Below are 112,819 nucleotides of genomic sequence, written 5' to 3'. Positions count from 1 at the left end.
GGGCACAACGACCACATCACCGCCGCGGTCGACCTCCGCGAGGCCACCGGCGCGCCGATCTGGCTCAACCCGGCCGACCTCGTGCTGTGGCGGGACGTCCACCCCGGCGCCCTGCCCGACCGTCCCGTCGGTCACTGCACCGGGTTCGACGTCGCCGGGACGCAGCTGGTGTCGGTGCACACCCCCGGCCACAGCCCCGGGAGCACGTCGCTCTACGCCCGGGACCTGAACACGGTCTTCACCGGGGACACGCTCTTCTGCGGCGGCCCCGGCGCCACCGGGCGGTCCCACAGCGACCGGCCGACCATCCTGGGGTCCATCCGCTCGCGGCTGCTGACGCTGCCGGCGGACACCGTCGTCAGGACCGGCCACGGCCCCGACACGACGATCGCCGCGGAGGTGTGCCGTGTCGCCTGAGCATCCTGGGGTGGCCTGTCCGCCGAGATCACCGGGCACCGGTCGATCCGCCCGGCGGCGGTCGGAGGACGCCGTCCTGGCATCGGCGCTGCGCGAGGCGAGCTACGAGGTGCTGCCGCTCCGGAACGCGGAGGAGTCGGTCGTCGAGCACGTCCCTCGGCACGTGCCGCTGACCATCACGACGACCGAGGCCAAGGGGCTGGCGCCGACCATCGAGCTGGCCGAGCGGCTCTCCGGTCACGGGTTCACCGCCGCGCCGCACCTGGCCGCCCGGCTGGTCCGGGACAGGGCCCAGCTGACCGACATCGTGGCCCGCCTGCGCGCCGCCGACGTGGACGCCGTGTTCGTCGTCGGGGGCGACGCCGCCGAGCCCGCGGGGAGGTTCCCCGACGCGCTCAGCCTGCTCCAGGAACTGGAGACCGTCGGCCACCACTTCCGGCACGTGGGGATCGGCGGCTATCCCGAGGGGCACGGGCACATCAGCGCTGACCTGATCGAACGCGCCCTCGAGCGGAAGGCCCCGCATGCGACGCACATCGTCACCCAGCTGTGCTTCCACCCCGCCACGACGGCGGCCTGGGCCCGGCAGGTCGAGCTGCGGGGCGTCGACCTGCCGATCCGGATCGGGCTGCCCGGCGCGGTGACCCGCCAGAAGCTGGTGCGGATCTCGGCCGGGCTCGGGCTCGGCCAGTCGGCCCGGTTCCTGGCCAAGCAGCACAGCATGTTCTGGCGCTTCTTCCTGCCGCACGGCTACCGGCCCGATCGCCTGCTCGAGCGCCTCGCACCCGCTCTCGGGCAGCCCGGGCACAACCTGCAGGGCTTCCACCTCTTCACCTTCAACGAGGTGGCGCGGACCGAGGCGTGGCGGCAGGCGTGGCTGGCCCGCCTGTCGGACACCGGGTCGGAGGACCGGTGAGCGGAGCGCCCGTGCCGCACGGTGACGTGTCGTACGGGGGCGTCACGCTCCTCGCGTCACCGGACGGCGGTCGCTACCCCGGCGGGCACTCGCTGCTGATCAGCGGGACCTACGGCACCGTGCTGGTCGACCCCTCGATCGAGGTCCACCGCCGCGGCCGGTCGCCGGGCGGCGTGGACCTGATCGCCGTCAGCCATGCCCACGAGGACCACCTGGCGGGACTGCACCTGTTCCCGGACGTGCCCGTGCTCGCCCACCCCGCCGAGGTCGGCGCCGTCCGCTCCCCCGAGGTCCTGCTGGCCGGCTTCGGGATGGGGGCCGACGAGGCCGAGGAGTTCCACGGCCGGCTCCGGGACACCTTCCACCTCACCGAACGCCGCGACGTCGTCCCGTTCGAGGACGGCGACGTGCTGGACCTCGGCGGCCGGACGGTGACCGTCGTGCACCTGCCGGGGCACACCGCGGGCCACTGCGGCTTCCTCGTCGAGCCCGACGGGTTCCTGTTCGTGGCGGACATCGACCTGACGTCCTTCGGCCCCTACTACGGCGACCTCTCCAGCAGCCTGGAGGAGTTCGAGGCGTCGATCGGCCGGCTGCGGGACGTCGAGGCCCGCTGGTACGGCACGTCCCACCAGATGGGCGTGATCGAGGGGCGCCCGGCCTTCCTCGGCGCCCTGGAGCGGTTCACCGCGGTCATCCGACGTCGCGACGAGGTCCTCCTGGAGCTGCTGCGGCAGCCCCGGACGCCGGCGGACGTCGTCGCTCATCGGCTCGTGTACCGGCCGCACGTCCGGCTGCCGATCGTCGAGGCGGTCGAACGGCGCACCGCCCTGCTGCACCTGGCCCGACTCGAGCGCCTCGGCCGGGTCGTCGCCACCGAGGACGGCTACCTCGCGGTCTGACGGACGCGGCTCCGGGGCCGGGAGACGTCGCCCCCCGGCCCCGGAGCCGCGCCGGTCAGCGGTTCAGCGCGACAGCCGCTGCGTCAGCCAGTCGTGGAAGGCACCGATGTGGTGCTCGGAGGGCACCAGCACGCCGCCGTTGGCGTAGGCACGGGAGGACATGGCCGGCTGGGTCCGCTCGCACGCGGCGAAGTCCTGCTCGTTGACCCGGTGGAACAGCTCCACCGACCGCGTCACGTCCCTGCCCGACTCCACCACCTCGTGCGAGTACAGCCAGTCGCACTCGACGATCGTCCGGTCGGCCGAGACGGGGAACATGCGGTGGAAGATGACGTGGTCGGGCACCAGGTTGACGAAGACGGTCGGCCTGACCGTGATGGCGTAGTAGCGCCGGTCCTGGTCCTCGTCGACGCCCGGCAGCCGGTCGAAGCCCTCGCTGCCGTCGACGGTGAAGCCCTTGACGTCGTCCCCGAACTCCGCGCCGTGCCCGACGAAGAACTGCGCCGCGTAGCCGTCGGCGAACTCGGGGAGCACCTCGGTGAGCTCCGGGTGGATCGTCGCGCAGTGGTAGCACTCCATGAAGTTCTCGATGATGAGCTTCCAGTTCGCCTTGACCTCGTAGGTGACGCGGCGCCCCACGGACAGCGAATCGATGTCGTAGCGCTCGATCGCCTCCACGCTCCCGAGACGCTCGACGATGGCGCCCACGACGTCGTCCTCGAAGGACGGGGGCTCCTTGGCCAGGCACACCCACGCGTACCCCAACCACTCACGCAGCGCCACCGTGACCAGGCCGTACTCGACCCGGTCGATGTCGGGCATCTTGGTCAGGTTGGGGGCCGCGATCAGCTTGCCCTCGAGGTCGTAGGTCCACGCGTGGTACGGGCACCGGAAGGCCCGGTTGGTCGCGCCCGAGTCCTCCGTGCAGATCTGCGCGCCGCGGTGCCGGCAGATGTTGAGGAACGCGCGCAGCTGCCCGTCCCGGCCGCGGACCACGAGGACGCTCTCGCTGCCCACCTGGACCTTCTTGAACGAACCCGGCTTCGCCAGGTCGCCCGACCGCACCGCGCAGAACCACATGTCCTCGAAGACGTGCGACTGCTCCAGCGCGAACACGGCGGGGTCGGTGTAGTAGTGGCCCGGCAATGTGGAGATGAGGCTCGCGGGCTGTTCGGTGGTGGTCATACGGCACCTCGGGGTTCCGTCGGGCGTCGGGAGGACACGCCGGAGTCGGACAACACAGGTCTGTGATCAACCGCGGTCGCCGTCCGCCAGCCAGCTCCAGGCGACCGATGTGTTGCACATTACACAGCCAGTCGCGCCAGACGCAACACTTTGCGTCACGTCCTCGACGGGGAACGCGAACGAAGCGGGCGGCCCCGCGCCACGACCGATCGGCGGTCGGTGGGCGGTGCCGACCCGCTGCGCCGCACCGGGCGACGATCGGAACGGTGCCGCGGACCTGACGGTGTGTGCACACAGCGCGCCATGACGCCGAACCGATGGCTCCGTGTGCCCACATCGCGACCGGAGGGGCGCGGAGAGGTCGGAGTGACGTCTCCACCACCGCGGCAGCGCCCCGCCGGATCAGTCCGGCTGACCGAAGAAGCCGAGCCTCCTGCTCAGCTCGTCGGCGCCCGCCACCACCCGCCGGGCGAGCCGCGGGAAGTCGTGCGCGTCCATGCGGAAGGACGGCCCCGACACACTGAGGGCCGCGATGAAGTCCCCATCCGCACCCCGGACGGGTGCGGCGACGGCGCTGAGCCCGACCTCGTACTCCTCGACCGTCGACCCCCATCCCTGCTCGACGATCCGGTCGAGCTCCCGTTGCAACGCCTCGGGGTCGGTGATGGTCGCCGGGGTGAAGCGCGGCAGCTCGCGGGAGAGCACGTCCTTGCGGACGGCGTCGGAAGCGTGGGCCAGGAGCACCTTTCCGCTCGACGTCGCGTGCAGGGGGGTGCCCTGCCCCACCCAGTTGTGGGTGCTGAGCGCCGCCGGCCCGCGGACCTGGGTGACGTTCACCGCACGGTCGCTGTCCAGGATGGCGATGTTGACCGTCTCCCCGAGATCGACGGCCAGTTCCTCGCAGATCCGCCGGCCCTGCTGGGCGATGTCCAGCTGCGCGGCGGCGGCGCCGGCCAGGCGCACGACGCCGAAGCCCAGCCGGTACTTGCCGCGGTCGGCCAGCTGCTCGACGAAGCCGCGGCTCTCCAGCACCGCGACCAGGCGGAACGCCGTGGACTTGTGCACGCCGAGCTCGGCCGCCACCTCCGTGACGCCGGCCTCCCCGTGGGCCGCCAGGATCTCGAGGACGCTCAGCGCGCGGTCCACCGACTGGACCGCGGCGACCGAGTTCCGCTCTCCGTTCGCACCCTGCGGCCCAGTCATGACCTCAGCGTAGGTCCCGGCCCGGGGAGCACCGCCAACCCTCTTGACGACCCCATGGTGCGCGACGATGCTGTTGCGTCAGAAGCACCGAGTTGCGGCAAGAGCAACAATCTCTCTCTGGAGCGTCCCATGATCCCGGTCTGCCCCACGACCACGTTGCCGCCCGGCGAGGCGACCCGCGTCGAGGCCGACGAGCCCATCGCGGTCTTCAACGTCGACGGCGACTTCTACGCGATCGACGACACCTGCACCCACCAGGACGCCTCGCTGGCCGATGGCTGGTTGGACGGGTGCGCCGTGGAGTGCCCGCTGCACGCCTCGTGCTTCGACCTGCGCACCGGGAAGGTGTCCGGACCACCGGCCAAGACCCCGGTCCGCACGCACCGGGTCGTCGTGCAGGACGGCATGGTCTTCGTGCAGCCGGGGATCCCCGTGGACGGTGCGGCATGAGCCCCACGGTCGCCGTGGTCGGGGCCTCCCTGGCCGGCCTCTCGGCCGCCCGCGCGCTGCGCGAGCAGTCGTACGACGGCCGCATCGTGGTCATCGGCGACGAGGTGCACGCCCCGTACGACCGCCCGCCCCTGTCCAAGGAGTTCCTGGCCGGCACGGCGTCGCTGGACGACGTCGCACTCGGCACACCCGACGACGACCAGCTCGGCATCGAGTGGCGGCTGGGCACCACGGCCGTCGGCCTGGACCACCTCGGCCGCTCGGTGCTGCTGAGCGACGGCAGCGCGGTCCGCGCCGACGGCGTCGTCCTCGCCACGGGCGCTCGCGCGCGGCGCCTGCCCGGCAGTGAGGGGCTCGACGGCGTGCACGTGCTGCGCTCTCTGGACGATGCGATCGCCCTCCGGGACGACCTGGCCGCCGCCGAGCGGCTCGTGGTGATCGGCGCCGGCTTCATCGGGGCCGAGGTCGCCTCCACCGCCCGCGGGCTGGGTCTCGACGTCACCGTCGTCGAGACCCAGCCCGTTCCCCTCGCCGGTCCGCTTGGCGCCGACATGGGGGCCGTCTGCGCCGGGTTGCACGCCGACCACGGCACCCGCCTGCTGGCCGGTACCGGGGTCGCCGGGCTGGTCGGCTCGGGCCGGGTCGAGGCCGTCGAACTGACCGACGGCACGCGCCTGCCCGCCGACGTGGTCGTCGTGGGGATCGGCGCCGTGCCCAACACCGAGTGGCTGGCCGACTCGGGCGTCGCCCTCGGCAACGGCGTCCTCACCGACGCCCGTGGAGCCACCAACCTCCCGGGCGTGGTCGCCGTCGGCGACTGCGCCGCGGCGTGGTCGGCCTCCGCGGAGCGGCACGTCCGCATCGAGCACTGGACCTCCGCGCTCGAGCAGCCGGCCACCGCGGTCGCCACCCTCCTGGGGACCGGAGAACCGGCACCCGCGACCGTCCCCTACTTCTGGTCCGACCAGTACGGCGCGCGCATCCAGTTCGCGGGATCGCGCCGGGAGGGGGACGTCGCCCGTGTGGTGGAGGGCAGCTGCGCCGACCGCAGCTTCCTCGTCGTCTACGAGCGCGAGGGGAACCCCGTGGCCGTCCTCGGCATGAACCAGCCGCGCCTGTTCACCCGCTGGCGCCGCCAGCTGCGCTCGGCCGTGCCGACGGCCTCCTGACCGACCGGCCGGGCGGCTGCCGACGGCGCTCCCGCGGCGCGGCGACCGCGGCGCCGGCCACCAGGCCCGCGGCGGCGAGGAGGGTGGTCGGCGTGCCGGCGGCTTCGGCGAGGACGCCGAGGAGGGCGGCGCCGGCGGCCTGGCCGGCGGTCAGGGCGATGAACAGGAGGGCCGTGGCCTGCGCAGCCGCCTCCGGCACGCGCCGGCTGGCCCAGGCGATGAGCACGCCGCTGAGGGCCACGAAACCGCAGCCGAACAGCGCCAGCGCCCCCGCGGCGACTCCGACGCTCCCCGGCCGCCAGGCGAGCAGCACCGTGCCGACGACGGTGAGGCCCGCGGCGACCAGCCAGGCGGTGGAGAGGCCTGCCACGCGCACGACGCTCCCGCTCAGGCCGCCCAAGAGGGCCGCCGCACCCAGCAGGCACCACAGCATCCCGGTGACCTGGGTGGACAGCCCGCTCGCGGTCGTCGCATCCGGACCGAACGTCCACACCCCGGCCCCACCCGCGCCCGCGAGCACACTGGCGGTCAGCGGGCGGAGGATGCGGCGTGGCCGTGGTCCGGGGCCCGGCCGACCGGGCTCGGCTGCGGGTCGGCGCCAGCAGGCGGATCGGTCGGCCCACCACGTCACGAGCAGTGCACTGGCGGCGAAGCCGAGCCACGCCCACCGCCACTCCCCCGGCCAGACCAGCACCACGAGGCCGCCGGCGCCCACTCCCGCACCGGTGCCGCTGTTCACGACCGCCTGGGACCGTGGCTCGGCCGGCGGCGACACCGTCCCGGCCACGGCGGAGACCAGCGCCGGACTGGCAGCTCCCGCTCCGCTCCCGGCGACGAGCGCCCCGACGGCGAGGACGAGCACCGACTCCGCGGCAGCGACGACCAGCGAACCCGCGGCTGCACTGACACCGGCCCACCACAGGGCGCGCCGTGCCCGGCCCCCATCGACCAGGCGCAGGCCCAGGACGGCGGCGAGGCAGTAGGCGAGGTAGCTGCCGGCGGCGATGCCGCCGGCCACGCCGGAGGTCAGCCTCAGGTCCGCCCTGAACTGCGGCAGGTACAGGCCGAAGCCGTACCGGGTCAGGCCGTAGGTCACGGCGATGACCAGCAGCCCGCTGACCACGAGCCGATGCGGCGCGTGCCGGTCGCCAGGGGTCCGAACCTGACGTAACGATCGTTTCACCATAACGATCGTTATGCTAGGTGCGTGGTCTCCCCCGCTGCGAGTCGACCGGCCCGGGAGCGGCTGCTCGACGCTGCCGGCGAGCTGTTCTACGAGTCGGGCATCGCCGCGACCGGGGTGGACGCCGTCCTGGCCCGCGCCCGGGTCTCCCCGGCGACCCTGTACGCGCACTTCTCCGGCAAGGACGGATTGGTGGCCGCCTACCTCGAGCGTCGCTTCCGGAGCTGGCAGCAGGCCTGGGACGACGTCCTCGACGAGCGGACCGAGGGGGTCGACCGGCTGCTGTCGGTCTTCGACGCGGTCGTGCGGTACCGCGAGGCCGAGGGCAGCCGCCGCGGGTGCGCGTTCCTCGCCGCAGCGACCGAGCTGCCGCCGGGGCATCCCGGCCGGCAGTGGCTGGACGCCGACTCCCGGCTGCTGACCGATCGGCTCCACCGGTTGGCCGAGGCCGCCGGCGCCGACGACCCCACGGGGATCGCCGACGGCCTGCTGGCCTTCTACGACGGGGCGCTGGCGCGCCTCGCGCGCCAGGCGGCCACCTCCGGACTGGACACCGGCGACCCGGTGGGCCGCGCCCGGCAGATGGCGGCCGACTGGCTTGCGGGCCGGATGCGTCCCGTTCGCCCGTCCGCCTGAGCCCGGCGGCGCGGCGCCGGAACCGCAGAGAACGGCCGCCCGGCGGGGGAGCTGACTCGTGCAGCTCCACCGCCGGGCGGCCGTCTCCTGCGGGTCGGGACCTAGTCGCGCGGGTCCTGCGGACGGCCGATGGCCTCCGCCTTCGGCTGACCCTGCGCAGTGACGGGCGCACCTCCCGCCGGCGACACGACGTTGCCGCCCGGACTGACCGACAGCTGGCCGTTCACCCCCGGGCTCGTCGGGGGCGTCTGCGCCGCGGCGTCCGATGGTGCCTTCGCTGTCTTCTCCACCACCAGGACGAAGTCGTCGCCGTGCCGGCTGATGCCGTCGACGACGGCCTGCTCGATCGCCAGGTTGGCGTAGGTGCCCCGCAGCACGATGGGATCCCGCCGGAGGTCCTTGACCAGGCTCACCGCCATCGCCGCCATCACCAGCGCGAACGGCAGGGCGGCGATGATCGTCAGGTTCTGCAGCCCGGTCAGGGCGGCGCCGTCTTCGCCCAGGAGCAGCATGATCGCGGCGACGGAGCCCATCACCACGCCCCAGAAGACGACCACCGAGCGGCTCGGTTCCAGGGTGCCGCGCTGCGAGAGCGATCCCATGACGATGGAGGCCGCGTCCGCACCGGAGACGAAGAAGATCGCCACGAGGATCATCACCAGCACGGTCGCGGCGGTGGCCAGGGGGTACTCCCCCAGGACTGCGAACAGCTGCCCCTCCGTGGTGCCCTGGCCGGCGACGTCGAGGCCGGCGCGCTGGGCGGCGATCCCCGCCCCACCGAACACGGCGAACCACAGGAGGCTGACCAGGCTGGGCACCAGGAGCACGCCGGTGACGAACTGCCGGATGGTGCGGCCGCGGCTGATGCGCGCGATGAACAACCCGACGAACGGCGTCCAGCTGATCCACCAGGCCCAGTAGAAGACGGTCCAGCCGCGGAGCCACGCGGCCATCGGGTCACCGCCGGTGGCCTCGGTGCGTGCGGCCATCTCGCCGAGGTCGGAGAAGTAGCTACCGACCGCGTCGGGGATCAGGTTCAGGATGAAGATCGACGGGCCCAGCACGAAGACGAACAGCGCGAGCACCAGGGCCAGCACCATGTTGATGTTGGACAGCCACTGGATGCCCTTGGCGATGCCCGAGACGGCGGAGGCGACGAAGGCGGCGGTCAGCACCGCGATGATGCCCACCAGGACGCCGTTGCCGACGGGTCCGACCCAGCCGAGGATCTCCACGCCGCTGCCGATCTGCAGTGCGCCCAGGCCGAGGGAGGCCGCCGACCCGAACAGAGTCGCGAAGATGGCCAGGACGTCGATGATCCGGCCGGCCGGGCCGGCGGCCCGCCGCTCGCCGAGCAACGGGATGAAGGCCGAGCTGATCAGCTGACGGCGGCCCTTCCGGAAGGTTCCGTAGGCGATGGCCAGCCCGACGACGGCGTACATCGCCCACGGGTGCAGCGTCCAGTGGAACAGCGTGGTCGCCATCGCCGTCTGGATCGCCTGCGACGACTCGGCCTCGGTCGTGAGCGGCGGCGGGGAGACGAAGTGCGACAGCGGCTCGGCGACCCCGAAGAACATCAGCCCGATGCCCATGCCGGCGCTGAACATCATCGCGATCCACGAGATCGTGCGGAACTCCGGCCGCTCGTCGTCGCGCCCCAGCGGGATGCGCCCGTACTTGCCGGCCGCCAGCCAGATCACGTAGATGACGAACGCCGATGCCAGGAGCACGAACAACCAGCCGAGATTGCCGGTGATCCAGCCGAGAGCCGACCCACTCGCGGTGCCCAGCCCCGTGGGTGACGCGAAGCCCCAGACGACGAAGCCCAGCGCCATGGCCGCGGCGACGGCGAACAGGACCCTGTCGACGGCCCAGTGCCGGTCGGCCACGCAGGGTGGCGTCTCGGCGAGGGCCGGGTGAGTCCCTGCCGCAGACACATCCGTCGCCTCGACGGTGAAGCGCTCCGTCCCTGGTTGGCCGGCGCCGTTGACAGACGTCGGGTCAGTCTCCACGGCCTCCGAGCGGCTCGGTGGGCCGGAGGGCGAGGGTTGCTGGTTGCGCGGCTGCTCCATGACACTCCCATCGTTGTTGCGTCATTCGAGACCGACTTCGCATGAGGGAACCAGAGGCCCGGTCGCGGAGCAAGGGTCCTCAGTGATTTTCCGCACAGATCCGCCTCGCGGGACCCTGCCGAGAAAAACGAGCACGAGTGCATGTCGAGGACGCCGGGCAGCAGATGTTGGCGACCCTGTCGGTGTTCGTCGACGGGTGGACCGTCGAGGCGGCCGTGCACCTCTCCGACCTCCCGAGGACCGGGCACTCGACGTGCTCTGCGCGCGCAGCCGGGGGACCATCGACGTGACCGAGCCGGGCCGCGGTTCGGCATGCTCGCCTCGGTCCAGGAGCTCGCCGCCGAACGGCGCCACGCCGAGTACTTCGGCGCACTCTCCCGGCAGCTGGCCGCGGCACGCCGTACGGGAGCTCTTCCTGGACCTCCACCGCCGGCTCGGCCCACTCGCCGAGGAACGCCTCCGCGCCGTCATCGCCCCCCACTCGCCGGAGGCCGCCGCCCTGGTGACCCACTTCGTGACCGCGCCGACCGAGAAGTGAGGGACGCGGAGGCGGCCCTGCCCCGAGAGCCGTCCGGCAGCCGCGCGACCAGGAGCGCGGCACACTACCGGCAACCCGAGCGTCCTCGACCGAAGGAGTCAGCTGTGCCCGGACCTGAGGTGATCACGACCCGGATCGGCATCGTGGGCGGGGGCCCGGCCGGACTGATGCTCTCCCACCTGCTGGCGCAGGCCGGCATCGACAACGTGGTGGTGGACAACCGCGACCACGAGACCATCCGGACCACCCACCGCGCCGGCATCCTCGAGCACGGCAGCGTGTCCATGCTGGTCGACTCCGGCGTCTCGGACCGGGTGCTCACCGCCGGGCACAAGCACGAGGGCATCGACCTGCGCTTCGGCGGTCAGAGCCACCGCATCGACTTCACCGACCTGGTCGGCGAGGCGGTGTGGCTCTATCCGCAGAACGAGGTCTTCACCGACCTCGCCGCTGCGCGTCGGCGGGACGGCGGCGACGTCCGGTTCGGCGTCTCCGACACCGCCGTCGCCGACCTCACCGGCACCCCGCGCATCTCCTTCACCGACGCCGACGGCGTCGCCCGGGAGATCCGGGCCGAGCTGCTGGTCGGCGCCGACGGCTCGCAGGGCATCACCAAGTGGGCCATCCCGGCCGAGCACCGCACCGACAACTTCATCGAGTACCCCTTCGCCTGGTTCGGCATCCTGTGCCAGGCCCCGCCGAGTGCCGAGGAGCTCATCTACGCCCACTCCGAGCACGGCTTCGCGCTGATCAGCCAGCGCGACGCGAACATCCAGCGGATGTACTTCCAGTGCTCCCCCGACGAGGACGCCGCCGCCTGGTCGGAGGACCAGATCTGGGCCGAACTGCAGCGGCGGGTCGCCGGCCCCGACGGGCTGGAACTGAAGCAGGGGAAGATCTTCGACAAGACGGTGCTGAAGTTCCGCAGCTACGTCTGCGAGCCCATGCGGTACGGCAACCTCTTCCTCGCCGGCGACGCCGGGCACACCGTCCCGCCGACCGGCGCCAAAGGCCTCAACCTGGCCTTCGCCGACGTCCGCGTGCTGTTCGAGGGCATCGAGTCCTGGGCGTCCACCGGCTCCCGGGACCTCCTCGACCGCTACAGCGACCGCGCCCTGGACCGGGTGTGGCGGGCGCAGAACTTCTCCTACTGGATGACCTCCATGCTGCACACCCGGCCCGACGGGAACCCGTTCGACTTCAAGCGCCAGCTGGGCGAGCTCACCAGCGTGGTCACCTCCCGCCACGGATCGGCCTACCTCGCCGAGGCCTACACCGGCTGGCCGACCCACTGACCCGAGGACGCCGGCCGGGTGGGGCCGGCCGGCGCCGGCGGCCCCTGACCGTCAGGCGGGCGGTTCACCGCCCGTGTGCGCGAAGGTCTTGTTGACGATCTTCCAGCTGCCCTCGATGCGGCACAGGCTGAGGAAGTCCACGAAGGAGACCGTGCCCCAGTAGCCCTCCTCGGCGACTGTCGCGGTCGCCACGTCTCCGAGCTGGGTGACCGAGAGGATCCGGCTCCGGTAGTTCCCGGTGTCGGCGGGGTCCTGGGCCGACATCTCGAAGAGCTTCCGTATGGGCACGTCGTAGCGGGTGCCGGCGAGGTCGCCGAACATCCGGGCGTCCTGGTGGAACGCCTCCTGCAGCTTGGCGACGTCTCCGGTCGCCTCGCCGTCGAGGCACAGCTGGACCACGGCGCAGATGGCGTCGTGGTCATCGATCGACGACTTCTGGGTCACATCCAACGTCGACATGGTGGCCGACCTTTCGCGCTGTCCGCATCGACGGCGCCAACCTAGACCCGCCCGGGCGCCGGGAACAGCCATCCCGTTCGGCCCGCGACCGACGCGCCACGCGCTCCAGCCGGACACCGACGTCTGCGGCTGTGGGCGTTGGTGGTGCCCGTCGTGCTCAGGCCGCCTGGAAGGACCGCCGGGAGAGGCCGACGCCGTAGCCGTCCAGGGTCGTGAGCACCGGCGCGGTGGGGTCACTGGCCGCGCCGAGGGCGACGAACAGCGGCGTGAAGTGCTCCACCGTCGGGTGGGCGTAGGGCATCCCCGGCGCGGCGGTGCGGAACCGGGCGAGCTCGGCGACGTCGCCGCGGGCCAGCGCGTCGGCGGCCCAGGCGTCGAAGTCCGCCGACCAGCCCGGCACCTCGTTCTCCAGCCACATCTCCCGTGTGAGGAAGGGCAGGCCGTGGGTCATGTGGCCCGACCCCACGACGAGCACGCCCTGCTCGCGCAGCGGCCGCAGCCGCTCCCCGAGCGCCAGCAGCTCGTCCGGGTCCTCGGTGGGCAGGCTCAGCTGCAGCACCGGGACGTCGGCGGCGGGGTACATGATCTTCAGCGGCACCCAGGCGCCGTGGTCCAGCCCGCGCCGGGCGTGCTGGTGCACCTGCTCGGTGTCCGGCACCAGCCCGACCACCTGCCGGGCCAGCTCGCCGGCGTCGGGGGTGTCGTAGCGGAACGTGTAGTACAGCGCGTCGAAGCCGCCGAAGTCGTACACCAGCTCGCTCGGCCGGGTGGCGCTCACCGCCAGCGGCGCGGACTCCCAGTGCGCGGAGACGACGAGGATCGCCGTCGGCTTGGGCAGCGCCCGGGCCCAGCCGTGCAGCGGGTCGAGCCACTCGCGGCTGCCGAACGGCAGCGGGCCGCCACCGTGAGAGAGGTACAGGCTGGGCAGCGGTCCGTCCTCCGGCGTCCAGACCCGGTGCGGCTGCTCGGCCTCGAGGGATGCGACGCGCCGCAGGTGCGCGGCGAACGGGTGCGCGGCCGGGATGCGGGCGTCGGCGACGGCGGTCGTCGTGGGAGACGTGGTCATGCGGACTCCTCGATGGTCGGAGCGACGGGTCAGACGCGCACGGGCCGTGCGGTCCGGCGGCGGCCGGCGAGCAGGTGGTCGACACTGTGGCGCCCGGCGCCGATGACGGCGAACAGCAGGGCGGCCGCGCCGAGCACGAGGACCAGTTCGTAGCCGCCCTGGTCGACGAAGAGGCCTGCGCCGGCGTGGACGAACACGAACGCGCCGATCATGTCGACCAGCAGCAGCAGCCCGGCGACGGGAACGGCGAGGCCCAGGACGAGAGCGGCGCCACCGGCGAGCTCGACGACCGCGGCGAACCACGCGGCGGCCGAGGCGGCGGGCACGCCGACCTGGTCGAAGAACGCGGCGGTGCCGTCGATGCCGTTGGTGAACAGCTTCTGCCAGCCGTGGGCGACGAAGACGAGGCCGACGGCGACGCGGGTCACCAGGAGGGCGAGGTCACGGGCGGGAGCGGGGAAGGTCATGGCGGGTCCTGTCTCTGGCGGGTCGGATGGTCCGGGGAACGCGCTGGTCAGGCGGCGACGGCGAACCCGCCGGTCCAGGCGATCTTCTCGCCGGCGGCCAGGCCGATCTGCAGGAAGCCGAGCGCCTCCAGCTCGCGGGCGCGGCGCAGCGAGCCGGCGTCGATGGCGCGCAGGCCGCCGGCGGTGACGATCGCGGCCAGCTCGGACTTGGCGTCGGTGTCGTCGCCGGCGATCAGCACGGTCGTGGGCTGCTCGCCGACGGTGCCGGAGGCCAGGGTGGCGGCGAAGGTGGTGTTGAACGCCTTGACGACCCGGGACTGGGGCAGCGCCGCGGCGATCTCGGCGGTGGCGGAGCCGTCGGCCGGGACGACCAGGGAGTCGAAGGTCTCCACGTCCACCGGGTTGGTGATGTCCACGACGACCTTGCCGGCCAGCTGCGCACCGCGCTGGGCGATCACATCGGCCACCGCGCCGTAGTAGACGGCGAGGACGACGACGTCGCCGGTCACCGGCGTGTCGGCGTCGCCGCGGCCGAGCAGCTCGACGGTGTTGCCGCCCTTGGTGACGAGGCCGGCGATGGCCTGGCCCATGGTGCCGGTCCCGATGATGCTCACGTGTGCCATGACGGTTCTCCTGCCGTGGGATGATTACTTGTAGCGACAACTTACGACTACTGTATCGAACTTGTAGCGACAACCATTCCCGACGAGGATGTGACCGTGGACACTCCCTGGCTCGACCGGCGCCAGCTGCGCGCGTGGATCCGCCTGCGGGCGGTGCTCGAGCTGCTCCCGGGCGTCCTCGACGCGCAGCTCCGCCGGGACGCCGACGTGACGGAGTTCGACTACTACGCCCTGGCGATGCTCTCCGAGGCCCCCGGCCGGACGCTCCGGATGACCGAGCTGGCCCGGCAGACCAACGCCACACTCCCCCGGCTCTCGCACGTGGTGAGCCGCCTGGAGGCCCGGGGCCTGGTGGAGCGCTTCGCCTGCCCCGAGGACCGCCGGGCGACCAACGCCCGGCTCACGGACGCGGGGTGGGCGACGGTGCAGGAGGCGGCACCCGGCCACGTCGCCACCGTGCGGCACCACGTCGTCGACGCGCTCAGCGACGAGCAGATCGACCAGCTCGCCGAGATCGGCGACGCCCTCCTGACCAGGCTGGACCCGACGGGGTCGATGGCCGCGACCTACACCCGCTACGACGACGCGCCCGAGGACGGGACGGCCCGTTGACCGGCGCCGCGATCACCGCCGGCGCGACGACGACCAGCTCCGGCGGCGGCCCAGGACGCCGAGATCCAGAGGCGATCGGCGTTCGGTTCGAGAGCGCGATCAACGACTCCACCGGGTCCGGACCAGGCGGACCGGTTCGCGCCGTCGTCGAGCCGGGTGCGTGGCACGCTCGCACTTGGTCAGCTGGAGTTCGCCTCGCGTCGCTGGATGCGCCACGGCTCAGACGTCGACCGCGACGAGACGCCACCGTCCGCAAGCTGCCCGGCGACCGGTAGATCACCTGGCGGCGCAACGGCACCTTGTCTGGGAAGCGGGTCGCCACCGAGCACGCCGACCTGACCCGGCCGACGCCGGTGTTCGACCTCCCTGCGCTGCAGGGCGGGCACCCCGACCTCTACACCGGTCATCGCGCCCGCGTTCTGTGGGTCCCCACCGTCGGAGGAGGTCCCGTGGACCCCATCTCGAGCGTGCCCGGCATCCGGTGTCGCTCGCGATCGAGGCGCATTTCGGCGGCTGGTCCCAGACCTTCGATGGGTCGGCCCGCTAGTTCCCCCGGTTCCTCACACGATCCCCCTGCATGTCCTCTATCTGAAGTGCCAAGAGGCGCTGCTGACCCGTCCCCAATCGGCGAGCGATGTCGCGCACCTCCTTCGTGTAGGGCCCGTGCTGGCCCGTCTCCAGTCGCAGGTCGACGACTGCGTCGTAGAAGCTGACGACGTCGGTGAAGAATGCGCGAGCCTGCTGCGTCGTACCCGCGGGAGCCACCAGCACCAGCCGCGCCAGCTGAGCGGTGAGTGCACCGAGAAGATCGACCAGTTCCTCACTCGGCGACTGTCGCGTGTACGCCGTTTCGAGGGCTGCCATGGCCTGGTTGAAGTCGGAGTAGATGTCCAGACGCTGGTCGAGAAGCCACCGCTGACGCTCGTGCCGGCGGGTCAGCCAGCCGGTGACCAGGGTGTTGAGCGCAGTCAGTACAGCGCCTGCCGCCGCTCCGCCGAACAGCGCGGCAAGGACCTGTGGGGTCATGTCGCGTGCTCCTCTTCTGGTTCCTGAATCCGGACCTCATCAGCCGTCACCGACCGTACGTACTTCCGTCGGCCCCACTCGTCGTGCACGGAATACGTCACCGACGCCCGGAACTCGCCGTCCGGCCACCGCAGCCACACCTGTGCACAACGGCGCGGCGGTCACACCTCGCGTGGTCGCACTCGTTCTGAGACGACGCACGGGACGCACTTCACGCTCCCCAGTAGGGCTGGACGGGGAAGTCCACCTCGGCCACCCAGCTTCGTCCGTCGGCCAAGGCCCGGACAGGACAGGCCGGCAGCAGGCCGCTGTCGAACTCGACGCCTGATCCGCCGAGGCGCAGCTCTCCACTTCGCAAGCGGTCCGCGGCGCGATCGCCGCCCTGCTCCCGCTCCCGCCTGCGCCCGCTGGCTCGCCGAGCAGCTCGAGAGGTGGACGCACCGCAGCCGGCCGAGATGGCCGACCGCGCCGTCCGCCAGCTCCTCGGGCAGGGCCTTGCCCCGATCCGCCGTCCGAAGCCGGTCCCGGCCCGCGGCTCGGGTGGCAGCGACACCACCCGCGCCGAAAGCGCTCGACGCCACCCGCCGCGCTGTCGCCGCCGCCAGGACCCACCACGGCGACAGCCACGACCTGAAAGCCATGGCCACTCCCCGGCAGCTGACGAAGGTCGCGATCCTCCTGACCGAAGATGGCGTCCGCGTCGGCAGGAGCGCCTGCAGTGGACGAGCGCGATGGTCGGCCGCACGATCGCCTCGAGCACGGAGCTGACCCGCGACGCGGCGCACCGTCGCATCGAGGTCCTGGACGCGCCGCCCGTCGAGCACCGGCCGGCAGTGACCGCGTGACCACCGCACTACTTCTTCGTGCGGGCTTCCCAGATCGCGAAGCCGGCGCTGATGACCAACTGAATCGCCAACGCGATCGTCATCGCAACCCTCCCCGGAGGGTGCACCACGAACGAGCCTGCGAGGACCAGCAGCGAGACAGCCATGAACGCAACGGTTAAGCCGACGTTCATCCCGAGCAGGAGCCAGGTACCCCTGCGCGCACGAGGATCCGACTCAGCCAGCCCGAACCGGTAGTGCGCGACGAGGCTGCCGGTGAGGAAGAGAGGGGACAGCGTCGCGACCAGGACGTAGAAGTCGGCGTACTCGACCATGCTGCGGAGCTTCACCGACGCGCCGCCGCATCCCGCGCTCGACTCGCCGAGCGGTTCACCGGCCGTGACGGGGTCACGAACGCGGCCCGGTGGGCGGTCGTGGACCGGCGGTGCCCCTGCGGTCACCAGTGGCTCGCTCACGAGCACTACCGCGAGGGCACCGACTGCGGGGCCTGCAGCTGCCGCCGCTGGCGTCGCCAGTGGTCGCGATGACTGCGGACCAGGCGGGTGCCTGAGTACCCGGAAACGCACGGAGACCTGGCGGGCGAACTGGCCGAGCAGGTTGCCGGCCGATGGGCCCGGAGCAGGTCGACATCCTGACGCGATCTTCGCGGAGGACGAGCCGGACGTTTCCGGTGTACTTCGAGGTGGGCCAGGTCGCGCCGCGCCAGAACCTGAAGACGGCGACGCTGGAGGGCGCGGCGCTGCATGGACGTGTTCATCCTCGGCCAGTCGCTGCACCTGTGGACGGCGCACCTGTGCTCGACGACCCAGAAGTCCATCGAGACGATGACTGCCCTGGTCGGTGGGTGCGAGGACCTGCGCCGGCGGCGTGTGTGGCCGCCGCGTGAAGCGCACGGTGAGCTGGCGATTGAGCTCCTGACCGGGGAGAAGATCGAGTTCCGGGCCCGGGCGCGTGGCGGTGGCCATGGCTGCGCCGGGGTCGCCCGGGATCACCTTCGACGAAGCGCTCTTCCCCGCGCGGACGGCGATGGGTGCGCTCCTGCCGACGCTGGCGACGGTGCGCGACGAGACCCACTCGATGCCGACCGACTCGTTGCTGACCCTGCTCGTCGACTGATCCACCGACCCGCTCAGTCCAGGCAGTACGTGGCCACCTCGGCCGACCCGAGGTCCGGCCGGTCGTAGACGGCGACGAACTGCTGCGCGTGCTCGGCGGTGGCGAAGTACACGGCCACCCGGTTGTCGTCCGGGGCCAGGCCCAGCTGCTCCGCGGCCCCCTGGTCGCACCCGACCGAGCCGATGCCGGAGCCGGTGTACCCGAGGCCGTTGGCGTACGACTCCGTCTCGCCCAGCAGGTGGGCCTGCGACTCGTCGAACGGAGTGCCGACGGCCAGGTAGACCGCCCACACCCGCGCCCCCTGGGTCGGGACGACCTCGGGCGGGAACCCGCCACCGGTGTCGCCGCCGCTCGATCCACCGTCGGCCGGGGTCTGGTCGTCGGGCGCCGCGTCGACCGTGCCGGCGTCGGGCGGCCCGGCCGGCTCGGCCGGCTCGTCGGTCGCGGGTGCGGAGGTCCCGACCGTGGCGGTGGGGCGGTCGTCGGCCCGCGGGGTGGTGCCGGAGCCGGCGTCGCCGCCGCAGGCGGCGAGCACCACCGCAGCGGTCAGCAGCGAGGGGACGAGGGCGGAGCGGTGCATCGGAGACCTCCTTGTTCTCGGGGCCGTAAGAGATCGCAGGCACACCGAGGGTCACCAGGGGTCGTCGTGCGCGGAGTCGCCAGAGTTCCGCGTTCCCCCTCGGCAACAACCGCCGCAGTCGTCATCCGGCCGGTACGACCATCGGGCCGGTCTCTCCGCCACGCGAACCAGTGGTGACGAGGAGTGACGACCGCTGCGGGGTACGGGCCGCCCTCAGCCGTAGTCGTCGTAGAAGCCGCGGCCGCTCTTGCGCCCCAGGCGCCCCTGCTCGACGTACTCCCGCACGAGCCGCCGCGGCCCCTCGGGGATCCCCTCGCGGACGGCGGCGTAGTGCTCCTCGATGGCCAGGACGACGTCCAGCCCCACGACGTCCATCAACCGGAAGGGCGGGGTGCCCGGCCGGGTGAACAGCTGCCACATCCGGTCGACGTCCTCAGGGGAGGCCACGCCCTCCTCGACCACCATGAGGCACTCACGTTTGATGGCCGCCCAGATCCGGTTGAAGATGAACCCGTCGCTCTCCCGGCGCACGCGGAAGGGCACGAGCCCGTACCGGGGCAGGCGCTCCATCAGCGCGTCGACCACCGCCGGGTCGGTCCGCCCGCAGGACATCAGCTCCACGGCGTTGTGCTCCGGCGGTGACTGGAAGTGCGCGTTGAGCACCCGCTCGGGGCGCGCCACCTCGCCGATCACCAGGCTGGTCGGGATGGACGACGAGTTGCTGGCGAGAACGGCGTCGGGCTCGGCCAGCCGGTCCAGCTCCCCGAAGACGGCGGTCTTCGCGTCCACCCGCTCGGGCACGGCCTCGACCACCAGCCAGGCGCCGGTCACGGCGTCCCGGAGGCCCTCGGCCGACGACACCGTGCCGCGCTCCTCGTTGGCCAGCCCGAGGGCCCGGTGGAACTCCTCGACCGAGGCCAGGGCGTAGTCGCGCGCTGCCTCCCGCTGCTCCTCGGAGAGGTCGGTGAGGCGCACGTCCGTGCCGCCCGCGGCAAGCGCGGCGGCGATGCGCCGACCCAGGGCGCCCGCCCCGACGACGGCCACCGGCCGCCGATCGGCGTCCTCGGGGAACACGTAGCCCATCGCGGCCCTCCTCGTGGCGGTCGAGGCCATGAGCCTCGCAGCCCTCCCGGCACGGCGCACGCGTCCCGGTGGCAGGAGCGGTCCACCCCGCCCGTGGGGCCGGCGGAACTGTCCGACCCCACCGGTAGGCATGACCTCCCGGCGAGGACGACGGCAGCAGGGGCCCGCCCGAGGAAGGGATCGATGGGGTGGTGCACGTGGAGACCAGGGAACCCCCGCACCGCATCCGGCTGAGTCGGGCGCGGGGCTGGCGCAAGCCGCCTGGCGCGGTGGTCGTCGCCCGGCCCACGCGCTGGGGCAACCCGTATCGCGTCGGCACCACCTACATGTGGCCGGCCGGCGACGAGGACCGCGGCTGGCCTCTCCCCACCCATCGCGAGCCCGGCGAGTACGCCGACGGCATCCGCGTCGTCCGCTGCCCGGACGTGGCGACCGCGGTGCGGTGGTTCCGTCGCTGGGCCGACGGCGACTACAGGGTCCAGGCCCGCCGTGTCCTGCGTGGTCACGACCTCGCCTGCTGGTGCCCCCTGGACCAGCCCTGCCACGCCGACGTCCTGCTCGAGCTGGCGAACAGCTGACCGCCCACCGCCGCGAGCGCCGGACCACGGTGGGACTGGTCTGGAGGGTGTAGACCTGTGCTGAGTGCGCCCGTGCGCTGAGAGGGGAACGAATGGCGACCAACCGGCCTGACCCGGGCGATTTCCTCGAACTGGCGCAGCGGATGCTGCGCGAGCTGTTCGGCGAACCGCGGAGTGATGACGAGCCGTGGGCGGAGGCGACCCGTCGTCCGCGCGAGCGCAGCGGCGGCCCGCACGGCGACCGCGAGCCCAGCGCCGAACGGCAGCGCGAGAACCTCACGTTCGCGCTCGGGACGCGCGCCGTCGAGGCGCTCGAGGACCTGGCGCTCAACGTCGCGGCGATCCGTCAGCGCCTGGAGCGCATGGACACGCCCGCCTCGGGGGTGCGGCTCGACAAGGAGGAGCGCGGCCCGGACGGAGCCGACACCGCCGGGTCGTGACCCCGATCCGTCGCCGGCGGGCTCAGACGATGCGCAGCGAGATGTGCACGTCCTCGGGGGCGGTGTGGGTCATCGCGACGACCAGATCGAGGGCCATCTCCTCGAGGTCGTCGATGCTGTCCGCCTGGGTGGTACCGACCCCCGGGACGTCGATCACCCAGTGGTCGCCCTCGGCGATCGCGGTCGCGGTGTAGTCGGCCATACGTCCTCCTCGAGTAGCCACAGGCAGGGTGCTGCGCGTCGGCTCGCCGGCCGACTGAGGATCGGCCCGCCCGCGCTCGGTGACCGCCCCACCGCGGACGGCCGCGGCCGGCTCGCCCTCGCTCGTCCAGCGTGAGCTCCATCCGGCCGCTCCGGACGACCCGGCTGGTCTCGGCGCCGTCGAGGCTCCCCCGTGTCGATGGGGGGTGCTCACCCCGATGATCCTCGCTCGGGCTCGGGCCTCCCCGGAAGTGGCGCCCCGGGCACTTCCCGGCCGCTGGGGCGAAGGAGCCAAGCAGCCGTGGCAGACGGGGCCGCCGAAGGCTCGCGGACTCGGCCGCTCGACGCGGCGCCGATCCGAAGTTGACGACGAGCGGGACCGTGCCCGTCATGGCGGTGACCAGCGGGACACCAGGAACACGATCGCGTAGCCCCCCACCGCGAGGAGGGATTGAGTCGGACTTCCTGTCGGGTCAGGGTGTCGTCATCTCGTCAGCGCGGGCAGTCAATGCCGCTGCCTCCTGCGTGCGGTCTAGCGACCCCATCAACTTCGCATAGTTCCTGAGTGTCCTGCGGATGGTCGGGTGGTCAGGCTCGACAGCCTGCAACACGTCGAGAGCGCGCCGGAACAGCGCCTCCGCTTCGGCGGCCCTGCCCAGCCGCTGGCAGGTCACGGCGAGGTTGTTCAGAGTGTTGGCGAGCGCCGGGTGCTGCGGACCAAGCCCGCTTTCCTTCATCCGGAGCGACCGCCGGTAGAGAGTCTCCGCCTCGGCGAGTTCACCGCGCCGCTGGAGGATCGCGGCGATGTTGTTGAGGTTGACGGCTATCTCGTAGTGCTCCGGGCCGAATGCGGCCTCGAGCACCGCCACCGCCTGCCGAAGACAACTCTCGGCCTCGTCGTCGCGGCCCAGACGGTCGATGATGGAGGCATACGCGGCCTTGTCGGCGGCGACAGCCACATGGTCCGCCCCCAGGGCTCTCTCGCGGATCTCGATCGCCTTGCGGGCATACGGCTCTCCCGCCAGGTAGTCGCCGCGAGCGTGCTCCAGGCCGCCGAGGTTGTGATAGATGCTCGCCACGTCGGGTGCTTCCGACCCGACTCCGCCCTCGATGATCGTGAGCGCACGTAGGTAGAGCGGCTTGGCCTCGCTGAATCGACCGCAGAACTTGAACGTGATCCCGAGGTCGTTGAGCACGTTGGCGACCTCCAGGGAGTTCGGCCCGAACGCCGTCTCACCCAACTCGAGCGCCTGACGCAACCACTGCTCGGCGGAGGCGTAACGACCCCGTACGCGTTCGAGTGCGCCCAGTGCGCCGAGCGTGATCGCGTGCGCGGCGCTCTTGGCGGGACCCTCGGCCGCCTTGTCCGCGATCTCTCCAGCCCGCCGGAACACCTGCTCGGCCCCGTCGATGTCCTCGACGTCCTGCCGGAGCCGCCCTACCTCCACCAGGGGCTCGCACGCCGTCGGGTCACCGGGCGAGAAGGCGGCCTGGGTCAGGAGGAGTGCCTCGTCCGCCACCGGACTCGCGTCGGCGAAGCGGCCCTGGGAGCGATACACGCGCACCCGCATCGCCAACAGGGCGGCACGGAGTCGGTCGCGGGGCGGCCCGACCGGGAGTTGATCAGTGGCCTGCAATCCACCGCTCAGGACCTGCTCAGCGGCCGGGTAGTCGCCGAACTCCTCGTCCAGACGGCCCAGCTCTATCGAGACCCCGGCTCGGTCCTCCCCGGATTCCCAGGCCCGCCGGGCGGCCGATCGAGCCGAACGGTAGTCGGCCCGTCCCCGCAGGGAACGGATCTGTACCACAGCGGGAGAAGGCATCACACGACCTCACCAGCAGTAGTAGTCGTGACCTGTACCGGATCCGGCGACGGAGCGGCTGCGGGCTCGGAGGCGCCGATCCGATTGGCACCCGGGGGCACGTGCGCGGACAGCCGCCATGCCGCACCGGCGGCGAGTGCGAGGCCACCGATCAGGCCGAGGAGGAACGCCGTCGCATGGCCCGCACCCAACGCCACGCCGGCCACCGCAGGACCGAGCATGAACCCGGTCGTCCACGCCAGTGTGTAGACACCGTTGTAGCGACCCCGGAGTGCGTCGGGGACGAGGTCGTTGACCATCGGCAACAGCGTCGGCGTCAGCACGGTCTCGCCGATCGCGAAGACGACCAGAGCTCCGACGAGTGTGGCGACCGCCAGCGGTCCGCCCTCGATGATCCCGGCAAGCAGGGTCATCCCCCAGGCGGCTCCCCAGAAGCCGCACGTGAGCACCATTCCGGTGGTGCGCCGGCGACCCTGCATCCATCGCAGTACGAACAGCTGAGCGGCGACGACCGTGAACGTGTTCGCGGCGAATGCGACGCCGAGGGCGTCTTCACCGATCCCTCCCGGCCCGAGCGCGAACACCGGGAACATGGCATGCATCTGTGAGAACCCGGCAGCGACCAGCAGCGCCGTCAGCAGCCAGATGCGCACGAACGTCCAGTCGGTGAGAATTCTTCGATAACCGGCAGACAGCCCTGGTGTCGACGTCTCGTGCGACAGTTGCGGGCGGTTCCCCGCCTTGACGGTCATCAGGATGGGGATGAAGGCCAGGAAAGTGGCGGCGTCGAGCAGATAGAGCGCCACGAAAGTACCGGGAGAGTCGACGTCGACGATCAGGGCGGCCACCAGCGCCCCGATACCGAATCCGGCGTTGAGCGTCATGTGGCGCACCGAGAACACGCTGGATCGTTGATCCGGCGTCGATACAGTCGCCAACAGCGCGTCCTGCGCGGGCCATGCTATCGACGCGCCCAGTCCCATCGTCGCTGCTGCAGCGAACGCCTGCCATGGCACATTCACCAGCGTCATTCCGCCGGCGCCTGCTGCATCGAGCACGAGTCCTAGAATCAGCGCGTTTCGGGCCCCGTAACGGTCCGCCAGTGACCCGCCGATCACGTTGCCGGCAAGACCCACCAACGCGACCGTTGCCAGGGCCAGAGCCGCGACCTCCACATCCAGGCCGCGCACTCTGTGCAGGTACACCACGAAGAACGGGAGTGTGAGCCCGCTGCCGATCGCCGAGAGCGCGTCCCCGCCCAGCACCGTCCACGCAGAGCGTGACAGGCGGGGAATCACCCGCGCGGCGTTCCCACGGCCTGCACCCCTGAGCCCCGCCACGCTGTTAGTCGTCGTCGACGGCGGTCTCGTTCACGTTCGCGAAGAGCCCGTGGCCCTCGGTGTCGTCCTCCACCGCGGTCTCGTTCACGTTCAGGCGCATTCCATGGCCCTGGGTGTCGTCCTCCACCGCGGTCTCGTTCACGTTGAGCTTCAACCCGTGGCCCTCGGTGTCGTCCTCCACCGCGGTCTCGTTCACGTTCAGGGGCATTCCATGGCCCTGGGTGTCGTCCTCCACCGCGGTCTCGTTCACGTTCATCGAGATCCCGTGGCCCTGGGTGTCGTCGTCGACGGTGGTCTCGTTCACGTTTATCGCGAGGCCGTGGCCGTGGGTGTCGTCCTCCACTGCGGTCTCGTTGACGTTCAAGTAGAGCCCCTGGCCGTGGGTGTCGTCCTCGACAGCGGTCTCGTTCACGTTCATCGCGATCCCGTGGCCCTGGGTGTCGTCCTCGACCGCGGGGTTGAAGGGAATCGGTCCGCCGCTCGTCACCTCTGCACTCATGATCTCCTCCCCCCTGCCAGCGGGACTCCGCAAACTCGGGGTCCCTGAGCGTGTGCTACGAGGCCGATAGTGTGCTCCCCCCTCCTCGGCGTCTGTCGTCCCGGCGACACGGGATCAGCAAGCCTCACGACACTCCCGATCGACCCGACGATCCCGGCCGCTCAGTAGGGGTCGGCACCTCGACAGTGATCGAAGGCAGGGTGCGAGCGAACAGAGCGACGCGGGCGAAGTCCTGCACCAACTGGCGCAGATCTCGGCTGACCCGGTGGGGTGATCGTCCCGGTGGGGCGCGAGACTTGTTGAGGTCGACCACCGAGCTCACGCGAAGGCTGTTTGACGCGGAGACCTGTGCATTGGCGCTGCCGGAGGCGGAGTCAGAACAGCTCGTGTTTCGGAGCGCATCCGGGGCGGGTGCCGCACGCATCGTCGGACAACGCCTTCCTGTCGGACAAGGGATCGCCGGGTGGGCCGTGTCGTCCGGACAGCCGATCGGAATAGCGGAGGTAGCCCGCGACCCGCGTTTCGCGCGCGGCGTCGCCGAAGCGACTGGTTACGTGCCACGCTCGATCTTGGCCGTGCCGCTGGGAACCTAACGCGAGACGCTAGGGGTCATCGAGGTCCTCGACCCTGGCGAGGGTGCTCCTGTCGGGGACCACAGCATGGAGCTCCTCATCTTGCTGGCTCGGCAGACAGCCCTCGCCATAGAGGGCGCGCGAGTATTCGACGATCTGGGTCGGGCGCTCTTCACAGCCGCTTCCACAACGCGTGGGAGTGCGACGGTGTCCGAGTCATTGCTGGAGATGGCCCGCTCGATGGCTGGCCCGCATGCAGGAGTCGTCGAGCTGGCCGGCTGTCGGGCGCTTCGGCGAAGAGGAGCAGCTGGCTGCCACCGCGATCATCAGGGAGCTGGTGAACTACGCGAAGAGTCGCGCGACGGTCCGATGAGGCCGGCGTGGCCATCAACAACATGCCAGGACCGAGTTATCCCTCACAATACTCTTCCATTTTCTCGGTGGCCGCTCACGACCGTCAGGATCCGTACGGGTTGGGCTACAGTCCCGCCCCGCCGGTCGAGTTCGGACACCAGGAATCGGGATAGAGGTCACCTGCAGGGCGACACCACGCTCGAGGTGACCGGCAACAGTTTCGCTGCCGCGCATGTGAGCGGGCTCGTTGCCCGTATTCTCAGCAAGCGCCCGGGGCTGACGCCTTTCCAGATGAAGACGGTCCTCCACGCACTCGCGGACAACGTCGAATCGGACACCGGGTGAACGGGCTCCGCTCGGGTCATGTGTGAGCAGGCGCGGCGCGGTCGAGAAGGGCGTCGGCGTCCATGCCCAACGATCGGGCCCCCAGGAATGCGAACACGCCTCGGGCCGATTGCAGTGATGTGACGGCGCGCAGTTCACCGAGACGACTCGCGCATCGGCCGGCGCCGAGGAGTGCGAGCCCACGCTCCAGGACGTGCCCGTACACCTGCCAGCCTGCCGCGGCCTCCTCGTACTCGCGGAGGGCGGTGTCGAGCGCGCCCTGAGCTTCGGCCACGATCGCACGAGCCGTGCGGTGGGCGCAGGCGTGGCGGCGCACGCGCAGCTCAGTGCCCTCCACGAGCCGTTGGGCAAGCCCCAGCTCACCGACCGCCGCGCACACCCGGACCATGGCCGGCAGGTGCACGGCTCGGCGAGACGGCACGAACTGCGCTCGGTCCGCGAATTCGCGCACCCGATCGGCGGCCTCGTCGAGCTCCCCCTGGGCGAGCAGGATCAGGCTCGCCACCTCCAGCGCCGGCCCGAAGACCTGGAGGTCGCCTATCGATCTCGCCTGGGGCAGCGCCCGAACCATGATCTCTGCGGCGCTCGCCACCTGACCGCGTCGGAGCAGCACATGGGCTCGGTTGGCGTCCGCGACGGCCCACCAGTAGTCGGCCTCGTCGGATTCGACCGAGGTGCTCACCTCGGTCGCTTCTCTCAGCAGCTCGTCCCATCGCCCGGCGTCCAAGAGCACCTTGAGACCGTCGGCCCGAACCGCTCGCAACGGATGGAGGAGGCCCCGTCGTACAGCCATCCGCTGAGCCTCCTGCGCAGCGGCCAGCGCAGCGGCGGTCCCCTCGGCGAGCCAGAGACCCTCTGCGAGGTTCGACTGCCAGTTGAGCAGCTGCCAGCTGCCCTGGATCGCTGTGTTGCCGCGTTCGAGCGCAGCGTTGGTGGCCGCCACGGCAGCCATCTCGTCCTCGATCCCCTGAGGGTCGTCCAGGTCGAGACGCGCCCGCCCGCGCTCCATCAGTGCAAGACCGCGGATCTCACCCCCACCGATCACGTCAGCGACCGCGATCAGCTGTTCAGCCCAACGCAACGCCTCGTCAGGCCGGCTGGACGTCCACGTGTCGAACGCCATGAACGCCAGCGCGTAGGCCAACTCGACACAGGGCCCCGCGTCGTTGAGCAGCGCGATGGCCTCCTCTCCCTCCGCGCGCGCGGATGCCGTGTCGCCGCGGTCCCAGTACAGATGCGCCAACCGGTGCTTGGCGTCGCCGGCAGCGCGCCGATCGCCGTGCACCAGGCTCACGGTGTGGGCCTCCCGATACGCCGCCACCGCGGCGTCTGCGTGTCCGGCCGCCGCGGCCAGCCAGCCCGCCTTGTTCAGTACGGCTGGCCGCTCGGGATCCTCGGCCGGAAAGAGCTGGAGAGCACGTCGGTAGTAGGACTCTGCGGTCGTCGGGTCGAGCGGAACAGCGCGGTCGCCGGCGAGCACCGAGAACTTCCGCAACGCGTGCTGCAGGACCACCACCGGACCCGACTGGGCGGCCGCGTTCAACTCCAACGCCCTGCCGTAGTGGTGGACGAGGATCTCCGCGTAGTCCGCGACCCGATCTCCTGCCGTCCGTTCCAGCCAGCCGGCGACGGCTTCGTGTTTGGCCGCCCGGGCGCCGCGAGGTATCTGAGCGTAGGCAACGTCACGGATCAGTTCGTGCCAGAACGCGAACTCCGCCTGACCGTCGACGCTCGGGGTCGGGACGGGCCGCAGGAAGTCCCGGCACGCCAGTTCGTGGAGCCGTATCCGGACCGCCGACTCGTCCCGGTCACCCACCGTGGCCACCGCACCCGACCAGAACACCGAACCGACGACGGCAGCGTCGTGCAGCAGGTCCCTGTCGCCCTGGTCCAGCGTGTCCAGACGGGCGGCGATCAAAGCGTGCAAGGTGTCCGGAAGCGCGAGGGCCCGGTCGGCGTCCGACGCTCCGCCTGCACCGCCCGCAGTCCGTTCACCGGATTCGAGGAGCAGCCGGACCAACTCCTCGGCGTACAGCGGATTGCCGCCACACCGCGTCAGCAACAACTCCTGGGTGTCCGCGGGGAGCACTGTGGTGCCCAGCAGTGCGCGGAGCAGTTCGACCCGCTCGGCCCCACCCAGGCCGGACATCGGCACGGTGACCGAGTTGGCCGTGTCGCGGCTCCACGCCCCTGCGCGCGCGGCGAACTCGGGGCGTGCTGTGCCGATGAGAAGCAGCGGCACGTGAGTGCACCGGTCGCGGAGGTGGTCCAGGAAGTCGAGCAGCGCAGCGTCTGCCCAGTGCAGGTCCTCGACGACGAGCACCAGGGGCTGACGTTCGGCGAGCGCCTCGAAGAACCGGCGCCAGCCAGTGAAGGTCTCCTCTCGCGAGGCGCCCTGCTCCCCAGCCGCCGCACCGACCAGTGGCCACAACGTGGCAACGATCCAGGCGCGTTCGCCGGTGTCATTGACGGCCCCGGCCACGGCACGTGACAGCTTCTTCCGGGAACTGACCGGATCATCGGTGCTGAGAATGCCGGCCTGGGCCTTGACGATCTCTCCGAGCGCCCAGAACGTGATGCCGTCTCCATAGGGCACGCAGCGACCCTGTCGCCACGTCACCCGGCCGGGCATGGCGTTGACGGTGTCGAACAGTTCAGCGACCAGTCGTGTCTTACCCACTCCGGGTTCGCCGAGAATGGTCACCAGTTGTGCGGATCGGTTCTGCACGACGCCGGAAAGGGCGGCCTGCAGCAGAGCCTTCTCGCGCTCACGCCCGACGAAAGGGGGTGCCGGACGCACCACTCGGGATTGCGGCCGATACCGGGCCCCGGCCACCTTCCAGACCTCCACCGGGTCGGCTTTGCCTTTCGCCCTGACGGGTGGCAGCTCGACGTACTCGATCGCGTTCCGCGTCAGTCGGTGGGTGCCGGCACCCACCACGATCTCGCCTGTTCCAGCTGCAGCCTGCAGTCTGGCCGCTGTGTTGACGACGTCCCCCGCGGCGATCCCCTCACCCTCGAGTGGCCGCGAGGTCAGCGACGCCAGGGCCTCACCGGTGGCGATCCCGACTCGTACATCCAGGCCCACCCCCCACGGCGTTCGCAATCTGCTGACCGCCGGAACGATGGACAGGCCGGCTCGCACCGCCCGTTCCGCGTCGTCCTCGTGCGCCACCGGGACGCCGAACACTCCCACCACGGCGTCGCCGATGAACTTCTCGACGGTCCCCCCGTACCGCTCCAGTTCGGAGCGCACCGTTCGGTAGTACGGCCGCAGGACGGATTGCACATCCTCCGGATCGGCATTGTCCGACAGGGCGGTGAACCCGACGAGATCGCAGAACAGCACGGACACGACCCTGCGCTCTTCGAGCGCGGGCGGTCTCTGCGGTGCGACGAGCGCCGCTCCGCAGGCGGAGCAGAAGCGCGCGCGGGCTGGGTTCTCCTCACCGCACCGATGACACGGCGCCACGCTGCGAGGGTAGCGGCGCTCCCCTTTGTTCCGGTGATCAACATGACGGACGCAAGAACTCGATGTGATCCCGTCACGACCCGGTCCACAGTGAGTGTGACCGCCGCGGGATCGACCCCGATCCTCGTCACACCAACTGGTCGGCCCCTGTCCCTTTGGCATGCTTGACAGCCATAGGAACGTCGCATTCGGGTCGGTCCCTGAGCGGCTGGGGGCCAGGTGGAGACGCTGATGCTCGAGGGTCTCGCCGAGCAGGATCGCCGTCGGATCCTGTCGGCTGCTCGGCGGCGCTCCTACTCACGCGGTGAAGTCCTGTTCCACGAGGGTGACGCCGGTACCACCCTGCACATCCTGATGCGAGGGCACGTCGCGGTACGCACGTCGACTCCATCCGGCAATGTGGTCACGCTGTCCGTTCTCGGTCCCGGGGACGTCTTCGGCGAACTCGCGCTCGTGCGCCCGCGCCATGAACGGACGGCCACGGTCGTCGCGCTGGAGTCTGTCGAGACCGCCACTCTCGACCAGCAGGCTTTCGACCGGCTGCGGCACGAGCATCCCGCGGTGGACCACTTCCTCGTGACGCTGCTGGCCGGGCGCGTCGCCCGGCTGTCCGCACACCTCGTGGAGGCGCTGCACGTTCCAGCCGAGCAGCGGGTGCTGCGCCGGCTCCTTGCCCTGGTGGCGCTCTACCAGGACGGCCCGCTGCCGGTCGCCGTCCCGCTCACACAGGAGGATCTCGCCAGCATGGCCGGGACGAGCCGCCCAACCACGAACAGGGTTCTGCGGCAGATGGAGGAGTTGGAGGCCTTGCGGTTGACCCGGGGCCGGATCGAGGTGGTGGACCTGGCTCCGCTCCGACGTCACGCCGGGTTGAGTCCCCGCTGAGGAGTCGCAGGGCCGGCCGGCCGGGTGTCAGTCGCCGCGGTGGGCCGTGCAGCGGACCGGCTCGGCAACCTCGGCGCGGACGGGACGCTCGGCTCGATCGCGGGCCAGCTCACGCCTCACCTCGGGCCATCGCGGCGCCCACCAGTAGGCCGCGATCATCACCGTCAACGCGCCCCAGCTCACCAGCAGCACGACCCAGGCCCACCACGGCATCGATGCCACCTCCCCCTCGGCCTCGCGGCCGGTCCGACGGAGCTGCCCGCCGTGTGCTCGGACTGTCGCCCCGCGCAACCCCACCCTGCCCACGTGGGGTCCCGCCGCACACCCCCCAGACAGTGGGGAGGCCGGCGCGTCTCACACCGGGGCGGCGCTCAGTCCGCCGCTGCGGGCACCGGCTCGTCGTCCACGTCGCCGAAGTCGCCCCATCCCAGCCGCAGCGCGGTGAACAGCACCCCGGCCAGCAGCGCCACACCCAGCCCCGCGAGTGCGAGCCACACCTGCAGCAGATCCATCACACTGTCCACCGACGCCCCCTCGACCACCCATCCGGAGACGGATGGTCGCGCCCCGTGCCGGCGAGGGACATGGGCGAACGGGCCGGCACCACCCGACAGAGCGACAGCCGTCCCCCCATCGGCCTGGCCCGCGCCGCACGTCGACGCCGGGGATCAGCGCAGCCAACGGTGCAGCGACTTCTTGCCGGCCGCCTTCCAGGCGTCGTCGAAGTGCCGCTGGGACTGCTCCGCCCGCACCTCCTCGAGGGCGTGCAGGCGCCCGTACAGGAACGCGGCCCCGCTGCTGGACGTCTCCATCGCCAGGTCGCGCAGCCGCTCGCGGGTGAGGACCGAGTCCTGGTGCTCCCCCAGCGCCTCCTGCACCGCCTCCATCGCCGCCGCGAACGCGGTGGCGTCGGCACCGAAGACCCGGCTCACCGACTCCCCCGCGTAGCGGGCGGCCTTGGCGGCCTTGCGCGCGTCGTGCAGCAGCTCCTCGCGCTCGGCACCCGGCGGATGGGCGGCGGCGTCCTCCACGAGGCGCCGGACCCCGGCGTAGCTCCGGGCGACCAGTCGCGGCAGCGTCTTCCCGGCGCGGGCAGCGGCGCGCTCGGTCAACGGCGGGGAGCTGACCAGCTCGTCGAGGCTGAGCACGAGCCGGTGGTAGCGCTCCCCGTCCAGCTCGGCGAGCACCCGGTCGTGGGCGCCGCGGTAGGCCTCGCCCAGCTCCGCGCCGGCGACCTCGGCGACCGGGCCCAGGTCGGCGACCGAGGCCTCCGCGTGGACGGCCTCGTTCACCCGGTCGCGCATCACCTCGGCGTCCCGGGCGGCGCCGAGCTCCCCGGCCAGCCACTTGAGCTCGCTCCGCAACGGCCGGACGACGTCGGCGTCGAACAGGGGCTTGAACGTGGTCAGGGCGCTGCGCAACCGCCGGGTCGCCACGCGCATCTTGTGCACGCTGTCCTGGGCATCGAGGCGCACCGGCAGGTCCTGGGCCTGTACCTGCGCCACCTGCTCGCGGACGTGGGCCAGGACCACTTCCCCTGCGGCCGACGCAGTGGTGAGCTTCCCGGCCTTCCGCTTCGCCGGCCGGACGCGCTCGTCCCCGCCCAGCACCCGTGCGAGCTTGGACGAGCTCGTCGCCTCCCGCAGGCCGCGGGCGCGCAGCTCGGTGTCGACGGCCTCCAGGAGATCGGTCCGGCCGCCGACGAGCTCCACCTCGATCTCCCGCCAGGACGTCGCAGCACCGACCGCGTCCCCGCTGCCGTCGGTCGGGCGGACCCGGCGCGCGGTGACGCGGTCGTCGGCGACCTCCGCCAGCACCTGCCCGGTCGCGTCGACCAGCCGGCGCACCGTCCGGTCCGTGGTGATCTCGGCGACCGGCCCCAGCGAGGCGCCCTTGCTGTGGACCCAGACCATGTTCTGCAGCTCCGCCGGCACGGTCCGGGTGGCGCGGCCGAGCGGCAGGCGCACCTCCGAGCGGGCTCCGGTCCCCGCGGGGACCTTCAGGTGCCAGCCGGCGTCGTCACCGCCCGTCCGCCGGCGCAGGGTCAACCCCGCCGTCGCCAGGCGGAGGTCCGCGGTGTCGAAGTACGTCGCCGCCAGCCGCTGGTCCGCCGTCTCTCCCTCGGTGACCGGGACTCCGGCGTTCTCCGCCCCACCGCGGCCGTCCGCTGCCCCTGCCAGCAGCTGAGCCAGCGGCGGCAGCTCGAACGACTCGTCGGCGGCGTACTTCCGCTCCACTTCCAGGTGAACAGCTGGCATCCAGGAGGTGTACCTCGCCGCAGCGCCGCCAATCCTCCGGCGGTCGCCACCGGACACGACGACGAGGCCGGTCCCGTCGGCGCAGCCGGGTCCCCGCGCTACGCGATCGCGCCTGGCGGGGGTTCCTGGCGGCCCCTGACGCGCGCACGGGAGGCGCCTCCGTGCGGACCCGACCCGGCTGGGTGTCGGATGGGCCAGGTGCCAGCAGGACGCGTGGGCCGCCGGGCCGATGCGGGTCGCCGTTCAGCCGGACTGGACGACGGCTCCGGAGACCGTGGCGTAGTCGGCGAGGCCGGCCTTGCCCGCTCGCTTGGCGGCGTACATGGCGGCGTCGGAACGGGCCAGGAGGGCGTCGGCCGTGACCGGCGCCTCGTCGGCGGTCAGCGCTGCCACGCCGACGCTGGCCTCGATGGTGTGCTCGGCACCGGCGAGTGAGAAGGGACGCCGGAGAGCCTCGCGGATGCGGGCTGCCGTGTGCATCGGGTCGCCGGCGTCCTCGAGCAGGACGGCGAACTCGTCGCCGCCGAGCCGCGCCACGGTGTCGCCGGTCCGGACAGCGCCGGTGATCCGCTCCGCCACGCGCACCAGCAGGTCGTCGCCGACGGCGTGCCCCCGGGTGTCGTTGACCGCCTTGAAGTCGTCCAGGTCCAGGAACAGGACGGCGACCGGCCGGCAGTCGCGGGAGTGCAGCTCCAGGACGTGTTCCAGCCGGTCCCGGAACAGCGACCGGTTCGCCAGGCCGGTCAGCGAGTCGAAGAACGCCTGGCGACGCAGCTCCTGGTCCCGCGCGGCGAGCTGCCGTACCAGGTGGACGTTGTCGCGCACGGCCAGGTACTGCCGGGCGAGCAGGCACAGCACGACCCCGCAGGCGGCCATCGTCTCCGCCTTGGTCAGCGGTCGGTCGAGCAGCGTGACGCCGGCGACGACCGACAGTGCCACGACCACGGGGACGTACGGGAGGACGGACGAGGGCACCGTGACGCCGGCCGCGTCGGCGGCCCGCACGGACGGCGACGGCTGCGGCGGTTCCGGGCACGTGCCCGCGAGGGCCACCAGCAGGAAGCCGCCGATCCAGCCGAGGTCGGTCAGTCCACCGTCGTAGAAGCCCATGGCGGCCAGGTAGGCGAAGGCACTGTCGGAGACGGCCAGCGCGAGGACTCCGGCGCTGACCAGGTACAGCGCCGGGCGGTTCCCGCCGGTGCGGATCAGCAGGAGCACGGCCAACACGACCAGCGAGACGTCGATGCTCGGGTACGCGAGGAGCAACAGCCGCTGCAGCCCGACGCTGTCGTCCTCCGCACCCGCGATCGCCCCGAGCGTCGTCAACCAGCTGACGAGCCCGATCGACCCGGCAGCCAACAGGCCGTCGAACACCCGCTGCAGGAACAGGATCCGTCCGCCGCGGGCGGGGTGGACGAGCAGTCCGACCGCCATGAGGACCGAGAAGCCCAGGAACCCGACGTCGGCCAGGGACGGGAACGGGACGACGTCGCTGCGCAGCGTGACCCAGCACCAGTACGTCTCGCCGAGAGCCCAGGAGAGGCAGGCGGCCGCCATGAAGATCCACGTGATCCGCGTCCGCCGGTCGGTGCAGCGGCGGACGTGCCGGGCCGCCGCTCCGCTCGCAGTCAGCGCGGCGACCCCCTGCGCGACGTCCGAGATGTCGGACGCGGCCTGCGCGGGCCACAGCAACAGGCTCCCGACGAAGAGCAGCGCCGTCGCGAGCGCGAGAGCGACGGCCACGCGCGGCGGTCCGCCGGACTGCTGAGCCATCGTCCCGCCTTCGTGTGGGCCTCGGGGAAGTGCGTCCGCAGAGGGCATCGTCACGGCGCGGGTCGAGCTCGATCCCTCCTGGGGGTGAGAGCCGGCCCGCCGGCCATCGGAGGACTCCTCTGTTCCCGGTCGCCGTCCGGTACTCGGGGATCTCGATCGGCCACGCCCTCGGCGGGATCCTCCCCCTCGCTGGTGTGCCCTCAGCCGCGGCCGAGATAGGGCATGCCGGTGGCCAGCACCGTCGTGAAGGGCACGCTCACGTCCAGTGGCAGCCGCGCGATGTGCACCACCGTGGCGGCGACGTGTGCGGGGTCGAACGTCGCCTCCGGCCGGACCGAGCCGTCGGCCTGCCGGGCGCCGGTGGCGATGCCCGCGGTCATCTCGGTGGCAGCGTTCCCGACGTCGATCTGCCCCACGGCGATCCCGTGCGCGCGGCCGTCGAGGGCGACGGCCCGGGTCAGCCCGGTGACCGCGTGCTTGGTGGCGGTGTAGGCGACGCTGGCCGGCCGCGGGACGTGCGCCGAGATCGAGCCGTTGTTGATGATCCGCCCGCCGGGTGGGTCCTGCGCCCTCATCTGCCGGACGGCGGCGCGGGTGCAGAGGAACATCCCGGTGAGGTTGACCTCGACGGTGGCCCGCCAGTCGGCGACGGCGATCTCGTCGACCTCGCCGGACGGGCCGAACGTGCCGGCGTTGTTGACCAGCAGGTCCAGCCGACCCCAGCCGTCGGTCACCGCGGCGAAGGCCTCGTCGACCCGCCGTTCGTCGGTGACGTCGGTGGGCAGCACGAGGGTGGTGCCGCCGGCGGCCGCCGTCGCCTCCAGCGCGGCGCGGGTGCGGCCGAGCAGCGCGACCGACCACCCGTCGCCGGCCAGGGCACGGGCGATGGCGCGGCCCAGCCCGGAGCCGGCGCCGGTGACCACGGCGGTGCGGAACGGCTCGGCCACGAGGGGAGCCTGCCACGGGCGCGTGGCGGGTGCGGCCGTGCGAGCCTGGGCGCGTGCCGGTCCCGTGGGTGCACGCCTTCGTCGACGTGCCGGGCGACCGCGTCGACGCCGCCCGGGCGTTCTGGTCGGCGGTGACCGGCTGGCCACCCGGCGCGCCGTGGCCCGGCCACCCGGAGTTCGTCTCGCTCGTCCCGCCGTCCGGGGCGCCTATCTGCACGTGCAGCGGATCGGCGGGGCGCCGCGGGTGCACCCGGACCTGCTCGGCTCGCTCGCCGGCGACGTCTCCCGGCTCGAGGAGCTGGGTGCCCGTCCCGGCCCCGTGGGCGACGGGTGGCGGGTGATGACCTCGCCGGCCGGCCTGCCGTTCTGCGTCTGCGAGGAGTCCTGGCCGCACGAGCGCCCGGGCGCGGTGACGTGCCCGGAGGGGCACCGCACCCGGCTGGTGCAGCTGTGCGTCGACGTCCCGGCCGCCCGGTACGACGCCGAGCTGGGCTTCTGGCGTGCGGCGACCGGGTGGGCCGACGAGCCGGTGTCCGCGCCCGAGTTCTCCCGGCTGGTGCACCGCTCGGAGAGCCCGCTGGCGCTCCTGGTCCAGCGACTCGGGGACGACGACGGCGGCACGCACGCACGAGCGCACCTGGACCTGGGCACCGACGACGTCGACGCCGAGGTGGTCCGGGTGCGCGCACTCGGCGCCGAGCTGCTGCGGCAGGGCGACGGGTTCGTCGCGCTGCGCGACCCGGTCGGCCTGCCGTTCTGCGTGACCGCCAACCACCCCGACCGGGGCGCCGGCTGACCGACGTGTCGCGTCGCCAGGAGTCCGCGGCGAGGTGTCAGCTCTTGCCCGGGTAGTGGATGCCGAACGGCTTGTTGGTGATGAAGAGGAAGGTGCAGTCGCCGTCGTCGGTGGCCCCGTGCTGCATGATCCCGCCCTCGGGGAACCAGACGAAGCTGCCGGGCCCGTAGTCGCCCTGGTGGGTGCGCAGCGTGCCCTCGAGCACGTAGAGCCCGTGCGCGCACGGATGGGTGTGCCAGACGTTGGTGAAGCCGGCGCGGTAGACGGTCTTGAACACCTGCATCCCGGTGTCCGGGTCGGCGATCAGTGGGATGAGTTCCAGGTCGACGCCCAGTTCGGGGATGGGAAACGCCACCCACTCGGCGGTGGTGGTGTCGACCGCGGTGATGTCGACCGGCTGCAGTTCCTGCGTCACGCGACCAGACCTCCGTCTCACCCCGGCTGCGATGGCGGGGAGGTCGATGCTGTCGGGGGCGAGGGTGGACGGCAAGAGGCCCCCGTGGCGAGGACGGGTGGCGCCCGACCTGTCTCGCTCTCGTCGGACCGGGCGTCGGAGGCACCCTCAGAACAGCAGGAACAGCAGCACCGCGTTCAGGGTCATGATCACGCCGGCGACGAGGACGGCGACCACGGTCGTGCGGCGCCGGTTGACCAGCTCGCCCATGATGTCCGGGCGCCGGGTCAGCAGCAGCAGCGGCACCAGCGCGAACGGGATCCCGAAGGACAGCACCACCTGGGACACCACCAGCGCCCGGGTCGGGTCGACCCCGAGGGCCAGGATCGCCAGGGCGGGGAGCATGGTGAGCGCCCGGCGGAGGAACAGCGGGATCCGGCGCCGCAGGAAACCGTCCATGATCACCTGGCCGGCGTAGGTGCCGACGCTCGACGAGGCGAAACCCGACGCGAGCAGGGCCAGCGCGAACAGCAGCGCGGCCGTGCTGAAGGCGCCGAACCCGTCGTAGGCACCCTCGAGCGTGTTGTCGCCCAGTGACGACCCGGCGAACAGTGCGGCCGCGACCAGGAGCATCGCCACGTTCACGAGCCCGGCCAGGCTCATCGCCGTCGTGACGTCGATCCGCTGCTCCCGCAGCGCCTTCAGCTTCTGCGTGACCGTGTGGGCCCGGACGGTCTCGGTCACCAGCGCCGAGTGCAGGTAGATCGCGTGGGGCATCACCGTGGCGCCGAGGATCCCCGCGGCCAGCACGAGGCTGCCCTCGTCGTCGAGGCGGGGTACCAGCCCGCCGGCCGCCTCGGACACGTCGATCTCCGCGCTGAGCACGAGCAGGAGGAAGGCGAAGACGATCAGGCCGAAGTAGGCGGTCACCGCGTGGATGTAGCGCCGGTCCCCCGGGGCCTGGATGGCGAGCAGCAGGAAGGCCCACGCCCCGGTGATCAGGCCGCCGGCGAACAGGTCCAGTCCGAAGAGCAGGTTCAGCGCGATCGCGCCGCCGACGATCTCGGCCAGGTCGGTCGCCATCGCGACCAACTCGGCCTGAGCCCAGAGCCCCAGGACGACTCGACGGGGGTACTGCTTCCGGCAGTTCCGCGGCAGTGACATCCCGGTGGCCAGCCCGAGCTTCGCCGACAGGCTCTGCACGAACATCGCCATGACGTTGGCCAGGACGATGACCCAGAGCAGGAGATAGCCGTACTCGGCGCCGGCTGAGAAGTTCGTCGCGAAGTTCCCGGGGTCGACGTAGGCGATCGCCGCGACGAAGGCCGGACCGAACAGCGCGATCCTGCGGCGGCGCGTGGCCCGGTCGGGCCATTGTTGTTCCAGCACGATCAACCCCCTCAGCCGAGAGGGCCATCCTGCGGAGCAACCCTGGTTGCACCCAACCCCCCAATGCGCGGGACCGTCGACAGGCGCAGCCAGAATGCCGACGGGACCGACCGAGCCACCGATCGGAGGTGGCGATCGCATGAACAGCCGCGTCGCCCACGCCCGCTCGCACGCGGGCCGGGAGCACACGCCCCCGCCGCCGCCCGAGCCCCCCGACGCCCCCTTCACCGGCCAGGCCATCCCGCCCGACGTCGAGCGCTGCCCGCACACGCATCCCCTGTGTTCCGCCATGCGGTGCCAGCAGCCGCTCCACGGCCCGGATGTCGTGTGCCACGCCGTCGGCAACCAGCCCTACTGGTCGTCCTTCTGGGAGTCGCCGGCGGCTGATCGACCCGGCGGGTGACCACGCCGCCTGCGGGCCGCGTCTCCGCTCCGCCGCCCCGGTCCGCCGGCGCCCGTGGCGCGTCGTCCACCTCCCGGGTCAGGCATGCACCGCGGCGGGCTCCGACGTGGGCGGCTCCGAGGGAGCTCCGCCGGACGGCTGCCGGGGGCTCCGCCGTCGTCGGGCAGGGACGGAGGTCCCCCGCTCGGTGCGTCCGGCGACCCTGGGACCGGTCCGGTCCGGTGCCTAACGTCCGGCGCAGCAACCGCCCGCCGAGGAGGAGCCGTGCAGGCCAGAGACGTCATGACCCGGCAGGTCGTCACCGTGGGACCGGACACGTCGGCCAAGTACGCGGCCGAGGTGATGGCAGAGCACGGCTTCGCGGCCCTGCCGGTGGTCGACGGCGAGGACCGGCTGGTCGGCATCGTCGCCGAGGCCGACGTCCTCCGCGACCGGCTGCCGGAGGACCCCCGGCTGCACCTGCGCCGCGACGGGACGGCCGGGGGCCATCCGGCCCTGCTCGTGCGGGGGGTGATGACCGGTGCCGTCCGCTCCGTCGAGGCGACCGCGGACGTCGCCGACATCGCGCGGGTGTTCGTCGACGAGCGGCTGCGCAGTGTCCCGGTCCTCGACGGCGAGCGCCTCGTGGGCATCGTCAGCCGGCGAGACCTGCTCCGGACGCTGATCCGCCCCGACGCGGAGATCCGGCACGACCTGCTGCGCCTGGTCGAGGGCTACACCGGAGAGCTCGGATCGTGGTCGGTCTCGGTCACCGACGGTGCCGCCACGATCCGGCGGACCAGCGGCGCACCGCAGCCGTCGGCCGCCGTGGAGGAGCGGGCACTCTCCGCGCTCGCCCGGACCGTCGGCGGCGTGGTCGGGATCCGGGTCCTCGCCTCCGACGGTCCCGACAGCCCAGCAGCCGTCCGGCCGGTGTCCGCGCACGCGTGAGGTGACGACGATGTCGCATCCCGCCCAGCCCCCTCCCGTGGTCGTCGGGATCGACGGCTCGGAGCCCGCCCGTGTCGCCACGACCTTCGCGATCGACGAGGCGCGCCGGCGGCGGGCGCCGCTGCGGCTGCTGCACGCGCTGTCGTGGCCGCTCGGTGGCATCGTCGCCGATCCGTCGCCCGACCCGGACCTGCGGACGATGCTCCAGGCGGGTGCGGGGACCATCCTGCGCGGGGCCGCGGCCGACGCGGCCGACGTCCTGGGAGCCGACACGGTCAGCTGGTCGGTCGTCGACGGCGACCCGGTCGCCGCGCTGCAGGCGGCCTCCGGGGAGGCGCAGCTGCTGGTCATCGGTAGCCGTGGAGTCGGTGGGATCGCCGGTCTGCTGCTCGGCTCCACGGCGAACGGCGTCGTGGGACACGCCTCCTGCCCCGTCGTGGTCCTCCCCGACCCGACGTCGGTCGTCGTCTCCCAGCGGAGCTCCGTCGTGGTCGGCGTGGAAGGTCGCGGCCGCGACGACGCCGTCCTGGCGTTCGCCTTCGCCGAGGCCGCCGCCCGCGGGACCGACCTGGTCGCCGTCCACGCGTGGCAGGACGCCGCGCTGGAGACCGCGTTCCAGTCGATGGGTCCGCTCGTCGACTGGGCCGGGGTCCTCGCCGACGAAGAACGGGTGCTCGCCGAGACGCTGGCCGGCTGGCGCGAGAAGGAACCCGACGTGGTCGTCCGCGAGGTGGTCCTGCGCGAGCGCACGGCGCGGGCCCTCGTGTCCGTCGCGCTCACCGCGCAGCTGCTGGTGGTCGGCCACCGCCACCGCGCATCCATCGCCCGGCTCGGGTCGACGACCCACGGCGTCCTGCACCGGGCCGGCTGCCCCGTCGCCGTCGTCCCCGTTCCCACCGGCAGCGCCCGGTGACCACGGCGGGCCTGCGGGTCCTGGTGACGGCCGCGAGCAGGCACGGTTCCACCCACGAGATCGCCGCAGCCCTGGCCCGGGACCTGAACGGCTGCGCCACCGGGCGCACGCTGGGCCTGGTCGCCTCGGCGGTTCCGGCCGAGAACCGCCCCGATCCCTCGATGTACCAGGCAGTGGCCCTCGGCAGCGCGGTCTACGCCGGACGTTGGCTGGAGGCAGCCCGAGACCTGGCCACGGCGCACCTGGTCGCCCTGCGCGACCGGCCTGTCTGGCTGTTCTCCAGCGGACCGATCGGAGCGCCGCCGTTCCCGCCGGACGAGCCGCACGACGCGGGGACCTTCGCCACGATGCTCGACGCAGTCGGTCACCGCGTCTTCCCCGGCCGCCTGGACAAGGGCCTGCTCTCCTTCGGCGAACGGGCCATGGTCACGGCCATGCGGGCTCCCGTCGGGGACTTCCGCGACTGGGAACTCGTCCGGAGCTGGGCCGAGGAGATCGCCGCCACACTGGCCGACCGAACGACCCCGCTCGCGGCGCCGGAGCCCCGGGGGACGTGACCGAGCGCAGGACGACGCGGCCAGGGGGCAGCCATGAGTCGGCGCGCGCCGAGGTTCCCGCGCCGGTGGGCGGACATGAGCGGGCGTCAGCGTGCGCTCCTGCTGACGCTGGGGTCCGTCCAGTTGTCCCTGGCCGCCACCGCCTGGACCGATCTGGCCCGGCGGAGCGCGTCGGAGGTGAACGGCCGCAAGGCCGTCTGGGCTGCGGTCATCGCCGTCAACTGGATCGGCCCCCTGACGTACTTCCGCTGGAGTCGCAGGCGCTGAACTGCGGCACGCCGACCGGACGACGTCCGTCACTCCCCGATGGTGCCGTCCGTCCCTCCCCCTCCAGCTGCCCAGCGGACAGCGTGGACGCATGGCGAGGAACGTGCGGGTGCTGGTCGGTCACGCCACCGCGGCCGGGTCCACCCAGGGCATCGCCGAACGGATCGCCGTCGGCCTGGCCGACGTCGCCGATGTCGCCGTCCACCCGCTCGGGCCGGACGTGGACCCGACCGGGTTCGACGCCTTCGTGATCGGCAGCGCGGTCCACGACCAGGCCTGGCTGCCGGCCGCGTCGGACTTCCTCCGCAGCGGGCGGGCAGTCCTCGCCGACCGGCCGTTCTGGTGCTTCAGCGTGGCCGGCGCGGCACCCCGCGGCCCGATCAGCCGGGTCGTCGTCGGGATGGAGGTCCGGAAGATCGAGACGGCCTTCCCCGCAGGTCTGCGTCCCCGGGAGCACCGGGTCTTCGCCGGGATCGTCGCCATGGAGGGCCTCCCGCTGTGGGGCAAGCTCTTCTGGCGCGCGCTCGGTGGCAGCCCTGGCGACCATCGGGACTGGCCGGTGATCGACTCCTGGACCGACGACATCGCAGCCGCGCTCGGCGAGCTGCGCCGCGACCGGAGCGGGTCACCGGCCGACCCTCCGACCGCACGGTGACCCGAGGCTCGAACGCTCGGAACCCAGCCCCCGCCACGACCACCGACGAGCGAGGTCGCCGATGTCCGCGTCCACCTCCGAGCGGGCCACCGCCGGCGCCCGCCCGCCGCGGGCCTTCGTCCGCGGAGTGGTCGCCGCCGGGCTCCCGACCGGCCCGGTGTCCGTCGACGCGGTGACCGAGGCCGACCTCGACGGGCTGCCACCGGCGGCCGTCCGCTACCTGCGGGCGATGGGCGTCGTCGGGCGTCCACGGACCTGGTCGCTGCGGGCGCACTTCGCCGGCCGGTTCCGCCGCGGGCCTGATCAGGCCTGGATGCCGTGCGACGCATGGCAGTACAACTCCGCCGTCGAGGTCGCCCGCCTGTACCGGATACGGCTGGTGATGGGGAGGGTCGTCCCGATGTGGGGCTGGGACACCTACCGCGGCGGTTCCGGTCGGATGCGCGGCAAGGTCCTGGACCTGGTGACCGTCGCCGACGGTTCCGGACCCGAGTTCGACATCGGCGAGCTGACGACCTGGCTCGACGATGCGCTGCTGCTGGCACCGGGCATGCTCCTCGGCACCCGCACCACCTGGGAGGCGGCCGGCGACGACGGCTTTCGCGTCTCCCTGGCCGACGCCGGGCACACGGTGGGCGCTGAGGTGTTCCTGGACGCCGACGGCCGCCCGAGGGACGTCCGCACCGAGGACCGCTGGGCCGACCTGCCCGGCGGGCTCACCCGCGCGCCCTGGAGCACGCCCGTGCAGGGGTGGACCGCCGTCGACGGACTCCCCCGGATGACCGGCGGAGCGGCCGTCTGGCACCTGCCCGACGGCGAGTTCCGCTACGGCGAGATGACCCTGGTCGACCTCCGGCTGGACGTCCCCCCGGGACGGTGAGTCCCCTGCTCCGCTGCTGACCGCTGGTGCCGGTGCACTCGGCCTGCGGACCCGCCACGCCCGCCGCGACCGGTTCCCGCACCGAGTCCCCCCAGCTGGATCTCCGCATCCCGCCGCTTCCCGCCGAGCCGGTGACCGGGCGTGGGGATCCCCGGGCGGTACGGTTCGCGGGTCATGATCCGCAGCACGCCCCGCCGCGTCGCCGCCGTCGTCGCCGTCGTCATCCTCGCGGTCGCGGCGGTGCTGGCGGTGCTCGCGGGGCAGGTGAACGCCCGCGCCGAGGCCGACTCCCTGCAGCGGCAGGTCGCCCAGGCCGGCACGGTGCTGACCACGCAGATTGCCGTGCTCACCACGCAGTTGGCCGACGCCGGGCAGGTCGCCACCGCCACCAACGCGAATCCCGGCGCCTTCCAGCGGTTCGCCGCCGCCCGGATCTCCGGTGCCAACGGCATGTCGCTGTCGTTGTGGCGGATCGGCGACGGCGGGCAGGCCGAGCAGGTGGCGTTGCAGGGGCCGGACCCCGTCGGCCCCGACGGCGAGGAGTTCGCCGCGTTCCTCGCCGGCGTGCCCGAGGACGGCACGCTGGCGGTCACCGGCATCCTGCCCGGCGAGCCGGCCCGGCTGGGCTACGCGCTGCGCCCGGTCGGCGACGCCGGGCTGGTCGTCTACGCCGAGTCGCTGCTCCCGCCCGACCGGCGCGTCCAGGTACCGCCCGGCGAGGCGTTCGGCGGTCTGGACTTCGCGGTCTACCTGGGCCGGAGCACGGCCACCGATCAGCTCCTGTACTCCACCGGCCCGGTTCCGATCGGCGGGTACACCGCCCGCACCACGGTGCCGTTCGGCAACACCTCCATCACCGTCGTCGGCGCGTCCCCGACCAGCCTGACCGGTGATCTGTCCTCGGCGCTGCCCTGGATCGTGGTCGGAGTCGGACTCCTCCTCGCCGTGGCCGCAGCCGCGGCCGCGGCCACCATGTCCCGGCGGCGGGCCGAGGCCGAGCGGCTGGCGGCGGACAACGACCGGCTCTACCGGCAGCAGCGGAGCATCGCAGCGACCCTGCAGCACGCACTGCTGCCCGAGGTCCCCACGATCGACGGCATGGAGGTCGCCGCCCGCTACGTCGCCGGCGTCGACGAGCTGGAGGTCGGCGGTGACTGGTACGACGTCCTCCCCCGCGGGACCGGGCGCTGCGTGTTCGTCGTCGGCGACATCTCCGGCCGCGGCCTCCCGGCGGCCACCACGATGGCCGAGCTGCGCTTCGCGGCGCGCGCCTACCTCACCCAGGGCGACGACATCGACGTCGTGCTGGCCAAGCTGCGCCGGCTGCTCGACGTGGCGGCCGACCGCCAGTTCGCCACCGTGCTGCTCGGCGAGCTGGACGCGAGCGCCGGTCGGCTGACCGTGGTCTCCGCCGGCCACTTCCCGCCCGTGCTGCTCACCGACGGTCGCGCCCTGTTGCTGGAGGTGCCCGTCGCCCCGCCGATCGGCGTGAGCGGATCGACCCCGCTGCCGGTCTCCGAGTTCCGGATACCGCGCGCCGGCACGCTGCTGGCGTTCACCGACGGCCTGGTCGAGCGCCGCGACGAGGTCATCGACGCGGGCCTGGACCGGCTGCGCGCGGCCAGCGCCGGAGCCGTCGACGGGCGGCCGCTGCCACAGGCCCTCGACGCCCTGATGCGGGCGCTCGCCGTCGACGGTGGGAGGGACGACACCGTGCTGCTGGGCATGCGATGGACGACATGACCGACGGGCCCCGGGCCCGGCTGGACGTGGTGGAGTCCGCCGACGGCGCGCCGCTGCTGGTCCGCCTGGGCGGCGAGCTGGACCTCGCCGGTGCGGCCGACATCGGCCCGGACCTCGACGACCTGCTGCGCCGGGACGCCCAGCCCCTGCGCATCGACGCGACCGAGCTGACCTTCGCCGACTCCTCCGGTGTGGCGGTGTTGCTGCGCATCGCCGACCACTTCTCCCCCGTCGAGATCGTCCACGCGACCTCCGTGGTCCGGCGGGTGGTGGAGGTCCTCGGCCTCGCCGCCCGGCTCGGCCTGCGCGAGGAGGCCTGAGCATGGCCAGGCGCAGCTTCCCGGCACTGGCCGTCTCGGTGCCCGACGCCCGGCGGTTCGTCTCCGACCTCGTCGCCGACCTGCCCGACCACGTCGGTCAGACGGCGGCGCTGCTCGTCTCCGAGCTGGCCGGCAACGCCGTCCGCCACGCCGACGGCCCCGAGATCGTCGTCGCCGTCGAGCACGCCGACGGCCGGCTACGGGTCGGCGTGACCGACACCGGACGGGAGCAGCCGGTCCTGCGCTCCTTGACGGTGACCGACGCGCACCGCCGCGGGCTGCAGGTGGTCGCGGCCTTCGCCGACCGGTGGGGCGCCCGCCGCAGCCGGGCCACCGGCGCCAAGACCGTGTGGTTCGAGCTGACCGTCCCCCGACGACGTCCGGAACCGGTACCCGTGCCGTCGCGATCCCGGCCTGATCGGTGACCGACCCCCTGAGCTCGCTGTTGCGGGCGGCGCACCTGCTCTCCCCGGCCAACCTGGCCGCGACCGTCGCCGCCCACGGCCGCGCGATGGGGATCGCGGAGACGGTGTTGTACCTGGCCGACTACGAGCAGGTCACCCTGCTGCCGCTGCCCGGTGACGGGGTGCCCGAGCGGCAGGAGCTGCTCATCGAGGGGACGATGGCCGGCCGGGCGTTCCGCCGGGTCGAGCCGGTGACCGGCGCCGCCGACGGCGGGGTGCGGCTGTGGGTGCCGCTGCTCAACGGCGTCGAGCGCCTCGGCGTGGTCGAGGTGACCCTCGACGAGGCTCCTGACGAGGTGTTCGAGGCGCGGATCCGGGCCTTCATCAGCCTGGTCGCCGAGCTGGTGGTGATCAACGACGCCTACAGCGACGTCTTCGCGCGGCTGCGGCGCCGCAAGACCCTGAGCCTGGCCGCGGAGATGCAGTGGGAGCTGCTCCCGCCGCTGACCTTCGGCACCGAGCGCGTGGTCATCACCGGCGGCCTGGAGCCGGCCTACGACGTCGGCGGGGACAGCTTCGACTACGCGGTCAACGGCGACATCGCCGACCTGCTGGTCATCGACTCCGTCGGGCACGGGCTGCCGGCGGCGCTGCTGGCCAGCGTCGCCATCAGCGCCTACCGGCACGCCCGCCGCAACCTGCTCGGTCTGCCCGACATCGCGGTGGAGATCAACGCCGCGATCGCCGGGCAGTTCCCCGGCAGCCAGTTCGCCACCGCGGTCATCGCCCGCCTGGACCTGGCCACCGGCCGGCTGCAGTGGATCAACGCCGGCCACCCCGACCCGCTGATCCTGCGCGGCACCGCCCTGGTGGCCCTGCCACGGTGCCCACCCTCCCGGCCGCTGGGACTGCAGGACGCCAAGCCGGCCGCCGGCGAGATCCGGCTGGAGCCGGGCGACCGGCTGCTGCTCTACACCGACGGGATCACCGAGGCCCGCTCTCCGACCGGGGAGTTCTTCGGCGAGCAGCGGCTGGCCGATTTCATCAGCTCTGCCCTCGCCGCGGGTGACCCGGCCCCGGAGACGGTGCGGCGGCTGATGCGGCGGGTGCTGGCGCACCAGGCCGACCAGCTGCAGGACGACGCGAGCATCGTCGTCCTGGAGTGGCTGACCGGTGAGGAGCAGCAGCTCCAGCTGTAGAACCGGCGCGGCCCAGCGGTCCGGAGCGATGATGTCGGTCCCACGTCTGCTCGGGGAGGGAACCGCGATGGCCGGCGCGCCCGAGGACCCGGACGCCCCGGAGGCGCGCGGCGGCGCGGCCATGGTGGTCCCGGCCGCGACCAGTCGCAGTCCTCGCGGGTCACTGGACCGGCGCAGGATCCTGGGAGCTGCGGTGGAGTTCATCGACGAGCACGGCATCGACGCGCTGACGATGCGCCGGCTGGGCGCCCAGCTCGGTGTCGAGGCGATGGCGCTGTACCGCTACGTCCCCAGTCGCGAGCAGCTGCTCGACGGCGTCGTGGAGACCGTGGTCGACGAGCTCTACGGCGACCCCGACGTCCACATGCAGGCCACGCACGGGTGGCAGGACTACCTGCAGCGCCTGGCGCACGGCGTCCGCCGCATCGCCCTCGCGCACCCCGCCGTCTTCCCGCTCGTGGCGACCCGGCCGCCGGCCGCCCCGTGGGTGCGTCCCCCGCTGCGCAGCCTGCGCTGGGTGGAGTCCTTCCTGGAGACCCTGACCGGCAGCGGCTTCTCGGACGAGACCGCGGTGGCGGCCTACCGGGCCTACACCAGCTTCCTGCTCGGCCACCTGCTGCTGGAGATCTCCCAGCGCGGGGTCCCCATCAGCTCGCGGGACGACACCGACCCCGCCGACGCACCCCACACCGACCTCGGCCGGTACCCCTCCGTGGTCCGCCTGGAGCCGCTGCTGAGCCAGGACGAGTCCGCCGCGGAGTTCGAGGAGTCCCTGGAGAACCTGCTGGACCGCCTCGGCCGGCTGCGCCGGGAGGCCCGGCGCGGCTGACGTGCGGGTCCCCCAGCGCCCGGTCGACGGGCCCGACGGCACCGGCCGCCGCTGACCCCGCCGGGCGGGCCCGAGGTCGCCATCGACCTCGGGTCCCGTCCCGGTCCTCCGCCCCGATCCTGACGAGTCCTTGACGCGCGGGACGGCTCGTCGACCCCGGATCCGGTCGATCATGGACGGCGTGACCCGTGGAACCCTGCGCATCTACCTCGGCGCCGCTCCGGGCGCCGGGCAGACCGTCGCGATGCTCGACGAGGCGCACCGGCGTCACTCCCGCGGTAGCGACGTCGTCGTCGGGCTGGTGGAGACGCACGGTCGGCGGCGCACCGCCGCCCAGCTCGAGGGGCTCGAGGTGCTGCCGCGCCGCGAGGTCACCCACGGCGGCGTCACCCTGACCGGACTCGACGTCGAGGCAGTGCTCGCGCGGCGACCCGAGGTCGTCGTGGTCGACGAGCTGGCGCACACGAACGCCCCAGGCTCCGAGCACCCCGCGCGCTGGCAGGACGTCGACGAGCTCCTGGCCGCCGGCATCCACGTGCTGTCCACGGTCGACATCCAGCACCTGGAGAGCCTCGGCGACCTCGTCCGGCAGATGGCCGGCACCGAGCACCGGGAGACCGTGCCCGACGCCGTGGTCCGCGGGGCCGACCGGATCGAGCTGGTGGTCACGACTCCCGAGGCGCAGCGCGAACCGGCGCTGCTCCGGCCGGAGGACCGGGTCGGCGAGGGCCTGCGACGGTACCGGGCCGAGCACCACGTCGACCACGTCCGGGGAACGCGGGAGCGGGTGGTGGTCGCGCTGACCGGCGGCGCGGAGGGCGAGACGCTGATCCGCCGCGCCGCCCGGGTGGCCCAGCGCTCCGGCGGCGACCTGCTCGCCGTCCACGTGCTGGCCTCCGACGGGCTCACCGGCGCGTCCCCCACCGCGCTGCGCGCCCAGCGCGAGCTCGTGGAGAGCCTGGGCGGCAGCAACCACCAGGTCGTCGGGGACGACGTCCCCGCGGCGCTGCTGGAGTTCGCCCGCAGCGTGGACGCCACCCGTCTGGTGCTCGGCACCAGCCGTCGCTCCCGGTGGGCCCGCGCGCTGCGCAGCGGCATCGGCGCCCAGGTGATCGCCGACTCCGGCGACATCGACGTGCACATCGTCACCCACTCCGCGGCGGGCTCGCGGGGTTGGCGGCTGCCGCCGCTGACCGGCTCCCTCACGCCCCGCCGCCGCTGGCTCGGCCTCACCGTTGCGCTGGCAGGCGTGGTCGTGGTGACGGTGGCCTGCCTCGCGGCCGGTGCCGCCGTGTCGCTGTCGGTCGTCCTGCTCGCCTTCCTGCTGCTCGTCCTCGCCGTCGCCCTGGTCGGCGGGCTGTGGCCGGCGGTGGCCGCGGCGGTGCTGGGCGGGCTGGCGGAGAACTGGTTCTTCGTCGCTCCGACCGGGCAGCTGGACGTGCACCAGGCCGACGACGTGGTGGCCCTGGTGGGCGGGTTGATCGTCGCGGTCACCGTGGCCACCGTCGTGGACCGGTCGGCGCGGCGGGCGACCGTCGCCGCGCGCTCCCAGGCCGAGACGGCGATGCTGGCATCCCTGTCGCGGTCGGTCCTGGCGGGCGACCGTGGGCTCCCCCGCCTGCTCGAGCAGATCCGCGAGGCGTTCGGGCTCACGACGGTGGAGATGGTCGAGCGGACTCCCGACGGCGACCGCGTCGTCGGCGCGTGCGGCCAGACCGGCGGCGGCGCTCCCGGCGACTCGGTCGAGGACGTGACCGTCACCGACTCCCTGGTCCTCCGGCTGACCGGCCGGTGTCTCCCCGCCAGCGACCGGCGGGTACTGGTCGCCTTCGCCGAGCAGGCCGCCGTGGCACTCCAGCAGGGCCGGCTGGCGGCCCAGGCCGCCGAGGCCGACCGGCTGGCCGCCGGCAACAGCATGCGCACCGCCCTGCTCGCCGCCGTCAGCCACGACCTGCGCACCCCGCTGGCCGGGATCAAGGCCGCCGCGTCGGCCCTGCGCTCCGACGACCTCGACCTCGACGACGCCGACCGGGCCGAGCTCGAGGCGACGATCGACGAGTCGGCCGACCGGCTCACCGACCTGATCGACAACCTGCTGGACATGAGCCGCCTGCAGGCCGGCGTGGTCAGTCCGGCGCTGAGCCCCTCCGACGTCCCGGCCGTCGTGGACCACGCACTGCGCGGGCTGGACGGAGGAGACCTCGCGCGCATCGAGCGGGACTGGCCGGACGACCTGCCACCCGTCCCGGCCGATCCCGGCCTCCTCGAGCGGGTGGTCGCCAACCTCGTCAGCAACGCGCTGCGTCACGCCCCCACCGGCCCGGTCACCGTGACCGCCGGCGCCCTGGACGACCGGCTCGAACTCCGGGTCGTCGACCGCGGACCCGGCGTCCCCCCGGCCGACCGCGCCCGGGTGTTCGCGCCGTTCCAGCGGCTGGGCGACGCCCCCGCCGGGCAGGGCGTCGGGCTCGGACTGGCGGTGGCGCGCGGCCTGACCGAGGCGATGGACGGCACCCTGACCGCAGAGGACACCCCGGGCGGTGGTCTGACGATGGTCGTGGCCCTGCGGGCGGCCGCCGTCCCGACCCCGTCGGGACCCGTGGCTGCGCCGTGAGCCGAGTCCTGGTCGTCGACGACGACCCGCAGCTGACCCGGGCGTTGCGGATCACCCTCCGCGCCTCCGGCTACGAGGTGGTCACCGCCCCCGACGGGCGTGCGGCGCTGAGTGAGGTCGCCGCGCGCCACCCCGACCTCGTCGTCCTGGATCTGGGCCTGCCGGATCTGGACGGCACCGAGGTCCTCGCGGGGCTGCGGCCCTGGTTCACCGGCCCGGTGCTCGTGCTGTCGGCGCGGGTCGACAGCCGGGACAAGGTCGGCGCGCTGGACGCCGGTGCCGACGACTACGTCTCCAAGCCGTTCGACATGGGCGAGCTGCTGGCCCGGCTCCGGGCGTTGCAGCGCCGCGGCGCTCCGGAGCCGGAGGCCTCGGTGGTGCGTTCCGGTGCCTTCACCGTCGACCTGTCCGCCAAGCAGGTGACCGTGGACGGCGCCGTCGTCCGGCTCACCCCCACCGAGTGGGGCCTGCTGTCCGAGCTCGCGCGCGCGCCGGGCCGGCTGGTCAGCCAGCGGCAGCTGCTGCAGGCGGTGTGGGGACCGGCCTACGCGAAGGAGACCCACTACCTGCGGGTCTACATGGGGCAGCTGCGCCGCAAGCTGGAACCGGACCCGACGCGGCCCCGCCACCTGCTCACCGAGCCCGGGATGGGCTACCGCTTCCGTCCCTGAGCGGGCCTCCGGTCAGCCGACGTGCACCCGCGGACGGCGCGCGCGATCCGGCTCGGCCTCCCGGAGCACCTCTCGGGTCACCGGGGCGACCTCCCCCGCGCCGGTGAAGACGAACCGCAGCAGGTTGACGAGGGGGTTGCCCTCCGTCCACTCGAAGTACACGTGCGGGACGCGCTTCGTCTCGTCCCGGACGTGCAGCAGCAGTGCCGCCAGCGCGTTCGCGACGCTGGAGCTCTGCATCCGCAGCACCCGGTACCTCTCGTGGACGACCTCGCCCCGGACGTCGAGCGCCGTCGCGAAGTCCGAGGGGTCGGTCAGCGTGACCTCGACGAAGATGATGTCGTCGTCGGTCAGGTCGTTGTCGGCCTGGATCTGCCGCAGCTTGTCCAGGTACTCGGCCGCGTCGAGAGCGTCCGGCTCGTTGGCCACGAGGCGGATCTTGCGCCGCGAGCAGTCGCGGACGAACAGCTCCGCCTGCGGGTCCAGACGGACCTCCGTCACCCGCAGTTCCAGGGACCGGGTCAGCCGGGAGACGAGGGAGACCAGGACGATGGCGGCGATGAAGCAGGCGGCGATCTTCACGCCGTCGGGGCGCTCGACGACGTTGACCGCCGTGGTGTACACGAAGATCGCGGCGATTCCGGCGAACGCGACGGTCAGCCGCCGCTGGCCCGCCTGGTGCGCGGCGAGGGTGACCGCGACCGCGGCCGAGGTGATCAGCGCCAGGACACCGGTGGCGTAGGCGCCGCCCTGCGCGTCGACGTCGGCGTCGAAGACCCAGGTCACCACGAAGGCCACCGCCGTCAGGACCAGCACCAGCGGGCGCACCGCGTGCGCCCAGTCCGGCGCCATGCCGTAGCGCGGCAGGTACCGCGGGATCAGGTTCAGCATGCCGGCCATCGCCGATGCGCCGGCGAACCACAGGATGGCGATCGTGATCCCGTCGTAGGCCGTGCCGAAGCCGTCGCCGAGGAGTTCGTGCGCGACGTAGGCCAGCGCGCGGCCGTTGGCCTCCCCACCCGGCGCGAACTCCTCCTCCGGGATCAGCAGGGTCGTGACCAGGCTGCTGACGACCAGGAAGATGCTCATGATCACGGCCGCCGTCGTCAGCAGCCGCTGGGCGCCCCGGATCCGGCCGAGCGGGCGCTGCTCGGTGTCACCCGGCTCGCCCTGGATGTGCGGCATGACCGCCACCCCGGTCTCGAAGCCGGACAGGCCCAGTGCCAGCGCGGGGAACACCAGCAGCGCGGCCGCCACCATCGTCGCCGGGCCGCCGTGCTGGGTGGTCAGCGCGCTCCACCAGTCGGTGACCAGGACCGGTGCCGTGGCCACCTGCCACAGACCCGCGACGGCCACGACGAGGTTCAGCGCGAGGTAGACCGCGACCACGCCGACGGCCACCCCGATCGCCTCGGTGAACCCCTTGAGGAACACCGCCCCGAGCAACGCGAGCAGCCCCAGGGTGATCGCCACCTCGTGCCCGCGCCAGGAGGACGGCACGTGCGGGTTCTCCACGATGTGCGCCGTCGCGTCGGCGGCCGACAGGGTCATCGTGACGATCCAGGAGGTGGCGGCGAAGCCGAGCAGCACCAGGACGAAGAGCTTGCCCTTCCAGGACGGCAGCAGCCGCTCGAGCATCGCGACCGACCCCTCGCCGCGGGGACTCTCCTCGGCCACCCGCCGGTAGACCGGCAGGGCGCCGAAGAGGGTCAGCGCGACCAGCACGAGGGTGGCGATCGGCGAGAGCAGGCCGGCCGCGAGCGCGGCGATGCCGGGCTGGTAGCCGAGGGTGGAGAAGTAGTCGACGCCGGTGAGGCACATGACCTGCCACCACCGGTGCGTCGTGTGCGTCGCCGCGGGGTGGGCGTGCGGTCCGGGGATCCCCCGACGCTTCCGCGGCCGGCCCTGCAGGAGCCAGTCGCGCAACGGCGACGTCGTCTGCGCCGGGGCGTGGGTGTCGGTCGAGGTGGCCACCTTCACTCCCGTCCCCGTCGGAGTGGGCACCGGACTCGGGTCGGTCCGACGGTACGGCCGGCGAACGGCCCGGGACGTCGATCGACCGGGTCGCGGGCGTAAGGATTCCGTCAAGATCGCGCAGGGCGCGGGAGCGTGTCCGCTGACGTGCAGGGGGTGCGCCGTCCACGGTCGGCACGCGTGCCGTGTTTGACGAGCGTCGGACGGCGGCGGGGTCCGCTGCCTAGGGTGGCGGCGTGATCGTCCTCTTCGGCTTCGGCACCAAGCAGCAGGACCTGGGCCCCGGGGAGGTCCGCACCTGCCCGCACTGCGGCAACACCACGCAGTGGTCGCGGGTGCGCCAGTTCAAGCAGTTCACGGTGTTCTTCGTGCCCATCGCCCGGTGGGGACGCCGTCAGCTCGAGGTCTGCGGCATCTGCGGCACGGCCGCGCGGATCTGAGCACCGTCGTCCGGAGTCCGGGCCGTCCCGGCGCGGGCACAGGAACTCGGCAGGCGCACCGGCCGCGCCGACTCAGGGCCTGACCGGGCTCCGGTCCTCCGTCGCCTGCCCGGGGCGCGTGGGGACCACGAGCCGGTCATCCGCCCGGCGCCGGCCGGCCCACCAGCCGTAGCCACCGCTCCCGACGACGGTGAGGAGGACGGCCACGTAGACCCACAGCCACGGGTCGTCGGCGCTCACCTCGGTCCGGTAGCGGAGCAGCACGAGCAGCTCCAGGACCCCGAAGACGGCGTAGGCCACCGCGGGGATGACCAGTCTGGTCAGGTCGCGCTCCCGGATGGTCAGCGCGGCGGCGACCCCGAAGGCCATCAACCACGAACCGACCACCTGGCCGCTCAGCGTCCCCAGCTCCCACGGCCAGAAGCCCGTCATGTCGTCGAGCGTGTGGTGGACCGTCGCACCGCCCAGGTAGAGGACCACCCCGACCCCGGCCATGGTCGCGCCCTGCACGGCGAGCAGCACCACCAGCCAGGCCGGCATGGGGCGGTGGACCGGTTCGGCCGGGCCGCGGCGGAGCTCGTGCCCGAGAACGACGGCGAGGCAGGCGCCGGGGACGACGAGGTAGACGACGAGCCAGAACCAGGCCGCGAACCGCGCGGAGGCCCCGACGGCGAACAGCTGGAGGCCGTGGTTGTGGACGATCGTCGCAACGAGGGCGAGGACGGTGTACACGGTCACCGTGAGGACGGGGACCCGGATCCGGCTCCATCGCCGCTCCCGGAGGGAGAGCAGCGAGAGGACGAAGCCCGCGGCGAACGCGGCTCCGAGGAAGGCCGCCGTGAGCTCCGTGGAGATGCGCCAGGCGAAGTCGTCGTGCGCCCTCGACGCCCCGACGAGCAAGCCGAGTACGGCGAGCAGCGTGAGGCCGGTGAACGCGATCAGCAGCAGACGGCAGCCGACCCGGACCTCGTCCTCCGGAGCCCGCCCCTCAGGCGCCGCTGAGCCCCGCACGTCGGGTTCTCGTGGACTCATCGCTGCGCCCGCCTTCGACGACCCGATCCCCGCAACGACCCGGCGACGGCCCGCTGCTCGGTCCGGCGCTCGTGTACAGGCTCGTCCTCGGCCGCGGCCCGGGCAAGAGGCAGGACCGGTCCTCCTCGGGGTCGCCGCAGGGACGCAGCTGAGGTCGATGCCGGTGACCGGTTGCCGCAGAGTGCACCTGCGCCCGCCGGCCTGACGCAGTCAGTGCTGCACCCAGCCGCCTCGCGACGGTGGAGGGCGCCCCACTTCGCCGGAGCGGACGAAGCGGGGCGCCCTTCAGCGATGCGGCGTCGGTCAGGCGATGGAGCGCACGTTGGACAGGTCGGCGGTCGACCGACGGTTCGCCGCGGCGTCGGTGTCGACGATGGCGCGCAGGAACAGACCGCCCTGCAACTTGACCAGCCGCGAGGCCAACGTCACCAGGTAGTGAACGCCCACCCGAGGGTCGAGCACGGTGCGCGGCGTGACATCGAACGCCGCCTGCTTGACCCTGGCCGCCAGCTCGGCGGTGCTGGGCTGGTGGAGCCAGGCCGGACCGGACGGGCCCTGCGAGCCCTGGACGCCGGGGAGACCGACCGGACCGGCGGGACCGGCCGGGCCCTGCACGCCCTGCAGGCCCTGCAGGCCCTGCAGGCCGCGGACACCCGCTGCGCCCTGCTCGCCGCGCTGGCCCTGCTCGCCCTGCGCACCGGGCAAGCCCTTCTCGCCCTGTTCGCCGGTCTCGCCGATCACACCGCGCTGACCCGGCGCGCCCTGCAGGCCGTGCTCACCCTGCGGTCCGTGCTCACCTCGCTCGCCGGCCACACCCCGCGGGCCGGTCTCGCCGCGCAGCCCGGGGAGGCCCTGCGGGCCCTCCTGGCCCTGCTCGCCGGGGCGACCGGTGGAGCCGGGCAGACCCTGCTCGCCCTGCGGACCGGTCTCGCCCTCGGGCCCCTGGCCGCCCTGCGGGCCCTCGTCGCCTCGCGCGCCGACCGGTCCCTGGAGACCGCCCTCGCCCATCGGACCCACAGGACCGGTCGGGCCCTGCTCACCCTTGTCGCCTCGCTCGCCGACCGGACCGCTGGGGCCCTGCTGACCCTTGTCGCCCTGCTCACCGACCGGACCGGTGGGGCCCTGCGCGCCCTTCTCGCCTCGGTCACCGGCGGGGCCGGCCGGACCCTGGGGACCCTTGTCACCGATCTCACCGGCGGGGCCGACCGGGCCGGTCGGGCCCTTTCCGCCGCGGTCACCCTCCTCGACCGTGACGTCGACGGGAACTGCAACGGTCTCGGTCTCGCTGGACTTGGTCTTGTTCGATTGCGCCATGGCGGAGCAGGCCTCTCATAGGGGCGGTCATGTGGTGGGCGGCGTCGGTGGGTTCGGCACCCGAGGGCCGGGATCCGTTCAGCCCCCGTAGAGGACGGGCTGGAGCCGGCCCAGCCGGCATTGGATGGGGTCCGGCCCGAAGACCCAACCGACGTCTGGGTGCCCCGTGCCGACGGCGGTAAGCGTCCGGCTCACCGTGAGACCGGCCACAACCACGGCCGAAGGAGGCCGACACCAACGGCGGCTCCCTCGGCGGGGAGCTCGTCCTCGACCTCGCCCGTCCGACACGCCCGGGCCGACGGCGGCCCTCCCCCGGAGCGACCAGGAACAACCGCCGGGAGGACCCTGACCGGCGTGCCCGACTCCCCCCGAGCCGTGCCGAGACAGAGAGGGCGGACTCGATGAACGCATCCCGACCGCAGGCCCGACCGGCCACGGCCGCGGACCGGGCGCGCGTGGCAGCCGTCCTGGCCGGAGCCTTCGCCGACGACCCCGTCGTCACCTACCTGTTCCCCCCGGGCGTGCGTCGGCGGGAGGAACGGCTGGCACGGTTCTTCGCCCTGGAGCTCCCCCGCAGCGAACGCCTCGGAGGGAGTTGGATGTCGGCCGACGGCGACGGGGCCGCGATCTGGTACCCGCCGGGCGGCTGGCGGCCCAGCACCACGGAGACGCTCCGGCAGACGCCTGCGGCGCTGCGTGTCTTCGGCCGGAGGATCGGCCTCGCGTCGCGGGCGCAGTCCGTGATGCAGGAACACCATCCCGTGCAGCCCCACTGGTACCTCTACTACCTGGGGACGGAACCGGAGAAGCAGGGCACCGGGATCGGCGCCGCGGTGATGCGCCCGGTACTCGACCTCTGCGACAGCCGGCGCCTGCCCGCCTATCTGGAGGCATCGAGTCCCCGCAACCGCGCGTTGTACCGGCGCCACGGCTTCCACGAGTTGGAGCAGCTGGTCCTGCCCGCGAACGGACCCACGGTGTACCCGATGTGGCGGGAGCCGCAGTGAGCACGGGACACGGGCAGGCCCCGGCGGGATGCCACGGTGTCCGGCGGGCACGCGCGTAGCGTGGGGTTGCCGATCCCTCCTCGTTCACTGCCTCCCATGGCAGCGCCGGGACCGACTCACCACTACCCCGCCGCGCTGCGGTGGAGTCAGGCCGTTTCCGCCATGACCTCCTCCACGATCCCGATGACGACCTCTACCGACGTCCGAGCCCGCGAGCAGGCATCGCTGCGCGACGACGCCGCGCAGGCCATGACCACCGAGGCGTGCGACGTGTGCCCACACCCGCGTGCGGACCATGACGCGATCGCTGCGCGGTTCTGCTCGGCGACGGGCACCGGTGCGATCGCCAGGGGTTGCGTCTGCCGGTCCTGACCGCGCTCCGGCCCCCACGGCGGCGGTCGACGTCGGTGGCTCCGTCAGGGAGCGGTCCGTTGCCCATCGCACTGCACAGGCAAGGGACGCTCGGGCGACACGCCCGCCGCGACCCGCGGACCATCGCAGGATCGCTGCGCAGCCGTAGCACCGGCGTCATGCGACGAGCCGACGCTGTGGGCATGACGGCCAGCCTGTACGTGACCGGCACCCACGTCGCGTCGGTCGAGCGCGACCCGCTCCGGGACGGCCGGGACCTGCGCCGCGCGGTGACGTTGGCCCACGCGGTCGCCCGGCCCGTCGTCGACGGGCTCGCCTCGTCGGTCTGCGGCGTCCTGGTCACCGCGATCGCCGACATGGACTGGCACAACGCCTGGGCCATCTCCCGCTGTGCGGAGTGCCGGCGCATCGCGGGGTGGACCTGACCCGACGACCGTGGGCCACCCGCGGCCCCCGGACTCACCCCGAGTCGGACATCGCGTCCGAGTCCTGCCGGTCTGCCGGCACCTCGTCACCCTCGGCCGGGCCGGCCGCGTCCGCGTCCAGGAGCTGCGCATGGGTGACCGTCGTGTCCCAGCGGTGCCCACACGTGGCGTCGAGGCACTTCCACTGGTCGATCAGGGCCAGCTGCGCCATGTCGGCCCGCCAGAGGTGGTGGACGCGCGGGGAGGCGCACTCGGGGCACCGGATCACGGCGGCACTCACCGATCCGCCCCCGACGGGGACGGGGGCGGACCGGCCGCCACCCGCGCGGCCCCGCCCACGGTCGGCTCGGGCGCGACCGGGGGCCGGAACCGGAGCCCCCTCGCCCCGCGCCGGGCGACGTCCGCGGCGGTCAGCCGGCAGCCGCCGGGGCAGTCGACGGCGACCAGGGTGCCGTCGCGCCAGCGGGCAGATGCGGACAGGCCGCACCTCGGACAGGTCTCCCAGGTGACGCGCTCGCCGCCACTCATGCGGTCCTCTTCCTGGCCGCCGCGCTCGAAGGCCGGAGAGAAGGAGCCGGACCGCCGCTATGAGTCCTCGAGGCTCCCTGATCGGCGCCGGGAATACCCACCACACCCCGCGACAACCACGCAACGCGCAGCAACTCCTCGGGGTGCCGGCTCACTGGCGGCCCCGCAGCGGACGACGTCCACGGGGACGACGCTCCCCGTCGACGGCCGCCCGGCTGCCGCTCACGCGCCTGCCGGCACCAGCTCGTACTCGGCGAGGTCGAGGTCGGCGGTGCGCTTGCGGTAGTCCTCGACGCTGCCGGACCAGTTGTTGGTGATGCGGCCGTCCGGCGTCTTGTACCAGCTGTTGCAGTTGCCGGCGAAGGAGCTGCCGCGGAGCTCGTCCTGCAGCTGCGCGTTGTAGTGCTCGAGCACCTCGGGCTTCAGGTCCAGCGCGGCGCCCTTCTGCCGGCCGGCCTCGAGGGCCTTGAGGACGTAGTCGAACTGGCACTCGAGCATGGCGATGATCGAGTTGTGGCCGAGGTTGGTGTTCGGCCCGTACAGGATGAAGAGGTTGGGGAACCCCGACACCGTCATGCCGAGGTACGCCTCGGGCGACTCGCGCCAGGCGTCCCGCAGCGAGACGCCCTCCCCGCGGCGCTGCGGCCAGCTCTTCGGGGAGCGTCCGATGATCTCGACGTGCCCGATGAAGGACAGCGTCTCGAACCCGGTCGCGTAGATGATCACGTCCATCTCGTGCAGCCGGCCGTCGGCGGTCCGGACCCCGGCGGACTCGATGCCGTCGATGCGCTCGGTGACCAGGTCGACGTTCTCGCGCATGAGGGCCGGGTAGAAGGTGTCGGCGATCAGCAGGCGCTTGCAGCCGATGGGGTAGGTCGGCCACAGCTTCTCGCGCAGCTCGGGATCGGAGACCTGGGACTCCAGGTGCTCCCGCGCGATCCGGGTGAACTCCTGGGCGACCGGGTTGTCCTCCAGCTTCATGGCCCCGATCCAGCCCTCGTGCTCCCAGTAGAAGCCGTCCCTGCTCTCCCGCAGCCGGGTCGGTTCGTCCAGGAACAGCCGCCGCTCCTCCTCGGTGTAGGGCCGGTCCAGCCGCGGGACGCAGTAGTTCGGCGTCCGCTGGAACACGGTCAGGTGCCCGGCGACCTCGGCCACCTCGGGGATGAACTGGACGGCGCTCGCGCCGTTGCCGATGCTCGCCACCCGCTTGCCGGTGAGGTCGACGTCGTGCCGCCACCGGGCGGAGTGCCAGGAGTCGCCGTCGAAGTGCTCGCGGCCCTCGATGCCCTTGAAGCTGGGCCGGTTGAGCTGGCCCCAGGCGGCCACGAAGGCCCGCGCCCGCACCTGCTCCCCGGACAGCGTCGTGATCAGCCAGTGTCCGCCGTCCTCCAGCCACACCGCCTCGGTGATCTCGGCCCCCAGCCGGATGTGGTGGTTGAGGCCGCGCCGGGCGACGAGCCGCTCGATGTTGGCCTGGATCTCGGGCTGGAACGCGAAGACCCTGCTCCAGTCCGGCTGTTCGTCGAAGGAGAACCAGTACAGGTGCGACTGGACGTCGCAGCTGGCGCCGGGGTAGCTGTTGTCGCGCCAGGTGCCGCCGACGCGGTCCTCCTTCTCCAGGATGACGAAGGACTCCTCGCCGGCCATCTTCAGCTTCATCCCCATGCCCAGCCCGGCCAGGCCGGCTCCCAGGATGGCGACCTCGTAGACCTCGGTGTCCATGGTTTCCCCTTCTGTGGCGTGCGCGTTCTGCTGGGGCGGGTCCCGGAGCCGGTGGGCGCCGGAGCGGCTGTCAGGCCGTGACGGGGTGCTCGGCGAGGAAGTCGGTGACGACGCGGACCAGGTCCTCCGGCCGCTCCAGGTGCAGGCAGTGGCTCGAGCCGGGCCCGGTGATCAGCTCGTAACGGGCGCCGGGGATCCGGTCGGCGACCGCCTTGGCCTGCCAGGGTGGGGTCAGCAGGTCCTGCTCCCCGACGACGACGAGGGTCGGCGCGCTGATCGCCCCGAGCCGGTCGAGCGTGTCGTGCGCCAGGTCGGCGTCCCACTGCTCCGTGGTGACCCCCATCTGCTCCTCGTTCTGCGGGAAGAACGGCGCCATGGGCTCCAGGAGCTGCAGGAAGTCCGGGTGGTCGAGGATCTGCGGGGAGAAGGCGAGCCCGGCGACCGCCAGCGCGGCCTCCATGTCCCGGGTCGCGTACGGGTGCCGCAGCGCGGTGAACATGCTGCGCTGGAAGCCGTCGCAGCGGCCCCACGTCGCGTAGAGGACGGCGCAGGCGACCTGCTCGGGGCGCGCGAGCGCCATCTCCTGGGCCACCGCCGAGCCGAGCGACCAGCCGACGACGTGCGCCGCCGGGATCTCCAGGGCCTCCAGCAGGGCGCAGGCGTCCTCGGCCATGGACGCGGCGGTGATGGGACCCTCGCCGCGTTCGCTCCCGCCGAGTCCGCGGTTGTCGAAGGCGATGACCCGGTGCCGCTCGGCCAGGCGCGGGACCTTCTCCGCCCACAGGCCGATCGACCCCGACGTCCCCATGACCAGCAGGACCGGATCGCCCTCCCCACTGACCTCGTAGTGCAGACCGACCCCGGTACGGACTCGTTGCAGCGGCATTCCGGGACCATGCCCCGCGCCCCCCGGTGCTGGCTTGAACCTCCGGATGCGCCGGTTTGAAGGAACGTGCGGCCGGCGGGCCCGTGCCGGCGGAGGCCGGTCGGCGGCGGATGCGCCTGCCGTCGGGGATCGCCGTGCGCCCCTGTCGTGACGCAGGTCACCGGACCTACTCTCGGGGCAGTCGTCGGTGTCGACGCGGGGGCGGACCCGGAGGCCAACCATGGTGCAGCAGTTGATAGCCCCGGATCAGCTGCCGGCGTGGGTGCCCGGCCGGCTCACCGTCCACAACCCGGACGCCGGCTGGGACGGCGTGTCGGTCCGCGGGTACCGCTACGGACCGTCGGACGTCGTCGTCCCGCCGCTGCGCGACTACACCGTCGTCGCCTACCGGCGCGGGGTCACCCCGATGCGCCGGCGCGTCGACACGACCTGGACGGCCGAGGAGCTGGGCCCGGGCGACGTCTCGCTGCTCACCCGCGCCGTCGGGTCCCACTGGGTGTGGCCCCGCGACATCGAGGTCGTGCACGTCTACCTGACGCACGACGAGCTCACCGCGACCTGCCGCCAGATGTACGAGCGCGACGTGGCCGACGTCGAGCTGCACGACACCGTCAAGGCCGAGGACCCGGCGATCTACCGCACCATCCTGCAGATCGCCCACGAGGCGGCCCAGGGCGCTGCCGGCAGCAGGTTGATGGTCGACTCACTGTCCTGCCAGCTCGCCGTCCAGATCCTGCGGCGGCACGCGCACGTCCTCTTCCGGGAGTGCGGCGGCTCCGACGGGCTCACCTTCGAGCAGGACCGCGCGGTCCGTGACTACGTCCACGACCACCTCGCCGAGACCGTCTCCCTGGACGACCTCGCCGCCGTCGCACGCCTGAGCCGGTTCCACTTCGCCCGCAAGTTCCGGGCGACGATCGGCACGACGCCGCACGCGTTCGTCCTCCAGCAGCGCGTCGAACGCGCCCGCACGCTGCTGGAGCGCACCGGGACCCCCATCCCCGACATCGCCGCCAGCTGCGGGTTCGCCGACCAGCCACACCTGACCCGGGAGTTCAAGAAGCGGGTCGGCGTCACGCCCGGCCGGTACCGGAGCCGTCAGCACTAGAGGTCACGATCGGCCGCGTCGGGTGCGGTCACGCCGACCGATGCTGCAGGGCGCCCCTCAGCCCACCGGGCGCGCGCTGAGGTCGTCCATCCGCAGCACGACGGGCGCGTTCCCGGCGTTTCCGGAGAGGTAGGTCGTCAGCCCCACCCCGCCTGGCTCCTGCAGCGCCGCGGTGGCGTCGGTCCCTGTCCGCTGCCGGCCGCTCGGCTCGACGGCTCGGCCGACTCGTCGCGAGGGCAGCACCCGGATCGTGGGTCAGCGGGTGCCCTTGGCCGCCTGCTTCTTCCCGGCCTTGCCCTTCCCCGCTGTGCGTGCCTTCTTGCCGCCCTTCTGGCCGGCCTGGTCCCGCGCCTGCTTGGCGGCCTTCTTCTTCTCCTTCTTGCCGTCCGCTGCTGCATCCGCAGCGACCGCGGCCGTTCCGCCGGACGATGGCGACGCGGCGGCCCGGGACCTGCTGCCCGTGGCCTTCGGAACGCTGTCCTCGACGGCGGCGGGTCCCGATGGCATCACGGCGCCGTCGGCTTGGGTGAGCAGCGTCCTGAACCTGCTGCCGGCGCGGAAGACGGGAACCACGGAGGGACCGACCTGGATCGCCTCCCCCGTCCGCGGATTGCGGCCGCTCCGGGGCGCCCGTTCGCGGCGTTCGAAGGTCCCGAACCCACTCAGCGACACCCTCTCCCCGCGGGCGACGCTGCCCTCGATCTCGGCCAGGACTCCGCTGACGGCAGCAGCGGCCGCCGCGCGGTCCCCGCCGAGCCGCTCGGTCATCCGGGCGACGAGGTCGGACTTGTTCATCGGCGGTCTCCGCTGAGTCATGGGCGGACGAGGAGCGGCCCGGGTGTGGACAGCCGGTTCAGCTAAACCGCGAGACGCCCCCGGCACAACAGGGCCGGCGCCGTCCCGACGTGGGGACGGGCCTCCTCGACTCCCGCTCAGCAGCCCGGCGCGCGAACTCGGCGGTGCACCAGCCCGGTCAGCCGGGCAGCGTGGCCAGGAAGTGGCGCGCCTGCTGCTGCCCGTGGTGGAACAACTGCCGGATCATCGCCGGGCTGCGGTCGAGCTTGCTGGCGACATCGAGGTCCAGGGCGAGGGCGATCTCGCGCACCTCGATGTGCCGGTAGCCACCGCCGAGGCGGGGCGCCCACTCGTTGACCTTGCGAAGCAGGTACAGCTCCTGCTCCAGGGAGAGGTTCCCGGCCAGCTCGTTGCGGCGGTCGGCGATGTCGACGATCGTCGTCGGCTCCGTGGCCCGGGCGCGCGGATTGACCCGGATCACCCAGATCTCCTCCGGGCCGGCGTCCGGCAGTTCGCGTACCGGCGGGTTCTGGCTGAACAGGCCGTCCCAGTACCAGCTGCCCTCCAGGTGCACGGCGCGGAACAGCGGCGGCACGGCGGCCGAGGCGAGCACGGCGTCCACCGTGATCTCTCCCCGCCGGCTGGAGAACGCCCGATGGTCGCCGGTCGCGACATCGACCGCCCCGACCAGCAGCAGCGGCTGGTCGTCGGGCGGGGACTCCTGCAGCCGGGCGACCTCGTCGAAGTCGACATGACGCGTCACCAGCTCGGTCAGGGCCTTGCGTGCCAGTTCGGGATAGGCGTACGGGCTGACGACCGGCAGCGTGACCCGTCCCTCCAGCCGGGCCAGGCCGACCAGCCAGCGGTTGGTCACCCGATCGCTCAGCCCGGTGGCCGTGTTGTCCTGCCAGAAGCGCTCCAGCAGGCGGCCGGCCTCGGGAGGCCCGCCGGTCAGCAGCCCGTACCAGGTGAGCAGGGCGCAGATCGCCCCACCCGAGGTCCCGGACAGCGCCACCACCCGGTGCCCGCTCCCGCTCAACACCTGGTGCAGGGCACCCGCGGTGAACGCCGAGTGACTGCCCCCGCCCTGGCACGCGATCGCCACAGCCGCCATCGACGACTCCCCCAAGTCCCGAGACCCGACCTGTCTCGCTCCCCCAGCCTGCCCCACAACCGGACCTGGCGGGACTGCGGACCGGATCGACCTCAGCGAAACCGGCAAGTGGCTGGAGGGCGCCATGCGTGCCGATCAGAGGCGCGGTGCCGTCCTGCTGCCGGCATCGCTCACGACGCCGCACTGGACTCGCCGAAGCCGGTCACGACGTGGTGCTGCGGTGGACCTCAGTCGATCGGCACCCCGAAGCGCCAGCGCTGGTTCGTGCCGCCGTGCCAATCCCACTGCCAGATGCGGCCGCCGTTGTCGCGGGAGAAGCCCGCCACGTCGAGGACCTTTCCCGAGTGCTGCGCGGCGATGCGGAGGAAGCCGTCGCCGAGGTCCGTGACGTCGAATCGCTGGTTGGGTCCGCCGTGCCAGTCCCACTGGATGAGTTGCGCACCGTTGTCCAGTGAGCCACCGGCGACGTCGAGGACTTTGTTGCTGTGCCTTGCCCTTATGCGGTACGAGCCGTCCGACAGCTGCTCGAAGCGAAAGCGCTGGTTGGAGGCGTCGCGCAGGATCTGCCACTGCTGCAGGACAGCGCCGAGCCCTGTCGCTGCCGGCCCCCCGGCGATGTCGAAGATCCTGCCCGAGTGCTGCGAGGTGACCATTCCCCACACCTTTGCGATCGCCATGCCGGACAGTATCGCTCCGAGATAGTGGAGATGGCCGCGAACGTCACTCCGCTTTCCTTCGTGGGCCACGCGGTTCCTCGTCTCGAGAACGGATCCCCTGGAACCGACTCTCCACAACCGGGTCTCATGCCGCCCGTCCACTCGAGTCGGCGGGGCACAAAGGCCCTGTCCGCCGGGCCGGAGCCGGGAAAAGGTGACGCCCCGCTGCCCCCGTGCGCCGATCGGAGGCTGCGCAGACGGGTCAGGGAGGGACGCTCATGGCGGTGAACGAGGTCGGTGTCAGCCAGTCCCGACAGGAGTGGGGTCGCGCCGCCCTGCTCGCCGCCACGGTCAGCGCCGCGGGCGTGTTCGCCCAGACGCTGTTGTTCCTCGTCGACGCGGTCGAGATCCTGCCCGGCAACCCGCCGTTCCGGGAGACCGGCGCAGGCCGCGACGTGGACCTGGCTGCGTTCTTCGTGGCGCTCGCCGAGCGCCAGCACGACATCGCGTGGAACATCGCGCTGAGAGACGTCCTCGGGCCGATCGCGGCCATCGCCCTGATCGTGCTCGCCCGGGCCTGGGTCCGGTTGCGTGGCGACGGCCGGGCCGGCGTGGAGTCGTGGGCGCTGGTCATCTCGATCGGTGCCCTGCTCAAGGCGTTGGCCGACCTCGTCTACGTGAGCCAGCTGGGCCTGTGGCGGGACACCGGCTTCACCGCCGAACCCCCGGCGGACATCATCGCCGTCGGGCGCACCTCCGAGGCGATCACCGACCTCGCCGACCACCTCGAGTACGCAGCCTTCCTCACGCTGGCCGCAGGTCTGGCGGGTCTCGCGGTGCACCTGGGCCGCCGGCTGCGACTCCTCGCCCTCGCCACCGCCCTGGGCCTGGTGGTCAGCACGGTCGCCGCGCTCACCCGGTCCGAAGCCGTGTACGACATCGCCTCGCTGCTGACCGGGGCCCTCCTCGCGCCTGCGCTGCTCCTCGGCCTCGGCCGGTCACTGGCCCGGTCGACCGCCGTCCTCCGGTGAGCGCCGGCCCGGTGCGGCGCCGCTGAACGGCCGCTCGGCACTGTCCTACCTGATCACGCGCGGGGAGCGAAGGCGGATGGACCCGGAGGCCGGCGGACGAGTCAGACACGACGGCGCATCCGGTGACCAGGGCGCCGCGCAGCTCCCTGCCAGGCAGTCAGGCGCGGCAGCCAGCGAGGCACGTTCTCGCAGAACTCCTCGTAGGAGGGCCCGTAGGCCTCGCGCAGGGTGGGTTCCTCGTAGGTGCGCACGAAGGCGTTCATCGTGGTGCCCAGGACGACGAGATAGGCGAACAGTCCCCAGCTCGCGAAGAGCAGGACCTGCCCGAGCACGATCCCCAGGACCGCGACGTACATCGGGTTCCGCACGTGCCGGTAGGCACCCTCGACGACCAGCCGCTCGGTGGGGGCCGATGGTGCGGGTGTCCCCCGCCCGTGCCAGGCGAAGGCGACGAACGCGTGTCCCAGCACCGCCGCACCGGCCAGGACGAGGAGCCAGCCGAGGGCGTCGACCCACGACGCCGAATCGCCGGGCTGACGCCATCCTGTGATCAGCCAGGGCACCAGACCGCAGACGGTTCCGGGGGCCACCAGCAGCCAGCCAGAGCTGCCGAGTGCGGCCGAGGTCCTCTTCACGACACCCCCAGGTCAGCTGGACGTGACCCCCGAGGGCGCGCCCAGCAGGGCTCCTAGAACCGGTAGTGCAGGATCAGCGTCCCCTTCCGGGACCACCACGTGCTGTGCGACTGCAGCCGGTAGTACGTGCGCAGGACCCGGGGGAACTGGGCGATCTCGGGCTGCCGACTGATGAGCATCTCCTGGACCAGCGTCAGCTCGGGGTTCCAGCGCTCGGGTTCCCTCGGGTCGTCCATGCCGGGGAACTTCACCTCGGCGGCGACCGACTTCGTGCCGCGGGCGTGCCGGGCCACCCAGATCGTGAACCGCGTGTAGCCGTTGAAGACCATCTCTCCGCTCGGGAAGTGGTCGACCAGCCGGTTGAGCAGGGCGATCAGGTCGTCCTCGGCGAGGAACCCCATCAGGCCGTCGGCGGTGATCACGGCGGGCCGGTCGGTGGGGAGGGCGTCCAGCCAGGCCGGGTCCGTCACGTCCGCACCGATGGTGTGCGCTCTCGCGCGATCCGGGACGACGTCGTCCCGGGCGGCCACGACCGCGGGCAGGTCGACGTCGTACCAGTCCACCGTGGGCGGCGGCGTGATGCGGGCCGACCGGGTGTCGAACCCCGCGCCCAGGTCGAGCCCGACCGCATCCGGGTGGCGGGCGATGAGCCGCGACGCGACCTCGTCGATCTTCTTGGCCCGGAGGGCCACGTTGAGGCAGAGATCGGTGTTGAGGTGCAACCGCCCGTAGTCGTAGTCCAGCGAGCGGACGATCTCGTCGGCGATCTCGTCGCCCAGGACGGGATGCGGCGAGCGGTTGTCGAGCGCCCTGCAGCAGAGCGTCAGGAACAAGCTGTCCTCGACGGGAGTCAAGGCCGGCAGGGTGGTCGCCATGGGTGCTGTCCTCTCGTGCTCGAGGTCGTGGCGGTGCGGGCCACGTCAGCGGTCACCATCGGCGCCGGAGGGCGGCCGGCAGCGCGTGCGCCCGCACCATCCTCACGGGGCCGCTGAGCACGGTTCTCGATGGAGGCGTCCCGAGGACCTCGGTCGGTCGACCCTGGGCCCAGGTGGCTGCGACCCCTCTGCTCTGCTCCCTCCCGGCCACAACCCAAGCGCATCGCGGACCCGATGTCACGAGGTCGGACCGCCCGGTGGGCGCGACTCCGAGCCGGCTGAGGGCAGCGTCAGCGCCAGAACCCGGTGAGCTGCTCGGCGAGCGCTCTGCCTTGGTCGTGACCGGCTCGAGCGGCGGGCGGCCGCAGCGACGGATCCATCGCATTGGCGCCGAACAGGTGCTCGGCGGTGCTGTCCGGGACGATCGTCTCGACCCTGCTCCCGCCTGCGCGCAGTCGCTCGACCTGTGCTGCCAGGTGGGTGCCCCACTCCCGCGGATGCCGCGACCTGCCGCCCAGTGGTGAGAGCACCAGCACCCGCCCGTAGCCGGCCGCCAGGTCGGCGTTCTCGACGGATCGGTAGCCGCCGTCGATGTAGAGGTGGTCACCGATCCGATAGGGAGGGCCGCCGGCGGTGCTGGCGGCAACGGCGTCCACCAGGTCGACCCCGCTGTGCCGGTCGAACACGACCGGTTCACCCGTGTGGGCATCGACGACCGTGATGTGCACTGCCTGCTCCGGCCAGCGCTGACCGGGCAGCCGGGCGGCGACGGTCGTGCGCCACCGCGTGTGCCCCGAGCCGTCCGACGCCGCATCCACCTCGAGCGCCGCCGCACCCATTCGCCTGCGCATGTCGGCCGCATCCTCGGCGGCGGCGATGATCCGGCTCGTCCTCTCCAGGTGGTCGGCCACCGGACCGTAGGAAGCGCGTCCACCGTCGGGTCCGCCCGGGCCGGTCCTCCGCTGCGGCGCAGCGGCGAGGACGGCGTCCAGCAGCTCGGTCGGGGTCGCGCTGGTGATCTGGGCCGCGGCCGTCGCCCCGGCCGACGTCCCGATGACCAGATCGGCCTCGGTGACGTCCAGTCCGGCATCGAACAGGCCGCTGATGACGCCGATCAACCACGCGTTGCCCGTCGATCCGCCACCACCGAGGACCAACGCCCGCTCGCCCGCGGCGGGCGCCCGCCTCGTGGCGTCGACCTGCGGCTCGACCTGGTCGGACCTCGGTCGGTCGGAGGCCGTCGTCGACGTGACGTGCCGAGGTGGAGGAGGTGTCGTGTTCATGGGAGTCGCCTCTCGCGCATTGCCTGGCGGGGCGCTCCCGGTGGCGACCACCTCAGTCGCGCGATCGTGAACTGCAGGGGAGCACCCACTGCGGACACGCGTTCATGGGTCTCACCTCCTGCCGATGGATCACGATCCCGGGGACGATGGCACGCCGGCGACGCGGTGCGCAACCGGCATCAGGCCGAACTCAAGAGGCCTGCCAAGACGCCCACGTCCGGCAGGTCGAGGTGGGGGCGCACGTCTTCGGAGAGGTCGGTGAAGGACTGGGCATGCCCGATGCCGGTGTGCACGGCGACGGCGAGTGACCCGCCCTTGTGCGCCATCGGGACCTCGAGTTCGGGGTCGTCCCCGACCACCGCCAGCTCCGGCGCGGGGACGTCGAGATGGCGGGCCGCCGCCTTCAGCGCCTGCAGGGACGGCTTGCCGACGACGGTCACCCGCGTCCGGGTGATGTCGCGGACGACGGCGCTGATGGCCCGCGAGGTGCCGAGCGTGCGGCCTTCGGCGGTGGCGAAGAACAGCGACTGGGAGGCGCTGTAGAACGTCGCTCCCTCGAAGACCGCGAAGCAGGCGGCCTCCAGGGCCTCGAAGGTGAGTTCCTGCCGGTACCAGCCGGCGAAGACGGCATCGGCTGACGCTCCGCGCAGGGGCGGGAGGGTCTCGATGCCCGCCTCCTCCAGTGGCTCGGTGATGCCCTTTCCGCCGAGCACCATGACGCGCCGGTGTCCTCGACGCCGGAACACCTCGGCCGCAGCGGTGGCCGGCGTGAGCACGGCGTCGTCGGGCACGGGGAACCCGGCCTGCTGGAGGGCGTCGGCGCACTCCCTCGGGGTCTTCACGGTGCCGTTGGTGAACACGCAGAACCGCACGTCTCGTTCCACGAGCAGGCGCACGAAGTCCACCGCTCCAGGCAGCGCGCGGAGTCCCCGGTTGTTGCGGTCCCCGAGGACGAGGGTCCCGTCCATGTCCAGCACGAAGCCGCGGACCCGCCGCAGCCGTTCGAGGGCACCGGGGTCCAGGTCAGGCACGGGACGCTCCTCTCGCGCGACGGTGCACGAACAGCCGCAGGTCGGGCTTGCCGACCGCGAGGTCGTGGACGGACTGCCGCTCACCCAGCTCGCGGAGGAGGGTGAGCACCGGTGTCAGGGTCGGGTTGTAGTGCGCCGGGGACGGGCCCGCGGCGACCATGGCGTCGACCTGCTCGGCGGGCATGTGCGCCCGCAGCAGCAGTTCCTCGTCACTGATCGCGGAGCCGAACTGCCGGCGCAGCTCGGCCGGTGACGGCGGTGGGGGCTCCGACTGCAGTTCCCGCGCCCGTGGCCGGTCGAGGATGCGGTCGAGCGCGTCCGGATCGATCGGCGCGGTCGGCCGCCCGAAGCTCCCCAGCGCGTACCGGATCACCTGGTCCGGCACGTTCGAGTACCGCTCTCCGATCACGTTGAACAGCGCCTGGGAGACGACCATCTGGGGGAACGGCGTGACCATGATCGGGTGTCCCAGCTCGGCGCGGACCCGGCCGACCTCGTCGATGAGACTGTCGAACCGGTCCTCCATGCCGATCTCGCGCAGCTGGCGGCGGGTCGTGGTCATGACGCCACCGGCGATCTGGTGGTGCAGGAACGCGGCGTCGAAGTCCTGCGGTCGACCGGGCGGCAGCTCCTCCGCGGCGGCCAGGCGTCCGAAGAAGTCGCAGGCCAGTCCCAGCGCACGGTCGTCGATGTCCACGCGGTGGCCCATCTCGCGCAGGTTGGCCACCGTGCGCTGGACCTCCGGCAGCGACGAGCCGTTGCCCAGCACGCCGCAGCCGGTCTGCACGACCTCGACGCCGAGCTCCGGCGCGATCGAGTAGGTCAACGGCGACAGTCCGATGGTCGCGTGCGAGTGCAGCTCGAGCGGCGTGCTGCCGAGCTCGGTGGTGATCGCGGGCAGCAGCGTGCGGGCCCGCTCGGCGGTGAGGATGCCTGCCGGGTCCTTGACGTAGACGCGGTCGACATCGGGGCACTCGCGCATCTGCCGGGCGAGATCGGCGTAGAAGGCGTCGTCGTGGACGGCGCTGATCGTGAAGGTCAGCGCCGCGACCACCTCGTCGACGCCGGCCTTCTTCAACCGGCGGGCGGTGGCGCGGGCGGCGTCCATGTCGTGCATGGGGTCGAGGACGACGACCCGGTCGATGCCGTTGGCGACCAACCGGTCGTAGACCAGCTGCATCGTGTCGGGGTGGGAGTTCTGCCACGAGATGAAGCGGAAGCCGGTGCCGATGAACTGCAGCTTCGTCGCCGGCATCAGGGCCCGCGTGCGGCGGAACAGCTCCCAGGGGTCCTCCCGGTGGGTGCGGACCAGCATGCCCATCGCGGTGCTGGAGCTGTAGTCCAGTGCCCGGAAGCCGACCCGTTCCAGGAGCGGCGCCACCTGGAGCACGTGTGCGGTGCGCAGGCCCGCGGCACCCCAGAGGCTCTGGTTGCCGTCGCGCAGGGAGACGTCGACCAGTCCGACGTCGGCCATCAGGACACCTCCGCCAGGTCGGGCTGGGCGTTGCGCAGGAACCGCTCGAAGTAGGCGGTGTCCACTCCCCCGGCGGTGAACTCGGCGTCCGCCAGCAGCGCCTGGTGCACGGGCACGGTGGTCGTCACGCCCTCGATCCGCAGCAGTGCGAGCGCGGCGCGGGTCCGGGCGAGGGCGTCGGCACGGTCGGCCCCGTGCACGATCAGCTTGGCCAGCAGCGAGTCGTAGAAGGGCGGGACGACGGACCCGCCCTGCACGTGGGTGTCCACGCGGATGCCGTCACCGACGGGCAGCACCACGCGGTCGATCCGCCCGGGAGACGGCCGGAAGTCGGCGGTCCAGTCCTCGGCGTTGATCCGGCACTCGACGGCGTGCCCGGTGAGGGCGACGTCCTCCTGCCGGATGGACAGCGGCCGCCCCTCGGCGACGGCGAGCTGTTCGGCGACCAGGTCGATGCCCGTGACCATCTCGGTGACCGGGTGCTCCACCTGGATCCGGGCGTTCATCTCCAGGAAGTAGAACGTCTCGCGCTCGCGGTCGTAGAGCAGTTCCACCGTGCCGAGGCCGCGGTAGCCGAGGTGCCCGGCGAGGGCGAGGGCGGCGCTGGCCATCTCGGTGTGCACGCGGTCGGGCAGCAGCGGCGCCGGGGCTTCCTCGAACAGCTTCTGATAGCGGCGCTGCACCGAGCAGTCGCGGTCGCCCAGGGCCACCGCCCGGGTGCCGTCGCCGATCACCTGCACCTCGACGTGCCGGCCGGAGGCCACGAACCGCTCGAGGTAGACCCGCGGGTCGCCGAACGCGGCGGCGGCCTCGGAGACGGCGAGGTCGAGGGTGTGCGGCAGCTCCTCGGCCGCGCGGACCAGCTTCATCCCCCGCCCGCCGCCTCCACCGACCGCCTTGACCAGCAGCGGCCAGCCGACCTCGGCCGCCACCGCCTGCGCGCCGGCCAGGTCGGCGGCCTCGCCGCCGGGCACGACCGGCAGGCCGGCGGCGATCGCGTGCGAGCGGGCCCGCAGCTTGTCCCCCACCGCCTCCAGGGACTCCGGGGTCGGCCCGACGAAGACGACGCCGGCCGCCTCGCACGCCCGGGCCAGAGCCGGGTTCTCCGAGAGGAAGCCGTAGCCGGGGTGCACCGCGTCGGCGTGCGCCGCCTGCGCGGCGCCGACCACCGCCGACGGGTCGAGGTAGCTCGCCGACGCCGGCGCCGGGCCCAGCCGCACCACCCGGTCGGCCAGCCGCGCCGGCAGCGAGTCCAGGTCCGCGTCGGAGGCGGCGAGCACCGACTCGATGCCCAACCGACGGCAGGTGCGGATCACCCGGACCGCGATCTCCCCGCGGTTGGCGATCAGCAGTCGGCGGATCCTCACGACGCGCCCTCGCCCAGCCCGGTGTCCGAGCCCGGGTCCACCACCAGGAGAACGGCGTCGGTGTCGGCGAACTCCCCGTTGTCGGTTCGGAACTCCACCACCGTGCCGCGGACGCCGGCGTGCACCGGGGTCATCATCTTCATGGTCTCGACGATGCCGACGACGGTCTCCTCGGCGACCCGGTCGCCGACCTCGACGAACGGTGCCGCACCCGGTTTCGGCGCCCGGTAGAAGGTGCCCAGCAGCGGCGGGTGCACCGCCACCAGGCCCTCGGCCACGGCGGCGCGCGGCCGTTCCGGCTCGGCGGCCGCGGCGGGCTCCGCGCCCCGCTCCACCGCCGGACGGCGGAGCACCTGCTGCTCGGCCGTCCAGCCGGCCGCCCCCTCCCGGCGCACGGTCAGGGTGAGGTCGGCCAGCTCCAGGTGCAGCTCGTCCAGGCCGCTGGAGTCGAGCGCGTGCAGGACGTCGCGGACGTCGTCGGGGGTGAGGTCCACGGCGCTCAGCTCTCCGGGGAGCTCGGGGGCTTGCCGCCGAGCAGGTTGAACACGTGGTCGAAGGCGCGGGCGGTCGGAGCGGCGACCGCGGGCTTGGCCGCAGCGTCCTTCCCCGCCCACACCGTCTCCGGGCGGCTCTGGAGGAGGAAGACGTTCTCGCCGGGCGACGCCGTGCGGGACACCGCCCACTCGATGTCCTGCGGACAGCCGTAGTGCGCCTCGACCTGCCGGGCGATCGCCACCAGCTCGGCGATCTCCTCGTCGCTGATCGAGGGCACGTCCCGCAGGTTCGCCGGCACGTCGCTCTCCACCACTCCGGCGCCGCCGGGGTCGGGTTGGTGCCAGCGGGTCTTGGTCGCCACCGTCCGCCGGACGATCTCGCCGGTGACCTTGCTGACGACGAAGGAGTCCGGTGTGACGTCGCCGCTGACGACGGCCGAGCCGAGACCCCAGCTGGCGTCGATGGCGACGACGGAGCGGTCGCCGGACAGCGGGCTGCGGGTGAACATCACCCCGGAGCTGCGGGAGCCCACCATCTGCTGCACGACGACGGCCATCGCCAGATCCGTCTCGGGGATGCCGCGGCGCAGCCGGTAGGTCACCGACTCGACGCTGTAGAGACTCGCCCAGCAGCGACGCACGTGGGTCAGGACCGAGTCCGCACCGCGCACCCACAGGTAGGTGTCCTGCAGCCCCGCGAAGCTGGCCTCGGCGGAGTCCTCGCTGGTGGCGCTCGACCGGACGGCCACCGGGAGATCGGGCTGACCGCACTCGCCGGCGAGCCGGGCGTAGGCGACGGTCACCGCCTCGGCGACCTCGGCCGGGAGCGGCGCCGACTCGACGATCGACCGGAGCTCGGTGCAGGCCGCCGCGACCGCATCGCCGTCGGACGGGTCGAGCACCGTCACCCGGGATCCGAGGTCGAGCGCGGCGACCGCGGCCCGGAAGGCCGCCGTCGTCACCACGAAGCCGTCGGGTACGCGGATGCCGGCCCGGATCAACTCCCCCAGGCTGGCCCCCTTTCCCCCTGCCGCGGGGACGTCGTCCCGGCCGACGTCGGCGAAGCGCAGCACGGGCGGGAACGCGGTCATGGTGGTCCCCATCAGCCGAGGATGGTCACGACGCCGCGGTCACCATCGACACGCACGCGGTCACCGCTCCTGATCTTGGTGGTGGCCTGGCCGGTGCCGACGACGGCGGGCATGCCGTACTCGCGGGCGACGATGGCCGCGTGCGACATGGTCCCGCCGATGTCGGAGACGGCGGCGGCGATCTTGCCGAAGACCGGGCCCCAGCTGGGCGCCGTCACCGGGCAGACGAGGACCTCGCCCTCGCGGATCGACCCGATCTCGTTGACGTTCATCAGGACGCGGGCGATCCCCTCGACGACGCCCGGGGAGGCCGCGTACCCGCGCACGGTCTTGTCGTCGAGCTCCGCACCGGACAACCAGGTCTCGATCGTCTCGTCGGTGATGCCCCAGAGCATCTGGACGGCCGGGTCGTTGAGCGCCTCGGGCGCGGGCCCCAGCGCCGGGGGCGGCGACCAGGACGACAGCGCCTCCACGATCCGCTTGCGCTCGGCGACGATCGGCTGCCAGTGCCGGGCGCCGAGTTCGGCGCCACCCGAAGCCCAGGCGAGCTGGACGTCGGCGAGGGCGTCCTCGACCTCCGGGTGCCGCAGGTGGAACACGTCGTCGGGTTCGGCCAGGACGCCGCGGTCGGCGAGCAGCCGACCGAACGCGCGGATCTTCTGGAAGAAGCGCGTCGTGAACCAGTGCTCGCAGTAGAACTTGTGCGACTCGATGTAGGGGAACACCTGCCGGCACAGCCCGAGCATCTGGTCGAACGCGGCCTTCTCGTCGTCGCTGCCCAGCAGCGCCCGGTACTCCTGAGCGATCCGCTCCCGCTCCTCGGCCAGCCGCTCGGTGGGCCGGGTGAGGTCCGCACCGGCCCGGATCTGCTCGACGTACCGGGGCAGGGCGGCGAACGGCACGGTCAGGTCGTCGGCCCAGGAGAGGTGGTGGTGGTAGAAGCCGTCGCCGACCGACACGTTGAACCACGGGTCCTTGGCCTCCTCGAGGGCGGCCAGCCACCGGGCGCCGGCGTTCCCGCGCCCGCCGAGGCCGGCCAGCACCTTGGCCGGGTCGTTGCCCTCGACGAACAGGTCGGCGACGTCCAGCTCGACCGCGAGCGCGGCCAGCTTCTTCAGCTCGTCGTCCGGCCGGTACATGGTCACGTCCATGCCGGCGACCATCCGGGCGACCATCTGGTCCCCCATCTCCGGGAACGCCTGCTTGCAGAAGCCGAAGAAGACGACATAGGCGCCGTAGCCGAGCATCAGCAGCTCGGTGTGGTGGTGCCACATCTTCGAGTACAGGTCGATGCACCGGTGGAAGTTCTCGCGGAGCAGGTGGTTGGAGGCGTAGCCGCGGTGGCCGGTGACGACGGAGAGGTCGTCCAGCTCGGGCAGCGGCGGCACCTCGACGGCCTCGATGTCGGCGATGAGCGTCTCGATCCGCTGCTGCCACTCGGCGTAGATCGTGTCCCAGTTCGCGTAGTAGTGGCCCGCCCGCTCCTGGAAGTGCGCCAGCCGCTGCTCGATCTGCACGGGGTCGGTCACCGGGTTGGCGGTGATGTAGACGCGGCCGTTGAGGATGCGGTACTCGATCCCGAGAGTCGTCGGGAAGGAGAACAGGCGCGCGGTGTTCGCGCCGATCGCGGTGTACGGGATCTCGGAGGTGATCCCGTCGAAGGCCGGCACGACCTCCGGGAAGTGCATCGAGTTGTAGAACCAGAAACGCTGGTCGTCCTCGGGCTGGAAGCGGGAGAAGTAGGGGTACATCGCCTCCCAGCCCTCCGCACCCGAGACGTCGGCGATCTGGGACGGCAGCGGGAACGACCGCTCGCCGGTGGGCTGGGACATCCTCGTCTCCTCTTCTCGGGGGTCAGGCGACTGCGTAGTCCCGCTGCGTGCGGGCGTACTCGACGATGTCGGACAGGGAGCCGGGATCGGCCATGGCAGCGGGGTCGGCGACGTCCGCGGGGTCCGCGCCCATCAGCAGGCGGCGGACCGGGATCTCCATCTTCTTGCCGCTGCGGGTCAGCGGGATCGCGCGGACGGCGATGATCCGATCGGGGACGTGCCGCGGGGTGTACTCCTCCCGCAGCCTGCGGCGCAGCCGATCGCGGAGTCCGTCGTCGAGCACGGCGCCGGGCGCCGGGACGACGAACAGCGGCATGAAGAAGCCTCCGCCGGGCAGGTCGAGGTTGACCACCAGCGAGGTCACGACGGCGGGGTCGTCCTCGACCACGCGGTAGATCTCGGCCGTGCCGATCCGCACCCCGTGCCGGTTGAGCACCGCGTCGGAGCGGCCCCGGACGAAGCAGCCGCCGCGCTCGTTGAGTTCCAGGAAGTCGCCGTGCCGCCACACGCCGGGGAAGGTCTCGAAGTAGCTGGCCCGGTACCGGGAACCGTCCTCGTCGCCCCAGTAGAACAGCGGCATGGAGGGCATCGGCTGGGTGACGACCAGCTCCCCGACCCGGCCGACGACCGGGCGGCCGGCGTCGTCCCACGCCTCCGCGGCCACGCCCAGGCACCGCGCCTGGATCTCCCCTGCCCGGACCGGCAGCGTCGGCACCCCGCCCACCAGGCCGGTGCAGATGTCCGTGCCGCCGCTGCCCGTGGCCACCCACAGGTCCTCCGCGACGGCGTCGTAGAACCACGCCGTGATGGCGGGGGCGACCGGGGAACCGGCCGGCATGACGACCTCGAGGGCGGAGAGGTCGAACCGCTCCCGAGGGACGATGCCGGCCTTCTTCATCAGCTCGACGTAGGTGGGGCTGGTCCCGAAGAAGCGGGCGCGGCTGTCCTGCGCCAGCCGCCAGAGGACGTCGACGTCGGGATGCGACGGGTTGCCGTCGTAGAGCACCGGCACGATCCGCGACGTCAGCATGCTGACCAGGAAGTTCCACATCATCCAGCCGGTGGTGGTGTGGAAGAACGCCCGGTCGCCGGAGCGCAGGTCCTGGTGGAACGCGAGGGACTTCAGCTGCTCGAGCAGGATCCCGCCGTGCCCGTGCACGATCGGCTTGGGCAGCCCGGTGGTGCCGGAGGAGAAGAGCACCCACAGCGGGTGGTCGAAGGGGACCTGGTCGCAGACGAACTCCGCGGCGTCGACCGACGGGCCGGACAGGACGTCCGCCCAGGACGTCACCGGCACCGTCAGGTCGGCCACCTCCAGACCCAGCACGGACACGGCGACGACCTGGCGCAACTGGGGCAGTCCCGCGACCACCTCGGCGAGCTCTCCCCGCCGGTCGAACGCGCGGCCGCCGTAGCGGTAGCCGTCGGCGGCGATCAGCACCACGGGCCGGAGCTGGGCCAGCCGGTCGAGCGCGCCGCGGGCGCCGAAGTCCGGCGAGGCGCCCGCCCACACGGCTCCCGCGCTCGCCGCGGCGAGCATGGCGATCATCGCCTCGGGGACGTTGGGCAGGTAGCCCACCACGCGGTCCCCGGGCCGCACTCCGACCTCGCGCAGGTGGGTGGCCACCGCGCGGACCCGACTCGCGAGCTCCTCCCAGGAGAGCTCGCGCAACGGTTCGGTCTCGCTGGCGTAGAGCAGCGCCGGTGCGCCCGACACCTCCTGGTCCAACACGTACCCGGCGAAGTTCAGGTGCGCCCCGGGGAACCACCGGGCACCGGGCATGGAACGCTCCGCGAGCACCGCCGTGCACGGGGTGGACGACCGGACGTCGAAGAAGTCCCAGACCGCCGACCAGAACTCACCCAGCTCGGTCGTCGACCACCGCCACAGTGCCGCGTAGTCGTCGAACGACCGGCCGGTGCGCTCCGCGGCGAAGCGGGTGAACGCGGTGAGCCGGGTCCGCTCGACCCGATCGGGGGACGGCGTCCACAGCAGGTCGCCCTCGCGGACGGATCCGCCCTCGGCTCCCCCGCGCATCGCCGCGCTCGACATGGGCGAGACAGTCACCGACGCGAGTGTGACCGGCAACACCTCCTTCCCGGTATCCGGAAACACCGGGCCCCGCGGCGTCCCGCGAGACGCTCAGGCCTGGCCGCCGGAGGTCGCGACCTCGAGTCCGCTGCGGAGCAGATCGGCACTCAGCGAGGCCGAGGCGGCCCGGAGGTGCGGCAGGGCACCGGACAGGCGAGGGCTGCGGAGGGGGGCCAGGAGGCCGATCGCGGCCACCACGCCGTCGTGGCCGTTCACCGGCACGGCCAGGGAGGAGACGCCGAGGCGGTGCTCCTGGGCGCTGCGCGCCACGCCGCTCCTCCGGATCTCGTCCATCTGTCGACACAGGGCAGCCGGATCGGTGACGGTGTACGCGGTGTGCCGCCGGAGGTCACCGGCGACCCGGTCGACGAGGCCGGGGTCGGCGTAGGCCAGCAGCGCCTTGCCCACCGCCGTGCAGTGCAGCGGCAGGTGGTGACCGGGACTGTGCCGGGTGGGGACGGTCCGCGTCCCGGAGAGCCGGTCGATGACCAGTGCGCCGGCACCGTCCAGGACGGCCAGGTGGACGGTGTGCCCCGTGGCTGCCACGAGGTCCTGCAGGTGGGGCTGGGCGAGCTCACGCAGCTCGGTGGGCGGTGCGAGCAGCCCGAGTCGCCAGAGGAGCGCGCCGACCTCGTAGCGGCCGTCGGCCCGGCGCTCCAGCAGGCGGCTCGCGACGAGGTCGGCGGCCAGACGGTGAACGGTCGCCAGCGGGAGGCCGCTGCGGCGGGACAGCTGCGAGAGGTTCAGCACCCGGTGGTCGGCGTCGAAGGCGCTCAGCAGCGAGGTGGCTCGAACCGTGACCGATCGACGACCCCCCGCCTCGCCGGCCCGACGATCGTCCTCCACTCCGCCAGGCTAGTGCGCTGGATCACTTCTTCCGGATCCCGGAAGTTCGTGCTGCTCCGACCGGGACGAGCGTCGCTACCCGGACCCCGACCGGTTCGGCACGGACCGCAGTGAACCGCCCCGAACGGACGCCGATGGGGTCAGGACTCGACGCCCCCACCAGCGCAGATGTAGTCCTGGCGCCAGGAAGCCGCCCATCGCCCGAGGCCGGTGCGACCCGTGCAGCCCTCGGGACCTGGCGCATGACGAGCCGTTCCGCTGAGTAGGAAACACGTCCGCCAGGGACCCGTCGGGGCGATCATTCTCTTTCGCGGGTCTCGTGGACCCACCGTGTCCACCGCGGGAGAGACCGGCTGGAGGAGCACATGATCAGCGGCACGACCACCCTCATCGCCCACCTCGGCTACCCGACCTTCGCGTTCAAGTCGCCTCTCATCTACAACCCCTGGTTCGAGAAGAAGGACATCGACGCCGTCGTCGTCCCGATGGGCGTCAAGGCCGAGGACTACCCGACCTTCTTCCGCTCGTTGTTCACGCTGACGAACATCCGCGGGGCACTGGTGACCATGCCGCACAAGGTCACGACCATGGGCCTGGTCGATGAGCTCTCGCCGACCGCGGCTGCGGCCGGCGCGGTCAACGCCGTCCTCCTGCGGGAGGACGGAACCCTCGTCGGGGAGCAGTTCGACGGGACCGGCTTCGTGCGGGGCGTTCTGCGGAAGGGCCTCTCGTTGCAGGGGAAGAAGGCGCTCGTCGTCGGCAACGGCGGCGTCGGTTCGCCGATTGCGGCGTCGCTGGCCGGAGAGGGCGTCGCGGAGCTGGGACTGTTCGATCCGAACACCGCCGCATCCGAGTCGCTGGCGCAGCGGTTGACCGCTCACTACCCCCGGCTGCAGGTCACGACCGGCTCGAAGGACCCCGCCGGCTACGACCTCGCGGTGAACGCGACCCCGCTGGGGATGAACGACGACGACCCACTGCCGATGGACGTCGACCGGCTCGCCCCGACAGCGTTCGTCGGGGAGGTCGTGATGAAGCAGGAGATCACCCCGTTCCTGCGCGCTGCCCAGGAGAAGGGCTGCAAGGTGCAGGTGGGCAAGGACATGCTCTTCGAGATGATCCCGGCCTATCTGGAGTTCTTCGGGTTCGGCACGGCCACCCCCGAGGAGCTCCGCGCAGTCTCGCTGGTGGAGGACTGACGGGCTCCTCGTTCCTCCGCATCCGTGAGGAGTCGTTCACACTGGGGCGACCGGGGCCGATGCGACCAGGTGGCGGCGCCGACGACGCTCGCGGACAGCCGGTTCCCGACCGTCGACGCAGAGTCGATGCAGGAGGGGATGGAGCGGAGGGTGACGAAGAGGTGACTCGCCCCGCTGCGTCGGGGGCCGCTCCGCCGACGGTCCGCTGGGGCGTGCTGAGCACGGCGATGATCGCGACCACGCGAACCATCCCCGCGATGGCGCAGGCGCCGTCCGCGACGTTGCTGGCGATCGCCTCCCGGCGGCGGGATCAGGCCGAGCGTGCCGCGAGGGAACTGGGTGCGCCTCGCGCGTACGGGTCGTACGACGAGCTGCTCGGCGACCCGGAGGTCGATGCGGTGTACGTGCCGCTGCCCAACGACCTGCACGTCGAGTGGGCGGTACGGGCGATGGAGGCGGGCAAGCACGTGCTGTGCGAGAAGCCGCTGTGCCTCCGCGCGAGCGATGTGGCCGTCCTCCGCGGGGTCCGCGACCGCACCGGGCGTCACATCGAAGAAGCGTTCGGGTTCCGCAACCACCCGCAGTGGTACGAGATCGCCGCGCTGCTCCGGGCCGGGACGATCGGCGCCGTGCGGTCCCTGCAGGCGACCCTCGCCAAGCAGTTCCTCGACCCCGACGACATCCGCAACGACCCGGCTCGCGGCGGCGGCGCGCTGTACGACCTCGGCTCGTACGTCCTCGCCGCGTGCAACGCGGTCTTCGGTCGAGGTGCCCGGAGGGTCACCGCCTCGATGGATCACGACCCCGACTTCCGGATCGACCGGCTGACGACCGCGATGCTGGACTACGGCGATGCCCATGCCACGTTCACGGTGGCGACGCAGTCCGGTCCGGACTCCTGGGCCACCCATCAGCAGCTCACGGTCCTGGGCTCCACCGGCTGGTTGCGGTGCGACTTCCCGTTCGCCCACGCCCGCCCGACCGCGTGCAGGTTGGAGATCGGCGATGCGGGCAGCGTCGGGTGCCTCCCGACGCGGACGATCGGGTACGAACCGGTGGACCAGTACGCGCTGCAGATCGAGCGGTTCTCCCGACGCCTTCTGGGCGAGGCCGTACCGGCCTGGCCCATCGAGGACGCCGCCGTGACGCTGACGACGATCGAGGCCCTCTTCCGGTCGGCCCGGGCGGGTCGGTGGGAGGACATCCCGGACTGAGTCACGGCTGCCAGCGGATCCTGCGCAGGCTCAGCGCGCCTCCGCCGCCCGGTCAGATGCCCGAAACGGTCAGAGGAGCCGCCCCGCTCACACCTAGACTCCGGCACCGTGACCTCCGTCGCCGAGCGCCGTGACGTTCTCGTCCAGCATGACGTCGAAGGGCGGATGCGCGACGGGGTCGTGCTCAGGGCCGATGTGTACCGACCTGCCGACGGCGGGCGATACCCGGTGCTCTTGTCCCGGCAGCCGTACAACAAGGACGTCAACATCAACCTGATGTACGCCGATCCCGTCCGGCTGGCCGCCCACGGGTACATCGTCGTCATGCAGGACGTCCGGGGCCGCTACGCGTCGGACGGCGAGTTCACGCCCAGTGACCAGGAGTTCGAGGACGGCTACGACTCGGTCCAGTGGGCCGCCGAGCTCCCCGGCTCGGACGGCCAGGTGGGCATGTTCGGGCGGTCCTACCACTCGGAGACGCAGTGGCGCGCCGCGGTCATGGAGCCGCCTGCGCTCAGGAGCATGGTCACCGGTGTGTCGCGCTTCCACTACTCGACCGAGGCCCAGGAGCGACCGGGCGGCGCGCACGAGGGCTCCCGCCTCGGTTGGATGCAGTTCCTGATCGGAGCCGACATCCTGGCGCGGCGCCACCGCGGGGACCCCGAGGGTCTGGCCCGGGCGATGGCCGAGTTCGGCAGGACCACCGCGAGACTGGCCTCCGGCGAGCTGTTCCGACTCCTGCCGCTGCATCAATTGGCAGCTCTGCCCGGGAGCATGATGGGCGACGTCATCGCCGCGATGAGCAGGCCCCTCGACGCCGCGCTGCATCGTCGGCCGTGGCCCACCGACACGTACGAGCGCGTGCACGCCGACACGTTCCACGTCGGCGGTTGGTACGACATCTTCACGCCCGGCACGCTGACCCAGTACGAGGCCATGCGTGACGTGGCCGCACGCACCGGCCGCCGCGTCCCCCACCTGCTGGTCGGTCCGTGGACGCACAGCTCCTATCTCGGCAATGCCGGTGAGCTGGACTTCGGTCCCGCCGCCTCCGGGGCGGTCCTCGACGGCAGGGGTGGTCTCAACGGCGAGCACCTGCGCTGGTACGACGCCACCCTGAAGGGCCGCGACGACGCGCTGGCCGACACGGCACCCGTCCGGCTCTTCGTGATGGGCGAGAACCGCTGGCGCTCCTACGACAGCTATCCCGTTCCGGGGGCACGCACGGAGGACTGGTACCTGCAACCCGGCGGTGGCCTCGAACGCACCGCCGCAACCGACAGCGAGCCCGACCGCTACGACTACGACCCCGCAGATCCGGTCCCCACGCGCGGCGGCTCGACGATGCTGGCACCGACGTTGCCGCCCGGCCCCTTCGACCAACGCGAGATCGAGGCGCGCCCGGACGTGCTGTCCTACACCAGCGCGCCCCTCGAGCAGCCCTACACGGTGCTCGGCGCCGTCTCCGTCACGCTGTTCGCCGCCTCGTCCGCTCCCGACACCGACTTCGTGGCCCGGCTCGTCGACGTGCATCCCGACGGTCGCGCCTTCAACGTCGTCGACGGCATCATCCGGGCCAGCGCCCGCGACACCTACCCGGAGCCCGGTGTCGTCCGGCCCGCTCCGCCCAGCCCGCTCGAGCCCGACGCGCCCTACCGGTTCTGCATCGACCTGTGGGCAACCGGACTCACCTTCCTGCCCGGCCATCGCATCCGCGTCGACGTCACCTCCAGCTCGCACCCCCGCTGGATCCGCCACACCAACACCGACGACGACCCGGTGGACGCCACGGAGACCCGCGTCGCCCGGCAACGGATCTTCCACGACCCGACGCGTCCGAGCAGGATCCACGTGACCGTCGTCTGAGCCGGCGTCAGGCTCGCTTCGTTCCGCTGAGCGGAAGCCTCGCCAGGCCACTGAGCGGCGGAGGTCCCTTGGGCTGACACTGCAATCGATCGTCGGACTTCCGCTCGGGACGGAGGCATCGTGGACGAGACCCTGGTCGAACCCGCAGGCGCGCACGAGCCGCATGTGCAGAAGACGCCCCGCAAGGCCGCGATCTCGGCCTGGATCGGCAGCGCGCTGGAGTACTACGACTTCTTCATCTACGGGACAGCGGCGGCGCTGATCTTCCCGCAGGTCTTCTTCCCGGAGGGGAACGAGGCCGCTGCCACCATCGCGTCGCTGGCGACCTTCGGCGTCGCTTATGTCGCCCGCCCGGTCGGCTCCTTCATCCTCGGCCACCTCGGGGACACCATCGGCCGCAAGAAGGTCCTGGTCCTCACCCTGTTCGGCATGGGGGCCGCGACCTTCCTCATCGGGTGTCTGCCCACCTTCGACCAGATCGGCTTCGCCGCGCCCGTCCTGCTGCTGATCCTGCGCGTCTTCCAGGGCCTGGCGGTGTCCGGCGAGCAGTCCAGCGCGAGTTCCACCTCGCTGGAACACGCGCCGGCCAACAAGAGGGCGTTCTACTCCAGCTTCACCCTCGCCGGGACGCAAGGTGGGCTCATCCTCGCGACGGCAGTCTTCATCCCGATCTCGGCGATGCCCGAGGACGTTCTGTTCTCGTGGGGGTGGCGGATCCCGTTCCTGCTGAGCGTCGTGGTGATGGCGGTCGGTTGGTGGATCCGGCGCACCCTGCACGAGAGCCCGGCCTTCGAGGAGGAGGCCGAGCACAACGAGGTGCCGAAGGCGCCGCTCAAGGTGCTGTTCCGCGGATACACGCCGGAGGTGTTGAAGATCGTGTTCGCTGCGCTGGCCTCGGTCATCAGCACGATCTTCGGCATCTACCTGCTGACGTACGGCGTCAACACCGTCGGTATGGACCGCACGACCCTGCTGTGGTTGCAGATCACCTGCAACATCATCGCGCTCGGCGCGATCCCGGCTGCTGGCTTCCTGGCGGACCGTTTCGGTCGCAAGCCCGTGTACGTGACCGGCGTCGGGGGCGCCGCGGTGATGGTCTGGCCGTTCATCTGGGCGGTGAGCCAGGGCAACATGGCTCTGACGTGGGTCTTCGGGATCCTGATGGTCGCCGTCTTCTACAGCGGGTACGGCGGGGCCGCGTTCGCGCTGTGGAGCGAGCAGTTCGACACCAGGGTCCGGATGTCGGGCGTCGCGATCGGCACGCAGTTCGGATTCGCGCTCGGCGGATTCGCCCCGGCCATCGCCGCGGCGCTTGCCGGTCCGGACCTCGAGAACTGGGTTCCGGTGGCGGTCTTCGCCAGTGCGGCCGCGGCTGTGGCGGCGATCGCGGCGATGACCATGCGCGAGAACTACAGGACACCGATGCTCGACCTCGGTAAGGCCGTGCCAGGCGAGGCCGCCACTCGGGTGTGAGGCGCCGGCTCGACGACGAGCGCGGTGCGGGTGAGAGGAGTGGCTTCCGCGAGTCCCTCGGCGTCGCGCATGTCGGGAGGGCGGAAGGCCGACACCTCAGTCCGGCGTGACAGGTCCCGGGGACTCGCTGACCGATCGCTGCCGGTCCGCCGGTGAGAGCAGGGCACCCACGACACCGACCACGGTCACCAGGCCACCGACCACGTGCATCACGGCGAAGCCCTCACCCAGGAGCAACCAGGCCAGGCCGCCGGACAGGAACGGCATGGCGAGCTGCATCACCGGCGGCAGGTTGGCCGGAACCCGCGACAGCGAGTGCGTCGTGAGGAAGTGGCCCAAGGCACCCGGGACGACGGCGATGCTCGCCGCGATCAGCAGGTCCGTGCGGTCGATGCTGGAGACCCGTTCCCCGACCACGGCAGCGAACAACGAGACGGCCAGTCCGGCGACGACCGCCACCCCCAGCAGGAAGGGCAACGCGCCGATGTGGGCCATCGCCTGCTTGGACCAGACGAAGTAGAAGGCGAAGCACACCACGTTCGCCAGCGCCAACGCCATGCCGACCGGGTTCCCCTCCGGTCCCGTGGTACCCGCCACCACGACCAGAGCCGCGCCGACGCCCGCGACCACCGACCAGAGGCGGAAGGCCAGGCCGGGACGTTCGCCGAAGACCACGAAGGCGAGAACGCCGACCAGGATCGGCTGCAGCACCTGCATCAGGGTCACGTCGACCACCGACGTCGCCTTGATCGAGATCATGAAGAACAGCTGGTGCGCGCCGAAGGCCAGACCGGCCGCCGCCGTCCACCCCCACCCACGTCGGCTGGCACGCGTCCCCCGGACCCGGTGCTGCCACAGCGTGAGCGCCCCGAGCAGCAGGGCGCCGATCCACAGACGCCAGAAGGACAGCACGGCACCGGACGTGGTGGAGCCGGCGACCAGCACCGGACCGAGGCTGAACAGCACGACACCGATCCACAGCATGAGCAACGGCCGCTCGTCCAGCGCCTGAACCGCCCTCGCCCGCGTCGCCGGCGGGGTCACCGGGCGCGACCTCCCGATGCCCGGGGTGGCCGGATCGGTCCGGTCAGGGTCACACCTGGGATGGTGCCGCGTACCCCTGCCCGGTCAGCACGAGGATCCCGGCCCCGGCTCGGACGGCGGGCACTGCTTCCGTCGTGCGCCACGCTGTTCATCACCGGCATGGACAGGTCCACGAGGGCCACGTCGGGACACTCTTCTCGTCAGGTGACCCCACTGGTCCGGAACCCTTCCACGTGAGCCCACGCGAGGTCCGGGTGTTCCCTGAGTGGAACCGGCTACACCTCAGCACGGCGGCCGGGCGGGCTGGCAGCGTCGAGGAAGAGTACGCCGACGACCGCTCACACGACTGTCCCGGCCCCGCGTGCATCCGGCCGGACGGCGGCCCTGCGGACCCCTCGAGGACGAGACCTCACATGGCAGCGCAGACTGGCGCCCTGCCCTTGTTGAGGAGGCTCTCAGGCCGCAACGGATCGGATGACCGACATCCTGCGCGCCCCACTCAGGGTGCAGCGGACTGACCTTCGCCGGAGGCCGGGACCTCCTCGGACGACTCCTCGGAGGGGTCGGTCGGCTCGGCGGAGGGGCTCGCGGATCCTGTCGGTGCCGACTCCGAGCTCTCCGTCTCGCTCCGGTCGGAGGGATCCGGCTCCGCGGGAACATCCCCGGGCGCGCTCTCGGCTGAGGGCGTTGCAGGCGCTTGCGTCGTCGGGGAGTCGGGCGTCGATGGCGCCTGGTCGCGGTGCGAGGACGCGTTGGTGAGCGCGCCGATCGTCGTCGTCTCCGAGGTGGACGAGTCACCGACGAGCGCCGACACCGGCTGCTGCCCGATCACCTCCACCCCGGTCACGATGCCCATCGCCACCGCGAAGACGGCGACGGCACCGGCCGCCATCCGCGACCACCGTGGCCGCCACCTCGCCGGAGCTCGCCGTGGGTCCAGTCGCGGCGGCAGCACGCGGGTGGCGTCGGGCTCCCCCGCCGGAGCTCCCGCCTGCCCGGTCCCTCGGCTCCGGGCCCCCCGCAGCCGCTCGTTCGTCCGGCGCAGGGACTCGCCGTAGACGGCGGCGCTCACGGTGGAGATCACGCTCGCGACCGCCGCGCCGATGAGGGTGCCCGCCATCCCGAACAGCGATGCGACCACGGCGGAGGAAACGGCGGCGAGGGCGCCGGCGGCGATCTGGACGGGGCTGAGGATGGGGCTCTTCTCGGACGGTTCGGCCTTGTCGGCTCGGTCGTCGGGAGAGGTCTTCGAGGCAGTCATGAGCTCCGTCGGGGTCGATGTCCGGGAGGAGGGCTGCACGGGTCCGGTCGGAAACGGCCCGGGAGAGGCCGGAGCCGACCCAGGTCAGCGCCTTCGAGGCTACTGTGCCGCGCGTCCAGACCCCAGCCCGCGCACCTCGAGACCGCAGCCGGCACACCCCCGACGAGCCGGTGACCAGCACGAACACGCCCGTGTGATCCCGGTGACGCTGGGCCACCGCGGTCCCCAGTTGCACGCCTCGTGCCGGCCGCCGCGTGCTCGATGCTGCCCAGCTTCTCGGTCAGCACGCCCCCGACCTCCTCGGGTGTGGGGAAGGGGAACTCCCGACGCGGATTGACCTGGTTGAGCCGCCGGACCGCCCAGGCGTTGTGCAGCTCGCCCTCCCGGCGTGTCGATCGCGGTGCATTCGACAGAGACGAACGCTTGCCGGGCATCGAGCTACTTGCGTTCAGCCAGCTCGCCCTCGCCGATGCGCGCCGACGAGTCAGGCCGCCAGACGGTGGTCCAAGCTCGCGTGAGCCCGCCGTCTGACACTGGAGAGCCGCACCCAGGGTCGGTCCGGACGTGTCCCACAAACTGGGCCGCCGAGGGCGACGGGGCCAGGCATTCCGCTGCGCTCAGCCTCCTGGACCCACCTATGGGTGCGCTGTCGAGCGGGGCCGGAAGTCCGGTGTTCGCTCCGGTGGCTGCACACAAGCACGGGCCGACGGCACGTCAGTGGTGGTAGCGCGCCTCCAGGACGACGAGCTGGTCACCGTCGACCGTGTAGACCAGGCGGTGCTCCATGGTCGATGCGACGCGACCAGCAGCCCGACAGGTCCCCGCTGAGCCGCTCGGGCCTGCCGGTACCGGTCGCTGGATCCCGGGCCGCTTCGCTGATCAGGCGGTTGATCCGCGCGAGCACCTTCCGGTCCCCGGCCCCACTGGTGTAGTCCGCCCAGCCGTTCGCCGTGAACGCGATCCTCACTCCGACAGCTGGTGAGGCTCCACCGAACCCGCCGCGACGTCGGCGAGGCTCTCCCCGAGGCGCTGGGCGTTGCGCGGCGACTGGAGCAGGTACACGGTCTCCTTCAGCGACCGGTACTCAGCAGCCGAGACCAGGAACGCGGTGCCCTTCTTCGAGAGGATCTCCACCGCGATCTGATCGGCATTCACCTCTTCGATCAGCGGGAACAACCGCTGGCGCGCTTCGCTGGCCGTCACGGACATGGAGACTCCATCGGCTAGTGGGAGGAGAAACCGTCCCACCCGGCTGCTTTCGCGCGGCCGACCCGTTCCGGCCGAGTGTCCTGGCCGACGCGAAGGCGCATGTGTCGAAGGTCGTCGCGCGGGTCAGCGGACAGCACCAGCGCGGCGACGTGAGGGTGCACGGCAAGTCCTCCGCGGTGCTGCTGGCCACCGAGGACCTCGAGTCGCTGGAGGAGAGCATCGAGACCTCGCCGACGCCGACACCATGCGGCGGCTGCACGCCTCGAGGCCGAGCTCGCCCGCGGCAAGGTCGAGAACCGTGAGGACCTGGCGGCGGCCATGGCCCGCCGGCGCAGCAGGCGGCACTGAGCGACGCTCCGTAGTCCTACCTCCTGGCCATCACCCCCGCCGCCCGCCGGCCAGGACCTGAGCCACGACGGCCCCGATGATCGGGCCGCGGGTCTCCGCCCGCGCCTCCTCGGTTCTGCGGGCCTTCGTCGCGCGGGGGTGCAACGCCACCGCCAGCCTCGTCGCCGTGCAACTCGGATACGCCCGAGTGGACTGGCGATGAACGGCAGGTGACGAATGAGTTCCAACGCCTTCGGCCTTTCTGCCCGATTTCTCCGCATCACCCGACTCGCTCCCAAGACCGTCTCGGAACACGCCGCCTCCACGATGACCGGCGCTTCACCCGGAGAACCGCGAAGGCCCGTTTCTGACTGAGAGGCGCGACCCTCGACAAATCCGTGAGCGCGCTCACGCGTTTCCCGAGAGGCGGACCACGATGCGCGTGGAGACCGCTTCGATCGATGACGTGCGTCACCACGTGTTGAGGCGGATCACAGCCGGCCTGCGTGAAATTGCACGCCCGACCGCCAACACTGAAAAGGCGACGCAGACTCGGTCGCACGACGAGAGAGAAAAGAAGAGGTGTTCCATGTCCTTCACGACGATCACGACGATCACGACGATGCGTACCTCGATCGCCCATCGCCGCGCCTCGCGCACGGCGCGCCGGCGTCTCGCGCAGGAGCTGGCCTCGTACCAGACGCCCGCCGAGCGCATGGAGCTTGGCCTGATCCTCGGCCGCTACTCGGCGGAGGAGACCGCAGAAGTCGACGCGATCCTCAGCCGACAGGCCACGTAGGCCCCGTCTCGCCCCGGCAGCTGACCACCCTGCGCCGGTACTGCCGACACGTCTTTCGGGCGCATACCTCTCCCCGCAGCGCTCGTTCCATGACAGCCGCGGCCTCGTTCGACGACCGCGACGCAACGTGCCCGTACAGGGGTCCGGTGCGTCAGAATTGGAAATGTCCCAGGATCATCACGGCCGACCGATCCGGCACGCCACGCCGAGCAGCGGCGCATTCACCGTGTGCCCGTCGCCCGAAGGCCGCACGGAGCATGTCTCCCCGGGTGAGAGCACGAAGCGGCTCGTGCGCCTTTTGCCCGCAGCCGTCGGCCGCGGGTCCACAACCGTTTGTCCGGGTTCACTGGCGCAGGTCAAGGGAGATACGGAACGGCGGCGCTCGGTGGCGGACCAGCCCGAACAGGGTGCGATGGTGGTCAAGAGTCGCCGCCGGACTGTCTCCATGCCCCACCTCCGAATCGGCCGGTCCGGGCCGCGGCCGAAGTGGTGAGGCGCGCTGGGGAGCTCGAGACCACACCGGCGCAGCTGGCGGTGGCGTTCACACTGGGCGGCCACCCAGGCACCTCTCCGGGCCCGGGACCCGGCGCCCGGGCGTGGTGGCGGCGTCAGCTCCTGGCCGGGCTCTCGACACGATCTCCGACCTCCGGCAGCAGCAGGCCCTCGTCGGGTCCGTTCCCGCGAAGCTCCAACTGTCCGGGCATCACACCGCGATGCGTGGATGATGGCCCGATGCTGATCATCGAGGATCGGGATGACGTTGCCGTTCTGCGCATCGACCACGGCCGGGTCGGCGCCCTCGACGTGGAGCTGCTGAACGCCCTCACCGAGGCCGTGACCGCATCCGACCGGGCGCTGGTCATCACCGGCACCGGCGCGTCCTTCTCCGCCGGGGTGGACCTGCGCCGGATCCTGGACGGCGGCCGGCCATACACCGAGGAGCTCCTGGCGGCCCTGTCCCGCACCTTTCGGGTCGTGTTCGACCATCCGCGGCCGACCGTCGCGGCGGTCAACGGGCATGCGATCGCCGGCGGCTGCGTGCTGGCCCTCGCCTGCGACCTGCGGCTGATGTCGGGTGGACGGATCGGGTTGACCGAGCTGGCGGTCGGCGTCCCCTTCCCGACCACCGCCCTGGAGATCGTCCGGCACGCGCTCGGTTCCCGTGCCGGCCAGGTGCTGTTCGGCGCGCAGACCGAGGACCGCGAGCGTGCGCTGGCCCTGGGGATGATCGACGAGCTCGCCGAGCCGGGCGAGCTGCTGCCGCGGGCGGTCGCGCTGGCCACCGAGCTGGCCGCCCGGTTGCCCGAGTCCTACCGGCTGGCCAAGATCCAGCTCCACCGCCCCGCGAACACGGCGATCGAAGCGAACGCCGGTGGCGACGCAGCCATCCTCGCCGGCTGGGCCTCCGACGACACCCGGCTCCGGATCGAGGGCGCCCTCGCGGCGCTGACCCGGCGCTGAACTCGGTACCCGAACTGCCGGGGCGGCTGAGCGAAGCCTGCGGATGTCCACCGGAGTACGTCTCCGCAGGTCAACCGGCGGAACGGTCGAGGGCGGACCACCTGGACGGCGATGAGTAACGTCACTTGGCGACCCTCGCGGCACCCTCTCGAGGCGACCACCAACGCTCAGACCGGACGGTGCGCCAGTCCGCCCGCCGGAACGGCGTCCACGTAGCTCGCCGGTGCGCCGGGCAGCGCAGCGACGACCTGAGTCACGTCGAACCGGGCGTCAGCGAGCAGCCGGGTGTACTGCAGGCCGGTGCGTTGACGTCGATCGGGCGTGACGGCGAGCATCTCGAGGTCCAGCAGCTTCCCCATGGACGGCCGGGGTCGTCAGGCAGCACCAGTTCGATGATCAGCAGGCGTGAGTCGGCGCGCATCGCGGATCGGCATGTCCCGAGGATCTGCAGTGCACTCCCGTCGTCCCAGTCGTGAACGATGTTGCTCAGGATGTAGAGGTCGGCTGCCGGCGGCACCTGGTCGAAGAAGTTCCCCGCGACCCGCTGGCACCGGTCGGCGACCCCGGCGGCGTGCAGTACCGGTTCGGCTTCGGCGACCACCTGCGGGGTGCGAGCAGGGCGCCGGTGCCGCCACCGACGTCGACCAGGGTCGTGTATCCGGAGAAGTCGTACACGACAAGGATCCCGGCCAGAAAGCTCCCGGCGATGTCCTGCATGGCGCCGTCGAAGACGGCGGCGTCGTCGGGATGTGTCTCCAGGTGGCCGAACAGATCGGTGTCGTGCACCCGCGCGAACGCCGGCTCTCCGGTCCGGACGGCATGTTCCAGGTCATCTCCAGGCACGTTCGCGGGATCCGTGACGTCGTTCGAAGCTCGTTGCTGTACCGGTTGCCGTACTTCTCCCTCGCGGTCGGCCGTGTCAACCGGAGGGCGAGGGTCGCGCGCCGACCGTGCACCAGCAGCTTCCGAGGTCGCCGCCGCACGAGTGAACCTTGCGGTGCGGCCAAGCCGGCTCATCAAGCCGGCCTGCCTCCCTGCCACCGGGGATGGTGTCGCCACGACCGCTCTGCATCGGCCCCGCAGGCGGGGAACCCGCTGGGCACAGCAGGTCCGTACGCCGCCGAACACCGCGCTCCGGGGCTAGGGTGCGAACGCTCGATGCCCGCCAGGGAGAACCGATGATCACGCTTCTCACCGCGCTGAGCGGAATCGCCTGGACCGTCGTCTACATCGAAGCGATCCGGGTGGGGTTTGCCCAGCGGACCTACGCGCTGCCCGTTGCCGCCCTCGCGCTGAACATCGCCTGGGAGTCCATCTACTCGGTGTGGGGCCTGGCCACGGAGCCCGGCCTTCAGGCGTACATCAATCTCGTGTGGGCCCTGGCCGACGTCGTCATCGTCTACACCTTCTTCCGGTACGGCCGGCGGGAGCTGCCCTCCTTCCTCACCCGGGGCATGTTCATCGGGTGGGGGGTCCTCGTCTTCGTCACGGCCTACGTCGTCCAGTGGGCCTTCGTCGTCGAGTTCGACTACGCCCAGGCGGCGCGCTACTCAGCGTTTCTGCAGAACCTGCTGATGTCTGGACTGTTCATCGCGATGTTCGTTGGGCGGCGCGGGCCGCGCGGGCAGTCGATGACCATTGCGGTCGCGAAGTGGATCGGGACCGCCGCGCCCACGATCATCTTCGGTGTCCACGAGAGTTCTGCCTTCATCCTGACGCTCGGAATCCTGTGCTTCGTCTTCGACGTGGCCTACATCGCGCTCCTGGCCTGGGCCCGGAGGCATCCCGACGCCCTCCCGGCCGGCGAGGAGATTCGACTGGTGCACGGGGCGACGGACTCCGCACAGGGTGCCTGGTGGTCACAAAGGTGGTGAGGAATCGCGGTCGCGAACTGCACGAGCACTGATCTTCAGCGACCGTGGCGCCGTAGCGGAGCGTGACGGTGAGTCAGCCGGATCACCTGCGTGTCCCGAGCATTCCACCCACCCGACGTCGCCCGGCGGAGGTGCAGCTGGTCGTCAGGACGCGCCCGGCACGGCGGCGGTCTTCGGGAGCATGTGCGAGAGCTGGTCGTGCAGTTGTGCGGGCAGCGGGACCGGGCGTTCCCCGTCCCCGACGTACACCGCCAGGTGACGTCCCTCGATGGCGAGGGCGTTCCCGCTGCGGATCTGCCACGTGTAGCCGATCGACGACGTGCCCACCGTGGCGACGCCGAGGGCGAGCTCGAACTCGTCGTCGAAGCGCAGCGGGGCACGGTAGGTGGCCTGGACGTCGACGCGGGGGAAGCCGCCGTGGAAGGAGTGGCCGAGGCTGCGGAGCAGGTCGTGTTCGGCGGCCTCGGCCCAGCGGAAGGCCGCGGTGAAGTGGATGCGGCCGCCGGCGTCGGTGTCGACCCAGGCGACCCGGCCGCGGTAGCTGTGACGGGTCGGGGTGCTGGCCGCGGTCATGAGTCTGCCTTCGCTGCGTCCGGAGTGTCGGTGGGGGTGTCGTACTGCTGGCGGAGGGCGAGCTTGTTGAACTTGCCGACGGCGGTCTTGGGGATGGCCTCGACGATCTCGATCCGTTCGGGCAGCCACCAGCGCGCCACCTTCGGGGCGATGAACTCGCGCAGCTCTTCGGGTGTGGCGGTGGTGCCGGGCCGGAAGGCGACCACGGCCAGCGGCCGTTCGGTCCACTTCTCGTCGGCGACGGCGACGACTGCGGCCTCGGCGACCGCCGGGTGGTCCATCAGGGCGCTCTCCAGCTCGGGGGTGGAGATCCACTCGCCGCCGGACTTGACCAGGTCCTTGGCGCGGTCGGCGATGCGGATGTAGCCGCGGTCGCTGATGGTCACGACGTCGCCGGTGCGGAACCAGCCGTCGTCGGTCCACTGCTCGGCGCTGGCCTCCGGGGCGCCGACGTACTCCTGGGCGACCCAGGGGCCGCGGATCTCCAGCTCCCCCAGGCTCTGTCCGTCCCAGGCGACGTAGCCGGCGTCCCCGCGGGCCCGGATCTCCAGGAACGGCATCGGCACGCCCTGGGCGTAGCGGTGCGGGCGCTGCTCGTCCTCCGGTGCGTCCTGCAGGTCCCAGGTCAGGTTGGCGACGGCGCCCATGACGAGCTCGGTCATGCCCCAGGTGTGCACGAGCGGGACGGCGTGCCGGCCGCGCAGGCCCTCGATCATCGCCGGTGGAGCGGTGGCGCCGCCGCTGAGCACCGCACGGAGCGAGCTGGTGTCGTGCGTGCCGGGTGCGGCGTCGAGGGTGTTGAGCAGACCCATCCACACGGTGGGCACGCCGCCGGTGAGGGTGACCCGCTCACCTGCGATGAGCTCGAGCAGGCTGTCCGGGTCGAGGAACGGCCCGGGCAGCACCTGCTTGGCGCCGAGCAGGGCGGCGGTGTACGGCCAGCCCCAGGCGAGAGCGTGGAACATCGGCACCACCGGCATGACGACGTCGTCGTCGCGGATGGCCAGCCACCCGGGCAGGGCACTGGACAGCGCGTGCACGGCGATCGCGCGGTGCGACACCTCGACACCCTTGGGCCGGCCGGTGGTGCCGCTGGTGTAGGTGACCAGCGCGGTCGACCGCTCGTCGAGTTCGGCGGGCTGCCACTCCGGGTCTCCGGTGGCGAGCAGCTGCTCATAGCCCAGCAGTCCCGGGGGTGCCGTTCCCACCACCACGACGTTCCGGAACGGAGTGCGGTCGCGGATCTGCTCGTACAGGGGAAGGAACGCCTCGTCGACGATGAGGACCCGGTCGCCGGCGTGGTCGGCGATGAAGGCGATGTCGTCGGGGTGCAGCCGCGGGTTCAGCGGATGGGTGACCAGGCCGGCGATGGGCGCCGCGTAGTAGGCCTCCCAGTGCTGGCGGTGCGTCGCGCACAGGGTCGCCACCCGCGTGCCGGGCTCCAGTCCGAGCCGGAGCAGCGCGGAGGCCAGCCGGCGGGCCCGGGCGGCCAGCTCCCCGTAGGTGGTGCGGTGACAGCTGCGGTCGGGCTCGCGGCTGACCACCTCGCGGTGCGGGGAGAACTGCTCGGCGCGGCGCAGGATCGCGGCGATGTCCAGGGACTGGTGCATCGCCCTCACTCCCCCGCCGTGCCCACCCGGCCGGCGGCCGCCGCGGTGAGGTCGTCGCGGCGGTGCTGGGCGATGAACGGCTGCTCCACCACGGTGGCCCGCAGCCGCCAGGTCGGGTATCCGGGGAAACCCCAGTCGACGGTGACCGCGGTGCCGATCGGCAGCTCCCGGTCGACGCGGGCGTTGCTGATCATGCGTCGGAGGTTCGGGCTGTAGGTCGCGGCGGAGGCCCACCCCACCTGCTCGTCGTCCCGGCGCACGCGCTGGAACTGCAGGCGGAACTGGCCCCACGGGAGGTCCGGCGGCGGCGGGGCGGGAGCGTCACGGAACTGGGCGGCGAACAGCTCGCCGATGTCGTCGGCGTTCCAGAGCAGACCACGCCAGAGCCGGCGGGGTCCGCCGGCGTCGGCCTCGGCGCGCAGCGCGTCCCGGCCGACGAACTCGTGGTCGAGGTCGACGGTGTACCCCCAGCCGACCTCGGCCGGGGTGACCAGCTGATCGGCGAGGTCGTAGTCGACGGCGGCCAGCTCCTCCTCGGTGACCCACAGCCGGGCGAAGCGGGACAGCTTCTCGCGCGGGAACCGGTCGGGCAGGAAGTCGCGGATGATCGTGGGCATGTTGCTCTCGGTGTGGCCGATCAGCTGCGCCTTGAAGCCCAGCTCCCGCAGCCCGAACTCCCGGCCGACCTCGCGGATGCGGCGCCACAGCTCGTGCGCGCGGCCGGTGTCGGTGCGCATGAAGAACTCGTAGCCGACCTCGCCGGTCACGCCCTGGCGCTGGACGATCACCTCGGTGCCGAAGAGCTCGATGCGGCGCCAGCGGGAGAAGCGCATGTCGGTGAACGCCTCGCCCGTCACGGCCTCCAGCACCTGCAGGGAGTGGGGCCCCTGCAGGGCGTAGCACGTCCAGTCGGGGGTCTGGTCCTCCAGCTGGACGTCGATGCCGAGCTGCTCGGCCTGCCGCGGCAGCCAGAACTGGGCGCCGGACTGGGTGAACAGGTAGTCGTTGTCGCCGAGCTTGAGGGCCAGCCCCTCGATCGCGATCTTGCCGTGCTCGCTGAGCATCGGCGTGAACAGCGTCTGCCCGAGCTCCTGCCGCCGCACGCTCTTGACCGAGATGCGGTCCAGGAAGTCCTCGGCGTTCGGGCCGGTGATGCGGACCTTGTTCAGCCAGCTCCAGTCGCCCAGGACCGCGGTGGTGCGCAGCGCCCGCGACTCCTGCCACCAGCGGGTGTACTCGTACCCCATCAGGAAGCCGCCGTTGAGGTGCATCCACGTCTTGCTGATGTTGGTCTCGTCCTGCGCCGGCGCCCCGGGCGAGCCGAGGTATGGGCGCTCGAGGAACGCCGGCTCGCGGTACTGGTTGGCGCGGTGGTACAGCTCCCGCAGGTCGTCCATGGTTCCTCGCTCATCACGTCGTCGCGGCCCCGTGGGGACGATCCCAAAGCTAGACGCTCACTCGGACGAGCGTCAACACTGCTGTCCAATGTCGATCGGATGTCGCCGGTGCCTACGATCCTCGGCGTGAGCCAGGTGACGGAGGGCGTGGACGCGGCGGCCGGCGCCGGGGTGGGGACGCGACCGCAGCACCTGCTGCTCACCCTGCTGGGCGACTTCTGGTACCACCGCACCGAGTCGCTGCCCTCGACGGCGCTGGTCCGCCTGCTGGCCGAGTTCGGCGTCACCGAGCAGAACGCGCGCGCCGCCATCAGCCGCCTGGCCCGCAAGGACCTCCTCGTCGCCACCCGTCAGGGCCGGCGGACTGCGTACGCGCTGAGCGAGGCCGCGCACACCACTCTCCTCGAGGGGACTCACCGGATCTTCCGGTTCGGCAGCGATCCGCAGCCGTGGGACGGCCGGTGGACGATGGTGGCCTTCTCCGTTCCCGAGGAGAACCGCTCCCTGCGGTCCACGCTGCGCACGCGCCTGCGGTGGCTGGGGTTCACCGCGCTGTTCGACGGCGTGTGGGCCGCGCCGGGCGATCACAGCAGCCAGGCCGACGCCCTGCTCGCCGAACTCTCCCTGAGCACCGCCACCATCGTCGTCGGCACGGCCTGCGGGCCCGCCGACGGCGACCCGGCGCGCGCCTGGGACCTCCAGGAGCTGGGCGACCGCTACGCCGACTTCCTCGAGGACTTCAGCCGGGTCGCCGACCGAGTCCACGCGGGCGAGGTCACCGATGCCGAGGCGCTGGTGCTGCGGACGACGCTCATCGACGTCTGGCGCACCTTCCCCGCGCTCGACCCCGAGTTGCCGGCCGAACTGTTGCCCGCGAAGTGGCCGGCACGCCGGGCCCGTGAGCTGTTCACCGACGTCTACGACACCCTCGGCCCGCAGGCCACCCGCCGCTTCCGGGAGCTCGTCGCGGTCGACGACCCGAGGGCCGCGCTGCTCGCCCGGCACCACACGTCGGTGGAGGCCCTCGCCGAGGACTGACCCCGGCGAGAGATCCCGCGCCTCAGTCTCCGGTCTGGGCGACGAGGTCGTCCGTGCTGACCTCGGTCTCGATCAATCCGTCCGCGAGGGCCAGCTCGACGAGACGCTGCGTCGACTCGGCGTTCACCTCCGGCTGCCAGCGCGGCAGGGTGATCTGCTCGATGACCTCCGGCGGGATCTGGGTGTAGGTCCCGATGATCGCCCGAGCCTCGTCGGGGTTCTGCTGCGCGTACTCCGCCGACCGGGCGACGGCGCCGGCGAAGCGCTCGACGAGGTCGGGGTTCTCCTGCAGCGTCTGCTCGGACGTGAAGTACGCGGAGGCCATGAGGTCCGGCGACACGTCGATCCAGTTCCACGCGACCGGCACGGCCCCCTGGGCGAGCGCGCCCGTCAGGAAGGGCTCGACCACCCAGATGGCGTCCACCTGGCCGTTCTGCAGCGCCGCGCCCATGTCGGGGAAGGGCAGCTCGACGAACTGCACGGCGTCCGGGTCCCCGCCGGCCGCCCGGACGGACTCGCGGATGGACGTGTCCCCGATGTTGCTCAACGTGTTGACCGACACCCGGCGGCCGGCCAGGCCCGCGGCGTCCTGGATGTCGCTGCCCGGCGGCACGACCACCGCGCCGTAGTCGGCGCCCACCTCGCCGGTGCTGGAGCCGCCCGGGGCGATGATCTTCACCGGCAGGCCCTGACTGCGCGCCACGATCAGCGACGTGGGGTTGCTGAACCCGAAGTCCAGCTCACCGCTGAGCACGCTGGGAACGATCGCCGCGCCGCCCTGGGCGATCTGGAACGTCAGCTCGATCCCCTCGTCGGCGAAGAACCCCTGCTCCTGTCCCAGGTAGATGGGGGCCAGGTCGACGAGGGGGAGGACACCGAGCGAGACCTGCGTGACCTCACTCCCCCCGGTGGTGGCTCCGCCCTCCTCGGACGACGACCCACCTCCGCAGCCGGCCGCGAGCAGGCAGGCCGCAATGGCGGCCGACAGGGCCTTCGGGATGCGCATGAGGACTCCTCGTTGATCCACCACGGATGCGCCGAGACGGCGCCCCCGAAAGGTAGACACCAACCTGGCCGATCGTCAATGCGCTAGTCAAGAGTTGCGGGCGGCGTGACCTGCGTCGCCACACCCTCCCGTCGGCGCACCACGGGGCAGGCCAGGTCAGCCGCCGCCGGTGTCGATCCCCGGGAGCTGCAGTTGGACCCGGTAGCGCGCCCCGGGTGCAGGCCCGCCAGCCGGGCGGACCCGGCGGCCAAGCGCCCACCGCGACCGGCGCGTACAGGGCGTCGCCCAGATCCGGCACAACGACGCCGTGCAGGTGGTTGTGCGGGTCGGGGAGGGACGCCGGCTGGCCGGCTCGGCGTGACGGCAGGCCGGCTTCGTCTCCACCACTCGGGCGTGCCCTCCCATGCCAGTCCGGTGCTGAGTGAGGGCACCCCGACGGCGTTGGACACAGCGCGCCACGAGCCTTCTGCGTCGGACCCCGGGGGGTCCGGCACGCGCACGGACCGGCAGTCCAACAGTCATCGAGCTGCGTCCAGGGATCGCCTCCCCCTCGGGAGGAAACCGTAGGACCGCAGCAGAATCGCAACGCACTGCCCGGCGGCTTCCTCCAGTTCTTCTCCAGTGGATCTGGCGGCCTGCTCCCGTCGTTGTCGATCGACGTGACCGTGCCGGACTCGAAGGGTGCTCCGAACCCTCGTGACAGAACCCGAGCGCGCTCCATGGCAGGGCGGCCGAAGCACCACCGGGGGATGCGGCCGATGGTTGCGCCCGCCGGGCGAGGACCGTCGCCAGAGCGGCGCCTCGCTCCGGTCAGGGACGAGCAGACGACGAGGGATCCGACCGGTCGGTTCCGGCGAGCGCCCGCTGGACCGCTGCCAACCACAGGGTGACGGCGTGCGCGCCGGGGTCGACCCGACCGACGGCCCGCTCGCCCACGTAACTGGCGCGGCCACGGCGAGCGACCAGGCCGGCCGTCGCCGTGGCGCCGTCACGGGCGGCCTCGACCGCCGCGGCCAAGGCCACCGGCCAGGCGCTGGCAGCCTCCGCGGCCAGGGCGCGGGCGGCCGGTACGAGTGCGTCGACCATCGTGGCATCCCCCGGCTCGGCTCCCCCGAGTTCCATGACGCCGTCGACGCCGGCCGACAGCGCGGCGGCCCAGTCGGCCGGCTCCGGCTCGGGAACGGCCTCCAGTGCCCCGGCCGCGCGCAGGAGGAGCACCGCGTACAGCGGGCCGGAGGTGCCGCCCACCACCCGCCTGACGACCGCGGCCATGGCACGAAGAGTCGCAGCGGGGTGCTCGCCGGGCAGGCGATCCAGCGCGTCAGCAAGGGCCGTGGCCCCCCGCTCCAGGCTGGCGCCGAGGTCACCGTCGCCCACCTCGCGGTCCATCGCGGTCAACTCCGGCTCGGCGTCGGCCAGCGTGGCCGCGACCGCCACGACGGCCCGTCGCAACGGCGAGTCCTCGGGGACCGGGATGTGTCCGTCGTCCGTCGAGACGACCGGCGCCACGGACGGTTCGGCGGTGACGGCGACCCGGCCCTGGCCGGCCGGTGGCCACGCGGGCGCGGCGGACGGAGCGTCCAGCCAGGCCAGGACGGTGTCGTCCACGGGCAGCACCGACAAGGAGCAACCGGCCATCTCCAGCGCGGTCATGAAGGTTCCGACCCAGGCCCGCTCCACGGTCACACCGACCGAGCGCAGCCGGGCGAGCGCTGCCCGCGCGACGATGGACAGCTCCATCGGTGGGGTCCCACCCAGGTTGTTCACCAGCACCACCGCGCGGTCGCCGGCGCGGATGCCCCGGTCGCCCAGGATCTGGCCGAGCAGCCGATCGACGATCTCGTCGGCGGGGCGGTTGTCCGTCCGCTCGACCCCGGGTTCGCCGTGGATCCCCAGGCCCCACTCGATCTCGTCCGGCCCCAGGTCGAACCCCGGCGCTCCGGCGGCCGGCACGGTGCAGGCCGAGAGGGCCACTCCCATGGTGCCCACGGCCCCGGCCACCGCGGCGGCCGCCGCGGCCACCTCGGCCAGCGGCCGGCCGTCCTCGGCCGCGGCGCCGGCGACCTTGTGCACGAGGACGGTCCCGGCCAGGCCGCGCCGGCCGGCGTTGCGCCCGTCGGCCGCCAGCGCGACGTCATCGGCCACGACCACCACCTCGACCGGGATGCCCTCCTGCCGGGCGATCTCGGCGGCGAGCCCGAAGTTGAGCCGGTCACCGGTGTAGTTCTTCACCACGAGCAGGACGCCGGCCTCGCCGCCGACCACCCGGATCGCGGCGAGCACCGCGTCCGTCGACGGGGAGGTGAAGACGTCGCCGACGACGGCGCCGGAGAGCATGCCGGCCCCCACGAAGCCCGCGTGCGCCGGCTCGTGCCCCGCCCCGCCGCCGGAGAGGACGGCGACCACGCCGCGCCGTCGTTGCTCCTGGGCGTCGGCGCGGACGATCACACCCCCCTCGAGCAGCGTGACGCCAGGGTTGGTGAGCGCGACCCCCTCCAGCATCTGGGGGACGACGTCGGCGGGCGCGTTGACGAGCTTCTTCACGGTTCCCCTCCGGGCGGGTGCTGTCGTCAGGCCGGCGTGACCGAGACCGGCAGCGACGTGTAGCCACGCAGCCAGTTCGAGTACTTGATCTCCGGCTCGCCGGCGGGCTCCAGGCTGGCCACCTTCCGGGCGACCGCGGAGAGCACGCACTCCGCCTCCAGGCGGGCGACGAGCTGGCCGACGCAGGCGTGGATGCCCGCGCCGAGTGCCATGTGCCCGGAGGCCCGGCGGGTGATGTCGAAGCGGTCGGGGTCCTCCCACCGGTCGGGGTCGCGGTTGGCCGCGGCGAGGAACAGCAGCACCTTCTGGTCGGCCTGCAGCTCCACGCCGGCCAGTTCGGTGGCGACGGCGGTGGTGCGGCCGATGATCGGACTGGGCGGCCTGTGCCGCAGGGTCTCCTCGAAGGCGTGCTTGGCCAGCACCGGCTTCTCGCGCAACAGGGCCCACTGGTCGGGGTGGTGCATGAGGGAGTCCAGCGCGAACCCGATGCCGAAGACGGTCGTGTCGATGCCCGCGGACAGGAAGGTCCGGACCAGCAGGGCGGCCTCCTCCTGAGTGATCTCGCCCGCGTCGGCCGCGGCGTAGAGCCCGGCGCCGATGCCGTCGTCGGACAGCGCCTCGCGCCGCATCTGCCACGCCACGTAGTCGGCGGCGTCGCCGGCCCGGTCGACGGCCTCCTGCCACAGCTCGTTGGGCGGGCCCATCGACTGGAAGTTGACGTCGGAGTACGGCAGCAGGTGCTCGCGGCCCTCCGGGGCCAGCCCGACGGCATCGGGCAGCACGGTCAGCGGGAACCGCTCGGCGAGATCCACCGCGGCGTCGAACGTGCCCCGCGCCAGGAGCTCGTCGACGAGGTCGTCCGCGGTGGCGGCGAACTGCACCCGCAGCTTCCGCATGACCTGCGGCGAGAGCGCCTTGGTCATGACGGCCCGGGCCCGGGTGTGCTCCGGCGGGTCCTGGTCGAGGATGACGCTGGGACGACGCCACGTCGCCTCGTGCTTGATGTTGGTCAGGCCGGTGCCGGCCGAGGAGATGTAGGTCTCGTGGTCCTTGAAGACCTGCTCGACCAGGGCGTGCCGACCCACCGCCCACACGCCGTACCGGCTCAGCCAGACCACCGGGCCCGTCTCCCGCACGAGCGTGTCGAAGGGGATGGGGTCGGCGAGCACGGCGCGGGAGAACGGGTCCCCGTCCAGGACCGGGGCGGTCACGGGCAGCGTGGTCATCGTGCAAGCACCTGTCTCGGGTGGTTCGACACCTGTGGCGGGAGCGGTGCCGGTCCCCGCGCCGGCGGCTGCGGGGAGCGGCACCACGCGTCAGTGGTCGGCGAGGATGCCGACACCGGGTCACCGACCCCGGGTATAGCCGGTTTCGATCGCCCGCACACCCTGCACGGCCTCGTCGGGGACCTCGTACAACTGGTCGTCCCACCGGCGCCGGTCGACCGAGCCCCGCTCGACACGAGGGCCGAGGCCCTCCTAACCTCGCCCGGGCAGGCGGGCCGGGAGTAGGGGGACGGGATGCACCGGACGGGTGACCGCGCGCGCCTCGGGCTCGGGCTCGCCGCCGTCGGCCGCCCGGCGTACATCACCGCCGGCCGGGACGCCGACCTGCCAGCCGACCGCTCCCCCGAGGGCCTCCGGCGCCGGGCGCACGAGCTGCTGGATGCCGCGGCCGACCTCGGTGTCGACTACCTGGACGCCGCCCGCTCCTACGGCCGGGCCGAGGAGTTCCTCGGGTCGTGGTTGCCCGGCCGGGTCACGCCACCGCCCTTCGTGGCGAGCAAGTGGGGATACCGCTACACCGCCGACTGGCGTATCGACGCACCGCAGCACGAGGTCAAGGACCACGGTCTCGCCATGCTGGAACGGCAGTTCGAGGAGTCCCGAACGCTGCTCGGGGCCCATCTGCGGCTGTACCAGGTGCACTCGCTCACCCTGGACAGCCCGCTGTGGCAGGACCGCGCCGTCCTGCACGGGCTGGCGCGCATCCGGACCGACGGGGTGGAGATCGGGTTGTCCACGTCCGGCCCTGCGCAGGCCGCGGCCGTCCGCCGCGCGCTCGACGTCGTCGTCGACGGTCAGCCGCTGTTCAGCAGCGTGCAGAGCACGTGGAACCTGTGCGAGTCCTCGGTGGCACCAGCGCTCGCAGAGGCACATGCGGCCGGCTGGCGGGTGGTGGTCAAGGAGGCGCTGGCCAACGGCCGGCTGACCGATCGGGCGGCCGCCGCCAACGGTGGACTGGCCCACGAGGCCCGCACGCACGGTGTCACCGTCGACGCGCTGGCCCTGGCGGCCGCACTGGCGCAGCCATGGTGCGACGTCGTCCTCAGCGGCGCAGTGACCGTGGCGCAACTGACCGCGAACCATCAGGCCCTCACCGTGCGCGACATCCTCGACGCGCAGGACCTCGGGCTGACGCTGGGCATGCAGCAGGACCCCCGCGAGTACTGGGACGGTCGCAGCCGCCTACCGTGGCGATGAGTCGTGGTTCCCCGCGCCCTGGTCGCCGGCCCGCCTGCGACGTCCGAGCCGTGGCCCGGTGCTGTGGCCGCCTCGGCGGCGCCTCCGACGGGGTCATTGCCTCTGGCCGAGGCGGCAGTCGCGCGCCGCTGTCACCTCGAGGACGCGTCCAAGGTCGACATCTCCGAGGAGTCGGGCTCAGCCGATCCAGGTGGCCCGGCTGCTGGACCGGGCCCGCGCGAGCGGCCTGTTCGGCCGACCCGCCTCTGACCTGCGGATCAGCTGTCGGGCTGACAGGATCTGAACCTGCGACCCCGTGACCCCCAGTCACGTCCGAGGGGTCCACCGCCGTCCGCCCGGGTGCCATCCGGCCACATCAGAAGCGGGCGGCGTGCGCCGTCGTCGCTCTCGGTTCGCCGCCGTTCGGAGCGCGTTGCTCTTCCGGTTGCTCTACCGCTCCACGCGCTTCTGCCCGTCCCGTTGGCCCTCCCGTGGTTGCCGTCTCAGGGGGTATCCGAGGTGCCGCGCGACGAGGACAGCGGCTGTGGCCGTGCCCACCCTGCCGGCCGCGCGGCTTCCCCCGGGGCCGTCGGCACCGGAGCGAAGCAGCGCAGCGCAGCCACCGCGAACCGGCTCAGAGTCGAGCGGTTTGGTTCCCTTGCGCCACACGGCCCGGTCGTGTGCCGCTCAGACGACTGAGCAGTGCTCGCAGGCCCCGCTGGGTGGTCGACGCCACGGGTTCCACCCGGGCCAGGCGGTCGTAGTCGTCGGCCCAGCACTGCGCCGGGTACGGCTGGCCCGGGTAGAAGCGGCGGTGGAACTCGATCATCGCCCGGTCGGTCGCAGCCTGCCAGATCCCGTCGTCCCAGCCCGAGCGGTTGTAGTCCCGAGACGGCACCTCGGCGACGCACCCCCGCCAGATCAGCCACTGCTGGATGTTCTGCACGAACGGCCGCTCGCGGACGTAGTAGCCGCCGTGGCTGCGAGCCGGGCCACGGATGTTGCCGTAGTAGTGCCCGCGCGGCAGGTCCCAACCACGTCGCGGCGGAGCGCCCGGGACCACGACCGGCGGCGGCACCGGTGGCGCGGACGGAGGGGGGAGGACTCCGCCTCCGGCCGCCTTGCCGAGGATGCCCGGGATCTGGCCGACCTTCGCGGCGCCGGGGCAGAGCTTGCCGATCACGCTGGACCAGCGCTCACCGCCCGGCTGCAGCCACCCGGGCACCGCGCCGACGCCGCGGGAGTGCTCGATCCCCAGCCGGTGCGGGCCCCAGCCACGCCGGCCGGGTCGACTGTCGGGCAGCAGCTCCAGCGGCACGCCGTGGATGGCGCGGGCCCAGCGCATGATGTCGGCGAGCCGCTCCTCCTGGGCCGGGGTCCACAGCTCGCTCTCGACCTGAGCGCTCGAGCCGGTGCCGCCCTGGGTCTCGATGGCAATCGCGTCGTCGTTGGCCTCGACGTCCGCGAACGCCCGAAACGCGGTGTCCACGTACTGCTCGCAGTAGCCGTCCTTGGCGACGTAGAAGTGCCAGGTGTTGCCGTTGAACGGTGGCAGCGACCGGCGCTCGGAGACGGCGACGTGCAGGATGCCGCGACCCTGCTCGGTGCGGGGGGTTCTCCCGCCGAAGTCGGTCGGCTTGAAGACAGCTCCGGGGTAGATGGCCACGGGTCCTCCAGGGTCTCGGCCATGGCCGGTCGCGGCCGCGACCGGCGAGGAACAGCACGCTTCATCGCCCGAGGCCCACGGCCGAAGCCGACCGCCCGGGGCGTGTCCTGCGGATCGTCTGAGCGGTCGGTGATGATGCGGTTGCGATGGTGGGGCGCGGCGCCTGAGAGCACCGGGCGACGACCGGTCGGCCTGCACGCCGGCCCACGGCAGGGGATCAGCCAGACACATCTCCGCCCGGGTCGGTGCGCCCTCCCCTGCCGCGCGGGCCACCGATGGACGAGGCGTCACCCGCGATCGTCTCGTTGCTCCCGGTCCCGTCGTACAGGTACTGCAGGCGCTGTTGCGCTTCGCGGACCTGATCGAGTTCGGCGGTGAGCCGCAGCACGTCGAGGCGGAGGGCGAGTACCCGTTCCACGTAGGGAGGGATCGTGGGCTCAGAGGTGCCGTGCCGCCCGGCCGCCACCGGGGCGTGACTCGCCGCCGCGTGCCGCTCCAGGGCGCGCTCGTGGACGACCGGGGAGGGGCTGACGGACACGCGAGCGGAGCGCTCCGCGATCCGCTTGCGCAGCGCTACGGCCAATGGCCGGTAGGAGCCTCGGAACTCGGCACCGGGTCGTCCCGGAACAAGCGGCACGCCGTTCGCGTCGATGAACGTCGCCAGATTCGCCGACAGGCTCTCACCGCGCTCGTCCCAGGGCGTGGAGGTGGACCACGACCACATGTACACGCCGACGTACCACATCGGCTGCCCCGGCACGTCCCCCCACAACTCTGAGGACCGCGAATCCGTATCGACCCCGATGAGGTCGAGCCAGCGTTCGAGCCTGGGGAGGACGACGTCTCCGCCAGGGCAGGACGCCGCCAGGAGCTTGGTGAGGTCCGCGACCTCGAGCTCGGCCCCTCGCTCGTCCGTCCACTCGCGCTCGTGCTGTTCGGTCGACGACGTTGCTCCGGCCGGATGACCCGTGACGTCCGGGGAGCCCGGCGAGGGAAGGGTGGCCCCGCCCCGTCCTGTGCTCTCCGGGTGGCCGGCGCAGGAGGGGTCGTTGCACCTCCCGCATCGAGCCAGGAGTTGGACGCCCTCCCCGTCGATCACGTGGTCCGCACTCACGGTCTCCCCGAGATCGTCGTGGTGGGCCGACCGGCCACGGGGTCGGGGAAGGCCGACGCCGCGACTCGGCGCCGGTTCCGATCCCCGGCTCGGATCGAAGACCGGGCATGTGACGGCGGTCCACGAGCTCCCGTCGAACCACCGCTCGGTCCGTGGGTACTGCTCGTGTGACAAGGGATCCGGATAGAAGCCGGCGGCCTGCGGGGCGGAACCCCGGTTCGTGTCCGGAGCCGAATCGGGACCGGGCTGCGCCGCCACGGGAGTTCCATCCACCAGCAGCCGACGCTGCGCGTCACGTGGTCGTGGAACGGCGCGGGCGACGCCGCGCCGCGGCCGCAGCAGCCGTAGCCACAGGTCCCGGCCGGCGAGAAGCCAAGACGCCGCGAAGGCCCAGACGGCGGCGGTCTCCGCCGCGAACAGCAGGGAAAGCGGCCCGGGGTCGACCGCCCCGTACTGGCCGAGCCCCGCAGCGGCGACCGACAGCAGGACCACCGCACCACAGAGGCCGTGGACGTACGCCGCGGAGAGGTTGCCGCCTTGGGCGCGCTCCCGCCGGGCGAAGAGGAAGGACAGGGCGGCCAGCAGCACGAAGCACCCGCCCGCGGCGATCAGGTGGAGTTGTTCCGTCCGGACCTCGCCGAGCAGCTGCTCCATCGGCGAGCAGCCGGACAGCGCGGGTGTGCTGCCGCACCGGGGGGCTCCGGCGGGGATGCCAGGCCGCCCGATCGGGAGAAACACCACTCCGAGCAGAGCCAGTCCCGCAAGCAGGCTCAACCAGAAGTCCCACGTCCACGGTCGCCCCGCGAGGTAGGTCGCCAGCAGGACGGCGATGATGCACAGAGCGCCGACGAACACGTCCTGCATCGAGGTGTGGTAGTAGGAACTCAGCGAGCTCTCGATGTGCACACCGCCGCCCCGGACCCAGCTCTCCCCGGCGATCAGGACGAGGGGCAGAAGGATGCCGATCGCCCCGACCGCCGTTCGGATGAGCAGGTACGAGCGGACGTAGAGCACCGCCGGATCGCTGCGGTCGGACAATTCACGAGGGCGGGGCAAGGTGTCCGGGCTCGACTGACGCATCGCACCTCCGCATCGGCTCCCCCGGCCGGTGTGCGCGGGGGAGCGCCAGTTGGGAGATGACCGCGTCTCGCCGCCGCCGGGCACACGGGAAGAGCCAGAGGGCGTCGACGGCGCGGCCATCTCACTGCGGTCATCGCTCGGACACGGCTCAGGGATACGCCCACGGGACCAACTGCCCCAGGCGTCACAGCTGTCCCGCATGCCCCGGGCGTGCGGTGGGGTGAGCGCCGGGCCCGCGACAGCCGCTCGGGTTCTCCTGAGAGTCGAGCGAGTCGGCGGGCGACTGGATCGGCGGGAGTGGCTGCATCGAGGGGATGGCCGCGCCGCCCAGGGTCTCCGAGGTCTGGCTGCACATCATCCGGTCGCCGACTGGTCGCTGCTGGTCTGGCCGTCCACCACGCCGTCGTCGATGTCGGCCTGGCGGACCCAGCGGCGCACCGACTCGACGGAGATGTCGAAGTCGGCGGTGACCTCGGCCTGGCTCGAGTCGCCTCGGCGGGCGACCCGCACGAAGTCACGCTTGGACTCCGGCGGGCACTTCTTCGGCACAGCGACATCCTTCCTGCGGGACCAGGTCCACAAAACAGATGTCAGCCAAGAGCGCTGCAGTCCCCCCAACCGGGTCGGCCGTCGCGCTGGCCGAAATCGTCGGCGGCGGAGCCGATCGTGGCCAGCACCAATCCGCTGGCCGCTCTGGCCGGCACGCTTCTGATTTCCCGCGGCAGCGGGCAGGGTCGCTGCTCCAGGCGTTTCAGAGCGGGGCGTCCGCTGACCGACAGCCCATGCCGAACCTCACTCCCCCTGCCCCACCCGGCCGCCCGCCGCCGCGCACCGAGTCCTCTCCCCGCCCCGCAGCACGCCCCGGTGTCGGCGGCGGGGCGACCGCCTCGCCCGTCGCCGGGCCGCAGGCCTCCCCCACCCTGACCGGTGGGCCGTCCTCGTGGTCGGGCCTCGGTGCGCTGCTGGGCAGCGCCGGTGAGCGGGCACCCGCCGACGCGTTCACCCTGGGCGTTGGTCGCCTCCGGCGCCGGCCGGGACGCGAGCGATCACCAGGTGGACCTGTCCGGCAGCTGGGCGCTGCCCGCCGACATGGCCGCCACCCGCGGCTCCAGCGTCATGCGCACCGTGGACAGTAGGAGCAGGCTGCGGTGGAGCGGCTACTGCCCTGCTTTGAGGAGCTGGCCTCCAACGCGCTCCGCCACGGACGCCCGCCGTCGTTCTCGACGGTGAGCCACCGGGGGCACGAAGAGCGGCGGCAGGTCAGGGTCGGTGGTTGCGGCGTCGGATGGTGATGATCCCGGCGACGACCAGCAGCAACGGAATGATCAGTCCCCACATGAGCCAGCCGTTCATCGGTCGCCCCTTCTTGTTCTGTGTGAGTACGAGGCCGCCTCTGACGCGCCTGCTCGTGACTGTCAGCCTGCGCCGGATCTCCGCGCACGGCGTCACCCCACGAGGAGGACCGCGCTCTTACCGCGCCTGGAGCCACACCCGCACCGATGTGCCGGCTGATCGATCCGTACCGCTCGGTGGGGCCCACGCGCGTCGTGGAGAGACCTCTTCCGGTGCCGGGTCCCGGCAGCCACTGCTGGTGGCGCTACAACGCCTACTGCCAGGACAACGAGCTCACCTGGCTGGACTGGGGCTGGCTCCACGAGGAGGACGATCGCCGGGCGCTGGTGGAGTTCACCCGCCGGCTGCTGGAGCTGCGCGCCGACGAACCGGTGTTCCGGCGCCGGGGGTTCTTCCAGGGCCGTCCCCTCTCCGGTGGCACCGGTGAAGGACATCTACTGGGTCAACCCCGAGGGTCGTGAGATGCAGCTCGACGACTGGGGCACGCCGCTGCAGTGCAGCGGCGTCCTGTTGGTCGGTGAGGCGATCGGCGAGCTCGACGAGGTGGACCTGCCCATCACGGGCAACAGCTACCTGCTCCTGCTGAACGGAGCCCCCACGCCGACCGAGTTCCGCATGCCCGACCGGCTGGCGGCCCTCGACATGCGGGTGGTCCTCGACGGCACGGCCAGCGACCGGGAGGGCACGTCCGTCAAGGACGCGCTCGACCTCGAACCGCACTCGGCCGCCGTGCTTCAGGTCAGCCGCCCCTCTGCCGACGCCAGCCCCCCGTAGGCCGACGTCTACACGGTCGGCGCCACCCACCGCCGTGCAGCCGGTGGCCTCCCCAGCCCGGTAGGCCACCGATCCGACCGGAGGCCGGCGAAACCGCGGACGCCCGGTCCGCTCGAGGCGCGGCCGGAGTGTCGCACGCCGACGAAGCGCTCGTCCGGAATCGTGCGGATCTCGCACCCCGCCGACACCTACGGCTGACCGGCCCTCGCTGCCCGGCGCGATCCGCGGATCACCCTCCGGAGGGGAGGCGTCGGCCGGGACGCCTCCCTACCGTCCCCGTCCGACGAGCCCCTCGACTCCGGAGGCCAGGTGTGGACCCGACTCCCGAAACTTCCTCGCCCGTGCGGCCGGCGGTCGACGCGGGCCGGCTGTGGGCGGGCGGTCTCGCCACCGCCGTGGTGGCCGCGCTCGTCGCCCTGGTCGGGGTCCTCGTCGCGGAGGGACTGCTCGACGTGAGCATGGTCGAGCCGCCGCTGCTGCCGATCGGCGACTCGTTCCCGGTGCGGTACGCGCTCACCGCCACTGCCCTGGCGCTGGTCGCCACCGCACTGGCGCACCTCTTGGTGCTGACCACACCCCGCCCGCGCGCCTTCTTCTCCTGGATCGTCGGGCTGGCCACGGTGGTCGGCGTCGTCCTGCCGTTGACCGAGGACGGGTCCCTCGGCGGCCGGCTCGCGACGGCCCTGGTCGACCTGATCATCGGCCTGTGCGTGCTGAGTCTCCTGTCGTCGGTGCTGGCACGGACGGCGAGCGTCCGCCGACCGCCGCCCGGCGGGCGACCGGACCCGCGGTCCTACCGCTGACCGTGGACAACGGGGTGAGCGGGCCCGCGGCCTCCCGCTTTGGCTGACCGTCGTACTCGGCGTTGCCGCCTCGACCGTCGCCGTGGGCATCCACGCCGCCCGCCGGCTGCTGGGACTCGTCGCCCAGGCGTTCGTCCGACCGCCGTCGCCCACCCCCCTCGTCGGTGCGCTGATGCGCCGCGGCATGCGGCGAGGGCTCGCCGTCGCGGTGGCCGTGATCCTGGTCGACGGAGGGCTTCCGCGCGGCCTCCAGGCGCGGTTCGGCGGAGCGCCGCCGCGCTCCCGACCAGGGGCACGAGTGCGTAGGCGAGGACGAGGACGCCTGTCGCTGGGGCGAGCTCGTCACCGTCGGCCCACTGCGAGTCCCCACCACCGCCGAGGAGAGCCCCTGTTGCCGGCAGCCCGGTCGGGCAGTGACCTCTAGCACGGAAGCGACCACGCCGTCCCGGCGGGGGCGCTGGCTACGTATGGCCCGCGCGACCAGGGCACTCCTCGGTCGAGCGGTCCCCGAGCGATGGGGTGGTAGCAGTTCGCCGGCTCGGGGTGAAGGCTCGCGGTCTCGTAGCCGCGGATCACCACGCCGCAGTGGAGGCAGGAGCTTCCGCGCGCCGGCTTCAACGCGCGTTCAGCATGGGGTGGCCATCGACCTGATGATCACCACGATCATGGCTGTCCGGCCGGCGCGCTACGTTCCGACCATGTCCACTAAGCCGCGCACACCGCGCCCCTCCCCCACTTCGGGAACTGGCGGTGGGACGGCTCCCACTTCACGGTGCCCAAGTCCCCCGTCGAACACGGATAGCTGAGGGACTCCCGGACCCGATCCGACACTGCCAGGGCGGCTGCGGGGCGTTCGCACGTGTTCACCGAAGGTCGTCTCAGCAGTCAACGGCGACCGACGACGTCAGCCATCCGCCGCGAACGACCGTGCACAGCACCGTTGGCCACCGTCGTGGCACCACGCGGTGGCCGCCTGATCGGGTGCGCGTCAGCGACGAGCATTCGAGCACGATGGCAGTGGGCGATGTCATCGGAAGACGCCGAACCCCCGACCCGTGATCAGGTCCGGGGTTCGGCGTCTGGTGTGAGCCGAGGGAGCGGTCTGCCTCTGTCACCCGAGCAGCAAGACCCCCGCCAACGAGACACCCGCGACGAGCAGCGTCGACAACGTGGCCACGATGAGCACCGGGCCGCTGCGGCGGAACAGCGTCTTGATCTGCACCGCCGCTCCCATGCCGAACAGTGCGGCGCCGAGGGCGGCGACCTGCACCTGGGAGATCGCGGCGAGCGCACTCTCGGGGACCATCCCGGTGCTGCGGAAGGCGACGCAGGCGAGGAAGCCGAGCACGAACAGCGGCACGATCGGCGGCCGCTTGCCCTCGGTCTTCTGGCCGGCCAAGCGCTTGCGGACGCTGACGGTGGCGACCACCGGGGCCAGCATCAGCACCCGGGTCAGCTTGACCACCACGGCGATGGCGACGACGCCCGCTCCGCCCGCGCCGGCCGCGGCGACCACCTGGCCGACCTCCTGAATACTGGCCCCGGCCCAGATGCCGAACTGCTGGTCGGTCAGGCCCAGCGGGCCCGCCAGCAGCGGCAGCAGGACCATCGCCAGCGTGCCGAACAGGGTGACCATCGCGATGCCGACGGTCACGTCCTCCTCGTCGGCGCCGGCGGTGTCCTCCATCGCCGCGATCGCCGAGGCCCCGCAGATGGCGAAGCCGGTGCCCAGGATCAGACTGCGTGCCGCGCCCAGTCGGACCCGGTTGCCCAGCCAGGTGGTCACCACCAGCGTGATCACCAGGGTAGCCGCGACCAGGCCGATGGTGCCGAGGCCGAGCGCGGCGATCGAGCCGAAGGAGACCGAGAAGCCGAGCAGCACGATCCCGACCCGCAGCAGTCGCTTGGTGATCTTGCCCAGCGCCTGCCGCGCCCCGGCGGGCAGCAGCCGGGTGTTGCCGGCCAGCATGCCCAGCGCGACCGCCCAGGTGAGCACGCCGATCGCGGGAACGAACTGGTGGGCCAGCATGGCACCGCCGAGCCCGAGACCGGCGGCGAGCAGCCCGGTCCACACCTTCCGGCGGGGTGCCGCGACGGGGGTCGCGACGGCCTCGTCGATGTCGTTCTCACGCACGTCCTCGCGGGTCAGAACGGCGGTCATCGGGTGACCGAATGAGCGTTGACCTTGGCGAGGCTGCGCAGATAGAACTTGCGACCGATCAGCAGGGCGATGAGCGCGCCGACGGCCACGATCGGAACGATCTTCATGGCGCCGACCAGGCCGAACTTGTCGGCCAGGATGCCGGTGACCAGCGGGCCGGCCGCCAGGCCGAGCAGGTTGTTCGCCAGCGTGAGCGTGCCCAGCGCCGTGGCGCGGATCGACTCGTGGGTCAGGTTGGAGACCATCGCACCCGCCGGGCCGGAGGTGCCGGCGGCGAAGAAGACGCCGACCGCCAACAGCAGCAGCTGCGCGCCACCCGGATTCAGCGAGAAGCCGACGCCGAGGCAGACCAGGGAGGCCGACGTGTAGACGATGGCCGTCGTCCACTTGCGGATCGCCACGGTCCGGCTCAGCCGGTCGGTGACCGCGCCGCAGACGATCATGCCGACGCCCATGAAGAGGATCGCGATCGCGGCGACGCCGGCGGCCTTGTCCGGTGCCAGGCCGTAGGCACGACCCAGGTAGCTGGGCAGCCAGGCGAACAACGAGCCGGCGATGAACAGCTGCAGACCGCTACCGACGTAGGCGGCGATGACCGATGGGGTGCTGAACAGGCTGCGGAGCTTGGCCCGGCCGCCGGGGGCCGCCACCGGCTGGCCGTCGGTGGGGCTGGCGACGCGGTGCGCCTCGAGCTTCTTGTCGCTGATCAGCGCCCGGTAGGCGACGACGAGGACCAGGCCGAGGATGGCCATGGCGGCGAATGACCAGCGCCAGCCGAACTGGACGGCGAGGGCACCACCGAGGGCGACGCCGAGCACCGAGCCGAACGAGCCGCCGGCCATGAAGGCACCGGTGAGCGAGGCCCGGCGGTAGACCGGGAAGACGGCCAGGACGACGGCCAGGCCGACGCTGCCGTAGGCGGCCTCACCGACGCCGATGAAGACGCGGGCCAGCATCAGCTGCTCGTAGTTGGCCGCGACGGCGGAACCCGCGGTGGCCAGGCTCCAGATGACGGCCATGAGGACGATCGAGCGGACCCGGCCCCATCGGTCGCCGAGCAGGGACAGGGGGACCGCCAGCACGCCGACGGTCAGCGCGACGACGCTGGTCAACCCGCCGAGTTCGGTGTCGGTCAGGGCCCATTCCAGCTTCAGGAACGGGAAGACGGCGGACAGCACCTGCCGGGACATGTAGTCCGACAACAGCAGGGCGAAGGTGAGGGCGAAGACGAGCCAGGGGAAGTACTTCCGGGCCCGGGGGGCCGCATGGGTCGAGGGCAGGTCGACGACCCTGTCGTCCACCCTCTCGGTGATCAGGGTTGCCATGACGAAGCTCCAGTTCGACGAGTCGATGTGCGATCCAGGTGCCGCCCGGACGGGCGGCGGGTCGAGAGGGTCGACGTCGAACCGTGTGTTCGTCATCGACATGGGGGGTGCGGGCGCTCATCAGAGGAGAGCCCGCACCCCCCGTCGGGCGGTCGGGTGGCCGCCCATCAGGAGTGCCGGTCAGGCGGTGCCGGTCAGGCGTGGTGCAGGAAGCCCCGCTGGCCGGGGCGGCGGTTGGGCGGGTAGCCGAGCTTCGCCAGCGCCTCGTCGGCGCTCCCCCAGTACTCGCCGAGCTGGTAGATCTCGCGGGCTTCCTTGCCGGTGGCGACCTCGCGGCCGAGCTCGCCGGCGATCCGCACGAGCTGGCGGACGGCGTCGGCGGAGGTGAGCTTCTCGCCCAGCCGTCCCCAGAGGGTGTCCTCGTTGCCGCAGCGCGGGTGCAGGCCCATCGCGATCGCCATCGTGTTG

At 72.3% G+C, this 112,819-nt stretch carries 110 protein-coding genes and 1 pseudogene; 48 read left to right on the top strand and 63 right to left on the bottom strand.

What is annotated here, in order from left to right; genetic code table 11:
* The 3 genes from MY526_RS12345 to MY526_RS12335 all read left to right on the top strand — a co-directional run.
* Positions 1-417: MBL fold metallo-hydrolase (locus tag MY526_RS12345; RefSeq protein WP_436691927.1), on the top strand; the 417-nt coding region annotated here is incomplete at its 5' end.
* Between the two features lie 10 nt (positions 418-427).
* The gene (locus tag MY526_RS12340; RefSeq protein ID WP_436691926.1) at positions 428-1,333 is read left to right on the top strand and encodes a methylenetetrahydrofolate reductase; all 906 of its coding nucleotides are present in this window, start codon (positions 428-430) and stop codon (positions 1,331-1,333) included.
* Complete coding sequence (locus MY526_RS12335; RefSeq protein ID WP_436691925.1) at positions 1,330-2,235, top strand: MBL fold metallo-hydrolase; 906 nt, start codon at positions 1,330-1,332, stop codon at positions 2,233-2,235. The genes MY526_RS12340 and MY526_RS12335 overlap by 4 nt, the downstream gene beginning before the upstream one ends.
* A 63-nt stretch (positions 2,236-2,298) precedes the next feature.
* Here MY526_RS12335 and MY526_RS12330 read toward each other — a convergent pair whose 3' ends face one another.
* Both MY526_RS12330 and MY526_RS12325 read right to left on the bottom strand, forming a co-directional pair.
* Complete coding sequence (locus MY526_RS12330; RefSeq protein WP_436691924.1) at positions 2,299-3,420, bottom strand: aromatic ring-hydroxylating oxygenase subunit alpha; 1,122 nt, start codon at positions 3,418-3,420, stop codon at positions 2,299-2,301.
* Between the two features lie 402 nt (positions 3,421-3,822).
* Positions 3,823-4,623 (bottom strand): IclR family transcriptional regulator, encoded by an 801-nt coding sequence (locus MY526_RS12325; RefSeq protein ID WP_436691923.1) that lies wholly within the window; start codon positions 4,621-4,623, stop codon positions 3,823-3,825.
* A 129-nt stretch (positions 4,624-4,752) separates the two neighbouring features.
* On the opposite strand from MY526_RS12325, the gene MY526_RS12320 reads away from it, so the two are divergent.
* Positions 4,753-5,073, top strand: a complete 321-nt coding sequence (locus tag MY526_RS12320) for a bifunctional 3-phenylpropionate/cinnamic acid dioxygenase ferredoxin subunit (RefSeq protein ID WP_436691922.1) — start codon at positions 4,753-4,755, stop codon at positions 5,071-5,073.
* Complete coding sequence (locus MY526_RS12315) at positions 5,070-6,242, top strand: NAD(P)/FAD-dependent oxidoreductase (RefSeq protein ID WP_436703991.1); 1,173 nt, start codon at positions 5,070-5,072, stop codon at positions 6,240-6,242. Before MY526_RS12320 ends, MY526_RS12315 begins: the two co-directional genes overlap by 4 nt.
* Here MY526_RS12315 and MY526_RS12310 read toward each other — a convergent pair.
* Entirely contained in the window at positions 6,193-7,365 is a 1,173-nt protein-coding gene (locus MY526_RS12310) for an MFS transporter (RefSeq protein WP_436703990.1), read from the bottom strand. The genes MY526_RS12315 and MY526_RS12310 overlap by 50 nt on opposite strands.
* Before the next feature lie 84 nt (positions 7,366-7,449).
* On the opposite strand from MY526_RS12310, the gene MY526_RS12305 reads away from it, so the two are divergent.
* Positions 7,450-8,061 (top strand): TetR/AcrR family transcriptional regulator, encoded by a 612-nt coding sequence (locus MY526_RS12305; protein WP_436703989.1) that lies wholly within the window; start codon positions 7,450-7,452, stop codon positions 8,059-8,061.
* A gap of 101 nt (positions 8,062-8,162) precedes the next feature.
* Here the strand turns inward: MY526_RS12305 and MY526_RS12300 are convergent, their stop codons facing one another.
* Complete coding sequence (locus MY526_RS12300; protein ID WP_436691918.1) at positions 8,163-9,950, bottom strand: BCCT family transporter; 1,788 nt, start codon at positions 9,948-9,950, stop codon at positions 8,163-8,165.
* 825 nt (positions 9,951-10,775) lie between these two features.
* Between MY526_RS12300 and MY526_RS12295 the strand changes: the two genes are divergently transcribed.
* Positions 10,776-11,966, top strand: coding sequence for a 4-hydroxybenzoate 3-monooxygenase (locus MY526_RS12295; RefSeq protein ID WP_436691917.1), 1,191 nt, complete (start codon positions 10,776-10,778; stop codon positions 11,964-11,966).
* Between the two features lie 51 nt (positions 11,967-12,017).
* On the opposite strand, the gene MY526_RS12290 is transcribed toward MY526_RS12295, so the two are convergent.
* From MY526_RS12290 to MY526_RS12275, 4 genes are all read right to left on the bottom strand, one after another.
* Entirely contained in the window at positions 12,018-12,425 is a 408-nt protein-coding gene (locus MY526_RS12290; RefSeq protein ID WP_436703988.1) for a nuclear transport factor 2 family protein, read from the bottom strand.
* Between the two features lie 157 nt (positions 12,426-12,582).
* Positions 12,583-13,491 (bottom strand): dioxygenase family protein, encoded by a 909-nt coding sequence (locus tag MY526_RS12285; RefSeq protein WP_436691916.1) that lies wholly within the window; start codon positions 13,489-13,491, stop codon positions 12,583-12,585.
* A 29-nt stretch (positions 13,492-13,520) separates the two neighbouring features.
* Positions 13,521-13,958: a DoxX family protein gene (locus MY526_RS12280; RefSeq protein ID WP_436703987.1), complete on the bottom strand. Its 438-nt coding sequence runs from the start codon at positions 13,956-13,958 to the stop codon at positions 13,521-13,523.
* A 47-nt stretch (positions 13,959-14,005) separates the two neighbouring features.
* Positions 14,006-14,581, bottom strand: a complete 576-nt coding sequence (locus tag MY526_RS12275) for an NADPH-dependent F420 reductase (protein ID WP_436703986.1) — start codon at positions 14,579-14,581, stop codon at positions 14,006-14,008.
* Positions 14,582-14,677: 96 nt separating this feature from the next.
* Here MY526_RS12275 and MY526_RS12270 point away from each other — a divergent pair, with 96 nt between their 5' ends.
* Entirely contained in the window at positions 14,678-15,193 is a 516-nt protein-coding gene (locus MY526_RS12270; protein WP_436691913.1) for a MarR family winged helix-turn-helix transcriptional regulator, read from the top strand.
* 543 nt (positions 15,194-15,736) lie between these two features.
* Here MY526_RS12270 and MY526_RS12265 read toward each other — a convergent pair.
* Positions 15,737-16,219: a hypothetical protein gene (locus MY526_RS12265; RefSeq protein ID WP_436691912.1), complete on the bottom strand. Its 483-nt coding sequence runs from the start codon at positions 16,217-16,219 to the stop codon at positions 15,737-15,739.
* Positions 16,220-17,072: 853 nt separating this feature from the next.
* Positions 17,073-17,519, bottom strand: coding sequence for a hypothetical protein (locus MY526_RS12260; RefSeq protein WP_436691911.1), 447 nt, complete (start codon positions 17,517-17,519; stop codon positions 17,073-17,075).
* 508 nt (positions 17,520-18,027) lie between these two features.
* Between MY526_RS12260 and MY526_RS12255 the strand changes: the two genes are divergently transcribed.
* Positions 18,028-18,180 carry a hypothetical protein gene (locus tag MY526_RS12255; protein ID WP_436691910.1) on the top strand — a complete coding sequence of 51 codons (153 nt, stop codon included), beginning with the start codon at positions 18,028-18,030 and terminating at the stop codon, positions 18,178-18,180.
* A 13-nt stretch (positions 18,181-18,193) separates the two neighbouring features.
* Here the strand turns inward: MY526_RS12255 and MY526_RS12250 are convergent, their stop codons facing one another.
* Complete coding sequence (locus MY526_RS12250) at positions 18,194-18,760, bottom strand: hypothetical protein (RefSeq protein ID WP_436691909.1); 567 nt, start codon at positions 18,758-18,760, stop codon at positions 18,194-18,196.
* A 213-nt stretch (positions 18,761-18,973) separates the two neighbouring features.
* Positions 18,974-19,843 carry a 3-hydroxyacyl-CoA dehydrogenase family protein gene (locus MY526_RS12245; RefSeq protein ID WP_436703985.1) on the bottom strand — a complete coding sequence of 290 codons (870 nt, stop codon included), beginning with the start codon at positions 19,841-19,843 and terminating at the stop codon, positions 18,974-18,976.
* Positions 19,844-20,040: 197 nt separating this feature from the next.
* Between MY526_RS12245 and MY526_RS12240 the strand changes: the two genes are divergently transcribed.
* Together MY526_RS12240 and MY526_RS12235 are read left to right on the top strand one after the other, a co-directional pair.
* Entirely contained in the window at positions 20,041-20,421 is a 381-nt protein-coding gene (locus MY526_RS12240) for a DUF4326 domain-containing protein (protein ID WP_436703984.1), read from the top strand.
* A 92-nt stretch (positions 20,422-20,513) separates the two neighbouring features.
* Positions 20,514-20,861 (top strand): hypothetical protein, encoded by a 348-nt coding sequence (locus MY526_RS12235; RefSeq protein WP_436703983.1) that lies wholly within the window; start codon positions 20,514-20,516, stop codon positions 20,859-20,861.
* A 22-nt stretch (positions 20,862-20,883) separates the two neighbouring features.
* On the opposite strand, the gene MY526_RS12230 is transcribed toward MY526_RS12235, so the two are convergent.
* The 4 genes from MY526_RS12230 to MY526_RS12215 form a co-directional block, all read right to left on the bottom strand.
* A complete protein-coding gene (locus MY526_RS12230; protein WP_436703982.1) occupies positions 20,884-21,063 on the bottom strand; it encodes a hypothetical protein in 180 nt (59 codons plus the stop codon).
* A 472-nt stretch (positions 21,064-21,535) separates the two neighbouring features.
* Entirely contained in the window at positions 21,536-22,885 is a 1,350-nt protein-coding gene (locus MY526_RS12225) for a tetratricopeptide repeat protein (RefSeq protein ID WP_436703981.1), read from the bottom strand.
* Positions 22,885-24,183: an MFS transporter gene (locus MY526_RS12220; RefSeq protein WP_436703980.1), complete on the bottom strand. Its 1,299-nt coding sequence runs from the start codon at positions 24,181-24,183 to the stop codon at positions 22,885-22,887. The genes MY526_RS12225 and MY526_RS12220 overlap by 1 nt, the downstream gene beginning before the upstream one ends.
* Positions 24,184-24,229: 46 nt before the next feature.
* A complete protein-coding gene (locus tag MY526_RS12215; protein WP_436703979.1) occupies positions 24,230-24,724 on the bottom strand; it encodes a hypothetical protein in 495 nt (164 codons plus the stop codon).
* A gap of 50 nt (positions 24,725-24,774) precedes the next feature.
* Here MY526_RS12215 and MY526_RS12210 point away from each other — a divergent pair, with 50 nt between their 5' ends.
* Positions 24,775-25,317, top strand: coding sequence for a GAF domain-containing protein (locus MY526_RS12210; protein ID WP_436703978.1), 543 nt, complete (start codon positions 24,775-24,777; stop codon positions 25,315-25,317).
* Between the two features lie 66 nt (positions 25,318-25,383).
* Positions 25,384-25,995: a S8 family serine peptidase gene (locus MY526_RS12205; RefSeq protein WP_436703977.1), complete on the top strand. Its 612-nt coding sequence runs from the start codon at positions 25,384-25,386 to the stop codon at positions 25,993-25,995.
* Positions 25,996-26,011: 16 nt separating this feature from the next.
* On the opposite strand, the gene MY526_RS12200 is transcribed toward MY526_RS12205, so the two are convergent.
* Both MY526_RS12200 and MY526_RS12195 read right to left on the bottom strand, forming a co-directional pair.
* Positions 26,012-29,350, bottom strand: coding sequence for an ATP-binding protein (locus tag MY526_RS12200; RefSeq protein ID WP_436703993.1), 3,339 nt, complete (start codon positions 29,348-29,350; stop codon positions 26,012-26,014).
* Positions 29,351-29,398: 48 nt separating this feature from the next.
* A pseudogene (locus MY526_RS12195) lies at positions 29,399-29,629 on the bottom strand (zinc ribbon domain-containing protein); the annotation flags it as partial.
* A 57-nt stretch (positions 29,630-29,686) separates the two neighbouring features.
* On the opposite strand from MY526_RS12195, the gene MY526_RS12190 reads away from it, so the two are divergent.
* Positions 29,687-30,352 carry a Crp/Fnr family transcriptional regulator gene (locus MY526_RS12190; protein WP_436703976.1) on the top strand — a complete coding sequence of 222 codons (666 nt, stop codon included), beginning with the start codon at positions 29,687-29,689 and terminating at the stop codon, positions 30,350-30,352.
* Positions 30,353-30,379: 27 nt separating this feature from the next.
* On the opposite strand, the gene MY526_RS12185 is transcribed toward MY526_RS12190, so the two are convergent.
* The 5 genes from MY526_RS12185 to MY526_RS12165 all read right to left on the bottom strand — a co-directional run bounded on the left by MY526_RS12185 (position 30,380) and on the right by MY526_RS12165 (position 35,330).
* Positions 30,380-30,565: a hypothetical protein gene (locus MY526_RS12185; protein ID WP_436703975.1), complete on the bottom strand. Its 186-nt coding sequence runs from the start codon at positions 30,563-30,565 to the stop codon at positions 30,380-30,382.
* 158 nt (positions 30,566-30,723) lie between these two features.
* Positions 30,724-30,864, bottom strand: coding sequence for a hypothetical protein (locus tag MY526_RS12180; RefSeq protein WP_436691897.1), 141 nt, complete (start codon positions 30,862-30,864; stop codon positions 30,724-30,726).
* A 156-nt stretch (positions 30,865-31,020) separates the two neighbouring features.
* Complete coding sequence (locus tag MY526_RS12175) at positions 31,021-32,610, bottom strand: CHAD domain-containing protein (protein WP_436691896.1); 1,590 nt, start codon at positions 32,608-32,610, stop codon at positions 31,021-31,023.
* Between the two features lie 243 nt (positions 32,611-32,853).
* Positions 32,854-34,353, bottom strand: coding sequence for a diguanylate cyclase domain-containing protein (locus MY526_RS12170; RefSeq protein ID WP_436703974.1), 1,500 nt, complete (start codon positions 34,351-34,353; stop codon positions 32,854-32,856).
* A gap of 230 nt (positions 34,354-34,583) precedes the next feature.
* Complete coding sequence (locus MY526_RS12165; RefSeq protein WP_436691894.1) at positions 34,584-35,330, bottom strand: SDR family oxidoreductase; 747 nt, start codon at positions 35,328-35,330, stop codon at positions 34,584-34,586.
* 157 nt (positions 35,331-35,487) lie between these two features.
* On the opposite strand from MY526_RS12165, the gene MY526_RS12160 reads away from it, so the two are divergent.
* Entirely contained in the window at positions 35,488-36,126 is a 639-nt protein-coding gene (locus MY526_RS12160; RefSeq protein WP_436703973.1) for a VOC family protein, read from the top strand.
* 37 nt (positions 36,127-36,163) lie between these two features.
* Here the strand turns inward: MY526_RS12160 and MY526_RS12155 are convergent, their stop codons facing one another.
* Both MY526_RS12155 and MY526_RS12150 read right to left on the bottom strand, forming a co-directional pair.
* On the bottom strand, positions 36,164-36,541 hold the full coding sequence (locus MY526_RS12155) for a cupin domain-containing protein (protein ID WP_436703972.1): 378 nt from the start codon (positions 36,539-36,541) through the stop codon (positions 36,164-36,166).
* Positions 36,542-36,688: 147 nt separating this feature from the next.
* Entirely contained in the window at positions 36,689-37,909 is a 1,221-nt protein-coding gene (locus tag MY526_RS12150; protein WP_436691891.1) for an Nramp family divalent metal transporter, read from the bottom strand.
* 139 nt (positions 37,910-38,048) lie between these two features.
* On the opposite strand from MY526_RS12150, the gene MY526_RS12145 reads away from it, so the two are divergent.
* The 14 genes from MY526_RS12145 (at position 38,049) to MY526_RS12080 (ending at position 50,294) form a co-directional block, all read left to right on the top strand.
* Positions 38,049-38,312, top strand: a complete 264-nt coding sequence (locus MY526_RS12145; protein ID WP_436703971.1) for a hypothetical protein — start codon at positions 38,049-38,051, stop codon at positions 38,310-38,312.
* A 264-nt stretch (positions 38,313-38,576) separates the two neighbouring features.
* Positions 38,577-39,242 carry a CBS domain-containing protein gene (locus MY526_RS12140; RefSeq protein WP_436703970.1) on the top strand — a complete coding sequence of 222 codons (666 nt, stop codon included), beginning with the start codon at positions 38,577-38,579 and terminating at the stop codon, positions 39,240-39,242.
* Between the two features lie 10 nt (positions 39,243-39,252).
* Complete coding sequence (locus MY526_RS12135) at positions 39,253-40,155, top strand: universal stress protein (RefSeq protein WP_436703969.1); 903 nt, start codon at positions 39,253-39,255, stop codon at positions 40,153-40,155.
* Positions 40,152-40,712, top strand: coding sequence for a flavodoxin domain-containing protein (locus MY526_RS12130; protein ID WP_436703968.1), 561 nt, complete (start codon positions 40,152-40,154; stop codon positions 40,710-40,712). The genes MY526_RS12135 and MY526_RS12130 overlap by 4 nt, the downstream gene beginning before the upstream one ends.
* A 75-nt stretch (positions 40,713-40,787) precedes the next feature.
* The gene (locus MY526_RS12125; protein WP_436703967.1) at positions 40,788-40,979 is read left to right on the top strand and encodes a PLDc N-terminal domain-containing protein; all 192 of its coding nucleotides are present in this window, start codon (positions 40,788-40,790) and stop codon (positions 40,977-40,979) included.
* Between the two features lie 91 nt (positions 40,980-41,070).
* Entirely contained in the window at positions 41,071-41,634 is a 564-nt protein-coding gene (locus tag MY526_RS12120) for a flavodoxin domain-containing protein (protein ID WP_436703966.1), read from the top strand.
* Positions 41,635-41,695: 61 nt separating this feature from the next.
* A complete protein-coding gene (locus tag MY526_RS12115) occupies positions 41,696-42,514 on the top strand; it encodes a DUF6544 family protein (RefSeq protein WP_436703965.1) in 819 nt (272 codons plus the stop codon).
* A 174-nt stretch (positions 42,515-42,688) separates the two neighbouring features.
* Positions 42,689-44,257, top strand: a complete 1,569-nt coding sequence (locus MY526_RS12110) for a PP2C family protein-serine/threonine phosphatase (protein WP_436691883.1) — start codon at positions 42,689-42,691, stop codon at positions 44,255-44,257.
* Complete coding sequence (locus tag MY526_RS12105) at positions 44,254-44,577, top strand: STAS domain-containing protein (RefSeq protein WP_436691882.1); 324 nt, start codon at positions 44,254-44,256, stop codon at positions 44,575-44,577. The genes MY526_RS12110 and MY526_RS12105 overlap by 4 nt, the downstream gene beginning before the upstream one ends.
* A 2-nt stretch (positions 44,578-44,579) precedes the next feature.
* Positions 44,580-45,002, top strand: coding sequence for an ATP-binding protein (locus MY526_RS12100; protein WP_436691881.1), 423 nt, complete (start codon positions 44,580-44,582; stop codon positions 45,000-45,002).
* A complete protein-coding gene (locus MY526_RS12095; RefSeq protein ID WP_436691880.1) occupies positions 44,999-46,180 on the top strand; it encodes a PP2C family protein-serine/threonine phosphatase in 1,182 nt (393 codons plus the stop codon). The genes MY526_RS12100 and MY526_RS12095 overlap by 4 nt, the downstream gene beginning before the upstream one ends.
* Before the next feature lie 31 nt (positions 46,181-46,211).
* Entirely contained in the window at positions 46,212-47,009 is a 798-nt protein-coding gene (locus tag MY526_RS12090; RefSeq protein WP_436703964.1) for a TetR/AcrR family transcriptional regulator C-terminal domain-containing protein, read from the top strand.
* A gap of 172 nt (positions 47,010-47,181) precedes the next feature.
* A complete protein-coding gene (locus MY526_RS12085) occupies positions 47,182-49,623 on the top strand; it encodes an ATP-binding protein (RefSeq protein ID WP_436703963.1) in 2,442 nt (813 codons plus the stop codon).
* Positions 49,620-50,294: a response regulator gene (locus tag MY526_RS12080; protein WP_436691877.1), complete on the top strand. Its 675-nt coding sequence runs from the start codon at positions 49,620-49,622 to the stop codon at positions 50,292-50,294. The genes MY526_RS12085 and MY526_RS12080 overlap by 4 nt, the downstream gene beginning before the upstream one ends.
* Positions 50,295-50,306: 12 nt before the next feature.
* Here the strand turns inward: MY526_RS12080 and MY526_RS12075 are convergent, their stop codons facing one another.
* The gene (locus MY526_RS12075; RefSeq protein WP_436691876.1) at positions 50,307-52,268 is read right to left on the bottom strand and encodes a hypothetical protein; all 1,962 of its coding nucleotides are present in this window, start codon (positions 52,266-52,268) and stop codon (positions 50,307-50,309) included.
* 236 nt (positions 52,269-52,504) lie between these two features.
* Between MY526_RS12075 and MY526_RS12070 the strand changes: the two genes are divergently transcribed.
* Positions 52,505-52,708, top strand: a complete 204-nt coding sequence (locus MY526_RS12070; protein ID WP_436691875.1) for a zinc-ribbon domain-containing protein — start codon at positions 52,505-52,507, stop codon at positions 52,706-52,708.
* Between the two features lie 72 nt (positions 52,709-52,780).
* On the opposite strand, the gene MY526_RS12065 is transcribed toward MY526_RS12070, so the two are convergent.
* Together MY526_RS12065 and MY526_RS12060 are read right to left on the bottom strand one after the other, a co-directional pair.
* The gene (locus MY526_RS12065; RefSeq protein WP_436691874.1) at positions 52,781-53,719 is read right to left on the bottom strand and encodes a hypothetical protein; all 939 of its coding nucleotides are present in this window, start codon (positions 53,717-53,719) and stop codon (positions 52,781-52,783) included.
* Positions 53,720-54,043: 324 nt separating this feature from the next.
* Positions 54,044-54,202 carry a hypothetical protein gene (locus MY526_RS12060; protein WP_436691873.1) on the bottom strand — a complete coding sequence of 53 codons (159 nt, stop codon included), beginning with the start codon at positions 54,200-54,202 and terminating at the stop codon, positions 54,044-54,046.
* A 66-nt stretch (positions 54,203-54,268) separates the two neighbouring features.
* Here MY526_RS12060 and MY526_RS12055 point away from each other — a divergent pair, with 66 nt between their 5' ends.
* From MY526_RS12055 to MY526_RS12040, 4 genes are all read left to right on the top strand, one after another.
* Complete coding sequence (locus MY526_RS12055; protein ID WP_436703962.1) at positions 54,269-55,075, top strand: hypothetical protein; 807 nt, start codon at positions 54,269-54,271, stop codon at positions 55,073-55,075.
* A gap of 434 nt (positions 55,076-55,509) precedes the next feature.
* Positions 55,510-56,061: a GNAT family N-acetyltransferase gene (locus tag MY526_RS12050; protein WP_436691871.1), complete on the top strand. Its 552-nt coding sequence runs from the start codon at positions 55,510-55,512 to the stop codon at positions 56,059-56,061.
* Between the two features lie 96 nt (positions 56,062-56,157).
* Complete coding sequence (locus tag MY526_RS12045) at positions 56,158-56,433, top strand: RGCVC family protein (protein ID WP_436691870.1); 276 nt, start codon at positions 56,158-56,160, stop codon at positions 56,431-56,433.
* A gap of 182 nt (positions 56,434-56,615) precedes the next feature.
* Complete coding sequence (locus MY526_RS12040; protein ID WP_436703961.1) at positions 56,616-56,858, top strand: hypothetical protein; 243 nt, start codon at positions 56,616-56,618, stop codon at positions 56,856-56,858.
* 34 nt (positions 56,859-56,892) lie between these two features.
* Here the strand turns inward: MY526_RS12040 and MY526_RS12035 are convergent, their stop codons facing one another.
* The 3 genes from MY526_RS12035 to MY526_RS12025 form a co-directional block, all read right to left on the bottom strand.
* Entirely contained in the window at positions 56,893-57,138 is a 246-nt protein-coding gene (locus tag MY526_RS12035) for a hypothetical protein (protein WP_436691868.1), read from the bottom strand.
* Between the two features lie 470 nt (positions 57,139-57,608).
* Entirely contained in the window at positions 57,609-59,108 is a 1,500-nt protein-coding gene (locus MY526_RS12030) for a flavin-containing monooxygenase (RefSeq protein ID WP_436691867.1), read from the bottom strand.
* 70 nt (positions 59,109-59,178) lie between these two features.
* Complete coding sequence (locus tag MY526_RS12025) at positions 59,179-59,994, bottom strand: alpha/beta fold hydrolase (protein ID WP_436703960.1); 816 nt, start codon at positions 59,992-59,994, stop codon at positions 59,179-59,181.
* A 220-nt stretch (positions 59,995-60,214) separates the two neighbouring features.
* Here MY526_RS12025 and MY526_RS12020 point away from each other — a divergent pair, with 220 nt between their 5' ends.
* Positions 60,215-61,102, top strand: coding sequence for a helix-turn-helix domain-containing protein (locus MY526_RS12020; protein ID WP_436691865.1), 888 nt, complete (start codon positions 60,215-60,217; stop codon positions 61,100-61,102).
* Between the two features lie 255 nt (positions 61,103-61,357).
* Here the strand turns inward: MY526_RS12020 and MY526_RS12015 are convergent, their stop codons facing one another.
* From MY526_RS12015 to MY526_RS12005, 3 genes are all read right to left on the bottom strand, one after another.
* On the bottom strand, positions 61,358-61,897 hold the full coding sequence (locus MY526_RS12015) for an HU family DNA-binding protein (RefSeq protein WP_436691864.1): 540 nt from the start codon (positions 61,895-61,897) through the stop codon (positions 61,358-61,360).
* 178 nt (positions 61,898-62,075) lie between these two features.
* On the bottom strand, positions 62,076-63,011 hold the full coding sequence (locus tag MY526_RS12010; RefSeq protein WP_436691863.1) for a patatin-like phospholipase family protein: 936 nt from the start codon (positions 63,009-63,011) through the stop codon (positions 62,076-62,078).
* 227 nt (positions 63,012-63,238) lie between these two features.
* Positions 63,239-63,688: an RICIN domain-containing protein gene (locus MY526_RS12005; RefSeq protein ID WP_436691862.1), complete on the bottom strand. Its 450-nt coding sequence runs from the start codon at positions 63,686-63,688 to the stop codon at positions 63,239-63,241.
* Positions 63,689-63,951: 263 nt separating this feature from the next.
* On the opposite strand from MY526_RS12005, the gene MY526_RS12000 reads away from it, so the two are divergent.
* Positions 63,952-64,698 (top strand): hypothetical protein, encoded by a 747-nt coding sequence (locus MY526_RS12000; RefSeq protein ID WP_436703959.1) that lies wholly within the window; start codon positions 63,952-63,954, stop codon positions 64,696-64,698.
* Between the two features lie 101 nt (positions 64,699-64,799).
* On the opposite strand, the gene MY526_RS11995 is transcribed toward MY526_RS12000, so the two are convergent.
* From MY526_RS11995 to MY526_RS11945, 11 genes are all read right to left on the bottom strand, one after another.
* Positions 64,800-65,333, bottom strand: a complete 534-nt coding sequence (locus MY526_RS11995; RefSeq protein ID WP_436691860.1) for a methyltransferase family protein — start codon at positions 65,331-65,333, stop codon at positions 64,800-64,802.
* 53 nt (positions 65,334-65,386) lie between these two features.
* Positions 65,387-66,208, bottom strand: coding sequence for a class I SAM-dependent methyltransferase (locus MY526_RS11990; RefSeq protein ID WP_436703958.1), 822 nt, complete (start codon positions 66,206-66,208; stop codon positions 65,387-65,389).
* 290 nt (positions 66,209-66,498) lie between these two features.
* The gene (locus MY526_RS11985) at positions 66,499-67,491 is read right to left on the bottom strand and encodes a patatin-like phospholipase family protein (protein WP_436703957.1); all 993 of its coding nucleotides are present in this window, start codon (positions 67,489-67,491) and stop codon (positions 66,499-66,501) included.
* Positions 67,492-67,670: 179 nt separating this feature from the next.
* On the bottom strand, positions 67,671-68,522 hold the full coding sequence (locus MY526_RS11980) for an HAD-IIA family hydrolase (RefSeq protein ID WP_436703956.1): 852 nt from the start codon (positions 68,520-68,522) through the stop codon (positions 67,671-67,673).
* Entirely contained in the window at positions 68,515-69,996 is a 1,482-nt protein-coding gene (locus MY526_RS11975; protein ID WP_436691856.1) for a biotin carboxyl carrier protein, read from the bottom strand. Before MY526_RS11975 ends, MY526_RS11980 begins: the two co-directional genes overlap by 8 nt.
* Complete coding sequence (locus MY526_RS11970; RefSeq protein ID WP_436703955.1) at positions 69,996-71,363, bottom strand: acetyl-CoA carboxylase biotin carboxylase subunit; 1,368 nt, start codon at positions 71,361-71,363, stop codon at positions 69,996-69,998. Before MY526_RS11970 ends, MY526_RS11975 begins: the two co-directional genes overlap by 1 nt.
* Entirely contained in the window at positions 71,360-71,857 is a 498-nt protein-coding gene (locus MY526_RS11965; protein WP_436703954.1) for an acetyl-CoA carboxylase biotin carboxyl carrier protein, read from the bottom strand. Before MY526_RS11965 ends, MY526_RS11970 begins: the two co-directional genes overlap by 4 nt.
* A 5-nt stretch (positions 71,858-71,862) precedes the next feature.
* Positions 71,863-72,960, bottom strand: coding sequence for a PEP/pyruvate-binding domain-containing protein (locus MY526_RS11960; RefSeq protein WP_436703953.1), 1,098 nt, complete (start codon positions 72,958-72,960; stop codon positions 71,863-71,865).
* Entirely contained in the window at positions 72,960-74,780 is a 1,821-nt protein-coding gene (locus MY526_RS11955; RefSeq protein WP_436691852.1) for a PEP-utilizing enzyme, read from the bottom strand. Before MY526_RS11955 ends, MY526_RS11960 begins: the two co-directional genes overlap by 1 nt.
* Positions 74,781-74,802: 22 nt before the next feature.
* Entirely contained in the window at positions 74,803-76,848 is a 2,046-nt protein-coding gene (locus tag MY526_RS11950; RefSeq protein WP_436703952.1) for an acetoacetate--CoA ligase, read from the bottom strand.
* A 75-nt stretch (positions 76,849-76,923) separates the two neighbouring features.
* Positions 76,924-77,718 (bottom strand): IclR family transcriptional regulator, encoded by a 795-nt coding sequence (locus tag MY526_RS11945; protein WP_436691850.1) that lies wholly within the window; start codon positions 77,716-77,718, stop codon positions 76,924-76,926.
* A 365-nt stretch (positions 77,719-78,083) separates the two neighbouring features.
* On the opposite strand from MY526_RS11945, the gene MY526_RS11940 reads away from it, so the two are divergent.
* The 4 genes from MY526_RS11940 to MY526_RS11925 all read left to right on the top strand — a co-directional run bounded on the left by MY526_RS11940 (position 78,084) and on the right by MY526_RS11925 (position 83,470).
* Complete coding sequence (locus tag MY526_RS11940; RefSeq protein ID WP_436703951.1) at positions 78,084-78,917, top strand: shikimate dehydrogenase family protein; 834 nt, start codon at positions 78,084-78,086, stop codon at positions 78,915-78,917.
* 161 nt (positions 78,918-79,078) lie between these two features.
* Complete coding sequence (locus MY526_RS11935; protein ID WP_436703950.1) at positions 79,079-80,131, top strand: Gfo/Idh/MocA family protein; 1,053 nt, start codon at positions 79,079-79,081, stop codon at positions 80,129-80,131.
* Positions 80,132-80,296: 165 nt separating this feature from the next.
* On the top strand, positions 80,297-81,997 hold the full coding sequence (locus MY526_RS11930; RefSeq protein WP_436703992.1) for a CocE/NonD family hydrolase: 1,701 nt from the start codon (positions 80,297-80,299) through the stop codon (positions 81,995-81,997).
* Between the two features lie 120 nt (positions 81,998-82,117).
* Positions 82,118-83,470 carry an MFS transporter gene (locus MY526_RS11925; RefSeq protein WP_436691846.1) on the top strand — a complete coding sequence of 451 codons (1,353 nt, stop codon included), beginning with the start codon at positions 82,118-82,120 and terminating at the stop codon, positions 83,468-83,470.
* A gap of 96 nt (positions 83,471-83,566) precedes the next feature.
* Here the strand turns inward: MY526_RS11925 and MY526_RS11920 are convergent, their stop codons facing one another.
* From MY526_RS11920 to MY526_RS11905, 4 genes are all read right to left on the bottom strand, one after another.
* On the bottom strand, positions 83,567-84,514 hold the full coding sequence (locus MY526_RS11920) for a DMT family transporter (RefSeq protein ID WP_436703949.1): 948 nt from the start codon (positions 84,512-84,514) through the stop codon (positions 83,567-83,569).
* A gap of 499 nt (positions 84,515-85,013) precedes the next feature.
* On the bottom strand, positions 85,014-85,775 hold the full coding sequence (locus MY526_RS11915) for a hypothetical protein (RefSeq protein WP_436703948.1): 762 nt from the start codon (positions 85,773-85,775) through the stop codon (positions 85,014-85,016).
* A 751-nt stretch (positions 85,776-86,526) separates the two neighbouring features.
* Entirely contained in the window at positions 86,527-86,742 is a 216-nt protein-coding gene (locus MY526_RS11910; RefSeq protein WP_436703947.1) for a Txe/YoeB family addiction module toxin, read from the bottom strand.
* Positions 86,739-86,984, bottom strand: coding sequence for a type II toxin-antitoxin system Phd/YefM family antitoxin (locus MY526_RS11905; protein ID WP_436703946.1), 246 nt, complete (start codon positions 86,982-86,984; stop codon positions 86,739-86,741). The genes MY526_RS11910 and MY526_RS11905 overlap by 4 nt, the downstream gene beginning before the upstream one ends.
* 763 nt (positions 86,985-87,747) lie before the next feature.
* On the opposite strand from MY526_RS11905, the gene MY526_RS11900 reads away from it, so the two are divergent.
* Positions 87,748-88,110, top strand: coding sequence for a hypothetical protein (locus MY526_RS11900; protein WP_436703945.1), 363 nt, complete (start codon positions 87,748-87,750; stop codon positions 88,108-88,110).
* A gap of 732 nt (positions 88,111-88,842) precedes the next feature.
* The gene (locus MY526_RS11895) at positions 88,843-89,571 is read left to right on the top strand and encodes an enoyl-CoA hydratase/isomerase family protein (protein ID WP_436691839.1); all 729 of its coding nucleotides are present in this window, start codon (positions 88,843-88,845) and stop codon (positions 89,569-89,571) included.
* Between the two features lie 253 nt (positions 89,572-89,824).
* Here MY526_RS11895 and MY526_RS11890 read toward each other — a convergent pair whose 3' ends face one another.
* Both MY526_RS11890 and MY526_RS11885 read right to left on the bottom strand, forming a co-directional pair.
* Positions 89,825-90,172, bottom strand: a complete 348-nt coding sequence (locus tag MY526_RS11890) for a methyltransferase (protein WP_436703944.1) — start codon at positions 90,170-90,172, stop codon at positions 89,825-89,827.
* A complete protein-coding gene (locus MY526_RS11885) occupies positions 90,058-90,414 on the bottom strand; it encodes a methyltransferase (protein WP_436703943.1) in 357 nt (118 codons plus the stop codon). The genes MY526_RS11890 and MY526_RS11885 overlap by 115 nt, the downstream gene beginning before the upstream one ends.
* Positions 90,415-90,749: 335 nt before the next feature.
* On the opposite strand from MY526_RS11885, the gene MY526_RS11880 reads away from it, so the two are divergent.
* Positions 90,750-91,445 (top strand): hypothetical protein, encoded by a 696-nt coding sequence (locus tag MY526_RS11880; protein WP_436691836.1) that lies wholly within the window; start codon positions 90,750-90,752, stop codon positions 91,443-91,445.
* Positions 91,446-91,589: 144 nt separating this feature from the next.
* Here MY526_RS11880 and MY526_RS11875 read toward each other — a convergent pair whose 3' ends face one another.
* The 3 genes from MY526_RS11875 to MY526_RS11865 are packed head-to-tail and all read right to left on the bottom strand — an operon-like array spanning position 91,590 to position 95,025.
* A complete protein-coding gene (locus MY526_RS11875; protein ID WP_436703942.1) occupies positions 91,590-92,018 on the bottom strand; it encodes an acyl-CoA thioesterase in 429 nt (142 codons plus the stop codon).
* Positions 92,015-93,628 (bottom strand): long-chain-fatty-acid--CoA ligase, encoded by a 1,614-nt coding sequence (locus MY526_RS11870; RefSeq protein ID WP_436703941.1) that lies wholly within the window; start codon positions 93,626-93,628, stop codon positions 92,015-92,017. Before MY526_RS11870 ends, MY526_RS11875 begins: the two co-directional genes overlap by 4 nt.
* A gap of 5 nt (positions 93,629-93,633) precedes the next feature.
* On the bottom strand, positions 93,634-95,025 hold the full coding sequence (locus tag MY526_RS11865; protein WP_436703940.1) for a glycine cleavage T C-terminal barrel domain-containing protein: 1,392 nt from the start codon (positions 95,023-95,025) through the stop codon (positions 93,634-93,636).
* Positions 95,026-95,151: 126 nt separating this feature from the next.
* Here MY526_RS11865 and MY526_RS11860 point away from each other — a divergent pair, with 126 nt between their 5' ends.
* A complete protein-coding gene (locus MY526_RS11860; RefSeq protein WP_436691832.1) occupies positions 95,152-96,063 on the top strand; it encodes a PaaX family transcriptional regulator in 912 nt (303 codons plus the stop codon).
* Positions 96,064-96,085: 22 nt separating this feature from the next.
* Here MY526_RS11860 and MY526_RS11855 read toward each other — a convergent pair whose 3' ends face one another.
* From MY526_RS11855 to MY526_RS11845, 3 genes are all read right to left on the bottom strand, one after another.
* Complete coding sequence (locus tag MY526_RS11855; protein ID WP_436703939.1) at positions 96,086-97,069, bottom strand: ABC transporter substrate-binding protein; 984 nt, start codon at positions 97,067-97,069, stop codon at positions 96,086-96,088.
* Between the two features lie 810 nt (positions 97,070-97,879).
* Positions 97,880-99,613, bottom strand: a complete 1,734-nt coding sequence (gene dhaL / locus MY526_RS11850; RefSeq protein ID WP_436691830.1) for a dihydroxyacetone kinase subunit DhaL — start codon at positions 99,611-99,613, stop codon at positions 97,880-97,882.
* Between the two features lie 26 nt (positions 99,614-99,639).
* Positions 99,640-100,839 (bottom strand): cytochrome P450, encoded by a 1,200-nt coding sequence (locus MY526_RS11845; RefSeq protein WP_436703938.1) that lies wholly within the window; start codon positions 100,837-100,839, stop codon positions 99,640-99,642.
* Positions 100,840-101,133: 294 nt separating this feature from the next.
* Between MY526_RS11845 and MY526_RS11840 the strand changes: the two genes are divergently transcribed.
* The gene (locus MY526_RS11840; protein ID WP_436691828.1) at positions 101,134-102,096 is read left to right on the top strand and encodes an aldo/keto reductase; all 963 of its coding nucleotides are present in this window, start codon (positions 101,134-101,136) and stop codon (positions 102,094-102,096) included.
* Positions 102,097-102,709: 613 nt separating this feature from the next.
* Here MY526_RS11840 and MY526_RS11835 read toward each other — a convergent pair.
* The 3 genes from MY526_RS11835 to MY526_RS11825 all read right to left on the bottom strand — a co-directional run bounded on the left by MY526_RS11835 (position 102,710) and on the right by MY526_RS11825 (position 106,484).
* Entirely contained in the window at positions 102,710-103,741 is a 1,032-nt protein-coding gene (locus MY526_RS11835; protein WP_436691827.1) for a peptidoglycan recognition protein family protein, read from the bottom strand.
* A gap of 217 nt (positions 103,742-103,958) precedes the next feature.
* Positions 103,959-105,935 (bottom strand): DUF2510 domain-containing protein, encoded by a 1,977-nt coding sequence (locus MY526_RS11830; RefSeq protein ID WP_436703937.1) that lies wholly within the window; start codon positions 105,933-105,935, stop codon positions 103,959-103,961.
* 354 nt (positions 105,936-106,289) lie between these two features.
* The gene (locus MY526_RS11825) at positions 106,290-106,484 is read right to left on the bottom strand and encodes a transposase (protein ID WP_436703936.1); all 195 of its coding nucleotides are present in this window, start codon (positions 106,482-106,484) and stop codon (positions 106,290-106,292) included.
* Between the two features lie 1,016 nt (positions 106,485-107,500).
* On the opposite strand from MY526_RS11825, the gene MY526_RS11820 reads away from it, so the two are divergent.
* The 3 genes from MY526_RS11820 (at position 107,501) to MY526_RS11810 (ending at position 108,865) form a co-directional block, all read left to right on the top strand.
* Entirely contained in the window at positions 107,501-107,749 is a 249-nt protein-coding gene (locus MY526_RS11820; RefSeq protein ID WP_436691824.1) for a hypothetical protein, read from the top strand.
* On the top strand, positions 107,712-108,062 hold the full coding sequence (locus tag MY526_RS11815) for a hypothetical protein (protein WP_436691823.1): 351 nt from the start codon (positions 107,712-107,714) through the stop codon (positions 108,060-108,062). The genes MY526_RS11820 and MY526_RS11815 overlap by 38 nt, the downstream gene beginning before the upstream one ends.
* 341 nt (positions 108,063-108,403) lie before the next feature.
* The gene (locus MY526_RS11810) at positions 108,404-108,865 is read left to right on the top strand and encodes a DUF6069 family protein (RefSeq protein ID WP_436691822.1); all 462 of its coding nucleotides are present in this window, start codon (positions 108,404-108,406) and stop codon (positions 108,863-108,865) included.
* A gap of 1,111 nt (positions 108,866-109,976) precedes the next feature.
* Here MY526_RS11810 and MY526_RS11805 read toward each other — a convergent pair.
* The 3 genes from MY526_RS11805 to MY526_RS11795 form a co-directional block, all read right to left on the bottom strand.
* On the bottom strand, positions 109,977-111,026 hold the full coding sequence (locus MY526_RS11805) for a YeiH family protein (protein WP_436703935.1): 1,050 nt from the start codon (positions 111,024-111,026) through the stop codon (positions 109,977-109,979).
* Positions 111,023-112,351 carry an MFS transporter gene (locus MY526_RS11800; RefSeq protein WP_436703934.1) on the bottom strand — a complete coding sequence of 443 codons (1,329 nt, stop codon included), beginning with the start codon at positions 112,349-112,351 and terminating at the stop codon, positions 111,023-111,025. Before MY526_RS11800 ends, MY526_RS11805 begins: the two co-directional genes overlap by 4 nt.
* Positions 112,352-112,545: 194 nt before the next feature.
* A partial coding sequence (locus MY526_RS11795) for a 3-keto-5-aminohexanoate cleavage protein (RefSeq protein WP_436703933.1) occupies positions 112,546-112,819 on the bottom strand: 274 nt, incomplete at its 5' end.

It is taken from the genome of Geodermatophilus sp. CPCC 205761 (assembly GCF_051383655.1).
Lineage (GTDB): Bacteria > Actinomycetota > Actinomycetes > Mycobacteriales > Geodermatophilaceae > Geodermatophilus.
The sequence above is the reverse complement of the archived record's forward strand: the minus strand, read 5'-3'. Positions and strand labels throughout refer to the sequence as shown.

What these genes read in the sequence shown, in the direction of transcription:
- MY526_RS11900 (WP_436703945.1), top strand. Translation starts at nt 87,748, where the DNA reads ATGCGCGTGGAGACCGCTTCGATCGATGACGTGCGTCACCACGTGTTG.
- MY526_RS12030 (WP_436691867.1), bottom strand. Translation starts at nt 59,108, where the DNA reads ATGGACACCGAGGTCTACGAGGTCGCCATCCTGGGAGCCGGCCTGGCC.
- MY526_RS11840 (WP_436691828.1), top strand. Translation starts at nt 101,134, where the DNA reads ATGCACCGGACGGGTGACCGCGCGCGCCTCGGGCTCGGGCTCGCCGCC.
- MY526_RS12265 (WP_436691912.1), bottom strand. Translation starts at nt 16,219, where the DNA reads ATGACCCCACAGGTCCTTGCCGCGCTGTTCGGCGGAGCGGCGGCAGGC.
- MY526_RS11870 (WP_436703941.1), bottom strand. Translation starts at nt 93,628, where the DNA reads ATGCACCAGTCCCTGGACATCGCCGCGATCCTGCGCCGCGCCGAGCAG.
- MY526_RS11895 (WP_436691839.1), top strand. Translation starts at nt 88,843, where the DNA reads ATGCTGATCATCGAGGATCGGGATGACGTTGCCGTTCTGCGCATCGAC.
- MY526_RS12040 (WP_436703961.1), top strand. Translation starts at nt 56,616, where the DNA reads ATGACGGCCAGCCTGTACGTGACCGGCACCCACGTCGCGTCGGTCGAG.
- MY526_RS12205 (WP_436703977.1), top strand. Translation starts at nt 25,384, where the DNA reads ATGGAGCTCCTCATCTTGCTGGCTCGGCAGACAGCCCTCGCCATAGAG.
- MY526_RS12215 (WP_436703979.1), bottom strand. Translation starts at nt 24,724, where the DNA reads ATGAGTGCAGAGGTGACGAGCGGCGGACCGATTCCCTTCAACCCCGCG.
- MY526_RS12105 (WP_436691882.1), top strand. Translation starts at nt 44,254, where the DNA reads ATGACCGACGGGCCCCGGGCCCGGCTGGACGTGGTGGAGTCCGCCGAC.
- MY526_RS11990 (WP_436703958.1), bottom strand. Translation starts at nt 66,208, where the DNA reads ATGGCGACCACCCTGCCGGCCTTGACTCCCGTCGAGGACAGCTTGTTC.
- MY526_RS12320 (WP_436691922.1), top strand. Translation starts at nt 4,753, where the DNA reads ATGATCCCGGTCTGCCCCACGACCACGTTGCCGCCCGGCGAGGCGACC.
- MY526_RS11855 (WP_436703939.1), bottom strand. Translation starts at nt 97,069, where the DNA reads ATGCGCATCCCGAAGGCCCTGTCGGCCGCCATTGCGGCCTGCCTGCTC.
- MY526_RS12145 (WP_436703971.1), top strand. Translation starts at nt 38,049, where the DNA reads ATGAACAGCCGCGTCGCCCACGCCCGCTCGCACGCGGGCCGGGAGCAC.
- MY526_RS11930 (WP_436703992.1), top strand. Translation starts at nt 80,297, where the DNA reads ATGCGCGACGGGGTCGTGCTCAGGGCCGATGTGTACCGACCTGCCGAC.
- MY526_RS11960 (WP_436703953.1), bottom strand. Translation starts at nt 72,960, where the DNA reads ATGGGGACCACCATGACCGCGTTCCCGCCCGTGCTGCGCTTCGCCGAC.
- MY526_RS11985 (WP_436703957.1), bottom strand. Translation starts at nt 67,491, where the DNA reads ATGAACACGACACCTCCTCCACCTCGGCACGTCACGTCGACGACGGCC.
- MY526_RS11830 (WP_436703937.1), bottom strand. Translation starts at nt 105,935, where the DNA reads ATGCGTCAGTCGAGCCCGGACACCTTGCCCCGCCCTCGTGAATTGTCC.
- MY526_RS12175 (WP_436691896.1), bottom strand. Translation starts at nt 32,610, where the DNA reads ATGCCAGCTGTTCACCTGGAAGTGGAGCGGAAGTACGCCGCCGACGAG.
- MY526_RS12255 (WP_436691910.1), top strand. Translation starts at nt 18,028, where the DNA reads ATGGCTGCGCCGGGGTCGCCCGGGATCACCTTCGACGAAGCGCTCTTC.
- MY526_RS11865 (WP_436703940.1), bottom strand. Translation starts at nt 95,025, where the DNA reads ATGGACGACCTGCGGGAGCTGTACCACCGCGCCAACCAGTACCGCGAG.
- MY526_RS12125 (WP_436703967.1), top strand. Translation starts at nt 40,788, where the DNA reads ATGAGCGGGCGTCAGCGTGCGCTCCTGCTGACGCTGGGGTCCGTCCAG.
- MY526_RS12045 (WP_436691870.1), top strand. Translation starts at nt 56,158, where the DNA reads ATGGCAGCGCCGGGACCGACTCACCACTACCCCGCCGCGCTGCGGTGG.
- MY526_RS12290 (WP_436703988.1), bottom strand. Translation starts at nt 12,425, where the DNA reads ATGTCGACGTTGGATGTGACCCAGAAGTCGTCGATCGATGACCACGAC.
- MY526_RS11975 (WP_436691856.1), bottom strand. Translation starts at nt 69,996, where the DNA reads ATGGCCGACGTCGGACTGGTCGACGTCTCCCTGCGCGACGGCAACCAG.
- MY526_RS12235 (WP_436703983.1), top strand. Translation starts at nt 20,514, where the DNA reads ATGGCGACCAACCGGCCTGACCCGGGCGATTTCCTCGAACTGGCGCAG.
- MY526_RS12180 (WP_436691897.1), bottom strand. Translation starts at nt 30,864, where the DNA reads ATGGATCTGCTGCAGGTGTGGCTCGCACTCGCGGGGCTGGGTGTGGCG.
- MY526_RS12100 (WP_436691881.1), top strand. Translation starts at nt 44,580, where the DNA reads ATGGCCAGGCGCAGCTTCCCGGCACTGGCCGTCTCGGTGCCCGACGCC.
- MY526_RS12085 (WP_436703963.1), top strand. Translation starts at nt 47,182, where the DNA reads ATGGACGGCGTGACCCGTGGAACCCTGCGCATCTACCTCGGCGCCGCT.
- MY526_RS12250 (WP_436691909.1), bottom strand. Translation starts at nt 18,760, where the DNA reads ATGCACCGCTCCGCCCTCGTCCCCTCGCTGCTGACCGCTGCGGTGGTG.
- MY526_RS12315 (WP_436703991.1), top strand. Translation starts at nt 5,070, where the DNA reads ATGAGCCCCACGGTCGCCGTGGTCGGGGCCTCCCTGGCCGGCCTCTCG.
- MY526_RS12015 (WP_436691864.1), bottom strand. Translation starts at nt 61,897, where the DNA reads ATGAACAAGTCCGACCTCGTCGCCCGGATGACCGAGCGGCTCGGCGGG.
- MY526_RS12010 (WP_436691863.1), bottom strand. Translation starts at nt 63,011, where the DNA reads ATGGCGGCTGTGGCGATCGCGTGCCAGGGCGGGGGCAGTCACTCGGCG.
- MY526_RS12135 (WP_436703969.1), top strand. Translation starts at nt 39,253, where the DNA reads ATGTCGCATCCCGCCCAGCCCCCTCCCGTGGTCGTCGGGATCGACGGC.
- MY526_RS12090 (WP_436703964.1), top strand. Translation starts at nt 46,212, where the DNA reads ATGTCGGTCCCACGTCTGCTCGGGGAGGGAACCGCGATGGCCGGCGCG.
- MY526_RS12020 (WP_436691865.1), top strand. Translation starts at nt 60,215, where the DNA reads ATGGTGCAGCAGTTGATAGCCCCGGATCAGCTGCCGGCGTGGGTGCCC.
- MY526_RS11955 (WP_436691852.1), bottom strand. Translation starts at nt 74,780, where the DNA reads ATGTCCCAGCCCACCGGCGAGCGGTCGTTCCCGCTGCCGTCCCAGATC.
- MY526_RS11800 (WP_436703934.1), bottom strand. Translation starts at nt 112,351, where the DNA reads ATGGCAACCCTGATCACCGAGAGGGTGGACGACAGGGTCGTCGACCTG.
- MY526_RS12275 (WP_436703986.1), bottom strand. Translation starts at nt 14,581, where the DNA reads ATGGCACACGTGAGCATCATCGGGACCGGCACCATGGGCCAGGCCATC.
- MY526_RS12120 (WP_436703966.1), top strand. Translation starts at nt 41,071, where the DNA reads ATGGCGAGGAACGTGCGGGTGCTGGTCGGTCACGCCACCGCGGCCGGG.
- MY526_RS11880 (WP_436691836.1), top strand. Translation starts at nt 90,750, where the DNA reads ATGATCACGCTTCTCACCGCGCTGAGCGGAATCGCCTGGACCGTCGTC.
- MY526_RS12285 (WP_436691916.1), bottom strand. Translation starts at nt 13,491, where the DNA reads ATGACCACGTCTCCCACGACGACCGCCGTCGCCGACGCCCGCATCCCG.
- MY526_RS11915 (WP_436703948.1), bottom strand. Translation starts at nt 85,775, where the DNA reads ATGACTGCCTCGAAGACCTCTCCCGACGACCGAGCCGACAAGGCCGAA.
- MY526_RS12225 (WP_436703981.1), bottom strand. Translation starts at nt 22,885, where the DNA reads ATGCCTTCTCCCGCTGTGGTACAGATCCGTTCCCTGCGGGGACGGGCC.
- MY526_RS12025 (WP_436703960.1), bottom strand. Translation starts at nt 59,994, where the DNA reads ATGCCGCTGCAACGAGTCCGTACCGGGGTCGGTCTGCACTACGAGGTC.
- MY526_RS11805 (WP_436703935.1), bottom strand. Translation starts at nt 111,026, where the DNA reads ATGACCGCCGTTCTGACCCGCGAGGACGTGCGTGAGAACGACATCGAC.
- MY526_RS11875 (WP_436703942.1), bottom strand. Translation starts at nt 92,018, where the DNA reads ATGACCGCGGCCAGCACCCCGACCCGTCACAGCTACCGCGGCCGGGTC.
- MY526_RS11940 (WP_436703951.1), top strand. Translation starts at nt 78,084, where the DNA reads ATGATCAGCGGCACGACCACCCTCATCGCCCACCTCGGCTACCCGACC.
- MY526_RS12115 (WP_436703965.1), top strand. Translation starts at nt 41,696, where the DNA reads ATGTCCGCGTCCACCTCCGAGCGGGCCACCGCCGGCGCCCGCCCGCCG.
- MY526_RS12330 (WP_436691924.1), bottom strand. Translation starts at nt 3,420, where the DNA reads ATGACCACCACCGAACAGCCCGCGAGCCTCATCTCCACATTGCCGGGC.
- MY526_RS12325 (WP_436691923.1), bottom strand. Translation starts at nt 4,623, where the DNA reads ATGACTGGGCCGCAGGGTGCGAACGGAGAGCGGAACTCGGTCGCCGCG.
- MY526_RS11845 (WP_436703938.1), bottom strand. Translation starts at nt 100,839, where the DNA reads ATGACCACGCTGCCCGTGACCGCCCCGGTCCTGGACGGGGACCCGTTC.
- MY526_RS12280 (WP_436703987.1), bottom strand. Translation starts at nt 13,958, where the DNA reads ATGACCTTCCCCGCTCCCGCCCGTGACCTCGCCCTCCTGGTGACCCGC.
- MY526_RS12230 (WP_436703982.1), bottom strand. Translation starts at nt 21,063, where the DNA reads ATGGCCGACTACACCGCGACCGCGATCGCCGAGGGCGACCACTGGGTG.
- MY526_RS12005 (WP_436691862.1), bottom strand. Translation starts at nt 63,688, where the DNA reads ATGGCGATCGCAAAGGTGTGGGGAATGGTCACCTCGCAGCACTCGGGC.
- MY526_RS12110 (WP_436691883.1), top strand. Translation starts at nt 42,689, where the DNA reads ATGATCCGCAGCACGCCCCGCCGCGTCGCCGCCGTCGTCGCCGTCGTC.
- MY526_RS12245 (WP_436703985.1), bottom strand. Translation starts at nt 19,843, where the DNA reads ATGGGCTACGTGTTCCCCGAGGACGCCGATCGGCGGCCGGTGGCCGTC.
- MY526_RS11905 (WP_436703946.1), bottom strand. Translation starts at nt 86,984, where the DNA reads ATGTCCGTGACGGCCAGCGAAGCGCGCCAGCGGTTGTTCCCGCTGATC.
- MY526_RS12185 (WP_436703975.1), bottom strand. Translation starts at nt 30,565, where the DNA reads ATGCCGTGGTGGGCCTGGGTCGTGCTGCTGGTGAGCTGGGGCGCGTTG.